83 protein-coding genes and 1 tRNA gene (1 of these 84 cut by a window edge) are annotated in these 87,438 nt (G+C 67.2%); 42 read left to right on the plus strand and 42 right to left on the minus strand.

From position 1 onward, the window contains the following. Together KIP89_RS13390 and KIP89_RS13395 are read left to right on the plus strand one after the other, a co-directional pair. Window positions 1–520, plus strand: partial view of a protease inhibitor Inh/omp19 family protein gene (locus tag KIP89_RS13390; protein WP_213755920.1) — the 3' portion only. It extends 68 nt beyond the left edge of the window; the window shows 520 of its 588 coding nt (coding positions 69–588); its start codon lies beyond the left edge, outside the window; the stop codon is at window positions 518–520. 365 nt (window positions 521–885) lie between these two features. Further along, window positions 886–1,128 carry a transferase gene (locus KIP89_RS13395; protein ID WP_213755921.1) on the plus strand — a complete coding sequence of 81 codons (243 nt, stop codon included), beginning with the start codon at window positions 886–888 and terminating at the stop codon, window positions 1,126–1,128. Between the two features lie 100 nt (window positions 1,129–1,228). On the opposite strand, the gene pssA is transcribed toward KIP89_RS13395, so the two are convergent. From pssA to KIP89_RS13415, 4 genes are all read right to left on the minus strand, one after another. Then, window positions 1,229–2,104, minus strand: coding sequence for a CDP-diacylglycerol--serine O-phosphatidyltransferase (gene pssA / locus KIP89_RS13400; protein ID WP_213755922.1), 876 nt, complete (start codon window positions 2,102–2,104; stop codon window positions 1,229–1,231). A gap of 31 nt (window positions 2,105–2,135) precedes the next feature. After that, window positions 2,136–2,834, minus strand: a complete 699-nt coding sequence (locus tag KIP89_RS13405) for a phosphatidylserine decarboxylase (protein ID WP_213755923.1) — start codon at window positions 2,832–2,834, stop codon at window positions 2,136–2,138. Window positions 2,835–2,992: 158 nt separating this feature from the next. Continuing rightward, a complete protein-coding gene (locus KIP89_RS13410; RefSeq protein ID WP_213755924.1) occupies window positions 2,993–5,029 on the minus strand; it encodes an ABCB family ABC transporter ATP-binding protein/permease in 2,037 nt (678 codons plus the stop codon). A 106-nt stretch (window positions 5,030–5,135) separates the two neighbouring features. After that, the gene (locus KIP89_RS13415; RefSeq protein ID WP_250152454.1) at window positions 5,136–5,489 is read right to left on the minus strand and encodes an ArsR/SmtB family transcription factor; all 354 of its coding nucleotides are present in this window, start codon (window positions 5,487–5,489) and stop codon (window positions 5,136–5,138) included. Window positions 5,490–5,655: 166 nt separating this feature from the next. On the opposite strand from KIP89_RS13415, the gene KIP89_RS13420 reads away from it, so the two are divergent. After that, window positions 5,656–6,267, plus strand: coding sequence for an LOG family protein (locus KIP89_RS13420; RefSeq protein WP_213756026.1), 612 nt, complete (start codon window positions 5,656–5,658; stop codon window positions 6,265–6,267). Window positions 6,268–6,276: 9 nt separating this feature from the next. Here the strand turns inward: KIP89_RS13420 and KIP89_RS20160 are convergent, their stop codons facing one another. Continuing rightward, a complete protein-coding gene (locus KIP89_RS20160; RefSeq protein WP_213755926.1) occupies window positions 6,277–7,521 on the minus strand; it encodes a GGDEF domain-containing protein in 1,245 nt (414 codons plus the stop codon). 261 nt (window positions 7,522–7,782) lie between these two features. Between KIP89_RS20160 and KIP89_RS13430 the strand changes: the two genes are divergently transcribed. Next, the gene (locus tag KIP89_RS13430; protein WP_250152455.1) at window positions 7,783–8,952 is read left to right on the plus strand and encodes a linear amide C-N hydrolase; all 1,170 of its coding nucleotides are present in this window, start codon (window positions 7,783–7,785) and stop codon (window positions 8,950–8,952) included. Window positions 8,953–9,159: 207 nt separating this feature from the next. On the opposite strand, the gene KIP89_RS13435 is transcribed toward KIP89_RS13430, so the two are convergent. Together KIP89_RS13435 and cysS are read right to left on the minus strand one after the other, a co-directional pair. Beyond that, window positions 9,160–9,684: a GNAT family N-acetyltransferase gene (locus KIP89_RS13435; protein WP_369807146.1), complete on the minus strand. Its 525-nt coding sequence runs from the start codon at window positions 9,682–9,684 to the stop codon at window positions 9,160–9,162. After that, window positions 9,681–11,075: a cysteine--tRNA ligase gene (cysS, locus tag KIP89_RS13440; RefSeq protein WP_213755928.1), complete on the minus strand. Its 1,395-nt coding sequence runs from the start codon at window positions 11,073–11,075 to the stop codon at window positions 9,681–9,683. The genes KIP89_RS13435 and cysS overlap by 4 nt, the downstream gene beginning before the upstream one ends. A 367-nt stretch (window positions 11,076–11,442) precedes the next feature. Here cysS and KIP89_RS13445 point away from each other — a divergent pair, with 367 nt between their 5' ends. Then, entirely contained in the window at window positions 11,443–11,775 is a 333-nt protein-coding gene (locus KIP89_RS13445) for a hypothetical protein (RefSeq protein ID WP_213755929.1), read from the plus strand. Window positions 11,776–11,894: 119 nt separating this feature from the next. Here KIP89_RS13445 and KIP89_RS13450 read toward each other — a convergent pair whose 3' ends face one another. Next, entirely contained in the window at window positions 11,895–12,407 is a 513-nt protein-coding gene (locus KIP89_RS13450; RefSeq protein WP_213755930.1) for a CreA family protein, read from the minus strand. Window positions 12,408–12,583: 176 nt separating this feature from the next. Between KIP89_RS13450 and KIP89_RS13455 the strand changes: the two genes are divergently transcribed. Beyond that, window positions 12,584–13,621 carry a DUF2865 domain-containing protein gene (locus tag KIP89_RS13455; protein WP_250152456.1) on the plus strand — a complete coding sequence of 346 codons (1,038 nt, stop codon included), beginning with the start codon at window positions 12,584–12,586 and terminating at the stop codon, window positions 13,619–13,621. A gap of 135 nt (window positions 13,622–13,756) precedes the next feature. Here the strand turns inward: KIP89_RS13455 and KIP89_RS13460 are convergent, their stop codons facing one another. The 5 genes from KIP89_RS13460 to gor all read right to left on the minus strand — a co-directional run bounded on the left by KIP89_RS13460 (window position 13,757) and on the right by gor (window position 21,578). Beyond that, window positions 13,757–15,103 carry a glutamate--tRNA ligase gene (locus KIP89_RS13460; RefSeq protein WP_213755931.1) on the minus strand — a complete coding sequence of 449 codons (1,347 nt, stop codon included), beginning with the start codon at window positions 15,101–15,103 and terminating at the stop codon, window positions 13,757–13,759. 5 nt (window positions 15,104–15,108) lie between these two features. Next, window positions 15,109–16,782: an NAD+ synthase gene (locus KIP89_RS13465; RefSeq protein WP_213755932.1), complete on the minus strand. Its 1,674-nt coding sequence runs from the start codon at window positions 16,780–16,782 to the stop codon at window positions 15,109–15,111. Between the two features lie 50 nt (window positions 16,783–16,832). Further along, complete coding sequence (locus KIP89_RS13470; protein ID WP_213755933.1) at window positions 16,833–18,515, minus strand: rhamnan synthesis F family protein; 1,683 nt, start codon at window positions 18,513–18,515, stop codon at window positions 16,833–16,835. 112 nt (window positions 18,516–18,627) lie between these two features. After that, complete coding sequence (locus KIP89_RS13475; protein ID WP_213755934.1) at window positions 18,628–20,013, minus strand: class II 3-deoxy-7-phosphoheptulonate synthase; 1,386 nt, start codon at window positions 20,011–20,013, stop codon at window positions 18,628–18,630. Window positions 20,014–20,156: 143 nt separating this feature from the next. Further along, window positions 20,157–21,578, minus strand: coding sequence for a glutathione-disulfide reductase (gor, locus tag KIP89_RS13480; RefSeq protein WP_213755935.1), 1,422 nt, complete (start codon window positions 21,576–21,578; stop codon window positions 20,157–20,159). A gap of 201 nt (window positions 21,579–21,779) precedes the next feature. Between gor and KIP89_RS13485 the strand changes: the two genes are divergently transcribed. The 3 genes from KIP89_RS13485 (at window position 21,780) to KIP89_RS13495 (ending at window position 24,833) form a co-directional block, all read left to right on the plus strand. Continuing rightward, window positions 21,780–22,742 carry a Bug family tripartite tricarboxylate transporter substrate binding protein gene (locus KIP89_RS13485; RefSeq protein ID WP_213755936.1) on the plus strand — a complete coding sequence of 321 codons (963 nt, stop codon included), beginning with the start codon at window positions 21,780–21,782 and terminating at the stop codon, window positions 22,740–22,742. 84 nt (window positions 22,743–22,826) lie between these two features. After that, window positions 22,827–23,309 carry a tripartite tricarboxylate transporter TctB family protein gene (locus KIP89_RS13490; protein WP_213755937.1) on the plus strand — a complete coding sequence of 161 codons (483 nt, stop codon included), beginning with the start codon at window positions 22,827–22,829 and terminating at the stop codon, window positions 23,307–23,309. Between the two features lie 12 nt (window positions 23,310–23,321). Then, entirely contained in the window at window positions 23,322–24,833 is a 1,512-nt protein-coding gene (locus KIP89_RS13495) for a tripartite tricarboxylate transporter permease (protein WP_213755938.1), read from the plus strand. Window positions 24,834–24,918: 85 nt separating this feature from the next. Here the strand turns inward: KIP89_RS13495 and KIP89_RS13500 are convergent, their stop codons facing one another. From KIP89_RS13500 to KIP89_RS13515, 4 genes are all read right to left on the minus strand, one after another. Then, on the minus strand, window positions 24,919–25,500 hold the full coding sequence (locus tag KIP89_RS13500; protein WP_213755939.1) for a DUF2059 domain-containing protein: 582 nt from the start codon (window positions 25,498–25,500) through the stop codon (window positions 24,919–24,921). Between the two features lie 23 nt (window positions 25,501–25,523). Continuing rightward, the gene (rpiA, locus tag KIP89_RS13505) at window positions 25,524–26,225 is read right to left on the minus strand and encodes a ribose-5-phosphate isomerase RpiA (RefSeq protein WP_213755940.1); all 702 of its coding nucleotides are present in this window, start codon (window positions 26,223–26,225) and stop codon (window positions 25,524–25,526) included. A gap of 159 nt (window positions 26,226–26,384) precedes the next feature. Next, entirely contained in the window at window positions 26,385–26,912 is a 528-nt protein-coding gene (locus KIP89_RS13510) for a hypothetical protein (protein ID WP_250152457.1), read from the minus strand. 253 nt (window positions 26,913–27,165) lie between these two features. Beyond that, window positions 27,166–27,816 (minus strand): TylF/MycF/NovP-related O-methyltransferase, encoded by a 651-nt coding sequence (locus KIP89_RS13515; protein WP_213755941.1) that lies wholly within the window; start codon window positions 27,814–27,816, stop codon window positions 27,166–27,168. 147 nt (window positions 27,817–27,963) lie between these two features. Here KIP89_RS13515 and KIP89_RS13520 point away from each other — a divergent pair, with 147 nt between their 5' ends. Both KIP89_RS13520 and KIP89_RS13525 read left to right on the plus strand, forming a co-directional pair. Next, window positions 27,964–28,647, plus strand: a complete 684-nt coding sequence (locus tag KIP89_RS13520; protein WP_213755942.1) for an HAD-IA family hydrolase — start codon at window positions 27,964–27,966, stop codon at window positions 28,645–28,647. Between the two features lie 93 nt (window positions 28,648–28,740). Further along, window positions 28,741–28,815, plus strand: a tRNA-Val gene (locus tag KIP89_RS13525). Window positions 28,816–29,010: 195 nt separating this feature from the next. Here KIP89_RS13525 and KIP89_RS13530 read toward each other — a convergent pair. Next, window positions 29,011–29,904 carry a sulfotransferase family 2 domain-containing protein gene (locus tag KIP89_RS13530; protein WP_213755943.1) on the minus strand — a complete coding sequence of 298 codons (894 nt, stop codon included), beginning with the start codon at window positions 29,902–29,904 and terminating at the stop codon, window positions 29,011–29,013. A gap of 166 nt (window positions 29,905–30,070) precedes the next feature. Then, window positions 30,071–30,715, minus strand: a complete 645-nt coding sequence (locus KIP89_RS13535; protein WP_213755944.1) for an outer membrane protein — start codon at window positions 30,713–30,715, stop codon at window positions 30,071–30,073. Between the two features lie 503 nt (window positions 30,716–31,218). Between KIP89_RS13535 and KIP89_RS13540 the strand changes: the two genes are divergently transcribed. Beyond that, window positions 31,219–32,199: a polysaccharide pyruvyl transferase family protein gene (locus tag KIP89_RS13540; RefSeq protein WP_250152458.1), complete on the plus strand. Its 981-nt coding sequence runs from the start codon at window positions 31,219–31,221 to the stop codon at window positions 32,197–32,199. A gap of 164 nt (window positions 32,200–32,363) precedes the next feature. Continuing rightward, window positions 32,364–32,957, plus strand: coding sequence for a L,D-transpeptidase (locus tag KIP89_RS13545; protein WP_213755946.1), 594 nt, complete (start codon window positions 32,364–32,366; stop codon window positions 32,955–32,957). Between the two features lie 275 nt (window positions 32,958–33,232). Here KIP89_RS13545 and KIP89_RS13550 read toward each other — a convergent pair whose 3' ends face one another. Continuing rightward, window positions 33,233–33,613: a gamma-butyrobetaine hydroxylase family protein gene (locus tag KIP89_RS13550; protein WP_213755947.1), complete on the minus strand. Its 381-nt coding sequence runs from the start codon at window positions 33,611–33,613 to the stop codon at window positions 33,233–33,235. A gap of 234 nt (window positions 33,614–33,847) precedes the next feature. On the opposite strand from KIP89_RS13550, the gene moaA reads away from it, so the two are divergent. The 3 genes from moaA to KIP89_RS13565 all read left to right on the plus strand — a co-directional run bounded on the left by moaA (window position 33,848) and on the right by KIP89_RS13565 (window position 37,283). Further along, on the plus strand, window positions 33,848–34,894 hold the full coding sequence (gene moaA / locus KIP89_RS13555) for a GTP 3',8-cyclase MoaA (RefSeq protein ID WP_213755948.1): 1,047 nt from the start codon (window positions 33,848–33,850) through the stop codon (window positions 34,892–34,894). 136 nt (window positions 34,895–35,030) lie between these two features. After that, complete coding sequence (locus KIP89_RS13560; protein ID WP_213755949.1) at window positions 35,031–36,230, plus strand: MFS transporter; 1,200 nt, start codon at window positions 35,031–35,033, stop codon at window positions 36,228–36,230. A 114-nt stretch (window positions 36,231–36,344) separates the two neighbouring features. Continuing rightward, window positions 36,345–37,283 carry a DMT family transporter gene (locus KIP89_RS13565; RefSeq protein ID WP_213755950.1) on the plus strand — a complete coding sequence of 313 codons (939 nt, stop codon included), beginning with the start codon at window positions 36,345–36,347 and terminating at the stop codon, window positions 37,281–37,283. Window positions 37,284–37,385: 102 nt separating this feature from the next. Here KIP89_RS13565 and KIP89_RS13570 read toward each other — a convergent pair whose 3' ends face one another. The 3 genes from KIP89_RS13570 to KIP89_RS13580 all read right to left on the minus strand — a co-directional run bounded on the left by KIP89_RS13570 (window position 37,386) and on the right by KIP89_RS13580 (window position 40,933). Continuing rightward, window positions 37,386–38,486, minus strand: a complete 1,101-nt coding sequence (locus tag KIP89_RS13570) for a TRAP transporter substrate-binding protein (protein WP_213755951.1) — start codon at window positions 38,484–38,486, stop codon at window positions 37,386–37,388. A gap of 49 nt (window positions 38,487–38,535) precedes the next feature. After that, window positions 38,536–39,660, minus strand: coding sequence for a TRAP transporter substrate-binding protein (locus tag KIP89_RS13575; RefSeq protein WP_250152459.1), 1,125 nt, complete (start codon window positions 39,658–39,660; stop codon window positions 38,536–38,538). Between the two features lie 181 nt (window positions 39,661–39,841). Further along, on the minus strand, window positions 39,842–40,933 hold the full coding sequence (locus tag KIP89_RS13580; RefSeq protein WP_213755952.1) for a TRAP transporter substrate-binding protein: 1,092 nt from the start codon (window positions 40,931–40,933) through the stop codon (window positions 39,842–39,844). 257 nt (window positions 40,934–41,190) lie between these two features. Between KIP89_RS13580 and KIP89_RS13585 the strand changes: the two genes are divergently transcribed. Beyond that, window positions 41,191–42,018, plus strand: a complete 828-nt coding sequence (locus KIP89_RS13585; protein ID WP_213755953.1) for an isocitrate lyase/PEP mutase family protein — start codon at window positions 41,191–41,193, stop codon at window positions 42,016–42,018. A gap of 6 nt (window positions 42,019–42,024) precedes the next feature. On the opposite strand, the gene KIP89_RS13590 is transcribed toward KIP89_RS13585, so the two are convergent. Continuing rightward, window positions 42,025–43,230 (minus strand): Mrp/NBP35 family ATP-binding protein, encoded by a 1,206-nt coding sequence (locus KIP89_RS13590; protein ID WP_213755954.1) that lies wholly within the window; start codon window positions 43,228–43,230, stop codon window positions 42,025–42,027. A 243-nt stretch (window positions 43,231–43,473) separates the two neighbouring features. Between KIP89_RS13590 and KIP89_RS13595 the strand changes: the two genes are divergently transcribed. From KIP89_RS13595 to KIP89_RS13605, 3 genes are all read left to right on the plus strand, one after another. Then, entirely contained in the window at window positions 43,474–44,250 is a 777-nt protein-coding gene (locus KIP89_RS13595; RefSeq protein ID WP_213755955.1) for an ABC transporter substrate-binding protein, read from the plus strand. 93 nt (window positions 44,251–44,343) lie between these two features. Continuing rightward, window positions 44,344–45,066, plus strand: coding sequence for an ABC transporter permease (locus KIP89_RS13600; RefSeq protein ID WP_213755956.1), 723 nt, complete (start codon window positions 44,344–44,346; stop codon window positions 45,064–45,066). After that, window positions 45,066–45,815, plus strand: a complete 750-nt coding sequence (locus tag KIP89_RS13605) for an ABC transporter permease (protein ID WP_213755957.1) — start codon at window positions 45,066–45,068, stop codon at window positions 45,813–45,815. The genes KIP89_RS13600 and KIP89_RS13605 overlap by 1 nt, the downstream gene beginning before the upstream one ends. A 25-nt stretch (window positions 45,816–45,840) precedes the next feature. Here the strand turns inward: KIP89_RS13605 and KIP89_RS13610 are convergent, their stop codons facing one another. From KIP89_RS13610 to cobT, 3 genes are all read right to left on the minus strand, one after another. Further along, the gene (locus KIP89_RS13610; protein ID WP_213755958.1) at window positions 45,841–46,479 is read right to left on the minus strand and encodes a uracil-DNA glycosylase family protein; all 639 of its coding nucleotides are present in this window, start codon (window positions 46,477–46,479) and stop codon (window positions 45,841–45,843) included. Between the two features lie 336 nt (window positions 46,480–46,815). Beyond that, a complete protein-coding gene (locus tag KIP89_RS13615) occupies window positions 46,816–47,394 on the minus strand; it encodes a thermonuclease family protein (RefSeq protein ID WP_369807148.1) in 579 nt (192 codons plus the stop codon). Continuing rightward, entirely contained in the window at window positions 47,391–48,413 is a 1,023-nt protein-coding gene (gene cobT / locus KIP89_RS13620) for a nicotinate-nucleotide--dimethylbenzimidazole phosphoribosyltransferase (RefSeq protein ID WP_213755959.1), read from the minus strand. The genes KIP89_RS13615 and cobT overlap by 4 nt, the downstream gene beginning before the upstream one ends. A 77-nt stretch (window positions 48,414–48,490) precedes the next feature. Here cobT and bluB point away from each other — a divergent pair, with 77 nt between their 5' ends. Genes bluB through KIP89_RS13640 form a run of 4 tightly spaced genes read left to right on the plus strand, consistent with a single transcriptional unit; the run spans window position 48,491 to window position 50,951 of the window. After that, a complete protein-coding gene (gene bluB, locus KIP89_RS13625) occupies window positions 48,491–49,195 on the plus strand; it encodes a 5,6-dimethylbenzimidazole synthase (protein ID WP_213755960.1) in 705 nt (234 codons plus the stop codon). A gap of 15 nt (window positions 49,196–49,210) precedes the next feature. Continuing rightward, complete coding sequence (gene cobS / locus KIP89_RS13630; RefSeq protein WP_250152460.1) at window positions 49,211–50,044, plus strand: adenosylcobinamide-GDP ribazoletransferase; 834 nt, start codon at window positions 49,211–49,213, stop codon at window positions 50,042–50,044. Window positions 50,045–50,058: 14 nt separating this feature from the next. Beyond that, a complete protein-coding gene (locus tag KIP89_RS13635; protein ID WP_213755961.1) occupies window positions 50,059–50,229 on the plus strand; it encodes a DUF1289 domain-containing protein in 171 nt (56 codons plus the stop codon). Further along, a complete protein-coding gene (locus tag KIP89_RS13640; RefSeq protein ID WP_213755962.1) occupies window positions 50,226–50,951 on the plus strand; it encodes a retropepsin-like aspartic protease family protein in 726 nt (241 codons plus the stop codon). Before KIP89_RS13635 ends, KIP89_RS13640 begins: the two co-directional genes overlap by 4 nt. Before the next feature lie 20 nt (window positions 50,952–50,971). Here KIP89_RS13640 and KIP89_RS13645 read toward each other — a convergent pair whose 3' ends face one another. The 3 genes from KIP89_RS13645 to KIP89_RS13655 all read right to left on the minus strand — a co-directional run bounded on the left by KIP89_RS13645 (window position 50,972) and on the right by KIP89_RS13655 (window position 54,105). Beyond that, entirely contained in the window at window positions 50,972–51,808 is an 837-nt protein-coding gene (locus tag KIP89_RS13645) for a sulfite exporter TauE/SafE family protein (protein WP_213755963.1), read from the minus strand. Continuing rightward, on the minus strand, window positions 51,808–52,824 hold the full coding sequence (dusA, locus tag KIP89_RS13650; protein WP_213755964.1) for a tRNA dihydrouridine(20/20a) synthase DusA: 1,017 nt from the start codon (window positions 52,822–52,824) through the stop codon (window positions 51,808–51,810). Before dusA ends, KIP89_RS13645 begins: the two co-directional genes overlap by 1 nt. A 354-nt stretch (window positions 52,825–53,178) precedes the next feature. Continuing rightward, window positions 53,179–54,105 (minus strand): LysR family transcriptional regulator, encoded by a 927-nt coding sequence (locus tag KIP89_RS13655; RefSeq protein WP_213755965.1) that lies wholly within the window; start codon window positions 54,103–54,105, stop codon window positions 53,179–53,181. Window positions 54,106–54,256: 151 nt separating this feature from the next. On the opposite strand from KIP89_RS13655, the gene KIP89_RS13660 reads away from it, so the two are divergent. After that, a complete protein-coding gene (locus KIP89_RS13660) occupies window positions 54,257–55,171 on the plus strand; it encodes an aldo/keto reductase (RefSeq protein WP_250152462.1) in 915 nt (304 codons plus the stop codon). Window positions 55,172–55,569: 398 nt separating this feature from the next. Here KIP89_RS13660 and KIP89_RS13665 read toward each other — a convergent pair whose 3' ends face one another. Beyond that, window positions 55,570–56,688, minus strand: a complete 1,119-nt coding sequence (locus KIP89_RS13665) for an alpha/beta hydrolase (RefSeq protein ID WP_213755966.1) — start codon at window positions 56,686–56,688, stop codon at window positions 55,570–55,572. Window positions 56,689–56,852: 164 nt separating this feature from the next. After that, window positions 56,853–57,746 (minus strand): LysR family transcriptional regulator, encoded by an 894-nt coding sequence (locus KIP89_RS13670; protein WP_213755967.1) that lies wholly within the window; start codon window positions 57,744–57,746, stop codon window positions 56,853–56,855. Window positions 57,747–58,036: 290 nt separating this feature from the next. Here KIP89_RS13670 and KIP89_RS13675 point away from each other — a divergent pair, with 290 nt between their 5' ends. The 4 genes from KIP89_RS13675 (at window position 58,037) to KIP89_RS13690 (ending at window position 61,861) form a co-directional block, all read left to right on the plus strand. Beyond that, window positions 58,037–58,495 (plus strand): cyclophilin-like fold protein, encoded by a 459-nt coding sequence (locus tag KIP89_RS13675; RefSeq protein ID WP_369807149.1) that lies wholly within the window; start codon window positions 58,037–58,039, stop codon window positions 58,493–58,495. A 144-nt stretch (window positions 58,496–58,639) separates the two neighbouring features. Further along, entirely contained in the window at window positions 58,640–58,972 is a 333-nt protein-coding gene (locus tag KIP89_RS13680; protein ID WP_213755968.1) for a hypothetical protein, read from the plus strand. 190 nt (window positions 58,973–59,162) lie between these two features. Continuing rightward, window positions 59,163–59,609 carry a (2Fe-2S)-binding protein gene (locus KIP89_RS13685; protein WP_369807150.1) on the plus strand — a complete coding sequence of 149 codons (447 nt, stop codon included), beginning with the start codon at window positions 59,163–59,165 and terminating at the stop codon, window positions 59,607–59,609. An 11-nt stretch (window positions 59,610–59,620) separates the two neighbouring features. Next, window positions 59,621–61,861, plus strand: a complete 2,241-nt coding sequence (locus tag KIP89_RS13690; RefSeq protein WP_213755970.1) for a xanthine dehydrogenase family protein molybdopterin-binding subunit — start codon at window positions 59,621–59,623, stop codon at window positions 61,859–61,861. 204 nt (window positions 61,862–62,065) lie between these two features. Here KIP89_RS13690 and KIP89_RS13695 read toward each other — a convergent pair whose 3' ends face one another. Beyond that, a complete protein-coding gene (locus tag KIP89_RS13695; RefSeq protein ID WP_369807151.1) occupies window positions 62,066–63,277 on the minus strand; it encodes an MFS transporter in 1,212 nt (403 codons plus the stop codon). Between the two features lie 366 nt (window positions 63,278–63,643). Between KIP89_RS13695 and KIP89_RS13700 the strand changes: the two genes are divergently transcribed. From KIP89_RS13700 to KIP89_RS13720, 5 genes are all read left to right on the plus strand, one after another. Continuing rightward, window positions 63,644–64,711, plus strand: coding sequence for an NAD(P)-dependent alcohol dehydrogenase (locus KIP89_RS13700; RefSeq protein ID WP_213755971.1), 1,068 nt, complete (start codon window positions 63,644–63,646; stop codon window positions 64,709–64,711). A 60-nt stretch (window positions 64,712–64,771) separates the two neighbouring features. Then, on the plus strand, window positions 64,772–65,467 hold the full coding sequence (locus KIP89_RS13705) for a dihydrofolate reductase family protein (RefSeq protein ID WP_213755972.1): 696 nt from the start codon (window positions 64,772–64,774) through the stop codon (window positions 65,465–65,467). 112 nt (window positions 65,468–65,579) lie between these two features. Further along, a complete protein-coding gene (locus KIP89_RS13710; RefSeq protein WP_213755973.1) occupies window positions 65,580–66,824 on the plus strand; it encodes a flavin monoamine oxidase family protein in 1,245 nt (414 codons plus the stop codon). Window positions 66,825–67,053: 229 nt separating this feature from the next. Then, complete coding sequence (locus KIP89_RS13715; RefSeq protein ID WP_213755974.1) at window positions 67,054–67,440, plus strand: c-type cytochrome; 387 nt, start codon at window positions 67,054–67,056, stop codon at window positions 67,438–67,440. A 107-nt stretch (window positions 67,441–67,547) separates the two neighbouring features. After that, window positions 67,548–68,762 (plus strand): (R)-mandelonitrile lyase, encoded by a 1,215-nt coding sequence (locus KIP89_RS13720; protein ID WP_213755975.1) that lies wholly within the window; start codon window positions 67,548–67,550, stop codon window positions 68,760–68,762. Between the two features lie 125 nt (window positions 68,763–68,887). Here KIP89_RS13720 and KIP89_RS13725 read toward each other — a convergent pair whose 3' ends face one another. The 8 genes from KIP89_RS13725 to KIP89_RS13760 form a co-directional block, all read right to left on the minus strand. After that, a complete protein-coding gene (locus KIP89_RS13725; RefSeq protein WP_213755976.1) occupies window positions 68,888–69,862 on the minus strand; it encodes a carbohydrate kinase family protein in 975 nt (324 codons plus the stop codon). Window positions 69,863–69,886: 24 nt separating this feature from the next. After that, entirely contained in the window at window positions 69,887–71,338 is a 1,452-nt protein-coding gene (locus tag KIP89_RS13730) for a mannitol dehydrogenase family protein (RefSeq protein WP_213755977.1), read from the minus strand. 96 nt (window positions 71,339–71,434) lie between these two features. Beyond that, a complete protein-coding gene (locus KIP89_RS13735) occupies window positions 71,435–72,451 on the minus strand; it encodes an ABC transporter ATP-binding protein (RefSeq protein WP_213755978.1) in 1,017 nt (338 codons plus the stop codon). A 10-nt stretch (window positions 72,452–72,461) separates the two neighbouring features. Next, window positions 72,462–73,292: a carbohydrate ABC transporter permease gene (locus KIP89_RS13740; protein WP_213755979.1), complete on the minus strand. Its 831-nt coding sequence runs from the start codon at window positions 73,290–73,292 to the stop codon at window positions 72,462–72,464. A 1-nt stretch (window position 73,293) separates the two neighbouring features. Then, the gene (locus tag KIP89_RS13745) at window positions 73,294–74,166 is read right to left on the minus strand and encodes a carbohydrate ABC transporter permease (RefSeq protein WP_213755980.1); all 873 of its coding nucleotides are present in this window, start codon (window positions 74,164–74,166) and stop codon (window positions 73,294–73,296) included. 261 nt (window positions 74,167–74,427) lie between these two features. Next, window positions 74,428–75,744, minus strand: coding sequence for an ABC transporter substrate-binding protein (locus KIP89_RS13750; RefSeq protein WP_213756036.1), 1,317 nt, complete (start codon window positions 75,742–75,744; stop codon window positions 74,428–74,430). Between the two features lie 310 nt (window positions 75,745–76,054). Then, window positions 76,055–77,011, minus strand: a complete 957-nt coding sequence (locus tag KIP89_RS13755) for a sugar-binding transcriptional regulator (RefSeq protein ID WP_213755981.1) — start codon at window positions 77,009–77,011, stop codon at window positions 76,055–76,057. Next, window positions 77,008–77,700 carry an HAD family hydrolase gene (locus KIP89_RS13760; protein ID WP_213755982.1) on the minus strand — a complete coding sequence of 231 codons (693 nt, stop codon included), beginning with the start codon at window positions 77,698–77,700 and terminating at the stop codon, window positions 77,008–77,010. Before KIP89_RS13760 ends, KIP89_RS13755 begins: the two co-directional genes overlap by 4 nt. A gap of 530 nt (window positions 77,701–78,230) precedes the next feature. Here KIP89_RS13760 and KIP89_RS13765 point away from each other — a divergent pair. The 8 genes from KIP89_RS13765 (at window position 78,231) to KIP89_RS13800 (ending at window position 86,951) form a co-directional block, all read left to right on the plus strand. Further along, window positions 78,231–78,728 (plus strand): RNA polymerase sigma factor, encoded by a 498-nt coding sequence (locus tag KIP89_RS13765; RefSeq protein WP_250152464.1) that lies wholly within the window; start codon window positions 78,231–78,233, stop codon window positions 78,726–78,728. Between the two features lie 101 nt (window positions 78,729–78,829). After that, window positions 78,830–79,759 (plus strand): FecR family protein, encoded by a 930-nt coding sequence (locus KIP89_RS13770; protein WP_250152465.1) that lies wholly within the window; start codon window positions 78,830–78,832, stop codon window positions 79,757–79,759. Between the two features lie 100 nt (window positions 79,760–79,859). Then, window positions 79,860–82,292: a TonB-dependent receptor gene (locus tag KIP89_RS13775; RefSeq protein WP_250152466.1), complete on the plus strand. Its 2,433-nt coding sequence runs from the start codon at window positions 79,860–79,862 to the stop codon at window positions 82,290–82,292. A 26-nt stretch (window positions 82,293–82,318) separates the two neighbouring features. Next, window positions 82,319–83,266: a ferric iron reductase gene (locus KIP89_RS13780; protein WP_213755984.1), complete on the plus strand. Its 948-nt coding sequence runs from the start codon at window positions 82,319–82,321 to the stop codon at window positions 83,264–83,266. Beyond that, window positions 83,263–84,189, plus strand: coding sequence for an iron-siderophore ABC transporter substrate-binding protein (locus KIP89_RS13785; protein ID WP_213755985.1), 927 nt, complete (start codon window positions 83,263–83,265; stop codon window positions 84,187–84,189). Before KIP89_RS13780 ends, KIP89_RS13785 begins: the two co-directional genes overlap by 4 nt. Then, window positions 84,186–85,223 carry a FecCD family ABC transporter permease gene (locus tag KIP89_RS13790; RefSeq protein ID WP_213755986.1) on the plus strand — a complete coding sequence of 346 codons (1,038 nt, stop codon included), beginning with the start codon at window positions 84,186–84,188 and terminating at the stop codon, window positions 85,221–85,223. The genes KIP89_RS13785 and KIP89_RS13790 overlap by 4 nt, the downstream gene beginning before the upstream one ends. Next, on the plus strand, window positions 85,220–86,164 hold the full coding sequence (locus tag KIP89_RS13795) for a FecCD family ABC transporter permease (protein WP_213755987.1): 945 nt from the start codon (window positions 85,220–85,222) through the stop codon (window positions 86,162–86,164). Before KIP89_RS13790 ends, KIP89_RS13795 begins: the two co-directional genes overlap by 4 nt. Further along, window positions 86,157–86,951, plus strand: a complete 795-nt coding sequence (locus KIP89_RS13800) for an ABC transporter ATP-binding protein (RefSeq protein ID WP_213755988.1) — start codon at window positions 86,157–86,159, stop codon at window positions 86,949–86,951. The genes KIP89_RS13795 and KIP89_RS13800 overlap by 8 nt, the downstream gene beginning before the upstream one ends. Before the next feature lie 12 nt (window positions 86,952–86,963). On the opposite strand, the gene KIP89_RS13805 is transcribed toward KIP89_RS13800, so the two are convergent. Continuing rightward, a partial coding sequence (locus KIP89_RS13805) for an NAD-binding protein (protein ID WP_213755989.1) occupies window positions 86,964–87,438 on the minus strand: 475 nt, incomplete at its 5' end.

The following is an 87,438-nucleotide window of genomic DNA, read 5'->3' on the forward strand; positions in this document are numbered from 1 at the left end:
GGACGGATTCGGCAGTCAGCAGACGGCGGCCGTCGAGCCCAGCCAGATCACCCCGGCGCCCTCGGGCTCGGTGGAAAGCTCGGCCGTGCCGCCTCCCGCGACCACGACCTATGGCGCCGGCGCGGCCACCGCCGCCGCCGCCGTGACGCCGCGCCAGCCGGAGACGCAGGTGGCCCTGTCGCCGCCGGCCGCCACCGCTCCGGGCGGCGTGGCCTATGCCGACCCCGGCGCGGCCCGCACGCAGCTCGCCGGCGCCTGGAAGTTCGGCTGGGACAGCGGGCAGAAGACCTGCAAGGTCACCCTGTCGACCGATCGCGGCATGACCGGCTTCGCCGCCAATGCCGATGTCGACTGCCCGAACGACATCTTCATGACCAAGGCATGGGACGTCTGGGGCAACGACATCGTGCTGCAGAACCATCTCGGCAAGGTCACCGCCCGGCTTCAGCCCCAGGGCAATGGCCAGTTTGACGGCACCACCACGGCCGACGGCACCCGCGTGACGCTGACGCGTTCCTGATAACCGGCTGGCCGGCTAGCCCGATATCCAGTTTGGAATGCCTCCAAATGACTGGATCAATCCAGTCATTCCCCCTCATATCGCCAATGCTGCCTCGGTATTTGCTTGCTGCGCTGCGCTTCCGGCCGCGTGCGCTGCGGCAGACTTTGTCGTGCGCGTCCGAAAACATACGCATATTCGAAATATTCGGCGCGAAACTTCGTATTCTATCGGATGGCGCGGCCACACAACTGTGAGATCTTCGTCACAGTTGTCGTTCACATTATGGGGAACCGCAAGATTGGTGATGCGTTAGCTGGAACCAGGGGTCATTCTACCCATCGGAAAAGCTGATTGATTCGCTCACGCGACAAGAGGGGATTGTGATGCTGCAGGCGCTGAAGGTCATGACGACGACAGTTTCATTGCCGGTTGCCCGCGAAGCCGAGACCACCCGGCCGGCTTTCGCGCGTCGCGATCCGCTCACCGTCACCCAACTCATGTCCCAGCATCTCGATCTCGCCAGCCCGGGAACCGATGCCGAGGCCCTGCGCCTGCTGCGTCAGGCCTTTCCTGGTGCGCCGCTGACCGCCCGCGTCGAAGCCATGGCGGCTCGCCGCGCCCGCTGAGTTCCGCGCCGTCCCCTCCTGAGCCGGACGGCGCCGTCGCTTCAGCCGACCACTTTTTCCTTGCCCGAGACGACCTTTTCCTCGCCCGGAATCTCGCGCCTCAGTTGAGATGCCCCGGCCGATCCTCGTCCTCGGACGCGGCCGGGCGATGACCTTCCATGCCCGGCGTCGGCGCGTGACGGGACAGATGTTCCCGCATCAGGCGGGCATAGCGCATGGCCGAGAAGGGCAGCGCCCCGAGATAAGCCAGGCACACCACCGAGAGCGTCGCCCAGGGCCATGTCACCAGCACCGCGACCGACAGCACGACGATGATGAACAGCGGCATCACCTTGTCGCGCGGGATGCGCGCGCCGAGCCGCTTGCCCGAGAACGCCGGCAGCTTGGAGACCATCAGCAGCCCGATGCCGAGCGTGAACAGCGCCGCCACGGCCGGCGTCACCACGAGGCGCGGCAGGCCGATCAGCTCCAGATAGATCGGCAGCAGCATGATCAGCGCGCCCGCCGGCGCCGGGATGCCGGTGAAATAGTCGCCGGCGAAGGGCGGCTTGTTCGGATCTTCCAGCATCACGTTGAAGCGGGCGAGGCGCAGCCCGGCGCAGATCGCGAAGGCCAGCGAGGCGATCCAGCCGAGCGAGCCCAGCGAATCGAGGCCCCACATATAGATGATGAGGGCCGGCGCGACGCCGAAGCACAGGAAGTCGGAGAGGCTGTCCAGCTCCGCCCCGAAACGCGAGGTGCCCTGGAGCATCCGCGCCAGCCGGCCATCCATGCCGTCGAGCACGGCGGCGAGGACGATGGCGCCGAGCGCCAGCTCCATCCGCCCCTCAAACGCCATGCGGATGCCGGTGAGGCCGGCGCAGAGCGCCAGCAGCGTCACCACATTCGGCACCAGCAGGCGCAGCGGAATGGCCTGGAAGCGGCGGCGCGGCGGCTCGGGCGCGTCCGGCTCGAAGGGCGGAAAGAGATCGGACATGGCGATCCTCGCGGGGCGGGCGGGTGAACGGTCAGTCGACGCGGAAGGTGGCCTCGGCGCCCATGGCGTGGCGGTCGGCCAGCACGGTCTCGCCGGCCACGGCGCGCTGCCCCTCGGCGACGAGGATGCGCGTGCCCACGGGCATGTAGACATCGACCCGCGAGCCGAAGCGGATCAGGCCGAAACGCTGGCCCGGCGCCAGGCTGTCGCCCTCGCGCACGAAGCTGACGATGCGGCGGGCGATCAGGCCGGCGATCTGCACCACGCCGACCGGGCCCATGGCGGTTTCCAGCACCACGCCGTTGCGCTCATTGTCCTCGCTCGCCTTGTCCAGCTCGGCATTGAGGAATTTGCCGGGACGATAGGCGATGCGGCTGATCCGGCCGGCCAGCGGGGCGCGGTTCACATGCACGTCGAACACGTTCATGAAGATGCACACGCGCGGCAGCGGCAATTCGCCAAGGCCCAGCTCGGCCGGCGGCACGGCGGGGCCGACGAGGCAGACACGGCCATCGGCGGGGGAGATGAGCAGCCCGTCGCGCACCGGCGTCACCCGCTCGGGATCGCGGAAGAAATAGCAGATCCAGACGGTGATCAGCACGCCGATCCAGCCGAGCGGCGGCACCAGCCACAGCAGCACGGCGGAGACCGCCGCGCCGATCAGGATGAAGGGGTAGCCCTCACGGTGGATCGGCACGAGGCCGCTGCGGATCGAGTCGAGGATGGTCATGAACCAAATCTTCCTGGCCGCCGCTCCGTCAGCGGCACGGGGAGAGGTAGGGCCAGCCGGGCGGATCGTCAAATGCCGAAGCCGCTATTCGCCCGCGCACCGCCCGCGCGGCCACCCCGGCAAGGGCCTCCGCGCACCCGTCCCCACCCGAGGCGGCCCTACGCCGCCGCCCCGCTCGGCGCCGCAACGGCGGTCGCGGGCACGCCCGCGTCCTCATCCGCCGCGACGTCTCCCTCTGTCACCTGGCCCTCGATCACCTCGCCGTCGGTCCCCTCGCCCACCGCCTTCAGCGTCTCGCGGGCGCGCTCGGCCTCGCGCTGGCGCTCCCACATGGAGTGGTAGAGCCCGCCCTTGTCCATCAGCTCGCCATGGGTGCCGCGCTCGGCGATGCGGCCATGTTCAAGCACGATGATCTCGTCCGCCCCCACCACGGTGGAGAGCCGGTGGGCGATGACCAGCGTGGTGCGCCCGCGCGAGACGCCTTCCAGCGCGTCCTGGATTTCGCGCTCGGTATGGCTGTCCAGCGCCGAGGTGGCCTCGTCGAGGATCAGGATGGCCGGGTTCTTCAGGATGGTGCGGGCGATGGCGACGCGCTGCTTCTCGCCGCCGGAGAGCTTGAGGCCGCGCTCGCCCACTTCGGTCGCATAGCCCTTCGGCGTGCGGCGCACGAAGCCGTCGATCTGCGCGAGTTCGGCGGCCCGTGCCACCTCCTCCTCGGAGGCCCCGGCCCGGCCATAGCGGATGTTGTAGGCCAGCGTGTCGTTGAACAGCACCGTGTCCTGCGGGACCATGCCGATGGCGGCGCGCAGGCTCTGCTGGTTCACCTGGCGGATGTCCTGCCCGTCAATGGTGATGCGGCCGCCATTGATGTCGTAGAAGCGGTAGAGCAGCCGCGAAATGGTCGACTTGCCCGCGCCCGACGGACCGACAATCGCCACCGTGCGCCCGGCCGGCACCTCGAAGGACACGCCCTTGAGGATCTCGCGGTCGGGATCATAGGAGAAGCGCACATCCTCGAAGCGCACCGTGCCGCCATTGAGCGCCAGCGGCGGGGCGCCCGGCGTGTCGGTGATTTCCGGCGCGCGGCCGAGAATGGCGAACATCGCCTCGATGTCGATCAGCGACTGCTTGATCTCGCGATAGATCATGCCGAGGAAGTTCAGCGGCTGGTAGAGCTGGATCATCATGGCGTTGACCATGACGAAGGAGCCGACCGATTGGCGCCCGGCGCGGATGTCGAGCACGCACAGCGCCATCACCGCGGTGAGGCCGATGGTGAAGATCGTCGCCTGCCCGGCATTCAGCCAGGCGAGCGAGGTGTGGGTGTGCACGGTGGCGCGCTCATAGCGGGCCATGGAGCGGTCATAGCGATCCGCCTCCCATTTCTCTGCGCCGAAATATTTCACCGTCTCGTAGTTCAGCAGGCTGTCCACCGCCTTGGCGTTGGCGTCGGTGTCGCTCTCGTTCATCGCCCGGCGGATGCCCATCCGGTACTCGGTCATCACGAAGGTGAAGACCGTGTAGGCGAGGATCATCGCCACCGCGGCGAGCGCATAGCGCCAGTCGAACTGCCAGAGCAGCACGCCGATCACCATGGCGAATTCCAGAATGGTCGGGGCCAGATGCAGCACCAGCATCCGCACGATGGTCTCGATGCCCTCGCGCGAGCGTTCCAGCACCCGCGTCAGGCCGCCGGTCTTGCGCTCCAGATGGAAGCGCAGCGACAGCGCGTGCATGTGCTCGAAGGTCTGCAAGGCGAGCCGGCGCACGGCATGGATCGCCACCTTGGCGAACAGCCCGTCACGCCACTGCGTGAGCCCGGCCATGACGACGCGCGAAAAACCATAGGCCACCGTCAGCATCACCGGCGCGGCGATGAGATAGCTCATCGCGTCGCTGCTGATGGTGGCGCCCTCGCCCTCCGCCACCGCGTCGGTCGCCCATTTGAAGAAGAACGGCGTCGAGAGCGTGGCGATCTTGGCCAGCACCAGCAGCAGCAGGCCCCAGATCACGCGGGTGCGCAGATCGGCCCGGTCGGCCGGCCACAGATAGGGGCCGAGCCCCTTCAGCGCGACCAGCAGGCTGCCGCGCGGATGGGTTTCCGAGGGGGTGCCGGCAGGAACCTTGGGAACGGGGCCCTGGTTCGGACCCTGGTTCGGTGTTGCCTGGGCAGGGGCGCCCGAGGGTGCGGACATGCGACTTCCAGTTCAGTTCATGCGCGGGCCAACAGGCCCGATTCCGGTCGTTCTCTTAGACGTATCGGCCATTGATGTGACGGCCGTAGATAAGCCTTGCCGCCGCTCAGACCAGTGCGCTCTCGCGCGCATCAGGCGTGCGGGTGGCGCAGGCGGGCGGCTCTGCCGCGAAATGCTCCAGCAGCGGCCCGATCTCCCGCGCCAGACTGGCGACGGCCTCCCGGTCGATGCCGTAGCAGGAGCGCGGCCCCTCGATCGTGCCGGCGATCAGCCCCGCCTCCTTCAACACCTTGAGATGCTGCGAGACGGTGGACTGCGCCAGGCTGAGGCCGCGCACGATATGCCCGCACTGGCATTTCCCGCCCGCCGCCAGCGCCCGCAGAATCGCCAGCCGCGCCGGATGCGCGAGGGCACGCAGGCGCAGGGCGAGCAGGTCGTCGTCGGCAAGCGGCGCGGTCATCACCATCGTTTATCGTCGATGGACGATGAGGGCAAGCCGGCCTTTCTCACCCGCCCCATGGAACCCAGCGCCGTCTCGCCGCATTGGCAGCCGGCGGCGAGGGGTGCCATCAGGAGGACGATGCGGCATCTTGTCGAGGCCGCTCTCGCAGTGCACCATGGTGTCCATGACAAAGATCAAGAGCGTATGCGTCTATTGTGGAGCGGCCCCGGGGACCGATCCGGTTTTTCTCGACACGGCGATCGAACTCGGCCGCGCGCTGGCCCATGCGGGGATCCGCCTCATCTATGGCGGCGGCGGCGTCGGGCTGATGGGCGCCACCGCGCGCGCCTGCGCCGAGGCCGGCGGCAAGGTCACGGGCATCATCCCGGATTTCCTGATCGGCAATGAGCAGGCCTTCGAGCACGCCCATGAGCTGATCGTCACCAAGGACATGCATGAGCGCAAGCGGCTGATGTTCGAGCGGGCCGATGCCTTCATCGCCCTGCCCGGCGGCATCGGCACGCTGGAGGAACTGGTCGAGCAGCTCACCTGGGTGCAGCTCAACCGCCACCGCAAGCCGGTGATGGTGCTCAACACCGCCGGGTTCTGGGACCCGCTGCTGGCCCTGTTCGACCACATGCAGTCGAGCGGCTTCGTCAACGTCTCCCGCCCGGTCAAGCTGGAGGTCGCCCACAGCGTGCGCGCGGCGCTCATCAAGCTCGACGCGGCGGTGGCCGGCGTCACCGAAGGCGAGCTGCACGGCGCGGCCGAGGAGCGCGTGCTCGACCGGATGTGAGCGCGACGCTCAGGGCGCGAGCGCCAGACGCGGCAGCGCCGGCGCCTCGCCCGGCTCGGGTTGCGCCAGGGCGCAGCCATTTCGGCCCTGACGCTTGACCAGATAGAGCGCCCGGTCCGCATCCTCCATGAGGCAGAGCGTGTCCGCGTGCCGGTGCGGGTCCCACAGCGCGATGCCGATGCTGAGCGTGAGGGGAATGGCGGCGCCATACCACTCGACCGCGTCGGTGCGGATCAGGTGAAGCAGTTCCGCGCCGAGCCGTTCGGCACTCGGCCCATCGGTCTCCCGCAGCAGCAGGCAGAACTCGTCGCCGCCCAGCCGCGCCAGCAGGTCGGTCTGGCGCAGCCGCGCGCTGGCGACCCGGCTGAAATGGATCAGGCAGGCGTCGCCGGCCCCATGCCCATAGGCGTCATTGATCGACTTGAAATGGTCGATGTCGATGACCATCACCGCGAAGCCGCGCCCGCTGCGCCGCGCCACGCGCGTCTCTTCCTCGATCCGGGACAGGAACATGCGCCGGTTCGGCAGTCCCGTCAGTTCGTCAACCACCGCCAGCGCGCCCGCCTTGGCCTGGAGCCGTTCGACCACGATCAGCAGCAGCCCGAAGCTCCACATCAGCTTGCCGAAGATGGTCGCCAGCAGGGTGGCGAACAGCAGCAGATTGTAGCTGTCGGTGGAGATGAGCTGCGTCTGGTGCACAACCAGCGCGGCAAAGCGGGGGACCGCGCCGCCGGCCACCGAGCCGACCAGCATAAAGGCGGCGAAGCGGGCACCGGAACTGGCGTGTCCGTGCCGGGCCAGAAGCACGGCGGCGATCAGCAGCGGGACGCCGTGCCCCAGCATGTACACGCCGTTGCGGATGATCCGGTTCTCCTCGAAGAGAAGCAGGACCACCGCGCCGACCAGCAGGGCGCCAAGCCCGATCCGCCATGGAACAGGCCGGCCATAGAAGCGGCAGACGCCGGCCAGGGTCAGCATGTGGCCGGCCATGACGGCAAGATTGCCCAGAAGGACGGGGGAAAGCGGTCCCGGCCGGCTCTCGATCACCATGATCCCGCCGCCGAGCACGCTCAGCAGATTGGCGGCGACCCAGAACCGGGCGGCGTCGACATCGCTGTAGCAACGCCAGATGGCCAGCCACAACAGCGCCAGGGTCGCTGATTGCAGGAGAATGACGAGATAAAGGGTGAAAAGGTCGATGACCACGTGGCCGCGCCCCTGAAGCCAAAGCCAGGTGCCAGCCACCTCGGCCACGCCACAGCCCTCGGTAGCACAACCGGAAATTTATTCCAAAAGTAATTTGAATTTCGATTTACCGTTTGAATGTGTCCGTAGGCTACCGCCACCGAGGGCGAGTGGCGCAGCGCGGCGCGGCAGAACAGCCTGCTCGACCGGATGTGATCGGCCGGCGGGGCCGGTGCGTGGGGCAGATGCGTGGGGCAGATGCGTGGGCTATCCAAGGCCCCGCGCGCGGCCTAGGCTGGACGCTACGTCATTACCAGCCCCTGGATGCCCATGACCCGCTTTCGTCGCCTGCGCCGTGCCGTCGGACCGATCACCCTGGCCCTGAGCCTCGCGCTCGCGCCGGCGGCTCAGGCCTGCACCTCCCTGATCTATCGCGACGCCAATGGCGGCGTGTATTTCGGCCGCACGCTCGAACTGGCGATGGAGCTGCCCTACCGGGTCGCCTACATCCCGCCGGCACAGCGCTACAGCTCGGTCGCCACGGCGGGCGGGGCTGCGCTCGACTACACCACCAAGTACCGCATCCTGGCCGTGACCGTGCCGGACGGCTCGCTGGACGATCTCAAGATCGTCGAGGGCTTCAACGAAAAGGGCCTCACCTTCAGCCTGCTGGCCTTTGCCGGCGCGGCGGGGCCGACGGACTCCTTCTCGAAGACCAAGGCGGCGCTTTCCGCCATCGATCTCGGCTCCTGGACGCTCGGCCAGTTCCAGAACGTCGCCGAGGTGAAGGCGGCGCTGGCCGCCCAGCCGGTGCTGCTCGCCCCGCTGGCCGTGCTCGGCAACGCCAAGTCGCCCTTCCATTACGTGCTGCACGACCGCAGCGGCGCCTCGATCGTGGTCGAGTTCGCCAATGGCAAGCAGGCTGTCTACGACAACCCGGTCGGGGTGATGACCAACGGCCCGGAATTCACCTGGCACCTGACCAATCTCGACAATTACACCTTCCTCAGCAATGTCGACCAGTCGAGCGGCGCGTTCGGCGCGCTGAAGGTGGCGCAGCCCGATTCCGGCATCGCCACCGCCGGGCTGCCGGCGTCGAACACCTCGGTCGGCCGCTTCGTGCGCGCGGTCTATTATTCGCAATATGCCGAGAAGGTCGCCGCGCCCGACGATGCGTTGCGCACGCTCGCCCACATCATGAACAATTTCGACCGGCCGAAGAACATCACCATCGACACCAATTCCGGCGGCAATGAAGGCATCGCCGCCGTCGCCACCAAGGATTCGCCGCCCTTCACCAGCGAGTACACCTCCTGGACGGCGCTGACCGATCTCAACCGCAGCACGCTCTATCTGCGCACCTATGGCGGGCTGAACTACACGCGGTTCGATCTCACCCGGCTGTCGGCCAGCACCAAGCCGCTCTCCATCCCGCTCACCACGCTGAACGGCCTGTCCTCCGACGCCACCGACGCCCTGCTGGCGGCCAAGGCGCCCTGAGGGGCCCCTCATCTCCGGGCTCAGGTCCGGGGATCCACGACGCGGCGCTCCCATCGCCTGCATCTGCGTGCTTCGAGGCTCGCTGCGCGAGCGCCTCGGCATGACGGAGGGTGTAGCGGCACGTTCCCAGAGCCCGTCATCCTGAGGTGCCCGGCGCAGCCGGGCCTCGAAGGATGGTCACGGGCACGGGCATGGCGCCCGCCCCCCTCAGTGCAGCGGGGCGTCGCCGGCGCTGAGCAGCTTTTCCATCGTCGTGGTGCCGAGCCACACGCCGCTGCGCTGCACGGTGTTGCGGCTCTTGCCGACATAGCCGCGCTTCTGGAAGAAGCCGAGCGCGGTGTCGCTGGCGTCGACGGTGAGGCTGGTCGCGCCGCGCGCGGTGGCGAGCTTCTCGATGGCGTCGCACAGTAGCGCGCCGATGCCCTCGCCCGCCATCTCCGGGTGGACATAGAGCAGGTCGATCATTTTGTTGTCGGCCAGCGCGATGAAGCCGCAGGGCTCGCCGTCGCGCGTCGCCACCAGCGTCAGGGCGGCGGAGAGGCGCGCGGCAAGGCCCGCCTCGTCCTCGGCAAAGCCGGCCCAGGCTTCCTGCTGGTCCTCGTCATAATCCTCGCCGGTGAGGGCGAAGATCGATTCCCGCGCGATGGAGGCGAGAGCCGGCGTGTCCCCGCTCAGAAAGGGGCGCAGCGCCGCGCTGGGCGCCGTGGAAGCCGGCGCCTTGGAGGCGCTCACCGCTTCGGCTCCCAGCTCGCCGTGCCGTCCTTATTGTCCTTCACCGCCACGCCGAGCGCGAGCAGTTCGTCGCGGATGCGGTCGGAGGCCGCCCAGTCGCGGTTGCGGCGGGCCTCGATGCGCTCGGCGATGCGCGCCTCGATCTCGGCCTCGGAAATGGCGAGCGCGGGGGCGCGGGCGGCGGACCATTCGCGCAGCGCGCCCGGCGCGAAGCCGAGAAAGGCCAGCGTGCCGGCCAGCGCCTTTTTGCCGGCATGGTCGCGCAGCCCGTGCATCTCGGCAATCGCCTTGGGCGTGTTGAGATCATCGGCCAGCGCCTCCAGCACGGCGGGCGCCGGGCGCGGATAGGCGTCGTCCGCCGCCGCATCGAACCACTGCTCCAGCGTCTTCGCGCTCTCCTCCAGCCCCTTCACCGTCCAGTCGATCGGCTGGCGGTAATGGGTCTTGAGCATGGTGAGGCGCAGCACCTCGCCCGGCCAGTCGTTGAGCAGGTCGCGGATGGTGGTGAAGTTGCCGAGCGACTTCGACATCTTCTCGCCTTCCACCTGCAGGAAGCCGTTATGCATCCACACCTTGGCCATCAGCCCGGAGTGGAAGGCGCAGCGCGACTGCGCGACCTCGTTCTCATGGTGCGGGAAGACAAGGTCGATGCCGCCGCCATGAATGTCGAAGGTCTCGCCGAGGTGCTTCCAGCTCATGGCGGAGCACTCGATGTGCCAGCCCGGACGTCCGTTCACCGCGATGCCGGCGGGGGAGGCCCAGCCCGGCTCGCCGGGCTTGGACGGCTTCCACAGCACGAAGTCCATCGCGTCCTGCTTGTAGGGCGCGACGTCGACCCGCGCCCCGGCGATCATGTCGTCGAGCGGGCGGCGCGAGAGCTGGCCGTATTCGGGCATGGAGGGCACGGAGAACAGTACATGGTCCTCGGCCACATAGGCATGGCCGGAGGCAATGAGCCGCTCGATCAGCGTGCGCATCTCGCCGATATGCTCGGTCGCGCGCGGCTCCACATCCGGGTGCAGCACGCCGAGGGCTTCCAGATCGTCATGGAACTGCGCCTCGGTGGCGAAGGTCACCTTGGCGATGGCTTCGTTGAGCGCGAGGCCGGGATGCTCGGCGGCCGCGCGCGCGTTGATCTTGTCGTCCACGTCGGTGATGTTGCGGACATATTTCACATGCTCGGCGCCATAGAGGTGGCGCAGCACCCGGTAGAGCAGATCGAACACGATCACCGGGCGGGCATTGCCGATATGGGCGAGGTCATAGACGGTCGGGCCACAGACATACATGCGCACCAGCGCCGGATCCAGGGGAGCGAACACATCCTTGGAGCGGGTCAGCGTGTTGTAGAGTTTCAGCTCGGGAAGCTGAGCGGCCTTTGCGTCGGACATGGATGGCAGCCTTCCGGGTATTAAACAGGCGCGTCAGGCGACGGCGTGAGCGCGTAGAGCCGCGCGTGAGGCGCAGGGTGCGCGTCTGTCGCGGGTTTACCCCGCGCCGTCAAGGCGGGCAAAGCCAAAAGCGGCGGACACGCGCCGTGCGCGGGCGCAAGCCCCGCTCCAGATGCCCATCCTAACATGTTCAGCAACGCTGTTGACGGCGCTCCCCCGGCGGGGCTATCTCCCGCTCCGCTGGACCGGGGGGCACGGCACAGAAAAACATTAAGCCTCGCTTCAAACCTTTTTGACACAGTCGCGTTGCCTAGCGAGCCGTCCGGCTCACGCAACGTCAACGCCCTCACAGCAGCAGACAGCCTCCATGTCCTCCGCCCCCCGCCTGCGCTCCGCCCTCCTCGCCGCCGCCTGCCTCCTCCTCGCGCCGAGCTTCGCCGCGGCCGCCGAGCCGGCAACCGAAATCTTCATCGTCGACAGCTCGGATGGCTACGGAATCGACGGCTGCGTCGCCGCCGGGCAGAGCTGCGGGCAGGCCATGGCCGATGCCTGGTGCCGGGTGCACGATTTCGAGCGCGCCACTGGATTCGGCAAGGTGAAGTCGGACGCCACCATCAGCGCGATCAGCACCGCCCCGGTGCGTACCGCCTGTTACGGCACCGGCTGCGCCGAGACGGTGGCGATCACCTGCGCCCGATGACGGCGTGACCGGGCGGCGAGGTCGATCCGGTCGGCCTCACTGGCCTGATCGTCCGCCTCACCGCACTGACTGGCCACGCCTGACGCGGCCTTTAGGCCGGCCCTGACGGGCCGGCTTTTTTATTTCACGAAGTCCGCGCATTTCGGCGCGTCATTGGTCGCGCCCCACGGCATGATCGGCACGGTGGAGGTCGAGTTCTTCGGGCTGCCGTCGATCAGCTTGTCGGAATAGACGAGATAAACCAGCACGTTACGCTTGACGTCGCAGCCGCGCACGATCTGCATCTTCTTGAAGATCAGCGAGCGGCTCTCGCGATAGACGACATCGCCCTGGTCGAACTTGGCCTTGAAGGCGATCGGCCCGATCTGCCGGCAGGCGATGGAAATATCGGAGACCTCCTCGGCAACCCCGATCATCCCCTTCACCCCGCCCCGCTCGGGAACGGTATAATGGCACGCCACCCCCTCCACCACGGGATCGTCAATGCCGTAGGTGGCGAGTTTATCGTCGGGCGTGAGGAACTTCCAAACCGTTGATTTCTTGAAGATAAGGTCCGGCTCCTGGGCCATGGCGGGGGCGCTGAGGCCGAGCCCGAGAACGACGGCGAGGATGAGGGCGGGCAGCGACTTCATGGATATTCGACTCCGGCATAATGTCACCGCTGATATGGGGTGCCCGGCGGCCCGGTAAAGCCGGGCGGCCGCAGGAAGTGCCGGTGCTTCAAAATTTCGACAAGCTCGCCGTGCTCATTGCCCTTGGCGACCGATTCCGGCACACAGCCGCGTACACGAGTGAAACGACCTAGCTGATGATGCTGCATTTCAACCGCCCGCTGGCCCGGCTGACCGCCGCCCTGATCGCCCCCCTCGCCGGGCTCACACTGCTTGCCGGCAGCGTGGTGGCGCAGGATATGCCGCCCGGCGCCGTGGGCGGTGGCGCCCCCGGCGACCGTTCGGTCTGCATCCGGCTGGAAGGCCAGCTCGCCGCGCTCGATCGCGGCGGCAGCGGCGGTGGCCAGCCGGATGTCGGCGCGGCAATTGCTCAACAGCAGCAGGACATTGCCGACCTCAGCGCGCAGGTCCGCCAGATCGGCTGCGACAAGCGCGGCTTCCTCATTTTCCAGCCGCAGCTGCCCCCGCAATGCGAGGCGCTGAACCGCCGGCTGACCCAGGCCCGCTCGCAGCTCGACCGTACCATGATGCAGGCGCGCGGCGCGCAGAGCGGCACCGACGAGCAGCGCCGCCAGCTCGTTTATGCGCTGGCCCAGAACAATTGCGGCGCGCAGTATCAGGCGGCGCTCGGCCAGCCCTCGGGCGGCTATGGCAACGCGCCGGCGCAGCGCCGGGCGCCGCGCAATTTCTTCGAGCAGCTTTTCGGCGTGCCGCGCAATCTCGATGAGGAAGCCGGCCCGCTCGACGTGCAGCCGCTGGAAATGCCGAAGGTGTCAACCTACCGCACGGTCTGTGTCCGCACCTGCGACGGCTTCTTTTTTCCGGTCTCCTACGCCGCCACCCCGGCCAAGTTCCAGTCTGATGAAGCGCAGTGCCAGCGCCAGTGTCCGGGCACCGAGGCCCGGCTGTTCGCCTATCGCAATCCGGGCGAGGACATCGAGCAAGCCGTTGGTACCAATGGCCAATCCTACATGTCGCTGCCCAACGCGCTGCTCTACAAGAAGCAGTATGTGGCGGCCTGTTCCTGCCGCCCGGCCGGCATGAGCTGGGCCCAGGCGCTGAGCCAGGAAGACGACCCGACGCTGCGCAAGGGTGACATCGTCGTCACCGAGGACGCTTCCCGCGAGATGGCGCAGCCCCGCCCGGCGACGCCTGCCCCGGCGAAGAAGCAATAATTACCTCCGTCACGACGAACAACGTCATCCCCCGGCTCGGCCGGGGGATCCACGACTGGGGTCGTGTACGTCAAAAAGTCGTGGATGGCCGGGTCAAGCCCGGCCATGACGTTGTGATGCGACTCAGAGCCAGTCTCAGGCCGTCTCGCCCCTGAGCCGCGCCTGCGCCCGCGCCCGGCCGATCAGCGGCAGCAGAGCCTTGAGTTCCGGCCCGCTTTCCGCCCCGGTCAGGGCCAGCCGCAGCGGGTGGAACAGTGATTTGCCGGTGCGCCCGCTCGCCGGCTTCACCGCCGCGATGAAGGCCGGATAGACGCCGCCATCCCATGGTTCGGGCGGCAGAAGGTCAGCCGCCTGCGCCAGAAAGTCCGCGTCCTCGGGCGCGATGGCGGGCGCCAGCGGCCCCTCGACCACGCGCCACCAGGTCGCGGTGTCGGCCAGCCGTCCGAGGTTGCCGCGCACCGCCAGCCAGAGCGCCTCGCCGCCGCCGATACCGATCGCGGCAAGGCGCTCAGCCACGCTGGCATAGGGCAGCACATGCAGCGTCTGCGCGGTCAGCGCGTCGAGATCGGCCGGGTCGAAGCGCGCCGGAGCGCGGGAAATCTTCGAAAAATCAATTCGTTGCGCCAGCGCGTCGAGATCCGGTACAGCCTCCACCGCCAACGAGGTTCCCGTCAGCACGGCGAGCGAGGCGATGGCCAGCGCCTCCTGCCCTTCCTCGCGCAGGGCCGTGAGGGAGAGATGGCCGAGGCGCTTCGACAGCCCCTCCCCGCTCGGCAGGGTCAGGAGATTATGGTGCCCGAACACCGGCACATTTCCGCCCAGCGCCTCGATGATCTCGATCTGCACGCCGGTATTGGTGACGTGATCCTCGCCGCGCACGACATGGGTGACGCCCATCTCGATATCGTCGACCACCGAGGTCAGCGTGTAGAGATAGCTGCCATCGGCCCGCACCAGCACGGGATCGGACAGCGTCGCGGTATCAACCGCCTGCTCGCCGCGCACCAGATCGGCCCAGACGACCTTGAGCCCGTCGAGCCGGAAGCGCCAATGCGGCCGCCGCCCCTCGCCTTCCAGCCGCGCGCGGTCGTCATCGCTGAGCTTCAGCGCCGCCCGGTCATAGGTCGGCGGCAGGCCGCGCCGGCGGCGCGAGAGGCGGCGGGTCTCCAGCTCCTCCTCGGTCTCATAGGCCGGATAGAGCCGCCCGACAGCCTTCAGCCGCTCCACCGCCGCGTCATAGCGGTCCAGCCGGCGCGACTGGTACTCAACACGGTCCGGGGTCAAGCCGAGCCATTCCATGTCGCGGGCGATGGCCTGCGCGAACTCCTCGGTCGAGCGCGCCGTGTCGGTGTCATCATACCGAAGAATGAATGTCCCGCCCTCGCGTCGCGCATAAAGCGCGTTGTACAGCGCGGTGCGGGCATTGCCGACATGCAGCAGGCCCGTCGGCGACGGGGCGAAACGGAGAACGGGAGGTGTCATGAAACCTACGCCATCTCGCGAAAGCGATTGGTGATCGGGTAGCGCCGGTCGCGGCCGAAATTACGCGTCGTCACCTTCACGCCGGGCGCCGCCTGCCGGCGCTTGTATTCGGCGATGTTGAGCATCCGCTCGACGCGGGCGACCAGCGCCGCCTCGAAGCCTTCCGCCACGATCTCGGCGACCGGCAATTCGCGCTCCACGAGGCGCTCCAGAATAGCGTCCAGCACCTCATAGGGCGGCAGGCTGTCCTGATCCTTCTGATTCTCGCGCAGTTCGGCGGTCGGCGGCTTGGTGATGATGTTCTCCGGCATCACCGGCCCGTCGGGCCCGAGCGCATGGGCCGGCTTCCAGCGGTTGCGCAACGCGCACAGACGAAAAACCTGCGTCTTGTAGAGGTCCTTGATCGGGTTATAGCCGCCATTCATGTCGCCATAGAGCGTCGCATAGCCGGTCGACATCTCCGACTTGTTGCCGGTCGTCACGACCATCGCGCCGAACTTGTTCGACAGTGACATCAGCAAGGTACCGCGCACGCGGGACTGGAGGTTCTCCTCGGTCACGTCGCGGGCGCGCCCCGTGAACATCGGCGCCAGCGTGCGCTCCAGCGCCTCGACACCTTCCGCGATCGGCATGATGTCGTAGCGCACGCCCAGTGCCTCCGCGACCGCCGCCGCGTCAGAGAGCGACTCGTTGGAGGTGTAATGATACGGCAGCATCACGCAGTGCACGCGCTCCGGCCCCAGCGCATCCACCGCCATAGCAGCGCAGATCGCCGAATCGATGCCGCCGGACAGGCCGAGCACCACACCGGGAAAACGGTTCTTCTCGACATAGTCGCGCAGGCCCAGCACGCAGGCGGCGTAATCGGCCTCGTCATCGGTGATCAGCGGCGCCCGCGCCCCCTCCTCGCAGCGCCAGCCATCGGCCCAGCGTTCCCAGCGGGTGATGCGGATACGCTCCTGAAAGTTCGGCATCTGGATGGCGAGCGAGCGGTCGGCGTTCAGCACGAAGGAGCCGCCGTCGAACACCAGCTCGTCCTGCCCGCCCATCTGGTTGACATAGGCCAGCGGCAAGCCGCTCTCGACCACGCGCGCGACCGCGACATTCATCCGCTCGTCATAGACGGTACGACGATACGGCGAGCCATTGGGAATGATCAGCAGTTCCGCACCGGTCTCGGCCAGACACTCGATCACATCCTGCTGCCAGATGTCCTCGCAGATCGGCACGCCGAGCCGCACGCCGCGAAACGCGATCGGGCCGGGCATGGGACCGGGGACGAAGACGCGCTTCTCGTCGAACGGGCCATAATTAGGCAGATCGACCTTGTAGCGGGTGGCGGCGACGCGGCCCTCCTCCAGCAGCAGCACGGCATTGTAGAGCTTGCCGCCATCGAGCCAGGGCGCGCCGATCAGCACGGCCGGGCCACCATCGGCGGTCTCGGCGGCGAGCGCCTCCACCGCCTCGCGGCAGGCGCGCTGGAAGGCGGGCTTCAGCACCAGATCCTCCGGCGGATAGCCGGAGACGAACAATTCACTGAAGACGATGAGCTCGGCCCCCTGCGCCGCCGCCTGCCCCCGCGCCTCGCGCGCCTTGGCAAGGTTGCCGACGATATCGCCGACAATCGGGTTGAGCTGCGCGAGCGCGATGAGAAGCTGATCGGCGGGTTCTGACGACATGACGCTGATTTAGCCTTCCACTGGCGCACGGGCAATCGGCCGGGCGCACATCAATCCCAGTCCGTGCCCGGTACGCGGGTGACGGCCGTACTGAAGCCGGCATGGCGCACCGCCATGGGCAGAAGCCGCTCCAGTCCGTGCATCAGCGTGCCGTCATCGGGAATCGGCTCGGCCGGATAATCATTCCAGGAAAGATCGAGATCGAGCACCGGCCGCAGCGCCGCCGGCCGCGCCGCGAACATGTTGCCGACCGGGAAATCGACAAAGCCGTCCATCGGCTCGGTGAGGCCCATGGCCACCCGCAGCTCGCCGACGATGCGCCCGTTACGCGCCCAGCCGATGAGATGGGGATCGTCCGGGTAGACGAGGCCCAGCGCGGGGTCCTGCGCGAAGCGGGCGAGCAGCGTGTCGAGCATGGGATGGGCGCTGCCGATCAGGTTCTCCAGCAGGAAGTCGCGCCACGCTCCGCCAATATCGCGACGCGCGGCCAGACTCTTCTTGCCGTGGACATGCACGATCACGTCATAGCCGCCGTTCAGCAGAGGCTCCCGCAGGCCGGTAAAGAACGGGCCGATGTCCCGCCCCTTCTGCGGCCCCACGACAACCGCGACAGGTGCGGGGTATTTTATTACCTCCGCGCGCAAGGCGTCAGCCTTGGCCTGCGTGTCGGTGGTGAGAAAAAGATCGGGCCGCGTCGCGTTGCGCGACAGCCGCTCCAGCATCTCGGGCAGCAGGTCCACATAGTGGAAATGCCCATGCAGCGCGACCTTGAGCGTAGAGGGCACAGGCCTTGCGGAGGGCAGGATGACCGGCTGCGCCCAGGGTCCGCGCGGCATGCCGGTCTCGATCCAATGCGCGAGCGGGTGACGGCGCCCGTTGATGCACGCATCCGCATGATGCTCGGCATAGATCAGCGGATGGAAGCCGGCATAGGGCCGGCGCAGCTTTTCCCGGCTGATCGGCTCGCCGCGACGGCGGCGGCGGCGCCAGTCCTGCACCATTTCCGTGACATCGTCCGCCGTCACGGCCGTCTCGTCGGGAATGAAGCGGCGGCGCTCGGCCGAGAGAATCAGCTCGCTCTCGCGCCGCAGCCGCTCAGCCGCATGGGTTCCCGCCGAATCGACCAGAGAGGCCTCGTCGCTGGCGCTGGCGATCACCACGGCCACACCGGCAAGATCCAGAGCCTCCGCGATCATCGGCCCCTGCCGGCCCATCACCACCGCATAGCCGATCTGCTCGCGCGCCGCGCGGCGGGCGAGCGCCGCCAGCAGCACGTCACGCGGAAGGCGAGCGGCCAGGGAGGCGAGCGAGCCGGCGGGAGCCGGAGCCGTGCCCTCCAGCACCAGAGCCCCGGCGCGCCGATGCCCGGAGAGGCCGGCGAGCAGGTGCCGCGCCGGCTCGCTCCAATGATCGACGATGAGCATCGCTTCGCACGGTCCGCCCTCGGGCGCCGGCCAGTCAATGGCGTCGACGATGGAGGCCAAGCCCGCGTCCGCCCCCGCCATCCAGAGCGCGAAGGCACGACGGGGCACGCCGGGCTTCTTGAAGACGAGGGGCCCAAGACCGCCGCGCGGGCGGCGATAGCGGTCGAACAGCAGGGCGGCGATAAGGGCGCGCGGCGCGCCATCGGCGCGGAACAGCAGAGAACTGAAGGCGTGGCCCAGGGTCTTTGCCCGCGCATTCGCCCAGCTCTGCAGCGGGTGTGGAAGCTTGGGCTCGAAGAAGCGCGTCATCTGCGAGTGGCCACCGCTGCCGGATGGAGTGCCGGGGATGCTTCGAAACGCTTCCAGACCTCCGGCGGCGCCGGTGGCACGACCCGGCGCGCGAGCGCCGGGTCGTCAGAACTCACTCGGCCGCTTCGGTCACCGGGCGAACCCGGCCGGCACGTTCCTGCTTCAGCAGTTCGGCGACGAGGAAGGCCATCTCGATGGCCTGTTCGGCATTGAGGCGCGGGTCGCAATAGGTGTGGTAGCGGTCCTTGAGGTCCGCATCCGAAATCGCGCGGGCGCCGCCCGTGCATTCGGTGACGTTCTTGCCGGTCATTTCCAGATGCACGCCGCCGGCATAGGTGCCCTCGGCCGCATGGACGGCAAAGAAGTCCTTCACCTCCCGGAGGATCTGGTCGAACGGGCGCGTCTTGTAGCCCGAGCCGGCCTTGATCGTGTTGCCATGCATCGGGTCGCAAGACCACACGACGGTGCGGCCCTCGCGCTCCACGGCGCGCACCAGCGCGGGCAGGTGGTCGCCAACCTTGTCGGCGCCGAAGCGGGCGATCAGGGTGAGGCGGCCGGCCTCGTTCTGCGGGTTCAGCATGTCGATGAGGCGCAGCATGTCGTCCGGCTTCAGCGAGGGGCCGCACTTCAGGCCGAGCGGGTTCTTCACGCCGCGGCAATATTCCAGATGCGCATGGTCCGCCTGGCGGGTGCGATCGCCGATCCAGATCATGTGGCCGGAGGTCGCGTACCAGTCGCCGGTGGTGGAATCCACGCGGGTCAGCGCCTGCTCATAGCCGAGCAGCAACGCCTCATGGCTGGTGAAGAAATCGGTCGAACGCATGTCCGGGTTGGTTTCCGGGTCGATGCCGATGGCGCGCATGAAGTCGAGCGCCTCGGTGATCCGGTCGGCCAGCGCCTGATAGCGGCCCGATTGCGGCGAGTCCTTGATGAAGCCCAGCATCCACTGATGGGCATTGGCAAGGTTGGCATAGCCGCCATTGGCGAAGGCGCGCAGCAGATTGAGCGTCGCCGCCGACTGGCGGTACGCCTCAAGCTGGCGGCGCGGATCGGGGATGCGCCCTTCCGGCGTGAACTCGATATCGTTGACGATGTCGCCGCGATAGGACGGCAGCTCCACGCCGCCGACCGTTTCCATCGGCGTCGAGCGCGGCTTGGCGAACTGGCCGGCGATACGGCCAACCTTCACCACCGGCGAGGCGCCGGCATAGGTCAGCACCACCGCCATCTGCAGGAAGACGCGGAAGAAATCGCGGATGTTGTCGGCGGAGTGCTCAGCGAAGCTCTCGGCGCAATCGCCGCCCTGCAGCAGGAATGCCTCTCCCTTGGCCACCTTGGCGAGTTCACGCTTCAGGCGGCGGGCCTCACCGGCAAAAACCAGCGGCGGAAACGTGGCAAGCTGACGCTCCACGGCAGCCAGAGCTCCCGCGTCCGGATAATCCGGGACCTGCTGAATGGGCTTGGCCCTCCAGCTTTCCGGCGTCCAGCGATCAGACATGTCAGCCTCCTCGACATAGCGTCCGCGAGGGTCGCGCTGCGCGATACCCATGCGGGAAAGGCGCGCCTTATACACCCAAGGACGCGGCTTGCACCAGAGCGCCGGTGCCGGGTCCGCTTTGCACCTTTGCCGGAAAGTTCGGATCAGATCGCCGGCGTCGCCTCGGTCGAGACTTCCGGGATCTGGTCGCTGGAGGGATGCTTGGCGCGCAGCGTTACCAGTTCCTCGGCGCTGGACGGATGCAGCGCCATGGTGCGGTCGAAATCAGCCTTGGTCGCGCCCATGTTCATCGCGATGGCAATGAGCTGCACCATCTCGCCCGAGTCCGGCCCGACCAGATGGGCGCCGAGCAGACGGTCGTCCTTCTGGTCGACCACCAGCTTCATGAACACGCGCGAGGCGCGGCCCGACAGCGTCGCCTTCAGCGGGCGGAAATCGGTCTTGTAGATGTCCAGCCGGCGCCCCTGCGCGCGGGCCTGCGCCTCCGTCAGCCCGACCGTGCCGATCTCCGGCTCGGTGAACACGGCGGTCGGGATCACATCGTAATTCACGCTCCAGGGCTTGCCGCCGAACACCGTGTCGGCGAAGGCGTGGCCCTCGCGAATGGCCACGGGCGTCAGGTTCACCCGGTCGGTCACATCGCCCACCGCATAGATGGACGGCACGCTGGAGCGGGAGTGCTGGTCCACCACGATCGCCCCCCGGGTATCGAGCTGGACGCCCACACTATCGAGGCCAAGGCCGGTCGTGTTCGGCACCCGGCCAATGGCGAGCATCACCTCGTCGGCGAACAGGTCGCGCCCGTCATTCAGCCGGACCCGCTTCGCCCCACCCTCGGCATAGATGCCCTCGATCGTCGCGCCGAAAACGAAGGTGACGCCGTTCTGCGCCAGTTCGTCGGCTAGGCGCTGGCGGATCTCCTCGTCGAACCCGGCGAGCAGCTTGTCGCCGCGATGCACCACCGTGACCTCGGAGCCGAGATTGGCCAGCACGCTGGCGAATTCCAGCGCGATATAGCCGGCGCCCTGAATCACGATCCGCCCGGGCTGCGTCTCGATATGGAAAATCTCGTTCGAGGTGATGCCGAGCTCCCGGCCGGGAATGTCGAGCCCGAGATTGGGATGCCCGCCGGTGGCGATGAGGATGAGGCGGGCACTGATGCCCGTGCCATCGGCGAGCCGCACCTGATGCGGCCCCTCCACCACGGCGCGCTGGGGAACGATCTCGACGCCGGCCCGGTCGAGATTGGCGCGGTAGGCGCCCTCCAGCCGGGCGATTTCCTTGTCCTTGTTGGCGATCAGCGTCGCCCAGTCGAAGCGCGCGCCCTCGACCGTCCAGCCGAAGCCGGCGGCGTCCTCGAAGTCATGGGCGTAATGGGCGGCATAGACGAACAGCTTCTTGGGCACGCAGCCGCGGATCACGCAGGTGCCGCCGACCCGGTATTCCTCGGCGATCTTCACCCGCGCGCCATAGCCGGCGGCGATGCGCGCCGCGCGCACACCGCCCGAGCCTCCACCGATGACGAACAGGTCGACGTCGAATTCGGTCGTGTCGGGCTGGTTCATGTCGCGGTCCCCGCTACCATTGAGAGCGTCCCCGGCATGTCGCCCCGCGCGGGCCGCGCGTCAAGGCACTGCATGGCTGATCGGCGAAAACCTTAGCCTTCCGTGGAACTCGACAGTGCGCCCCTACCGATCTAGCTTCCGAACGCGCGTACCAAGCGGCGGCCACGTCAGAACGCGCCGCCCCATTCCTTGGAGGAAACGATGAAGCATATTTTCCGCGGAGCCCTGCTGGCTGCCGCCCTCGCCGCGCCGCTGGGTGCCGCGTCCGCTCAGGTCACCGATCTCAAGATCATGGCGCCCGCGGCCCCCGGCGGCGGCTGGGACCAGACCGCCCGCTCGATGCAGCATGTGCTGCAGAGCGACAAGATCGTCGGCAACGTCCAGGTGCTGAACGTTCCCGGCGCCGGCGGCACGATCGGCCTCGCCCAGTTCGTCAACGGGTCCAAGGGTGATCCGAACGCGCTGATCGTCGGCGGCTATGTGATGGTGGGCGCCATCATCACCAACAAGTCGCCGGTGAACCTGTCCATGGTGACGCCGATCGCGCGCCTCACCGGCGAATTCGAGGCTATCGCCGTTCCCGCCAACTCGCCGCTCAAGTCGATGGCGGACCTTGTCGCCGCGCTGAAGGCCGACCCGCAGAAGGTCTCCTGGGCGGGCGGCTCGGCCGGCGGCACGGACCACATCACGGCGGGCCTGATCGCCAAGGCGATCGGCGTCGACCCGACCAAGATCAACTACATCGCCTTCTCGGGCGGCGGCGAATCGCTCGCCTCCATCCTCGGCGGCAAGGTCACGGTCGGCATTTCCAGCCTCTCCGAGTACGACGCGCAGGCGAAAGCCGGCAAGCTGCGCATTCTCGGCGTGTCGAGCCCCACGCGTCTGCCCGACGCCAAGGACATCCCGACCTTCAAGGAGTCCGGCGTCGACGTCGAGATCCAGAACTGGCGCATGGTCGCCGCCGCGCCGGGCATCACCCCGGAGCAGAAGAAGACCCTCGCCGAGGCCGTCGACAAGATGGTGAAGTCGAAGGCCTGGACCGACATGCTGGCGCAGAAGGGCTGGGCCAACACCTATCTGGCCGGCGACGCCTTCGATGCGCAGCTCGCCAAGGACATCACGTCCACCCAGGCGATCCTGAAGGATATCGGCCTCGCCCAGTGAGGCCTGTCCATCTCTGATGCCTAACGCTCCCCCGGGCCGCAGGGCTTTCGGGGGAGCGTCGTTCTACATGCGGAGAGAAGCCCGATGAGCGACACGCCCATCTCATCCACAAAGGGGCCCGACAAGGCTCGTTTCGTCATAGCCTTCGGGCTCGCCATTCTCGCTTTCGTCGTCGGCTGGGATGCCTGGCGGCTCTCCAGCGTGAATTCCTTCTCGGCGGTCGGCCCCGCCGCCTTCCCCACCATCATCGCCGCCGGCCTCGCGCTGCTTTCCATCGCCACCGCCATCGAGGCGATCGGCGAGGGTGCGCAGGAGCGTCCGCGCGACGAGATCGGGCCGATGGCCTGGGTGCTCGCCGGCCTCATCGGGCAGATCGTGCTGCTGCCCTTCCTCGGCTTTTCCATCGCCACCGGCTGGCTTTTCGCCGCCACCGCGAAGGGCTTCGGCAGGGGGCCGCTGTGGGCCCATTTCCTCGCCGGCGCGGTGTTGTGCTTCGTCATCTACGTGATCTTCGCCAAGGGCCTGCAGCTCGCGCTGCCCGCCGGCCCGCTCGAACGGCTGATCTGAGGAACGGCTCGCATGGATACGTTTGCCGCTCTGGCGCAGGGCCTCTCCGTCGCCCTTCAGCCGATGAACCTGCTGTTCGCCTTTGTCGGCGTCATGCTCGGCACCGCCGTCGGCGTGCTGCCGGGCATCGGGCCGGCGCTCACCGTGGCGCTGCTGCTGCCGATCACCTTCAAGCTCGATCCGGCCGGCTCGCTCATCATGTTCGCCGGCATCTATTATGGCGGCATGTATGGCGGCTCGACCGCCTCCATCCTGCTGAACACGCCCGGCGAAAGCTCCTCCATCGTCACGGCGCTGGAAGGCAACAAGATGGCCCGCGCCGGGCGCGGCGGCCCCGCGCTCGCCACCGCCGCCATCGGCTCGTTCGTGGCCGGCACCATTGCCACGGTGGGCCTCGCGCTGATCGCGCCGACCGTGGTGGACATCGCCATCTCCTTCGGCCCGGAAGACTATTTCGCGCTGATGGTGCTGGCCTTCACCACCGTGTCGGCGGCCTTCGGCTCCTCGGTGACGCGCGGTCTCACCAGCCTGTTCATCGGCCTCTCGCTCGGCCTGATCGGCATCGACCTGCAGAGCGGGCAGGCGCGCCTGTCCTTCGGCATCCCCGACCTGCTCGACGGCGTCGAGGTGACGACGCTGGCCGTCGCCCTGTTCGCCATTGGCGAGACGCTATCGGTGGTGGCCGCCGGTGCCCGCGCCGAAGAGGTGATCGAGCCGGTCAAGGGCTCGGTGTTCATGAACAAGGAGGACTGGAAGCGGTCGTGGAAGCCGTGGCTGCGCGGCACCTTCCTCGGCTTCCCGATCGGCGCCATGCCGGCGGGCGGCGCGGAAATCCCGACCTTCCTGTCCTATGCGCTGGAAAAGCGCCTGTGCCGCAAGCCCGACGAGTTCGGCAACGGCGCCATTGAGGGCGTCGCCGGCCCCGAGGCGGCCAACAACGCGGCGGCGGCCGGCGTGCTGGTGCCGCTGCTGACGCTGGGCCTGCCGACCTCGGCGACCGCCGCGATCATGCTCGCCGGCTTCCAGCAATATGGCCTCAATCCCGGCCCGCTGCTGTTCGCCAGCGCGCCCGATCTCGTCTGGGGCCTGATCGCCTCGCTGTTCATCGCCAATGTGATGCTGCTGGTGCTCAACCTGCCGCTGGTCGGGCTGTGGGTGCGCCTGCTCGCCATACCGCGCCCCTGGCTCTATGGCGGCATCCTGGTGTTCGCCACGCTCGGCACGCTCGGCGCCAACCCGTCGCTGGTCGAACTTGGCATGCTGCTGATCTTCGGCCTGCTCGGCTATGTGCTGCGCCGCTACGACTACCCGATAGCCCCGGTCGTGGTCGGCCTGATCCTCGGCCCGCTGTCCGAGCAGCAGCTCCGCCGCGCGCTGGCCATCAGCGTCGGCGATCCGCTGGTGCTGTTCCAGTCGCCCATCGCCGTCACGCTCTACGCGCTGGCCGCGCTCGCCCTGCTCGGCCCGCTGCTGTTCTATCTCCTCACCGGCCGCAAGGCCCCGGTGGGCGGCGACGAGGACTGATCGTCCTCGTTCCTGCCACCCGAAAAGCAAAATGCCCGGCGCGAGCCGGGCATTTTCGTATCCGAGGGTCGCCGTGGAAGGCGGGTCAGATGGTGAAGCCGCGCTTCTTCATCTCGTCGCGCACGCGGGTCTCCATCTCCTTGGAGAATTTCGCGCTCCAGGACTGGATGCCGCGCAGCCCGTCATCGAGAAGCTGCTGGCGGCGCTCCACCAGCTTCTTGCCCACCGCCGAGCGGTAGAAGGTCAGCAGCTCGGACAGCTCGGCCTCGGAGAATTGCTGCGCATAGGTGCGGGCGAGAATCTGCACGATCTCCGAGCGGCGCTTCTCATATTCCGGCACCAGCTGCTTGGCGACATCGCGCAGGTCGCGGATCAGATCCGGGTTGGCCTGCACGAAGCTGCCGGCCGCCTGCTCGATGATGCCGGGAATCAGCGCGTCGAAGCTGGACGCCTCGCCATTGGCGATCAGCAGCTCGTTGGCGAGCTTGATCTGGGCGGCGGAGGGCTCGGCGGCCTTGGCCGGCGTCGTGCCGGCCGTGGTCCCCGCCTGCCCCATGGTGAAGGGGGCGGGCTGCTGGGCGAGCGCCGGCGCCGACGCCAGAACCAGCGCCGCCAGCCCGGCGCCGATCAGGCGCTTCCCGTCACGTCCCGCAAAAGCCACCCGCATGATTGTCTCCCTGAAGAACTGCCTCACGCGCGGTCGAGGACCGTCACGCCGTTGGCGCCCGCGAGAATGACGCGGCTCGCCAGATTGATGAAAAGCCCGTGTTCCACGACACCCGGCACCTGCGACAGGTTGAGCGCCAGAGCCGCCGGATCGGGAATGACGCCATAGGCCGCGTCGAGAATGACGTGTCCCTGATCCGTGACGAAAACATGACCGTCCGGCCGGCGACGGAGGGTCAGAAGCCCGTGGCAGCCGGCGGCCTTGGCCGCCCGGTCGATCGCCCGGCGGGTCGCCGCGACGCCGAAATCCACCACCTCGATCGGCAGCGGAAAGGCACCGAGTTGCGCCACCATCTTCGAGCCATCGGCAATGACGATCATCTGCTGCGCAGCGGAGGCGACGATCTTCTCGCGCAGCAGCGCGCCGCCGCCGCCCTTGACCAGGGTCAGATCCGGCCCGACCTCGTCGGCCCCGTCGATGCACAGGTCGAGCACCGGATGCTCCTCCAGCGTCGCGACCGGCACGCCGAGGCTCTCCGCCTGCGCGCGCGTCACCTCGGAGGTCGGCACGCCCACCACTTCAAGCCCCTGCTGCACGCGCTCGGCCAGTAGTTCGACGAAGTGCTTGGCGGTCGAGCCGGTACCGAGGCCGAGCTTCATGCCGGAGCGCACATATTCCAGCGCACGGGCGGCAGCCTGGCGTTTAAGGGCTTCAGCGTCGGTCATGGCGATGGTCATTCCAGATCGTGGCGGAAGGTCGGGCCGACGGCTTTTTGAAAACCGTCGATTTTAACCGCGTGGGTAGCGCCGAAATGGCGCTGCGGCAAGCCTTCGCAAGGTCGCGGATGGACGGTTGTGGTGCACAGGGCCGCCGCCGCGAGGCGATCAGCGCGCCGCGCCGGTGCAGACCACCGCCGGCTCCACCCCGCCGCCCTCCTTCGGCATGTCGCGCACATAGCACACGCTCATCTCGCCGCTCTGGACGTTGACCCGGAAGATGCCGGTCTCGCCGGAATAGCGCGTGGTCACCATGTCATAGGTTCCCGCCGCACCCGGCCCAGCGCTGGCATCGCGCGGGAAGCACTTGGTGACGCCGATCACGCTGCCCTCGGGCCGCTCGAACTGGCAGGCGCTGACCTCGCCGGTCCGCACATTGACCGAATAGATGCGGTTGGCCTGCGCCGAGGGCGGGGAGCCGAACACGAAAGGCCCGCTCGCCGGGGCCGGCGCGGGCGGGGCGGGGGTCGCGGGCGGCGTCGAGGAAGACCCCGCCGACGGCGTGCCCGGCCCGCCCTCGCTTTGTCCGGCCGGGGTCTGCGCCTGCGCCATCCCGGCCGCGCCGAGGACAAGTCCGGCGCCTAGCATCGCCGCGAGGGAGAGGATCGGCAGCGTCGGTCGGAAGGTCGTCATCATCCAGAAGCACTCCAGCAAGCCTTGAGCGTGTCGCGTGGTCCCCCGGCCGGCATGCGCCCGATGGACGCGGCACGCTGGACAGCAAAAGCGGCAGGATTGTAGGCATTGCGTGCAGGCTCGTCTCGCGGCGGCGGGCATCCTCGGCCATTTATGCCCAACGGAGCGACCATGCCCTCCGCTCTACTGGGCGCGGGCAGACAGGACAGCGAATGCCCACCTGCCTGCTCAGCGTGCTGTCATGCGAGGAAAACACTCAAGCGTTGAGAGGTTTCTCCAAAATGGCCAACCCGAACAGGTAGGACACGGAGACACCGGAGGCCTTCGAGAAAGCCTCGACGCCGACCTTGGCCTTCCAGTCCGAACTCGGCGGACAGTCATCGACCAGTACGACGCCCCCAGGAGAGACAAGCGGCCAAATGCGCTCAAGGCCCAGCCGTACCGGCTCGCTGAGGTCGACATCCAACAAGCATACCGAGATCGGCTTCCCTCCGAGATCGGCGCTGTTCATTTTTGTACAATCCTTCTGAACCAGCTTAATATCGTTGCAATTATGCTGATTTATAATCTTTCTGACCAATCCAATTCCATTGGCAGAAAACATGTTGCTCAACACATTGGGAGTTCCAAGGGCGCGATCAGCCTCAAATTGCTCCGGGATGAATCCCCCGAATGTATCGATACATATATAATCCTTATTGATACCCAATCGGCGCATCATGTTGTGCGCAACAATGCTTGTCCCCGCGAGATTGCAGCCAATCTCCAAAACAACTCCTGGAATATCTTTTTTCTCAATAATATTTCGAAGATAATATTGAAGTCTTTCGGGCTGGAGTCCAACAGGAGGATAACGATACAGCAACGGCACTAGGGCATGACGAGCGGCAATTTTTAGAATTTTCATGCGCGGCCCCTATAAAGCTTAAAATTGCGACCTTATGGCCACTCGACACAGCGCGTTCTCGGCATTTCATAGCAAGATAATTCAGCCACAAACACAAGTGGTAAAACTACCCAACGTCACAAAGCCGCGGCACCCGGAGAACTGCAAATGCCCCAAACCGGCCCCGCCGTCATCGCTTTCGATCTCGACGGCACCCTTGTCGACACCGCCCCGGACCTTCTCGACACGCTCGATGTCGTGCTCAAGCAGGCCGGCGCGCCGCCGCTGCCGCGTGAGGAAACCCGCAAGATGATCGGCGCGGGCGCGCGCGCGCTGGTCAATCGCGGCCTCACCGCCGCCGGCATGAGCGTCGATGAAGAACGATTCGACCGGCTCTACGACCTGTTCCTCGACCACTACGCCGCGCATATCGCCGATTCGTCGCGCCCCTTCCCGGGCCTCCTTGAGGCGCTGGACACGCTCGCCGCGCAAGGCCACACGCTCGCCGTCTGCACCAACAAGCTGGAATATCTCTCCCGCCTGCTGCTCGATCGGCTGAACCTCACCGACCGTTTCGCGGTGATCGCCGGCGCCGATACTTTCCCGGTCTACAAGCCCGATGCCGGCCATCTGCTCGGCACCATCGAACGGGCCGGCGGTACGGCCAGCCGCGCCATCATGGTCGGCGACAGCCTGACCGATGTGCTCACCGCGAAGAACGCGCGCGTGCCCTGCATCGTCGTGCCCTTCGGCTATACCGAGACGCCGGCGGCGGAGCTGGGGGGCGACGTGCTGATCGAGCATTACGATCTGCTGCCCGCTACCGTGTCCCGCCTTCTTGGCAGTGGGTGAGCGCGCAACGACGCTTGACACCCACGACCCCGGCACACTAAATCCCCCCGCCGCACGAGACGGACGGCCCGGCGCTAATGCGGCGGGCCAGACGGGCGATTAGCTCAGCGGGAGAGCACTCCCTTCACACGGGAGGGGTCGCAGGTTCAATCCCTGCATCGCCCACCATTTTCTTCTTCAGTTTTATGAGCAGCTTGGTGGCCCGCTGCGGCAAGGCAGTCTGCAACACAGATAGCTGTGACCCTGGCCTTGCGCATGCGCGGGCGTCATTCGAAGGACGCCCGCGGCGTCCTCTCCGCGGTGCGCCGAAAGCCAATCGACGGCCGTGAGACCGAAAGCATCGTCCATAGCTCCCTGAGGCGATCAAGAGCCGGCTAGAAGTCGCGCGTGACGTTCCAGCGTCGCGGCGAAGGTGCTGTCCGCCAGAGATTGACTCTCCACGTCCGGCATTACCTTCCCGGCGACATGGGACCAGAGGCGAAGATCCAGACGGCTCCACAAGTTGAGCGCGTCCATAGCCTGATCCGAGAGGTGCTCATCAAGCCGGCCGCGGCGCTCGTCCGGCACCGGCAGCGTTTCGTTCCGACGTTCGACCACTACGGGGCGGCGCAACCACGTCTCCAACCGAGAGACGAGATGCGGATTCTCGATCAGGTCGACATGGGCCAGGCTCTCAAGCACGCTGAAGGCGGCGTCAAGGAGCGCCTCATCATTGGCCGGGTCGATCGGACCATTCTCGGGGATAACCGGATGCGGCCACAGGAGGGCACGCAGCGAGAAATTATCCAGGACCGGCACAAGGCATGGCGTGGTCAGAAAATCGCCGAGTGATCCGCGCGCTTGCCGTACATAATCGGCCCAGCCGCCCCAGCCTGCTACATCGGCGTCCTCATAGGCCCGCCAGAACAGCCAGTGCGACATCAGGCGCGCCTTTGGCTCGCGAAAAAAGGTAATGTTCTGCCCGAGCGGGTATCGCAGACGGGTGGTGGAAACCGCCATATGGCCGGCAACGAAACGCAGACCTGCCGGGAGTTCGTCGGGGGTGTCGATGCTCTGAGCGCGCGCGGCCGGCGAAAAGCTCTCGAAGTCACGAAAGGAGCCGAAGCACCACCGATCATACCAACAGAGATCGCTGCCCTCGCCCAGATCGCCCTGTTCCGCCAAGGCGACCCTGAGAGCGTCGGCCAGCGAAGTTCCCGCCGATTTGGGAATATGGTTGAACACGAGCGGCAAGGCCGAAGCATAATATGCGCTCATGCAGATTGTCGGAGCCTCTGACGGTTGCGTCTCCTGAAACTATACCTTCGCACCGCTGTCCAGCCAGCAAAAACAAATCGCCCGGACGAGCCGCCGTGAAGCGGGCCATCCGGGCGAGTTGGTCGTCAGGCTGTGAGAGCGGCCGAGCGGCCGATCCCGTGTCCGATCAGAACCGGTAATTGATGCCGGCGCGCACCGTGCTGAACGAGACGTCGACATTGCGGCCGAGATATTCCTCGCTGCCGAGATCGGACCACAGATACTCGACCTTGGCGCTCCAGTTCGGCGTGAAGGCGTATTCCGCGCCGGCACCGACCGTGTAGCCGACATGGGTGTTGCTCTCGGAAGCCGCGCCCGTCAGGTAGTTGAAATCCACCTCGTTCTTGCCATAGGCGAGACCGCCGGTGATGTAGGGCAGGAACATGTCGAAGGCGTAGCCGAGGCGCGCACGCACCGTGCCGAAGTAATCCATGCTGGTGTTGATCGACCCGCCGCCGACGAAATCATAGCCGGTGCTCAGATCGGAATATTGCAGGTCGGCCTCGACGCCGAACACCACCCGGTCCCACTGCCAATTATAGCCGATCTGGCCGCCGACGATGCCGCCATCCTGGCCGCCGAGATCGAAGCCATTGTCGAAGTCGGAACTGCCCCAGCCATAGCCAGCATTGGCACCGAGATAGAAGCCCTGCCAGGTGAAGACCGGCACTTCGGCGACATAGGCGACCGGCGCCTTGACCGGAAGATCGGCAGCCAGCGCCGACCCGCCCATGAGAACCACTGCAACCGCAGAGAGTGTGATGTTACGCATGGGAGACCCCTCAGAATGAATGTACTGGAGAAAGCGTAACATCGCGCAACCGACACAACTAGTGCATGAAAAGCACAGCATGCTCATTAGATTACAACGGCATTACACAGTTTTCGAATTTATTAGCATCAAAATACCGCAAATAGGTACTTTAATACTATGAATGTACTTACTTTCACACGAGCCGCGAGAACGAAGGCGTAAGGTTTCGTTAACCTGCCCGGCCACCCCTGGGTAAGAAACCCGTCAACTGTCAGGCATCACCCCGCCCATAGGTTGCATCCCCGTGGAACAGCGATTTCGCCTCATGGTATTAAGCTACGGATTGCCCCAACCCCCAAAGTAGACGCACAGTCGCGGATCAACGACCGACACCCTGCGGAGGTTCCATGCGCGGATTTATCGACGACATCGCCCGGGAAATAGGCAGCATCCCGCTGGGATGGGCTGGTTCGACTATGCAAATGAATTATCTCAATTTTGGTGATGCTCTCAGTCCCATCATGGTCACGCTGGCAAGCGGGCTGCCGGTGCATCGCGTGCCGACCAAGTCCACCTCGCCCCGCATGGCAGCGGTCGGCACCATCGGCCATGGCTTTGCCGGCGGAGATGTGTGGTTCTGGGGGACCGGCTGCTCCAACTGGCTCAATCCCGGCAAGGGCGAGGACCGCAAGCCCTTCGTGCCCACGCCCGATTCCCGCTTCCATGTGAACGCCACGCGCGGCCCGGTGTCCGAGCGGCTGCTGAACGGCGGCGCGGGCGGGACGGGTGTCTATGGCGATCCGGTCTGGCTACTGCCGCGCTTTCATGCGGCGCCGATCGCCAAGAAATGGAAGCTCGGCTGCATCCTCCACCTCTCCGAACTGGCGGATCGCGATTACGAGGCGCACCCTCATGCGAGCGACCAGCGTTATGTCGTGCCATCGGACTTCGCCGACAGCGTGCATCTCATCACCACGGTGACGCCGGTCTCGGCGGATGGCGTGCGCGACAAGATCGACGAGATCCGCGCCTGCGAGCGCATCGTCTCCACCAGCCTGCACGGCATGGTCATCGCCGAAAGCTATGGCATTCCCTGCCTGTACTTCTCACCGCAGGGCGATCAGCCCGGCCCGATCGACCTCCGGCTCGACCCGGAGGGGCATGTCGACCTGCGCATCGTCGACCTCTATCGCGGCATGGGGCGCGAGACGCTGCGCGCCTTCGGCCAGCCGCGGGGCAAGACGACCGACTGGGAGGGCCTAATGGCCGCCATCGACGCGAGCTGGCGGCCGATCGACCTGAAGGACGGCGACGCGCTGCTCGACGCGCTGCCGGTCGAGCCGGCGCCGCTCAGCGCACCGGAGGGCGGCTCGATCTGGGATCATCCGGTGATCCGCGGCCTTGTTCTGCAGCATGACGTCACCCAGCTGCGCCGGGACGACAAGGCGAGCGGGCTGGCCATGGCCAAAGCCGGCCTGCCGGGTGTGGCCGCCGCGCCATAGCAAACGACAAAGCGGACGATCCGGGAGACCGCCGGGGACCTCACGGCAGTCTTCAGCAATACTTCAAAATTCAAAGCATCGACGACGGGGCGCCGATGCGGCAAAAATCAGGCGTAGCCGCCGCGTCCCGTGCGGGCGGGGGCGTAGCAGTGAACGAGGGTAGGATGCGAGTGACGAACTGGGCAGCCGCGGCATTGATCGCCGCGCTGGGTTGGGTGGGTGCCGCGCCGGCCTCCGCGCAGACCATGGCCTTCAGCAATGTGTTCCCGAAGCCGTTCGATTTCGGCATCGGCCCGAAGAGTGGGTATGGCGGCTCGCCGATCCGCCGCACCACGGTACGCTATGAGGGGCCCTATTCGCCCGGCACCGTCGTCATCAACACCGCCGAGCGCCGGCTCTATCTGGTGCAGCCCAATGGCATGGCGCTGAAATACGGCATCGGCGTCGGCCGCGACGGCTTCCGCTGGTCGGGCGTGAAGACCATCACCCGCAAGGCCGAGTGGCCGGGCTGGACCCCGCCGCCGCAGATGCTGAAGCGCCGGCCGGACCTGCCGCGCTACATGCCGGGCGGCGTCGACAACCCGCTCGGCGCGCGCGCTATGTATCTGGGCTCCACGCTCTACCGCATCCACGGTTCGAACGAGCCGGAGACGATCGGCCAGGCGGTGTCCTCGGGCTGCTTCCGCATGACCAATGACGACGTCACCGACCTGTATGAGCGCGTCGGCGTCGGCACCAAGGTCATCGTGCTGAACTGAAGACTGGGGGGCGGCGCGCGCGTCGCGTGGCGGCCCCTCCGTTTCCGTCATCCCCGGGGCAAGCCCGGGGATGACGATCCGTGTCGTCCCAGAGCGGCAGCCATCTGCGTGCTTCGAGGCCCAGCGTTGCCGGGCGCCTCAGCATGACGGATGAGGAGAGCGATACGGTCAATGGGCCTGTCGCGAGCTCGTCATCCTGAGGTGCCGGCCAAAGGCCAGCCTCGAAGGACGCAGGCCGCCCCGCCCCGAAGCGCCCCGCCGCCTGCGTGCGCCCCTCAGTGCCGGCGCACCGTGCCGGGCAGGTCGCGCGAGAGGTTCTTGGCGGCGAGTTCCTGCAGATAGCGGGGCCAGCGCGTCTCATGCTCGCGGCCAAGCTGATGGAACGTGTCCCAGGTGTAGATGCCGGTCGAGTGACCGTCGTCGAAGATCAGCCGCACCGCGTAATTGCCGACCGGGATCACCTCCTGCAGGCGCACCTCGCGCTTGCCCGAGACGAGCTGGCGGTCGGCCGGCGAATGGCCCTGCACCTCGGCCGAGGGGCTCTCGACCCGCAGATATTCCGCGCTCAGCGTGAAATTCGCGCCATCCTCGAAGGCGATGGTCAGCGCGCTCTTGTCCTTGTGGACCTTGATCTCCGTCGGCCAGGCGTCGGTCATGGCGTTTCCTCTTGCTTGTCCCTGCGCGTGCGTCCCCCACATAGAGGCGGCGAGCCTGCTCGCCAAGGCGTCGTCTGCGTGCGCGCCGGGAAGACCTCACTCGCATGTGAGCGTCAAGTGGCGCTGGCAATCGCCCGATAGGGGTCAGCGCCTTGGCACTGCCCTCAGGACCGATTAGAAATGATTGAAATTGACGCCACTTAAGCCCGTCAGGGCGGCGTCCGGGAGCGAAGCGTGATCGGTACGGAAGCCCTCATCGACCAGTTCCAGCGGGAAGCGCCGCGCGCCCCGCTGGTCGACACGTTCGGGCGGGCCGTGACCTATCTGCGCGTCTCGGTCACCGACCGCTGCGATTTCCGCTGTGTGTACTGCATGGCGGAACACATGACGTTCCTGCCCAAGCCCGAATTGCTGACGCTGGAAGAACTCGACCGGCTGTGCTCGGCCTTCGTCGCGCGCGGCGTGAAGAAGCTGCGCCTCACCGGCGGCGAACCGCTGGTGCGCCGGGATGTGATGACCCTGTTCCGCTCCATCTCGCGCCACCTCGATTCGGGCGCGCTGGAGGAGCTGACGCTCACCACCAACGGCTCGCAGCTCGCCCGTTTCGCCGGTGATCTCGCCGCCTGCGGCGTCAAGCGCATCAATGTCTCGCTCGACACGCTGGACCCCGCCCGCTTCCGTGCGCTGACCCGCTGGGGCGACCTCTCCAAGGTGCTCGCCGGCATCGACGCGGCGCAGAACGCCGGCATCCATGTGAAGCTCAACGCCGTGGCGCTGGCCGGCGAGAACGAGGACGAGATTCCCGCGCTGGTCGAGTGGGCCCATGGCCGGAACATGGACGTCTCGCTGATCGAGGTCATGCCGCTGGGCGAGACTGGCGCCGAGCGCATCGACCAGTATCTGCCGCTCTCCACCGTGCGCGCCCGCCTCGCCCAACGCTGGACGCTGGAGGACATTCCGTTCCGCACCGGTGGTCCCGCGCGCTACGTGTCGATCAAGGAGACCGGCGGGCGGCTCGGCTTCATCACCCCGCTGACGCATAATTTCTGCGAGGGCTGCAACCGCGTGCGCGTCACCTGCACCGGCACGCTCTATATGTGCCTCGGCCAGGACGACGCAGCGGATCTGCGCACGCCGCTGCGCGCCTCCGAGAGCGACGAGACGCTGCATGCGGCGCTCGACGACGCGATTTTCCGCAAGCCCAAGGGGCACGATTTCGTGATCGACCGCCCCGGCCAGGCCCCGGCCCTGCGCCGCCACATGAGCGTCACCGGCGGCTGAGCCGCCCGCCCTTCCCGCCCGCTGCATGGGTGCTGCCCGCCACGCATTATTGCTGCGTTGCAACAGGATGTGCATAGCTCTCGCTTATCCGTACGGCTACGTACGTCTTCCCTGATTCACATCGACGAGATCGACCATGCAGCTCCCGCTGTTGGCCTTGGCCATGGCTTCCTTCGGTATCGGCACCACCGAATTCGTCATCATGGGCCTCCTGCCCGAAGTGGCGGCCGATCTCGGCGTGAGCATCCCGGCGGCGGGGCTGCTGGTCACGGGCTATGCGCTGGGCGTGGTCGTGGGGGCGCCCATCGTCGCCGTCATCACCAATTCCCTGCCGCGCAAGGCGACCCTGATGGGTCTGGCCAGCATGTTCGTGCTCGGCAATTTCCTCTGCGCCATCGCCCCGGACTACTGGTTCCTGATGGCGGCGCGCGTCGTCACCGCCTTCTGCCATGGCGCCTTCTTCGGCATCGGCGCCGTCGTGGCGGCGAACCTCGTCCCGGCTAACCAGCGCGCCAGCGCCATCGCGCTGATGTTCGCGGGGCTGACGCTGGCCAATGTGCTGGGCGTCCCGCTCGGCACCGCGCTCGGCCAGGCCTGGGGCTGGCGTTCGACTTTCTGGGCCGTGGTGGCGATCGGCATTCTCGCGGTCAGCGCCATCGCGCTCTGGGTGCCCCGCGACATTCCCCATTCCGCCGGCAACATCCTCAGGGAATTCGCCGTTCTCAAGCGCCCGCAGGTCATCCTGACCATGCTGATGAGCGTGCTCGCCTCGGCCAGCCTGTTCACCGTGTTCACCTATATCGCCCCGCTGCTGCGCGATGTGACCGGGCTCGATGCCCATACCGTCACTTATGTACTGCTGCTGTTCGGGGTCGGCATCACCATCGGCAACATCCTGGGCGGGCGCCTCGCCGACTGGCGGCTGATGCCCTCGCTGATGGCGAGCTTCATCGGCCTCGCCATCGTCATGGTCGCCATGGTGTTCACCAGTGCCTTCGTGGTGGCCGCCATCGCCACCGTCTTTGTGTGGGGCATCCTCGTCTTCGCCGTGGTGCCGCCAATCCAGACCCGCGTGGTGGACGCCGCGGTCGGCGCGCCGAACCTCGCCTCGACGCTCAATCAGGGCGCCTTCAACCTCGGCAATGCCGCCGGCGCGTGGATTGGCGGCGCGGCCATCACGGTCGGCATCGGCTATGCGGAACTGCCCTGGGTCGGGGCGGGACTCGCCGTGGGCGCGCTCGGCCTGTGCATGGTCTCGCAGGCGCTGGAGCGTCGCGACGGCGGGCTGGTGGCGCTCGGCGACGACGCGGGCGAGACGCCATGCGAGGAATGCTGAGCTGACCCGCAAGTAACGCGGGGCCCAGGACAGGTTTGCGTAAGGTCTCGTCTTTATTCCGACGTGATCGGCGGGCTTTTATGCCTCCTCACCTCTTTCGGTTTTCGCGTCCCCATGCACTCCTCGACACTCCTGCGCCGCGGCATCCTCCTGATGATCGCGGGCTCCTGCGTCTTCGCGGCGAATGACGCCTTCTCCAAGCTCGCGCTGGCCCAGATTCCGCCCTCGCAGATCCTCGCGGTGCGCGGCGTGATCGCGATCAGCGTTCTGCTCGCGGTGCTCGGCTGGAAGGGCGAAGCGCCGATGCTGCGCTACGCGCTGGACTGGCGCGTGCTGCTGCGCGGCGCGACCGAGGCCGTGGTCGCCGTGCTGTTCATCACCGCCATCGTCTCCATGTCGATCGGCGACGCCACCGCGATCGTGCAGATCGCCCCGCTCGCCACCATGGCGGCGGCCGTGATGTTCTTCGGCTCGCGGATCAACTGGAAAGAGTGGGTCGCTGTCGGCATCGGCTTTGTCGGCGTCACGCTGATCATCAAGCCGGGCACCTCGGCTTTCGACTCCATGGCGCTGCTGCCGCTGGCGGCGGCCCTGCTGATGGCCTTCCGCGATTTCGTCACCGGGCGCATCGGCACACATGTGCCGACGCTGGTCGTCACCTTCACCACCGCCGGCATCGGCATGCTGATCGGCTTCGCCGGCAGCGCGGTGGAGGAATGGCACGCGCTCGATCTGACCACGCTGGGCTATCTGCTGGCCGGCAGCGTCTCGCTGATCGGCGGCCATATGCTCACCATCGCCGCCTTCCGCGGCAACGACCCGGCGGTCATCGCCCCGTTCCGCTATGTCTCGGTGCTCTGCGCGGTCGGCCTCTCCGCCGGCCTGTTCAACGCCCTGCCCGATCTGGTCTCGATCGGCGGCATGGCGCTGATCATGGCGGCGGGTCTTTATTCGATGAGCCAGCACCGCCCGGCGCCGCGGGTGAAGGTCGACCTCGTGCCCAAGCCTGTGGCGCTCGACACGCTCCCGGACGAGCCGCGCAAAGCGGCCTGACGCCTGAAGACGGCCTGACATCCGAAGGCCGCCTCACAGCCTCGGCAACGCAAAAGGGCCGCCCCGAAGGGCGGCCCTTTGTCGTTTCAGCGTAGCAATGGATCAGCCGCGCGTGCGGGCCCGGATCATGTACCCGTCATAGGGGTATTCGCCGACCTGCCACCACAGATACTCCTCGTTGCGGAACGCCAGCATCGAGTCGTAGATCTTCTTGAAGTCCTCGTTCTTGGTCGAAATCTCGCCCATGAGCGCGGTGTTTTCCTTGTAGGCGGCATCCATGATGTCGGCCGGGAAGGCGCGAAGCTGCGCCCCGCCCGCCACCAGACGGCGCAGCGCGCCGGGGTTGCGCGCGTCATATTTCGCCAGCATGTCGGAATTGGCATAGGCCGCCGCCGCCTCGAACGCCGCCTGATAGGCGCGCGGCAGCTCGTTCCAGGCCGCCAGATTGGCGACGAAATGGATGGTCGGGCCACCTTCCCACCAGCCGGGATAATAGTAATAGGGCGCCACCCGGTTGAAGCCGAGCTTCTCGTCATCGACCGGGCCGACGAACTCGGCCGCGTCGATCGTGCCCTTTTCCAGCGCCGGATAGATGTCGCCGCCGGCCAGGTTCTGCGGCACCAGACCGAGGCGCGAGAGCACCTGGCCGGCAATGCCCGGCAGGCGCATCTTCAGGCCCTTGATGTCTTCGAGCGTCTTGATCTCCTTGCGGAACCAGCCGCCCATCTGCGCGCCGGTATTGCCGCCGGCAAAGCCGATGACGCCGGACTTGGCGAGGAAGGCGTTCTGCAGCTCGTTGCCGCCGCCATGATAGAGCCACGCCGTCTGCATCCGCGCATTGAGCCCGAAGGGCAGCGTGGTGAAGGGCGCATAGGCCGGGTTCTTGCCGATATAGTAATAGAGCGCCGTCTGGCTCATCTCGACCGTGCGGTTCTGCACCGCGTCCAGCGCCTGCAGGCCGGGCACGATCTCGCCGGGCGCGAAAACGTCGATGGTGAAGCGCCCGTCGGTCGCCTCGCCGACATATTTCGACAGCAGCACCGAGGCGCCATAGATGGTGTCGAGCGTCTTCGGGTAACTGGAGGTGAGGCGCCAGCGGATCGGCGGCGCGCTCTGGGCGATGGCGGGCGCGGCGATCGTCGAGGCGGCGGCGGCGAGGCCGGCGCCCTGGAGCAGCCGGCGGCGGGAAGTCGGGGTCGTCATGGCGGTTCCTTTTGCTTTTCTTGTCGCGGCCGCGCGGGGCAGCCGTGCCTCAGCCCTTGGTGCGGGCGCGGATCATGTAGCCGTCATAGGGGTATTCGCCGACCTGCCACCACAGATACTCCTCGTTACGGAAGGCGAGGAGCGCGTCCATGATCTTCTTGAAGCCGGCATTCTTGGCGCCGATCTCGGCATAAAGCTCGTTCGTGGCCGCGTAGGAGGCGTCGATGAAGCTCTGCGGGAAGGGGCGAAGCTGCGCCCCCGCCGCCACCAGCCGGCGCAGCGCCGCCGGGTTGCGGGCGTCGTATTTCGCCAGCATGTCGGCATTGGCATAGGCGGTGGCCGCCTCGAAGATCGCCTGATAGGCCTTGGGCAGCTCGTTCCATTTGCTGCGGTTGACGACGACATTCATCGTCGGCCCGCCATCCCACCAGCCGGGATAATAGTAATAGGGCGCGACCTTCACGAAGCCGAGCTTCTCGTCATCATAAGGCCCGACCCATTCGCAGGCGTCGATCGTGCCCTTTTCCAGCGCGGCATAAATATCGCCAGGCGCGATCTGCTGCGGCACCACGCCGAGCTTGGCCACCACCTGCCCGGCAATGCCGCCGATGCGGAATTTCAGCCCCTTGAAGTCGGCGAGGTCCTTCACTTCCTTGCGGAACCAGCCGCCCATCTGGGTGCCGGTATTGCCGCCGAGGAAGCCGACGAGGTTGTATTTCGCCAGCACCTCGTCCTGCAGCTCGCGCCCGCCGCCATGGTAGTACCAGGCATTCTGCTGGCGGGCATTGAGCCCGAACGGCACGGTGGTGAAGCAGGCGAAGCTCGGATCCTTGCCGAGATAGTAATAGAGCGGGGTCTGGGCGACCTCGACCGTGCCGTTCTGCACCGCGTCGAGCGCCTGAAGCCCCGGCACGATCTCGCCGGCCGCGTAGTTCTGGATGACGAAGCGCCCGTCGGTCGCCTCGCTCACATATTTGGACACCAGCTCATTGGCGCCGAAGATCGCGTCCAGCACCTTGGGCACGCTGGAGGTGAGGCGCCAGCGCAGCTGCGGCGCGCTCTGGGCGATGGCGGGAGCCGCAACGGCGGTGACGGCGGCGGTGGTCGCGAGACCGGCGCCGCGCAGGACGGCCCGACGCCCGAGCGCCGCGCCTTTCGGGGACTGCTGTGTCATGGCGGGCTTTCCTGTCACTTCCGGCCGGACGATGCAACCGCAACGCCGTTGCAGCCGCATCAAATGAAGATGCCCGGGAAGGCCCCGGGCATCGCATCTCCTGATCCACCCTCATGGCCGGGCCTGACCCGGCCATCCATACCGTGGATCCCCGGGTCAGGCCCGGGGATGAGGTAGAGCCTCAGCCGCGCGGGCGGGTGCGGATCTGGAAGCTGTCGAACGTGTACTCGGCCACCTGCCACCACAGGTTTTCCTCGTTGCGGAAGGCCTGCATGGTGTCGATCACCTTCTTGAAGTCCGGGTTCTTGGCGGAGATTTCCGCCCAGAGCTCGTTGGTCGCCTTCAGGCAGGCTTCCATCACTTCCGTCGGGTAGGGGCGCAGCTGCGTGCCGTTGGCCACCAGCCGCTTGATGGCGGGCGGGTTCTGCACGTCGTAGCGCGCCTGCATGATGGTGTTGGCATAGGTCGAGGCCGCGATCAGCGCCGCCTGATAGGGCTTGGGCAGGGCGTTGAATTTTTCGAGATTGGCGAAGGCGTGGATGGTCGGGCCACCTTCCCACCAGCCGGGGTAGTAGTAGAACTTGGCGACCTTGTAGAAGCCGAGCTTCTCGTCGTCATAGGGGCCGATCCACTCGGCGCCGTCGATCGTGCCCTTTTCCAGCGCCGGGTAGATATCGCCGCCGGCGATCTGCTGCGGCACCACGCCGAGCTTGGCCATGACCTGCCCGGCAATGCCGCCGATGCGCATCTTCAGGCCGTTCATGTCGGCGACGGACTTGATCTCCTTGGAGAACCAGCCGCCCATCTGCGCCCCGGTATTGCCGCAGGGCATGCCGAACACGTTGTACTTCTTGTAGAACTCGTTGAAGAGGTCGTTGCCGCCATTCTGGTACAGCCAGGCGTTCTGCTGGCGGGCATTGAGCCCGAACGGCACCGAGGCGGCGACCGCGAAGGTCGGGTCCTTGCCGACGAAGTAGTATGAGACGGTGTGGCACATCTCGACCGTGTTGTTCTGCACGGCGTCGAGCACCTGCAGGCCGGGCACGATCTCGCCGGCGGCGAAGACCTGGATCTGGAACTTCCCGTCGGTCAGCTCCGAGACCATCTTCGACATGACGTCGGCGCCGCCATAGATGGTATCGAGCGACTTCGGAAAGCTGGAGGCGAGGCGCCAGCGGATTTCCGGGGCGGACTGGGCGATGGCCGGGGCGGCAAGGGTGGTCGCGGCAGCCGCACCGGTGCCGGCGGCGGCCAAAAACTGACGGCGCTTCATGCTGTCTCTCCTGATGGGATTTCCTCACGGCGCGGTTGGCGCATTGGCGCGCTTCCACACACGATTTTCTGTTCGACCTAACTGGTACGCCACGGATTTCCGCAACGCAACGGCGCCTTATGTGCGCCTTTTGTCGAGGGGTGCGCCGACCCTCGAAAACACCGAGGAACACCGCAAGAACGCTTGCTGGCAACAATGTTCTTGTTTTGTTCGGCTCAGTACTCTACCGTGCGGTCATCAATAACGAGGACCATGAGATGACCGGCAAGGGCGAGGCCTTTCGGGCGCTGCATCACGCGCCCGAAGCGTTCATCATTCCGAACCCGTGGGATGTCAGCACGGCGCGCATCATGGCCACGCTCGGCTATCGCGCCCTTGCCACCACCAGCGCGGGGCTCGCCTTCTCCATGGGCGTCGCCGACGGCAAGCTCACGCCGCAGATGATCCTCGATCATTGCGCGATCATGGTGCGCGCCACCGATCTGCCGGTGTCGGCCGATCTGGAAAAGGGGCTGGGCGACAGCCCCGAGAGCAGCGCGCAGACCATCCGCGCCGCCGCCGCCCTCGGGCTGGCGGGCGGCTCGCTAGAAGATCACACGGGCGATCCGGCCGCGCCGATCTATGATCTGTCGCTTGCCACCGAGCGCATCGCCGCCGCGGCCGAAGCGCGCGACAGCCTGCCGGCCGATTTCGTGCTGACCGCCCGCGCGGAAAACTACCTCTGGGGACGCCCGGATCTCGACGACACCATCGCCCGGCTCCTTGCGTTCGAGGCGGCCGGCGCCGATGTGCTCTACGCCCCCGGCCTGCCCAGCCTTGAGGCCATTCGCACCGTCTGCGCGGCGCTGTCCCGGCCGGTCAATGTCGTGGTCGGCATCGGCCCGGCGCGCTTCACGCGGGACGAACTGACGGAGGCCGGCGTCAAGCGCATCAGCATCGGCTCCAGTCTCGCCCGGCTGGCCTATGGCGAGACCGCCCGCACCGCGCGCGACATGCTGCGGGACGGGCGGTTCGATTTTCTCGACCGGGCGATGGGATTTGCCGAGATCGAGGCGTTCTTTGCGCCATTCGAGGAGCGGGGCTGACGCCCCTCACCCCTCCATGACGATGCGCGGGGCCGGGCGAGCGGCGTTGCGGCGGCCGGCGAGGGCTTCGCGCACGGAGTTGGCGATGGTGCGGTAGATCTGCGCCTCCTGGCTGTCCGGCGCGGTTGCGGTGATCGGGCGGCCGGCGTCCGAGGTCTCGCGGATCGACAGATGCAGCGGCACCTCGCCGAGGAAGGGCACGCCAAAGCGCTGCGCCTCGTGCCGCGCCCCGCCATGGCCGAACACGTCGGAGCGCCCGCCGCAATGCGGGCAGAGGAAGTAGCTCATATTCTCGACAATGCCGAGAACGGGCACATTGACCTTCTGGAACATGGCGATGCCGCGCCGCGCGTCGATCAGCGCGAGATCCTGCGGGGTGGAGACGATCACCGCGCCGGCCAGCGGCACCTGCTGCGCCATGGTGAGCTGCGCGTCGCCGGTGCCGGGCGGCATGTCGACCACGAGAATGTCGAGCGGCGCCCAGTTCACTTCCTTGAGCAACTGGCTGATCGCCGACATCACCATCGGCCCGCGCCAGATCATCGGCGCCTCTTCCTCGACCAGGAAGCCGATCGACATGACCTTGAGGCCGAAAGCCTGCATGGGCTGGATCATACGCCCGTTCACCTCCGGCTTGCCGCGCAGACCCATCAGGCGGGGCACGGAAGGGCCGTAAATATCGGCATCGAGCAGGCCGATTCTCAGCCCCGTCGCGGCGAGGCCAAGGGCGAGATTGGCGGCGAGAGTCGACTTGCCGACGCCGCCCTTGCCGGAAGCCACGGCGATGATCGCCCCGACGCCGGGCAGGCCGGAGGATTCCTTCTGCGGATCGGCCGGCGGCTGGGCATGGGTATGACCGGCATGCGAGTGACCCGCGTGAGAATGGCCGGCATGCGAATGCCCCTGCCCCGACACCCGCACCGGCTGGGTCGAGCTGCCGCCGGACGACGAGGCTCCGGCCGCGCCGGCCTTGCGTTCGGCGGTCAGCGCCACCAGTGCCGAGGTCACGCCCGGCGTGCCCCGCACCGTGCGCTCCACCGCCGCGCGCACCGGCTCCCAGGCCTGCGCCTCGGCCGCATCGACGGTGATCGACATATAGACCTTGCCGTCCGAGACCAGGATATCGGAGAGCGCGCCGGTATCCGTCACCGGCCGGCCATCAGGCGCCGACACCTGCGCGAGCCGTGCGCGAACCTCGTCTGCCGTTGCCATGATCGCCTCCTGACTGGATCCGTTCCAAGGGTGAGACACCACAGTTGAAGCAGCGTCAACCCGGCGCCGTCTGTCACGCGATTGAAGCCGCCAATGACGGCCGGGATGCTCACGGAACGCTCAGCTAGACTTTATGGCTAGGAATGAAGCAGCCCCCGTTGCGTTATATTTGGAAATAATGCCAGCATGGGTGGCCGGTAAAAAAACAAACAACCGGCTGGTACCATCTCAGAGGGGAATAACATGAGCCTCGTCACCCGCCTCGCGGCTGCCGCCATCCTCATCGCGGCCGGCCTGGGCAGTGCCTCCGCGAAGGAATGGAAGACCGTGCGCATCGGCACGGAGGGCGCCTACCCGCCCTTCAACTATATGGAAAACAACGAGCTCAAGGGCTTCGACATCGACATCGCCAAGGCGCTCTGCGCCAAGATGAAGGTGACCTGCACCTTCGTGGCGCAGGATTGGGACGGCATCATCCCGGCGCTGCTCGCCGGCAAATATGACGCCATCGTCGCCTCCATGTCGATCACGGAGGAGCGCCAGAAGCAGATCGCCTTCTCCAACAAGTACTACAAGACCCCGGCCACTTTCGCGGTGCCGAAGGATTCCAAGATCACCGACACCTCGCCCGCCGCCCTCAAGGGCAAGGTGCTGGGCGCGCAGGGCTCGACCATCCACTCGAACTATCTCGAGGACGTGTATGGCAAGGCCGGCGCCGAGGTGAAGCTCTATGGCAAGCAGGACGAGGCCAATCTCGACCTCGGCAATGGTCGCCTCGACGCGGTGCTGGCCGACAAGGTGGTGCTGATGGAATGGCTCGCCACCAAGGACGGCGCCTGCTGCAAGTTCACCGGCGCCGAATATACCGACCCGAAATATTTCGGCGAGGGCGTGGGCGTCGGCATCCGCAAGGACGACCCGGAACTGGTCGCCATGTTCAACAAGGCGATCGAGGAAATCCGCGCCGACGGCACCTACAAGACCATCAACGACAAGTATTTCCCCTTCAGCGTCTACTGAGCGCGCCGCGCCGTTCCGGGACGAGGCTCCCGGAACGGCCCCCGCCTCCCCTGTGGAGCGCCTTCTGGCTGAACGCGGAGCGCCGCTGTCCCGATGCTGGACCTTTTACGCCTGCTCTCCTTCGGCCCGGACGGCTGGGGGGATGAAATCCTCGCCGGCGCGCTCATGACCATCGAGCTCGCGCTCGCCTCGCTGCCGGCCGGCATCGCCATCGGCCTCGCCGTCGCGCTGGCCAAGGATTCGCCCTTCTTCCTGCTGCGCGCCGCCGGCAACCTGTTCACCACGGTGTTTCGCGGCCTGCCGGAACTGCTCACTTTGTTCATCGTCTATTATGGCGGGCAGATGCTGCTCACCCGCCTCGCCGGCTATGTCGTCGAGGGCGCGACCATCGAGGTGAACCAGTTCGTCGCCGGCGTGGTCGCGCTCAGCCTCGTGCTCGGCGCCTTCTCCAGCGAGGTGCTGCTCGCCGCCATCCGCGCCGTGCCGCGCGGCCAGAAGGAGGCGGCCTCGGCGCTCGGCCTGTCGAAATTCCGCATCTTCCGCTTTGTCACCTTTCCCCAGCTCTGGCGCGTCGCCCTGCCGGGCCTGTCCAATAACTGGATGGTGCTGCTCAAGGACACGTCGCTGGTCTCGGTCATCGCCATCACCGATCTGATGCGCCAGACCGCCATCGCGGTCGGCGTGACCAAGCAACCCTTCTTCTTCTACCTCGTCGCCTGCCTGATCTATCTGGTGTTCTCCGGCCTTTCGAGCGTGGTCTTCACCCGGCTGGAGGCGCGCGCCTCCCGTGGCTTCAAGCGGATGGGAGGCCATTGATGCAGGCGTTTCTCGATCTTGTCGGCGCCGGCTTCCTCTCGCTGATGGGCTTCATCGGCCTGAACAGCGAGCTGATGGGCCGCTACGGCCTGCGCTTCCTCGACGGCGTGTGGGTGACGCTGCAGCTCGTCATCCTTTCGGTCGGCCTCGGCGCGCTGCTCGCCTGGCCGCTGGCCATCGCCCGGATCGAGGGCGGCAAGCTGCTGGCCGGCGCGTCCTTCGGCTATTCCTATTTCTTCCGCGGCACGCCGCTCTTGGCGCAGACCTTCCTGATCTATTACGGCGCTGGCCAGTTCCGCGAGGCGCTCACCGAGGTCGGGCTGTGGTGGTTCTTCCGCGACGCCTTCAACTGCGCGGTGCTGACCTTCACGCTCAACACCGCTGCCTATCAGTCGGAGATCCTGCGCGGCGCCATACAGAGCCTGCCGGTCGGCCAGATGGAGGGGGCGCAGGCGCTCGGCCTCACCCGCGTGCTGGCCTATCGCAAGGTGATCGTGCCGCAGGCCTTCGCCATCGGCCTGCGCCCGCTCGGCAATGAGCTGATCCTGATGATCAAATCGAGCGCCATCGCCTCGGTCATCACGGTCTACGACCTGATGGGCGTCACCCGCCTCGCCTTCTCGCGCTCCTACGACATGGAGGTCTATCTCTGGGCGGCGGCGCTGTACCTCATCATGGTCGAGATCGTCCGGCGCGTCTGGGACGTGCTGGAGCGCCGGCTCAACCGGCATCTGCTGGTCTCGCGCTGAGGCATCACGGTGAGGCCTTCCGGCCTCACACCAGCCGCGCCACCTCGGCGCGCAGCACCGGCAGCAGCTCCGCCTCGAACCAGGGGTGACGCTTCAGCCAACCGGTGTTGCGCCAGGAGGGGTGCGGCAGCGGCAGCACACGCGGGGCGGTGCGCGCGTCCCAGATCTCCCGCCACGCCGTCACCCGCGCGGTGAGCCCGCCCCGCGCGAAACGCTCCAGCCCCAGCCGGCGCAGATGATAGGCCTGCGCCGAGGCGCCGACCGCGATCACCAGATCGAACGGCGCCCGCGCGGCAAACAGCCGGTCGTGCCACAGGCCGGCGCATTCCCGGCGCGGCGGCAGATCGCCGCCCTTGGCGTCCTGTCCGGGAAAGCAGAACCCCATGGCGGCGATGGCAATCCGCGCCTCGTCATAGAAGCTCGCGCGGTCGACCCCGAGCCACGCCCGCAGCCGGTCGCCCGAGGCGTCGTCAAAGGAGCGGCCGGAGGCATGGACCCTGGTGCCCGGCGCCTGGCTGGCGATCAGGATGCGGGCGCGCGGGCCGACATGCAGCACCGGGCGCGGCTCATGCGGCAGCGCCGCCCCGCACGGCGCCTCGACGCACACCCGGCAGGCGCGAATGCGGGCGAGCAGCTCGTCGAGGGTCTCGGGCGGGGCAGGCATGGAGCTTAGATAGGGGCGCTGGTGGAAAGGAAAAAGCCCGCGACGCGATGATGTTGCGTGCCATTTCCGTCATCCCGGCCGCAGCGCCCGCGGAGAGCCGGGATCGTGGGCCATTCCCGGTGCCCACACGATCCCGGATCGGCCTGCCGGCCGTCCGGGATGACGATGCCCCGCTCCCACCCGTCACACCGTCATGGCCGGACTTGATCCGGCCATCCACGACTTGTCGCACGGCGCCGAGCCAGAGACGTGGATCCCCGGGTCAAGCCCGGGGATGACGGTGATGGGGGATGACGGTGTTTCTGTGGGGACAGCGTTTAACGATGCCTCGCCCCCTCACGAGGCCGGGCGTGGATGGCGCTGCCGCCATTGCGCCGGCACCTCGAACGGGCCGGACCAGATCCCCCGGCCGGCGGCGCGGGCGGCAGCTTCCTCGCGCTGATAGGCGAGGCCGGTGGCCAGCGCCCAGCCGGCCGCGACCTGCCGCGCGCCGAGATCGGCCGCGCCCGCCGCGCAGATCGCCACCGCGCGGCCATAGCGGTCCTCGTCCACCGGGCGACAATTCACCTCGCCCTGTGCGACGACCGCCTCCAGCGCCTCCTTGGCCCGCGCGCCGCAGGGCCATTCCGTGCCCGGCGCGCCGCAGCTCTGGTGCAGTTCCGGCGCGTCGATGCCGTCGAGCCGCACCCGCTCGCCCGCGACGACGAGGCTGTCGCCATCCGCTACCCGCACCGCGCCGGTGAGCGGCGGCACGACGCGTTCCACCAGCAGCGCGACGCCGACCAGCACCAGCGCGACCAGGATCGAGCCCCAAGTACTGCGCCGCCACGTGCTGCGCCGCCAGCCGCCGCTGCGACGCGGCCCGCCCCATCGCCCGCCCGGTGGCACACGCGGAAAGCGCGTGGGCAGCCTCACCCCGCCGCCACCCCGGCCTCGGCAAAGGTGGCCATGCCGGCATGGCAGGCGAGCGCCGATTTGATGATGCCCACCGACAGCGCCGCGCCCGAGCCCTCGCCGAGCCGCATGCCGAGGTCGAGAATGGGCCGCAATTCCAGCCGCTCCAGCACCGCGCGGTGGGCCGGCTCGGCCGAGACATGGCCGGCGAGGCAATGGTCGAGCGCGCGCGGGTCGAGCGCCTTGAGCACAGCGGCGGCGGCGGTCACCACATAGCCGTCGAGCACCACCGGCACCCGTTGCAGCCGCGCGGCGAGGATCGCCCCGGCCATCGCCGCCACCTCGCGCCCGCCGAGCTTGCGCAGCACTTCCAGCGGATCGTCGAGATGGCCCTTGGCACGGGCCACCGCCGCCTCCACCGCCGCGATCTTGCGGGCGAGCGTCTCGCCGGTCGAGCCGGTGCCGGGGCCGACCCAGTCGGTGGCCTGCCCGCCATACAGGCCGTGGAAGATGGCGGCGGCGATGGTGGTGTTGCCGATGCCCATCTCGCCGAGGCACAAAAGGTCCGGCTCGCCGGCCAGCGCCTCCATGCCGAAGGCCATGGTGGCCGCGCATTCGGCCTCGGTGAGCGCGTCCTGCTCCACAATGTCGGGGGTGGGCAGGTCGAGCGCGAGGTCGAACACGCGCAGCCCGGCGCCGAACACGCCGCAGATCTGGTTCACCGCCGCCTTGCCGGCGGTGAAGGTGGCGACCATCTGCTTGGTCACCTCCGACGGGTAGGGCGAGACGCCGCGCGCGGCGACACCATGGGTGGCGGCGAAGACGGCGACGGTCGGCCGGTTCACCGCCGGAATCTCCCGCCCCTGCCAGCCGGCGATGTGGATGGCGATCTCCTCCAGCCGGCCGAGCGCGCCCGGCGGCTTCACCAACTGCCCCTGCCGGGCGATCGCGGCGTCGCGCGCCGCCGCATCCGGGCCCGGCATCTGGGCGATCAGGTTGCGGATGTCGTCGAAAGGCAGGCCGGTGGCGGAGCGCAGCATGAAAGCCTCGTGCATGAAAGCCGCAAAGGACGGGATGGTTGTCGCATCGCGCGCGGCGGCGGGGTAGACCCTGCCTCATGTACGCGCAACCCCCAAATCCGGCGCAGTCCGCCAATGGCGCGCCCGCGGCAGGCCCGGCGCCCGAGAGGGAGCCGGCCTTCGACCCGGCTTTCCGCGCCGGGCTGGCGGCGCTGTTCGCCTGGCGGCGGGATGTGCGCCATTTCCTCACCGACCCGCTGCCGCCGGGCGTGGTCGAGGCGCTGGTGGCGCAGGCCGTGCAGGCGCCGAGCGTCGGCCTCAGCCAGCCCTGGCGCTTCGTGCGGGTGAGCGACCCCGCCCGCCGCGCGGCGGTGCGTGCCAATTTCGCCCGCTGCAATGCGCAGGCGCTCGCCGCCCAGCCGCAGGAGCGCGCCGGGCTCTATGCGCGGCTCAAGCTCGCCGGGCTGGATCAGGCGCCCGAGCAGATCGCCGTCTTTGTCGAGCCCGATCCCGCGACCGGCCACGGCCTCGGCCGCGCCACCATGCCGGAGACCGTCGCCTATTCCGGCGTCATGGCGATCCACACCTTGTGGCTGGCGGCCGCCGCGCAGGGCATCGGCCTCGGCTGGGTGTCGATCCTCGACCCCGCCGAGGTGACAGCGGCGCTGGAGGTGCCCGCCCACTGGCGGCTGGTCGGCTATCTGTGCATAGGCTATCCCGCCGCCCCCGCCGACACGCCCGAGCTGGAGCGTGCCGGCTGGGAGCACCGCCGGCCGCTGGCCGATTGCCTGCTGCAACGCTGAGTGGAGGAAACAGCCATGCGCGATTATGCCTCCCTCCCCGTCGGCCCCCTGTTCATGGCGCTGCGCCGGGCGCTCACCGGCACCCCCGGCGCGCTGCGCTTCCTGTCCCGGCTGCCGGTGCCGCAGACCCCGTTCGAGCCCCCACTCGACGCCCCGCCGGAGATCGAGCGGATCGGCCCCGGTTTTCCGCTCGCCGCGCTCCTCATCGGCCTGACTGGCGCTCTCACTGCACTAACTGCCCACGCCATTGGCCTCAGCCCATGGCTGTCCAGCACCCTCGCCGTGGCGGTGCTGATGGGGGTCACCGGGGCGCTGCATGAGGACGGGCTGGCCGACATGGCGGACGGCCTCGGCGGCATGAACATCGCCCGCCGGCTGGAGATCATGAAGGACAGCCGCATCGGCACCTTCGGCGTGCTGGCCCTCATCCTCGGCTTCGCGCTGCGCGTCGGCGCCCTTCAAGAGCTTATGGCGATTGATGTTTGTGCCAGTGTGGCGGCGCTGGTGGCGGCCGGCACGCTGGCCCGCGCGGCGGCGCTCGGCGTGCTCGGGGTGCTGCCGCCGGCCCGGCCCGGCGGCCTCGCCCATGGCATCGGGCGCCCCTCGCCGGCCACGCTCGCCACCGCCGCCGGCCTCGCGCTCGTGATCGCCGCCCTACTGGTTATCCCCGGCTTTGGCACGCTCGCTTATATTGGCGGCCTGATCGTTGGAATCCTTGCCTTTTTCGCCCTCACCCGCCTTGCCCGCGCCCAATTCGGCGGCCAGACCGGGGATGTCGCCGGGGCGGCAGCCCTGATGGTCGAGATTGCCTTCCTGCTGGGTCTGCTTATCTTCGCGCGGCATCCTTGAGCACCCCGATTCCGATGCCTGCACCCGTAAGCACTCCCTGCGTCTCGATCTGCACGCTCGACGCGAGCGGGCGTCTCTGCGTCGGCTGCGGCCGCACGCTCAGCGAAATCGGCGCCTGGAGCACGATGAGCGAGAGCGAGCGCCGCGCCGTCATGGCCCGCCTCCAGCGGAGGGCGGCGGGATGAACAATGACCGCCTGATGTGGATCGTCGTCATCGGCCTCGCCGCCGGTGTGGGGCTGATGGTGTGGGCCTCGCAGCATGGCCCGATCGCCGGTCTCGACGTTGATTCATTAGCCTACGCCGTGGGTTACGGTGCCTTCGCGCTGGTCGTCGGCGCCAGCGTGGCCGCCACTTTCACCGGCCGGCTGGGCGAGGCGCTGCGCGCCGCCGCGCTCTGGCTGGTCATTTTCATGGTGCTCGGCGTCGGCTATACCTACCGCTACGACCTCCATGCCATGGCCTATCGGGTGCTCGCCGAACTCGCGCCCGGCTATGCCGTGCCGCTCGCCCATGAGGGCGGCCCCTCGGTCGAGGTGGCCCGCGCGCGCGATGGCGATTTCAATGTCCGCGTCGAGATCAACGGCACCCGCATCCCCATGCTGGTCGATACCGGCGCCTCCAGCGTGGTTCTGACGCCCGAGGATGCCGTCGCCGCCGGCCTGCCGATCGAATTCATCCGCTACGACATCCCGATCGACACCGCGAATGGCCGCGGCCGCGCCGCCGCCGTGGTGCTCGACCGGGTGGAAATCGCCGGCTCCATCGCGGAACGCAACGTCCCCGCCCTTATCGCCAGTCCGGGCACGCTGAAGCACAGCCTGCTCGGCATGAGCTTCCTTTCCCGCCTCGCCAGCTTCGAGATTCGCGGCGAGAAGCTGGTGATGCGCGCCAAGATCGCGCAATAGACCAACCTGTTGCGATTCCTTTAGAAACCGGCGAGCGCGATGACGAAGCGCAGGCCGACCAGCAGCAGATAAAGGCCGAAACCAACCTCAAGCTGGCGCTTGGTGAAGGCATGCGCCAGCCGCGCCCCGAGCGGCGCCGCGAGCGTCGCAATGCCACCCACCAGCACCAGCCCCGGCAACGAGACATAGCCGAAGGAGAAGGGCGGCAGGTAACCCAGATGCGGCAGGCCGCTGATGACATAGCCGATCGTGCCGGGCACCGCGATCAGTGCCCCCAGCCCTGCCGAGGTGGCGATCGCGGTGTGGATCGGCACGCGGTAGAGGGTCAGCACCACAGTCGCGATGCCGCCGCCGCTGATGCCGATGAGCGGCGAGGCAATGCCGATGCCGAAGGCGTAGAGCGACATGGCGAGACGGCCCGGCAATTGGTCCGCCAGAACCCAGCTCGCCCGGCCGAACAGCAGCTTGGACGACATCAGCACCGCGAAGGCGACAAAGGCGATCTTCAGCACCACATCGTCGGAGATGGCGGCGAGCGCCGTCCCGGCCACCACGCCGGCCACCAGCGGCGCGGCCCAGATCTTCAGAACGGAATTGTCGATCTTGGTGCGCGCGCGATGCGCGAAATAGGAGCGCAGCGCCGTCGGCACGATGATCGCGAGCGCGGTGCCGACCGCCAGATGCATCCGCTCGGAATCGGAAACACCAACGGCGCCAAACACTTCGTACAGCACGGGCACGATGATCGCGCCTCCGCCAATGCCGAACAGCCCGGCCAGGATGCCGGTGGCAAAGCCCGCCACCAGCAGCGCACCGGCGAGCCACATCAGATGATCAAACGGAATGGAAGCGAGCATCAGGCCACCAGCGCCGCACGGCCGGCCTCGCGCCGCGCCTCGGCCCGGCGCACCTTGTCCACCGCCGCGCGCAGCACCGACAGGTCCGCCTCCGGCTTCACGCCCTCGGTGGCGAGATGGCGGCGGAACGCCCGCGCGCCCGGACGGCCGGGAAACAGGCCGAGCATGTGGCGGGTAATATCGTGCAGCCGCCCGCCCGAGGCGAGATGATCAGCGACATAGGGCTCGAAGGCCTCGATAGCCGCGAAGGCGTCGGCATGCTGCGCCGGCTCGCCAAAGATCACCGGGTCGACTTCCAGCAGCAACTCCGGGTTCTGATAGGCGGCGCGGCCGAGCATGACGCCATCGACCTGGGCGAGATGACCAAGGGCCTCGTCGATCGAGGCAATTCCGCCATTGATGCTCACCGGCACGTCGGGCAGCCGCTGTTTGAGCCGGTAGACGCGATCATAATCCAGCGGAGGAATGTCGCGGTTTTCCTTCGGGGAGAGGCCCTGCAGCCAGGCCTTGCGGGCATGGACGATCAGCGCGTCCGCTCCGGCCGCCAGCACGGCATCGGCGAGCGCGTCGAGCGCGACTTCCGGGTCCTGCTCGTCGACGCCGATCCGGCACTTGACGGTGACGGGGATGGCGACCTCCGCCTTCATTGCCGCGACGCAACGCGCCACCAGTTCGGGATCGCGCATCAGGCAGGCGCCAAAATTGCCGCCCTGCACGCGGTCGGAAGGGCAGCCGACATTGAGGTTGATCTCCTCATAGCCCCACGCGGCGCAGATCACCGCCGCCTTGGCGAGAGCCTGCGGGTCGGAACCGCCGAGTTGAACGGCAACCGGATGCTCGACCGCCGAGAACCCCAGCAGCCGCTCGCGATCGCCGAAGATCACGGCATTGGCCGTGACCATCTCCGTATAGAGCAGCGCCCGGCGCGACAGCACCCGATGGAACGCCCGGCAATGCCGGTCCGTCCAGTCCATCATGGGCGCCACGGAAAATCTAAATGACTGATTTTTCGACATTATTCATGAATTCAAGGAGTTGGAACGCATCGTGTGCACTCGATTTTTCGCCACGATACGCCCCAATCTCCGATTTTTCGACGCGTGAGTGCACACGGATTGGCTCTACCCTTACTAAACTAAAATCCGTCTCCTGGAGAGCCCAGATCCGTCGGAAGGGGCCGTAGGCCAACGAGACGTTCCTGCGCCGCAAGGCTGCCAATGCCACGCTGCGCGAGCTGGACGAGCGCGGCGACATCATCAAGCGCATGCACTGCCACGAGATGAAGGCGATGCTGCATGAGCGACGTGCTGGGCTTCTGCCCCCCGCTGATCGTCACCGAAAGCGATAGAGACGCCAAACGCCTTGGTTCGCTATTGAGGTTGATGTCGCTGCGACCCGGTCGCCAATCGGAAGCCTCGCTGCACGCCAAGTTCTGCGACGAAGCGTTCGACGAATATTGCGACCCGACGGCTCTTGCTCGACGTGCCGGGCGCGCGCATCAGGTAGAGCGCCTTGGCGGCGATGGGGCGGGTTGGCAGGACCTCCTCGATCTCGCCGGTATCCAGAAGCGACTGGACGAAAAACCGTGGCAGGCTCGTGATTCCCAGGTTACTGCGAACTGCATGTAGCATCAGATCTGGCATCTGCGCTGCGAATGCCACGGTGATGGGCATTTCGTTGCCATCCGCGAGCGGTAGAGAACGTTCGTCGGGATCGTCCTTGTACTGGATATAGTCGAGCGTCGCGACAGAGGCTGCCGATTGCGGGCGCCCGACCCGGTCGAGATAGGCCGGGGCCGCGATCAGAACCTGTTCGATGTCGGCCAATTTTCGAACCGTACCCTCGGCGGGGCCCAGGCGGCAGGCACGAAGCGCCAAGTCCACCCCCAGTTCGGCAGGTGCCTGTATCTGGTCGCTCTCCTTGAGATCGATCCTAAGATTTGGATGCAGGCGGCGGAGGTCAGCCAGCACCGGCACGATCACACTCCGTGCGATCAGTAGCGGACAGGCGATGGCAAGGCGGCCATCGGGCGACGATTTCAGAGCTGACATCGCCTCGTCGAGCCGAGCAATGCCCGCAAGAACGTCTTCGGCATGACAGAGCACCAAGTCTCCCGCTTCGGTCATTTGGATGCCGTTGCGCCCGCGGATCACCAGTTCGACGCCATAGGCTCGTTCGAGTGCGGCGATGTGCTGGCTGACCGCCGGCTGCGTGATCTTCAGGAGCCGGGCGGCGGCCGAAAGCGAGCCCTGTCGGGCGGCGGAAGCCAATGATCGCAAGGCTGCGAGATTATCCATTAGGCCTCCTTATGGCATCCATAAGCATACGTTGGCTGGAAGCCAAAATACCCCAGTCATATTTATGACCGCAAGGGCTCGGTCGCCAGATCGCAGGGGCGCGTCCCGCGAACCACTGGAATACCGGCCAGCGAACCCAATCGGAGCGACTATGACTTTGCTAAATAAAAGCTTTCCTTTAAACGCCACGGTCGCCGTTCCCGCAGTGGGCTTCGGCACCTATCTCATTCATCAGGATGTGAGCGCGTCGGCTGTCCGCGCGGCGATCGAGAAGGGCTATCGCCACATCGACACCGCGCAAGTCTATCAAAACGAAAAGGGCGTCGGTGAGGGTATCCGCGCAGGCATCGCGGCCTGCGGCCTGTCGCGCGACGACATCTTCGTCACCACCAAACTGTGGCCCGGCAATGCCGCATGGGGAGAGCAGCCGAAGAACCGGCAGCAGGCCCTCGCGGCCTTCGCGGAGAGCCTCGATCTGCTCGGCCTCGACGATGTCGACCTGTACCTCATCCACTCGCCGCATGGCGGGACGCAGCGCCTCGCCCAATGGCAGGCGCTGCTTGACCTGAAGCAGGACGGACGGGCGCGCAGCATCGGCGTCAGCAATTTCAACATCAAGCACATCGAGCAGATCGCCGAAGCCGGTCTTGCCCTGCCTGAAGCCAACCAGATCGAACTGCATCCCTGGTCACAGAAGCCCGCTCTGCTTGCATTCATGGCACAGCACGGCATCGCGCCGATCGCCTATAGCAGCCTGGCGCCGCTCTCGACGTGGCGCGTCGATCCGGGTCAGGACAGCGCCAAGACCGGGGAGACCGCCTCTGATGCTGGCATCTTCGGGAAGTTGGCCGCCAAATATGGAGTGTCGGAGGCGCAGTTGCTGCTGCGCTGGGGCGTCCAGAGCGGCTATGCGGTGCTGCCGAAGAGCCTTAACCCCGAGCGGATGCGCGAGAATATCAACCTTGGAGGGTTTGAGATCGACAACAGCGATATGGCGCTGCTCCGCACGCTGGATCGCGGCGATGGTCTCGCCTGGTCGGTTGGTGACCCGACGCTCATCGACTGATGTAGACAATCAGCACCGTCGCCGCGACCGGGGCGCGTGGCAGGATCAATCGCACTGGTTCCGACCATCGCATTTGATTCCGGCATGGCGCGCAAAGACAGCCTTGGGGATCAACCAGTCCGAAGGGTTCACCGACAATGGCCGATGCGCAAGACGTCACGAGCGATGCCTTTTAAGGGTAATAATGAACTGACAAAATGACACCGCCGACGACGCCCTCATATTGAGGAGGTCGCCTGCCGTAAGGCGCTCGCCTTATCCGTCTCTTCCTCCCGGCAGGACGCGCCGATGCGCGTCCTGCCGGATGATCTCCCCACGGCTTCGCGAGCACATGGGTCATTTCCCCGGCCACCCGTCCTTTCCTTGACACGCCGGCACTTCGCGATCGTAGCCGGCCGTCAGGCCGCCAGGTTCTGCTTGAAAAAGCTCGTGAGCTTGGCGAAGGGGATCAGATCGACACGATCATACAGATCCACGTGGCCGGCGCCCGGAACCCAGACCAGTTCCTTCGGCTCCGCTGCGCGTTTGTAGGCGTCTTCGCTGAACTCGCGCGAGTGCGCCTGATCCCCGCTGATGAACAGCATAGGACGCGGCGAAATCGTCTCGATGTCGTTGAAGGGATAGAAGTTCATGAACTTCACATTGCTCGTCACCGTCGGCTTAGTCGTCCTCTGAGGGGACGCGCCGGCCGGCGTGAACTCACCGCGGGGCGTGCGATAGAAGTCGTAGAATTCGCGCTGGATCGGATGGGTATCGGCGCTGAGCACGAGATCGGTGCCACCGGCGACCGCCACCTCGCCTCCGGCAAATTCGACATAACGCTGCTCGGCGGCGGCGGCCGCGATCTCCTTGCGCTGTTCCAGAGTGAGCGAATGGTTGAGCGCGTTGCGATTTACCGACCCCATATCGTACATGGAGACCGTCGCCACCGCGCGCAGTCGCGGATCGATCTTGGCCGCGCTGATGGCAAAACTGCCGCTGCCGCAGATGCCGAGAACGCCGATGCGGTTGCGATCGACGAAGGGCTGGGTGCCGAGATAATCGGCCGCGGCGCTGAAGGCCTCGGCATAGAGGTCCGGCGACACCATGTTGCGCGGCTGCCCGGCGCTCTCACCCCAGAAGGGCAGATCGATGGCCAGCGTCACGAAGCCCTGTTCCGCCAACTTGGTCGCGTAGAGGTTGGAGCTCTGCTCCTTCACCGCGCCCATGGGATGGCCGACGATGATGGCCGGGTTGCGCGCGCTCCGGTTTAGCTCCTTCGGAGCGAACAGGTTTCCGAAAACGTCCATTTGATACTGGCTCTTGAAGGTGACCTTCTCAAGCGTGACCTTGTCGCTGGTGTAGAAATTCGCCGCGCCCCGCGACATGTCTTGCGCGCGGGCCGATGACGTGTCCAGGAGAGACATCATGCCGACGGTGGCCACGCCCACGCCGGCCATTTTGAGCAAGTCGCGACGATCAATCGTCTCGCCCGTTGTGTTCCTCGTAGCGGTCTTGTCTGTTGCGTGTCGATCCATAGCAGCCTCCTTTGCGAGCCTTGGGCGGCTCTGCCTGCCGGACAAAGTGGCGCGAGGCGGACGCGGAAGGTAGGCCTATGAATTGGCTAGAAGTTATGAGTCGACCTCATCAATCGATTGATTGGCGTTTAACGGTGGCCTGCTGAGTTCGGCAACCGGCGACGTTATGTCCGATGACGCAGGGCGTCCAGCAAAGCGACGAAGGCCGGCGAGGACTGACGTCGGCTGGGGTAATAGAGATAGAAGCCGTCCCAAAAGGCGCACCAGTCCTCCAGCACGCGGAGGAGCTGCCCCGCGCGGATATGGTCGCGGGCGATCTCCTCGGGGACAAAGGCAAGGCCTGCGCCAGCAAGCGCCGCATCCAGGACATGGAAGATGTTGTTGAAGGCCAACTGGCCATCGACCCGTATCTTCAGCTCGCGACCGTCCTTCTCGAACTCCCAGGCCCACAGGCCGCCGGAGGTCTGGAAACGGTAGTTGATGCAGCGGTGCTGGACGAGATCCTGCGGGTGTACCGGGGCCGGATGCTCCGCAAAATAGGCGGGGGTTCCGACCACGGCGAAGCGGAAATCGGGGCCGATGCGGGCCGAGATCATATCCTTGGCGAGTTGTTCGCCCATGCGTACGCCGGCATCGTAGCGCTCGGTAACGATGTCGGTGAGGCCATTGTCGAGCATCAACTCGACCTTGATATCCGGGTATCTGGGCAGGAATTTCTGCAGCTTGGGCCAGAGTGTACTGCTGATGGCATAGTCGGACGCGCTGATGCGGATGGTCCCCGCGGGGGTGTCGCGCAGATCGTTCAGCGCATCGACCTGGGCTTCGATCTCGTCAAAATGCGGCCCTATGCCTTGCAGCAGGCGCTCGCCGGCCTCGGTCGGCGAGACGGCGCGGGTGGTACGCGTCAGCAGGCGAACGCCGAGCCGAGCTTCGAGCTGGCGGATCGTGTGACTGAGGGCCGACTGCGACACCCCCATGCGCGAGGCCGCCCGCGTGAAACTGCGTTCGCGAGCGACAGCGATGAAGGCCAGAAGGTCATTGATGTTCTCGCGCGCCATCCATGATCACCTCTCATAAGAACAGGTCGATTATATCGTAAGAACAAAGGGCTGATAGGTGCCGCTCGGCATCGAACGCCACTCCTCCCGTCACGACTTCATCAACTCTCTCTCGAAGCGACGCTGCGAACCCCATGATAGCGACGCGTACGATTGATGAATCGCCCTCATGTCTCCATGCGGCAGCCCACCGCTAACCGACGCCCGGCAGTCTCGCTACCTTACCGTCAGACACGGCGGATAAGTGCCATGTCGTGGGCTTCCATACGCCCGTGAATGGAACAGTGATCATGGTCATGACGCGCAGAATGGTGCTGGGAGCCTGTGTGGTCGGTATGTCCGCGCGCGCCATTGGTGCGTCGGGGCCCGCGTGGGGCCAAGGAGCGGAGAAGCCGTTCATGAAAGTCGAATTTGCCTTCAGCGGGCAGGTGTTCACGGCAACTCTGCTCGACAACCCGACGACGCGCGATTTCGTGTCGATGCTCCCGCTCACGCTCAAGATCGACGATTATTCGACCAACGAGAAGATCGCCTATCTACCACGCAAGCTGACCGAAGCGGGCAGCGGGATCTTCGGCAATGAGGCGCCCGGCGACATCGCCTATTTCGCGCCCTGGGGCAATCTCGTCTTTTATTATGCGGACTACCACTATTGGCCCGGCCTGATCCGGCTCGGGCGGCTCGACGGCGGGATCACGCCGCTGCTGACACGCGGGCAATTCCCGTTGACCGCGACGCTTGCCGGGTGAGGCGAGCGTCGCGTCGACCACAGTGTCCGGCCACGAGAACACGTTTTGGCGAGTGCTGCGCCGCGCGCTGGATCGATGCGTAAACAGAGCGCGCAAGACCTTGAATATTGGCTGGGCGCGGCTGAGCAACACGAGAGGAACAGCATGTCCTACGACCCCGACAACTATGTCGTCGACTCCCGGCGCCTCGGCAGCAGCTATCTCCTCGCGGCCATCGTGCTGGGCATACTCTTCGCCCAGTGTTTTCCGGAAACGTCGACCGCGGATCATGCCACGCTGAGCGCCGCCCAACCTACCATCGTCGTGCTGTCGCCGGCCCGCTTCGACCCCAGCGATGACGAGACGGACGTCGCCGACGCGACCTCTCCCAGCACCCCCTCCCACGTCGCTCCTGCCGGTTTCAGTTCCGCCGGTTTCACTTCCGCCCAGTGTGCCGCCGGGCACGAAGACCGGACGTCGAGCATTCAGGCGCTCTGACGCGGCATTCATGAGCGCGGCTCATGGGGGCAAGCGGGGTGTGCGCCTAATCTGTCGATCCTGCGGCTGATAGAATTAGACCAAATGGAAGCGGTGGAATGACCGACGACGGCGCTGCCTTCCGCAGCGTCGCGACCGCCTGCATGCGCGGCACTTCCGTTTCCGGCTGCCTTTTACAAGGAGAATGACGGTGGACATCACCATTAATGGGCAACTGCATCAGCTGGATATCGAGCCCGATACGCCACTGCTCTGGGTGCTGCGCGATGAACTCGGGCTGACCGGCACCAAATATGGCTGCGGCCTCGCTCAGTGTGGTGCCTGCACCGTGCTGGTGGATGGCCAGCCGACCCGCTCCTGCGTGACGCCGGTCGACGCGGTCGCGGGCAGCCAGATCATGACCATCGAGGCGGTGACGCAGGATCCGGTGGGGCAGAAGGTCGTTGAAGCCTGGGTGTCGCAGCAGGTCGCGCAATGCGGCTACTGCCAGTCCGGCCAGGTGATGGCGGCGACCGGGCTGCTCAAGCAGACCCCGAAGCCGAGCGACGAGGACATCGCCGCCGCCATGGTCAATCTGTGCCGCTGCGGCACCTATAACGCGATCGCCGCCGCCGTCCGGCACGCGGCGCAGGCGTGAGGAGCGGCGCGATGAACGAGATGAGCCCCCTCCCCACCGTCCCGCCGGAAGCCGTGCCGCTCAACCTGTCGCGGCGCAGCTTTCTGGGTGCCTCGCTCGGCGCCCTGGTGCTGGGCGTCGCCCTGCCGGCGGGCGGACGCGCTTTCGCGCAGGAGGCCGCGCCCGCCATCGTGCCGGGCACGCGCGTCAACGCCTATATCCAGATCCAGCCGGACAGCACGGTGCTGTTCCGCAGCGCCTTTATCGAGGGCGGCCAGGGCATTTTCACTGCCATGGCCCAGATCGTCGGCGAGGAACTCGACGTCGATCCCACGCAGTTCGTCGTCGAAGGCGCGCCTCCCGGCCCGGACTACACGCTGATCGGCGGCTACCGCTTCACCGGTGGCAGCATGTCGGTGCGCATGAGTTACGACGCCATGCGCAAGCTCGGTGCCGCCGCGCGCCGGATGCTGCTCCAGGCTGCCGCGACCCAACTCGGCGTACCGATAGCGGAACTCTCGACGCAGCCCGGCCGGGTGATCCACGCCGCCTCGAACCGCTCGATCCCCTATGGCGATCTCGCGACGGCCGCCGCCGCCCTGCCGGTGCCGACGGACGTCCCCCTGCGCGCCCGCGCGGATTTCCGCTGGATCGGCAAGCCGGTCGCCCGTATCGACATTCGCGACAAGTCGACCGGCAAGGCGACCTACGCCATCGATCTGAAGGTGGATGGCATGCTGTACGGCGCCGTCCAGCATGGCGTTCGTCTCGGCATGGAACCTGGCACCCTCGCCAATGAGGATCAGGTCAAGGCGATGCCGGGAGTCCACTCCGTGCACCGCCTGCCCGGTGCGGTCGCTGTGCTGGCCAATAGCTGGTGGCGGGCGCGGCGTGCCGTGGAGGCCCTTCAGATCACCTGGGTCGAGGCCGCTCCCGGCAGCACGGTCCGGGTCATGCCGGCGGACTACTCCTCGGAGAAGCACCTCGCCGACCTCAAGGCGCGCACCGGCGACGGCCTCGCCTTCGAGACCCATGGCGAGGTTGGCCCGGCGCTGGCGGGTGCCGCCCGGATCGTCGAGGCAAGCTTCGATGCCCCGCATCTCGCCCATGCCCAGCTGGAGCCGCCCTCGGCGATCGCCCGCTTCAACGCGGATGGTACGCTGGAGGTCTGGGCACCCAACCAGGCGCCTGAGATGTTCCAGGCCGATGCGGCCAAGGTGGCCGGCATCGCGCCGGAGAAGGTCATCATCCACTCGCCGATTCTCGGCGGCTTCTTCGGTCGGCACTTCCTCTATCAGACGGCCAATCCCTACCAGCAGGCAATCATGCTCGCCAAGGCGACAGGTCGGCCGGTGAAGCTGCTCTGGACCCGCGAAGAGGAGTTCCTGCGCGACGCGCTGCGGCCGATGAGCCTCGCCCGCTTCCGCGCCGGCCTCGACGCCAACGGCCTGCCGGTTGCGCTGAGCGCGGTGGCCGTCGGCGAGGGCGCCACCGGCCGGTGGTTCGGCCGCACGGCCGACAAGGTCGACAGCTCCGCCGTGGAAGGCATCGCCGGCAAGGTCTACGCGATCCCGAACCGCCGCGTCGGCCATGTCCATGTCGATGACCCCACCATTATTGGCTTCTGGCGCTCGGTTGGGCATTCGATGAACGACTTCTTCTACGAGACGTTCTTCGACGAGATGGCCGATGCCGGCAAGCAGGATCCCTATGAGCTGCGCCGGCGCCTGCTCGCCGACAACCCGCGCCACCGCAACCTGATCGAGGCGGTCGCCGCGCTTTCCGGCGGCTGGAAGCGTGGCCCCTTCACCGCCGAGGACGGCACAAGGCGCGCCCGTGGCGTCGCCATGGCCTCGCCGTTTGGCAGCGAGGTCGCGACCATCGCCGAAGTGTCGCTCAAGGGCGGCGAGGTCGTCGTCCACCATGTCTGGGTGGCGGTCGACCCGGGCAGCATCGTGAACCCCGCGATCATCGAGGCGCAGGTGAACTCGGCCGTGGCGCTTGGACTGTCCTCGGCGCTGCTGGAGGAAGTCGTTTATGAAGGGGGCGTCCCGCGCGCCCGCAACTATGACGGCTACCCGATCCTGCCGCCCGAGCGGATGCCCAAGGTGCATGTGCGCATCGTCGAAAGCGGTGCTCCCATGGGCGGCATTGGCGAGCCCGGCCTTCCCGGCGTGCCGCCCGCCGTGGTGAACGCCGCGTCGGTCCTGACCGGCCAGAGAATCCGCAGCCTGCCGCTCTCGCGCAGCAGACTGACGGACATGGCGGGCTAACGACCTCCACCTTTCGGTGCCACGGCCCCGCAGCCCGGCACCGGGAGCAGCCGCCCCTCACCGCGACGAGGTGGCGGCTGCAGCGTTTTCGGAGGCGGTTAGGGGTCGCCCGCAACCGCTCTGAACCTGACGAAGAAAAGCCCGCCGGATCAGCGATCCGGCGGGTTTTTCATTCGGCTCATGAGCGGGTCAATAGGCACGCCGTCAGGACGCAACGAGAGCGGCCCGCTGGGCCGTCTTCGCGGCGAGCCAGGCGGCGATCACCAGCAACACGGCGGCGGCCCCGAATGTCGCCTGATAGCCGCTGGCATCGAACAGCACGCCGCCGACCGTCGCGCCGATGGTGATGGCGAGCTGGACCACCGCGACCATCAGCCCGCCGCCGGCTTCCGCGTCGCGCGGCATGGTGCGCGACAGCCAGGTCCACCAGCCGACCGGCGCCGAGGTCGCAAGCAGGCCCCACACGCCCAGCAGGGCGGCGGTCACCAGCGGGGACGCGCCGAAGCCGATCAGCGCCGCCGCGATCACCGCCATGATGGCAGGGATGACGATAAGGGTGCGGTAAAGATCGTTCCTCACGAAGCGTTCGATCAACAGGGTGCCGATGAAGCCGGTCACACCGATCAGCAGCAGGATGAGCGACAGCGCGGTCAGATCGACCCGCGTCACCGTCTCAAGGAAGGGGCGCAGATAGGTGAACAGCGCGAACTGGCCCATGAAGAACACGCTGACGGCCGCCATGCCCAGGCACACCACCGGCCGGCGAAACAGGTAGAACACATGAACGGAGGTGGCGCGCGCCTCGGTCTTCATCGAGGGCAGGCTGATGAACTGCCAGACGAAGACCGCAACGGCGACCGGGACAACGCAGAAAAAGGCGCCGCGCCAGCCGATGATCCCGCCAAGAAAGCTGCCCAGCGGAGCCGCGACCACGGTAGCCAGGGCATTTCCGCCATTGAGAATGGCGAGCGCCCTCGGCACCTGTTGTGCCGGCACCAGCCGCATCGCGGTCGCTGCCGACAGGGACCAAAAGCCGCCGATGACGATGCCGATCAGCGCACGCCCGATCATGAACACCGTATAGCTCGGCGCCGTCGCCACGATCGCGCCCGAGGCGATCATCAGGCCCGTCAGCGCGAGCAGCAGGATCCTGCGGTCGAGACGGCCGGCGATGGCGGTGATGAACAGGCTCGTGAGCACCGCGAACGCGCCGGACACCGAGATGGCCTGCCCGGCCTGCCCTTCGCTGATGTGCAGCTCGTTGGCAATTGGCGTCAGCAGGCTGACCGGCATGAACTCGGAGGCGATGAGCGTGAAGACGCAGAGGGAGAGCGCAAAGACGCCGCCCCAATTCGCGGCAGGGGAGGCTGTGGCCTCCGTCATGCCCTCGGCGACAGGCGTATCGTGAGTCAGCATGATGATTCCAGTGAAAGGGCGCGCGCCGGTCGCCACGCAGCGACGCCGGCACCGTCCGGGACGGCTCCCGCCGGGCTATCGCCCATTCCGCGCGGCGGGAGGCGTGCGGCGGTGCAGGGTGGATCGAGGCTAGAGGGCAGCTTGCCCTGCGACTACCGGCCGGAGCGCGCATGGCGTGATGAGGGAGCCTCATCAATCGGGGGCCGCGCCCCCCGAGCCTCGCATACGCGACTTTCATTGATGAGCGCCCTTCATGAGAGCTAGCGCGCGGCGGCTCTACCCCTGCCGGGTTGCCCGTCCTAGTTCAGGCGTGGACATCCCGGCGCCGCGCGTCAGCGGTGCGGCAGCCACGCACAGGAGAAGCCCATGAAGACCGTTGGCTATGCGGCGCGCTCGGAGACGACCCCGCTCCGTCCCTATGATTTCGAGCGCCGTGAGCTGCGGCCGAACGACGTCGCGATGGAAGTTCTGTTCTGCGGGGTCTGCCATTCGGACCTGCATCAGGCACGCAATGACTGGGGCTGGAGCCGCTACCCGCTGGTGCCCGGCCACGAGATCATCGGCCGCGTGACCGCCGTCGGGAACGATGTCAAGCATTACGCGGTCGGCGACCATGTGGCGGTCGGCTGCCTCGTCGATTCCTGCCAGAGCTGCGATCAGTGCCGGAAGGGTCTCGAGCAACTCTGCCGCAAGGGGCCGGTCCAGACCTATAGCGACACGGACCGCTTTTCCTGCGAGCCGACCGCGCTGACCCAGGGCGGCTATTCCAAGCACCTCGTAACGCGCGAGGAGTTTGTGCTGCGCGTGCCGGAAGGGTTGGACCTTTCCAAGGCCGCCCCGCTGCTCTGCGCCGGCATCACCACCTATTCGCCGCTGCGCACCTGGAATGTCGGGCCAGGCAGCCGCGTCGGCGTGGTCGGCCTCGGCGGGCTCGGCCATATGGCGGTGAAGCTCGCCACCGCGATGGGCGCCGATGTCACCGTGCTGAGCCGCAACCGGGACAAGGAAGCCGACGCGCTGGCGCTCGGCGCCGACTGCCTGCTGGTGTCGAGCGACGCGGACGCCATGGCGCAGGCGGCGAGCAGCTTCGATCTCATCATCGACACCGTGCCGGTCAAGCACGACATCAACCCCTATGTGCCGCTGCTCGATGTCGACGCGACGCTGGTGCTGGTCGGCCAGATCGGCCCGCTGGCGGAGCCAAGCACCGTGCCGCTGCTGCTGGGCCGTCGCCGCATTGCCGGCTCGCCGATCGGCGGTATGGCCCAGACACAGGAGATGCTGAACTTCTGCGCCAAGGCCGGCGTTCTCCCCGATGTCGAGATGATCCGCATGGATGAGATCAACACCGCGTTCGAGCGGCTGGAAAAGGCCGATGTGCGCTATCGTTTCGTCATCGACATGGCCTCGCTTCCGCTTCCCGACGCGGCCTGAAATCCCTTCCCCGACCGTCGGCGGGCCATCGCCGGCGGTCCCTTCGTCCGAGGTGCGCCCGTGAAGCCCTATGTCATCTGCCTTATGGAAACCTCGCTCGATGGGCGCCTGCACCCGAGCCGCTTCACCGACAGCCCGCAGGGTGGCCGCGCCGACTGGGGCCGGCTCTATGAGCAGGTCCACGGCACACTGAAAGCCGATGCCTGGCTGGTCGGGCGGGTGACGATGACCGAGATGGCCAAGGGCGTGCCGCATCCGCCGGCGAATGTCGGCGCGGTGGCGCGCCCGTTCCATGTCGCGACGCGGGCGGCGAGCTACGCCATCGCGCTCGATCCTTCCGGCAAGGTGCACTTCAAGGGATCAGGCGTCGGTGGCGATTCTGCCATCGCCCTGCTCGGCCGGGATGTGCCGGACAGCCACCTCGCCGAACTCGCGGCCGATGGCGTTTCCTACATCGTCGCCGAGGGCGCCGAGATCGACCTTGCGGCGACGCTGGAGATTCTGGCGCGTGAGTTCGGCATCCAGCGCCTTGCGGTGGAGGGCGGCGCGCGCGCCAATGGCGCCTTCTTCGCCGCCGGTCTCGTCGATGAGTTCAGCGTGCTCATCGCCCCCGCGCTCGACGCCCGGCCGGGCAGCGAGGCCATCGTCGACGCGGGCCCCGACGGGCTCGCCGGCAAGGTCACCCTGTCGCTCCTCGCCGCTGAAACGCTCGATCACGGCGTGGTCCATCTTCGCTATGCGGTGAAGCCGGCCTGAAGCGGTCTTGGCGAACACGGGTTCACCGATACAGCTTTAGAATGTTGTTTTTACGCATTTTCTTGCCGCGAACAGAAATCCACGTCGCTCGAAAATGCTCTAGCATCCCCGCATGACCCACACCTGCGACATCGCCATCATCGGGGCCGGCGCGGCCGGCATCGGCGCCGCCCGGCGGCTGGCCGGTCGCGGCCTGTCGGTTGTCGTGCTGGAGGCCCTGCCGCGCCTTGGCGGGCGCGCCTGGACCGCGATGACGCGCGGCCTGTCCCTCGATCTTGGTTGCGGCTGGCTGCATTCGGCCGACCGCAACCCGTGGGCGCGGATCGCGGAGGCCGCCGGCTTCGTCCTGGATCGCCGGCGCAGTGCCTGGGATCAGCAGTTCGGCGATCTCGGGGCTGCCCCGGCGGACTGGGAAGCGGCCGGCGCGGCGTTCGACACCTGGAGCCGAAGCCTCGTCGATGAACCTCCGGCCAGCGACCGGGCCTTTGACGCGGTGAAGCGCGGCGAGCGATGGCTCGCCTATCTCCAGGCCTTGAGCGGCTATATCAGCGGCGACGAACTGGAGCGCATATCGGCCGCCGATTATGCCGCTTATGATAGCGCCTCGACCGATCTCAACTGGCGTCTGCCGGCTGGCTACGGCACGCTGATCACCTCCCGCTTCCCTGCCGATGTGGCGCTGCATCTGGCAACGCCGGTGCAGCGGATCGACGTCGACGGGCCCGTCGTCGAACTCGTCACCCCGCGCGGCACGCTGCGCTGCCGGGCGGCGATCATCACCGTCTCCACTCACGTGCTTGCCGGTACGGCGATCCGCTGGCCGGCCGCGCTCGGTCCCTGGCGCGCGGCGGCGGCGCATCTGCCGCTGGGCTGCAACGAGAAGCTGTTTCTGGAGATCATCGGTCCCTCGCCCTTCGAGGCGGAGACCCATGTGCAGGGCGACCTCCATGACCCGGCATCGGGCACCTATTACATCCGGCCCTTCGGGTTCCCCGTCATCGAGTGCTTCCTCGGCGGCGCCGGCGCCCGCAGCGCCCTTGCGGCGGGAACGGACGCTGCCTTCGGCCATGCCACCGACCAGCTCGTTGCCCTCTTCGGCGGGAATGTGCGCCGCGCTCTGCGACCGGCTCTCGCCTCCGCCTGGGGCGCGACGCCCACGATCGGGGGCGGCTACAGTCATGCCTTGCCCGGTCACCGCGCCGCACGCGACCAGATCGCCCGTCCTTTCGAGGAGCGGCTGTTTTTCGCCGGCGAGGCCACGCATCCTACGGACTTCTCGACCGCACATGGCGCGCTGCTTAGTGGGATTCGCGCCGCTGGCGAGGCGGCAGAAGCCCTCAGTGGTAAGCGGCAATAGATACCGGCCAGCGCAAATGCTGCCGAAACCGCCCTTCCCATAGGGCTTCGCCGGCCTCGCGCAATAACGATAAGTTGATAGTGGGATTGATGAATTTCCCACATAGCGCCATGCGAGAGAGCCCGGCTAATCCCTCCTCATCCCTCTGCGTAAGCTTGAGCTTCCTAAGGTCTGCGTTGGCGCCCGCCACCGTCCGGCCTCGACGATAGCGAACCTTGCCGGAGACAGGATGGCCTCTCGATTCCTCGCCGTACTTGCCTGCTCAACTCTCGCCCTTTCGGGTCTCGCCCCTCCGGCCAGCGCACAGGACGCGGCGACCGGAGAACGCCTGTTCCGCACCCGCTGCGCCTCCTGCCATTCCCTTGAGCCGGGACAGAACCGCATCGGCCCCAGCCTGAACGGCGTCATCGGACGCCAGGCGGGAAGTGTCGAGGGCGCACGCTATTCGGCCGGCCTGCGCGACCTCGGCATCACCTGGGATGCGGCACAGATCGACACCTTCCTCGCCAATCCGCGCGCCATGGTGAAGGGAAGCACCATGACCATCTCCGTGACCAACGCGGCGGATCGCGCGGCGATCACCGCCTATCTGCAGAGCCAGCCGTCAAGCAACTGACCGGGCAATCCGAGCTGATCCGCCGCGCGCCGCGCCGCGCGCGCATCATCCACCCCGTCCGCCTTGTGTCCGGCGGGGGCGCGACATTGAAAACAAGGAGTTCGCTTGTGAAGAGTTTTGCTGCCAGCCTCGCCCTGTCCGCGCTTACTACCACCGCGGTCGCGGCCGAAGAGACGCGCCGCACCCGCGTTGCGCCGGAGGCCGTCTATCAGGTCGCGCCGGGTCTGGGACAGTTCACGGATGGCGTCCTGTTTGGCGAGGTCTGGGCGCGCGATGCCCTCAAGCCGCGTGACCGCAGCCTTGTCACGCTGGCCGCGCTGATCGCGACCGGCAAGACTGCCGAGGTCGGGGCTCATACCGCCCGCGCGCTCGATACAGGGGTAACGCCGGTCGAGATCGGCGAGGTCATTACCCATCTCGCCTTTTACAGCGGCTGGCCGAATGCGCTCTCGGCGGTCACCGAGGTGCAGCGCGTATATGTCGATCGCGGCATCGGCCCGGTGGACCCGAGCGCCGCCGCCCGGATCGAACTGGACGCGGCCGCCGAAGCCGCCCGCTCCGCCACCGTCACCACCACGGTTGGGCCGACCGCGCCCGAACTGGCCGATCTGACCAACCGGGTTCTGTTCGGCGATCTCTGGCGGCGTTCGGAGCTCACAGCCCGTGACCGCAGCCTCATTACCATCACGGCGCTGATTGCCATCGGCCAGCCGGAGCAACTGCCCTTCCATGCCAACCGGGCGATGGACAGCGGGCTGACGCGCGACGAGGTTGCGGAAACACTCGCGCATCTTGGCTTCTATGCCGGCTGGCCGCGCGCCTTTTCCGCGGTTCCGGTGTTGCAGCGCGTATTCGACAGCCGGGCCGGAACACCGGCTCAAGCTGCCGCGCCTGCCCCCGGTGCGTCTGCCGCACCCGCTGGGGAGCTTAAGATCGTGCGCGCCAAGGATGCGCCATCGGTACCGGGGCCGGACGCCTACTTCACCGGTAGCGTCCGCGTCTCCGGCAATTTCAAGGGCGATACCCCTTCGCGCGTCAACGGCGCAACGGTGAATTTTGCGCCGGGCGCCCGCACGGCCTGGCACACGCATCCGCTGGGCCAGACCCTGTTCATCATTTCCGGGCGCGGCTGGGTGCAGAAGGAAGGCGGACCGGTGGAGGAGGTGGTGCCCGGCGATCTGGTCTGGATTCCGCCGAATGTGCGCCACTGGCACGGTGCCAGCGCCGAGCAGGCCATGTCGCATCTGGCCGTGCATGAGGAACTCGACGGCAAGGTGGTCACCTGGATGGAGAAAGTGACGGATGCTGAATATCTGAAATGAGGGAGCTCCTCGGGAAACCGGCCGGCTCGGCAGCCCGCTGCCGAAGGACCGAATCTGCGCCATCCCTTGGGATCATTTCAGAATAGCCACGATCCAGTACGGTTAGCCCGATCGCGCTCGCAACCTCACGCGCCGGCCGTCTCCTCCATCTCGTGCCGCCAGGGCGGATCGGCTCCCGCGCGGGTGACCGAGATCGCGGCGGCGCGCACCGCGAAGGCGAGCACGTCCGCGACAGCACTGGCATCCAGCGCCGCGAGTGCGGCCGGCGCCAGCGCGCCTTTCCGCTCCAGCGCCGCGAGGAAGGCGGCGTTGAAGGTATCGCCCGCCCCGACCGTATCGGCGACCGTCACGATGGGGGCCGGCACGGCGACATCGAGCCCGGCGCCGAAGACCCGCGCACCGCGCGAGCCCTGCGTCACCAGCACGAGACGCGGGCCCATCGCCTGCACCGCGCGGGCCTTGTCGGCAAGGTCGCCCTCCCCCATCAGCCAGTCGAGATCCTCGTCAGAGAGCTTCACCACATGGGCGAGGCCGATCAGCCGGCGGATGCGGACGCGATAGGCGTCTTCATCGCGGATGAAGCCGGGGCGGATATTCGGGTCGAGCATGATCAGCCGCCCCTGCCCGTCGCCCGCTACGCGCGCGGCCAGAGCTTCCATGGTCGATCCCACCGGCTCGCCGACAAGGCTGATGCCGCCGATGAAAAGCGCCTGCACCGAGGCGGGGACCTCCGGCAGGTCGGCCGGGGTGAGCATGCGCCCGGCCGTGTTCTCGTCGAGGAACAGGTAGCGCGCCTGCCCCTCGACCAGCGTGACGAAGGCCAGCGTCGAATGCCGGTCCGACGGCCGGCACAGCGCGGTGTCGACGCCCACCCGTGCCAGTTCGGCGCGCAGCTGGTCGCCGAACAGGTCGGTGGACAGGCCGTACCAGAAAGCGGTCGGCACACCGAGCCGCCCTGCCGCGATGGCGGTGTTGAACACCGAGCCGCCCGGCAGCGGCAGGAAGGCCCGCCCCTCCGGCATCTGGCGCGGCACCATGTCGATCAACGCTTCGCCGGCGCAGAGAAGAACCGGCGCGGAGAGCGTGGCGGATGCGGCCATGGGTAACCTCTCGAAGGTTCGGCTTCAGCCCGCGAGATAGTCTGTGAGGACGGCGCGGGTGCCGTTCGCCCATAGCGCGCGCAGCGCGTGGGCGAAAGCCACCACGATGTCGGGATCACCGCCGAGATCGCCGTAAACCTCGCTCATGGCAAGCCAGACCGCGGGATCGTCCTTGGCCCGCTGGGCGCGGAGGGTCAGTTCCGCCCAGTTGGGATCGTTCGGCGCGATCACCGCGCCGCTGTCGCTCACCCCGGCGCAATAGCGGCACCACAGCGCGGACAGCAGGATCAACCCCTTCGGCAGCCGCCCGGCGGCGCGGTTGTCGCGGATCGAGGGCACGATGAATTTGGGCTGGCGGTTCGAGCCGTCGAGGCAGAGGCGGCGCACCGTGTCCGCCACGTCCGGATTGGCGAAGCGCGCGCGGATGACGGCGTAGTAGGCCTCAAGGTCGGTGTCGGGCACCGGCGGCACGATGGGGATGATCTCCTCGCGCTCGACCTTGTCGAGGAAGGCGGCGATGAGCGGCTGCTCCATGTCCTCATGCACCAGCTCAATGTCCATAAGCCCGCCGGGATAGGCGATGATGGCGTGACCGCCATTGAGGATGCGGATTTTCATCGTCTCATAGGCATGGACATGATCGGTGAAGATGACGCCGACCTTCTCCAGCGCCGGCCGGCCGGCGGGGAAATGATCCTCCAGCACCCATTGCCGGAAGGGCTCGCAGGTGACCGGCACCGGATCATCGAGCCCGAAGGCCGCGGCCATGGCCCGCTCGCGCTCCCCGGTAGCGGGGGTGATGCGGTCCACCATGCCGTTCGGGAACGCGACATTGGCCTCAACCCAGTCAGCAAGCTCGGCATCGAACAGCCGCGCGAGACCGACCACCACCTGTCGGGTGACATGGCCGTTGCCGGGGAGATTGTCGCAGGACATGACCGTGAATGGTGGAATGCCGGCGCTGCGGCGCGCCTTCAGCCCGGCGAGAATGGCGCCGAAGGCGGTCTCCGGTGCCTCGGGATGGGTGGCGTCGGCCGTGATGTCGGGGGCGGCGGTATCGAGCTGTCCGGCCGGGTCCATGAAATAGCCGCCCTCGGTCACGGTAAGGCTGACGATGCGGATCTCCGGCCGGGCCATGGCGGCGATGAGCGCGCCATTGCCATGCTCGACGGGCAGGAAATCGATCATCGCGCCGATGCGCCGCGCCCGCCGGCCGGTCGGATCGAGCTCGATCACGGTGGACAGGCAGTCCTGCGCCTTCAGCGCCTCGCGCATCGCCGCATCGGCCGGGCGCACCCCAGCGCCGATGATCGCCCAGTCATGCCCCTCGCCGAGCGCGAACAGGTCGTCGAGATAGACCGCCTGATGGGCCCGGTGGAAATTGCCGAGGCCGATATGGACGATGCCCGGGGTCAGACGGGCACGGTCATAGGCGGGGAGCGCGAGGACGGGCGGCAGTGCGGCGGGGATCGTCATCTCTCAGGACTTCCGGTTGTCGCGCCAAAGGGGACGGGCGACGTTTGAAGGCGCGGCCGGCGGGCGGCCGATGTCTGTCGGGCGAAGGCGGCGCGCTCAGGCGCCGGGCGCCGCACCGCCCATGGCTTTGCCGGCGGCGTCGAAGCGGTGAAGCTTGTCCGGCTGCGGGGCCAGACGCACCCGCGCCCCATGGCGCAGCGGCACATCCCCACCGACGCGGACATTGATCTGGCCGACGCCCTCCACCTCGACCTTCAGGAAGGTGTCGGAGCCGAGATGCTCGCAGAGCCCTACCGTACCCGTCCACGGCCCGTCCTCAGTGAGGTCGATATGCTCGGGCCGTATGCCGAGCGTCGGGGCGCCGTGCTTTGCGGCCTCCGCGCCCTCGATCAGGTTCATCTTCGGGCTGCCGATGAAGCCGGCGACGAAGAGGTTGGCGGGCGAACGATAGAGTTCCAGCGGGCTACCCACCTGTTCGATGCGCCCCGCGTTCAGCACCACGATGCGGTCGGCCATGGTCATGGCCTCCACCTGGTCGTGGGTGACGTAGATCATCGTGGTCTTCAGCGTCTGGTGCAGCTCGGAGATTTCCTGCCGCATGGAGACACGCAGCGCCGCGTCGAGATTGGACAGCGGCTCGTCGAACAGGAACGCCGCCGGCTCGCGCACGATGGCCCGGCCGATGGCGACACGCTGGCGCTGACCGCCGGACAGCTGGCTCGGCTTGCGGTCCAGATAGGGGGTGAGGTTCAGCACCTTCGCCGCCGCCTGCACCTTGCGCTCCTGCTCCTCGGCGGAAGCGCCGGCCATGCGCAGAGGGAAGGCGATGTTCTTCCTTACGCTCATATGCGGGTAGAGCGCGTAGCTCTGGAACACCATGGCGAGGCCGCGCCGCGCCGGCGGAAGCTTGGTCGCATCCTTGCCGTCGATGGAGATGATGCCGGACGTCGTGTCCTCCAGCCCGGCGATGAGCCGCAGAAGGGTGGACTTGCCGCAGCCCGAGGGGCCGACAAACACCACGAACTCGCCATCGGGTATGACGAGGTCGATCCCCTGGATGATCGACATGCCGCCGAAGGACTTGCGGACCTCGGAAAGAACGATCTCGCCCATGGGTCTCTCCCTATTTCACAGCGCCGAAGGTCAGCCCGCGCACGAGCTGCTTCTGGCTGAACCAGCCCAGGATCATGATGGGCGCGATGGCCATGGTGCTGGCCGCTGAAAGCTTGGCGTAGAACAGCCCTTCCGGGCTGGAATAGCTGGCGATGAAGGCGGTGAGCGGCGCCGCGCTGGCCGCCGTCAGGTTCAGCGTCCAGAAGCTCTCGTTCCAGGCGAGGATGACGTTGAGCAGCAGCGTCGAGGCGATGCCCGGCACCGCCATGGGCGTGAGCACATAGAGAATTTCCGAGGACAGGGTGGCCCCGTCCATCCGCGCCGCTTCGAGGATCTCGCCGGGGATTTCCTTGAAGTAGGTGTAGAGCATCCACACGATGATCGGCAGGTTCACCATGGTGAGCACGATGACGAGGCCGGTCTTCGTATCCAGCAGCCCGGTGTCGCGGGCCAGCAGATAGAGCGGCACCAGCACGCCCACCGCCGGCAGCATCTTGGTGGAGAGCATCCACATCAGGAGATCCTTGGTGCGCTTGCCGGGCACGAAGGCCATCGACCACGCCGCCGGCACCGCGATGATCAGCCCGAGCAGGGTCGAGCCGAGCGAAATCACCACCGAGTTCCAGAAATGCGCGAGGTAGTCGGAGCGTTGGTTGACCGTCTCGTAATTCTCCAGCGTCCAGTCGAAGAACAGGAAGGACGGATGGGAATTGATCGCCTCGCCCTCGGTCTTGAACGAGGTGAGGAAGGTCCACAGGATCGGAAAGAAGATCAGCAGCGCCACGCCCCAGGCGAGGAGAGTGACGGCGGCCTTGCGGCCCTTGGAAACCTCGCGTGCCATGTCAGGCCTCCAGGTTCTTGCCGATCATCCGCATCAGGAAGATCGCGACGATGTTGGCGAGGATGACCGCGACGATGCCGCCCGCCGAGCCGAGCCCGACGTCGAACTGCAGCATGGACTGCATGTAGACGAGGAAGGTCAGCGTGGTGGAGGCCGTGCCCGGCCCGCCATTGGTGGTGACGAGGATTTCGGCGAAGACCGACAGAAGGAAGATGGTCTGGATCAGCACCACCACCGTCATCGCCCGCATCAGATGCGGGAGGGTGAGGTGCACGAAGCGCCAGATCGGCCCTGCGCCGTCCATTTCGGCGGCTTCCATCTGCTCGCGGTCGAGGCTTTGCAGCGCCGTGAACAGGATCAGCGTGGCGAAGGGCAGCCATTGCCACGCGACGATGGCCGTGATGGAGGCCAGCGGCACATTGGCAAAGAAGTCGATCGGCTGAAGGCCGAGCCCGCGCGCCAGCGCCGCGAACAGCCCGTTTACCGGGTTCATCAGCATGTTCTTCCACACCAGCGCGGAGACGCTCGGCATGACGAAGAAGGGCGCGATGACGAGGATGCGCACGATCCCCTGCCCCCACATCGGCTGGTCGAGCAGCACCGCCAGCGCCACGCCGCCGACCACGGTGATGACCAGCACGCCGAGCACCAGGGTCAGCGTGTTCACCAGCGCCGGCCAGAAGGCCGGGTCGGTGAAGAAATAGGAGTAGTTCTCGAAGCCGGTGAACTCTTCCGTCCCCGGCATCAGCAGGTTGAAGCGCAGGAAGGAGAAATAGACGGTCATGCCCAACGGCACGATCATCCACAGGAACAGCAGCAGCACCGCCGGGGTGAGCATCAGCCGGCCGGCCATGTGCGAAGCTTGCGTCGCCATATTGGACCTCCCTTGATCGAGCCGGCTACCGGCGCAGAGCGCCGCGGGCTCGGGGGAACGGAACGGAAATCATGAGGGGCGACGCAGCCCGCGCCGGCACCTTGCCCTTTGGGCCGCCCTTCCCGGAGGATGCGCCCCGCAAAGGGAGGTCCCGACACGGCACGGGAGCGGGAGACACCCGCGCCGTGTCGGGAAATAGCCCGGCGCGAGCGGGCGCTGGGCGGACCGAAGGACCTTCGCGGTGCGAAGGTTCGCGCAGGCCTACTTCTTGGGGTAGCCGGCGCGCGTCATCTCGCGCGTGGTGAGCGCCTGCGCGGCGGCGAGCGCCTGGTCGGCACTCGCCGTGCCGGCGAGCGCGGCCGAGAACTGCTGCCCCACCGCCGTGCCGATCGCCTGGAACTCCGGGATCGCGACGAACTGGCCGCCCGTATAGGGCACCGGCTTGTCGGAGGGCTTCTGGGTATTGGCGGCCTCGATCGCCTTCAGCGTCATCTGCGCGAAGGGCGCGACCTTCAGATATTCCGGGTTCTTGTAGAGAGAGGTGCGCGTGCCCGGCGGCACGTTGGCGATGCTGTCCTTTTCCGCCACCAGCTTCATATAGGCCGGCGAGGTCGCCCAGGCGACGAAGGTCTTGGCGGCGTCAGCCTTGGAGGTGGTCGCCGGTATGGCGAGGTTCCACGACCACAGCCAGTTGCCATGGTTGGAGCCGCCCTTGCGCACCGGCGCCGGGGCGAAGCCGACCTTGTCGGCGACCTGCGATTCCTTCGGGTCGGAGATGAAGGAGGCGGCCACCGTGGCGTCGATCCACATGCCGCACTTGCCGGTCTGGAACAGGGCAAGGTTCTCATTGAAGCCGTTGGAGGACGCGCCGGGCGGGCCGTACTGCTTCATCAGGTTGAGATAGGTGTCGAGGGTCTTCTTCCACTCGGGGCCGTTGAACTGCGGCTTCCACTCCATGTCGAACCAGGCGCCGCCCATGGAATTGTTCATCGAGGTGAGGAACGCCATGTTCTCGCCCCAGCCGGCCTTGCCGCGCAGGCAGATGCCGTAGATGCCGACGCCCTTGTCGGTCATCTTCTGGGCGGCCTCGGTGATGAACTCCCAATCGGGATTCTCGGGCATCTTCAGCCCCGCCTTCTCCAGAAGGTCGGTGCGGTACATGAGCATCGAGCTCTCGGCGTAGAACGGCACGGCGTGCAGCTTGCCGTCGACAGTGAGGCCCTGCGCCACCGGCGGCAGCAGGTCGGCCGGGTCGTAATCGGCGCCGAGATTTTCCAGCGGCATCAGCCAGCCCTGCTTGGCCCAGATCGGCACTTCATAATTGCCGATGGTCAGCACGTCGTACTGGCCGCCCTTGGAGGCGATGTCGGTGGTCACGCGCTGGCGCAGCACGTTCTCTTCCAGCGTCACCCAGTTGACCTTGATGTCGGGATGCTGGGCGTTGAACGCGGGCATCAGGCGCTGCATGCGGATCATGTCGCCATTGTTCACGGTGGCGACGGTGATGGTGGTCTGCGCCGAGGCCGCGCCGGCCGCGGCAACGAGCATCGAAGCACCCAGCAGGGCGCGGATAGTCACAGTCATGGCTTCCTCCCTGGCGATTTGAGCAATTCATCGCCTTGCGGGCAAATATTCACCCAGAGAACGCAGGGTCAATCCCCCGATCATGCTGCGGATGCGAGAGGGGCGGGCTGGTGCGCGGGGGAAGCGGGACGGCAGGGGCGACGGGAAACGAGCGCGTCGAAGGCCTTAGGCCGCCTTCGCAGGCGCGGCAGGGCGAAGGGATTTGGCTCAACAGTCTTGCGCTGGAAAGCCGAAGCCGGAGCCCCGCGCCGGGGTACAGCGTGAGACTCGTCGGCCCGACCTCTTCAGCGCGGCCGAACGGCCCTCACAGCGCCAGCACGCCGCGCGCGGTCGGCTCGTCGCTGATGAGCCCGTTGAGGATGCCACCGCGCAGCGCGGCCGCGATCGCCGGAACCTTGGAGGGTCCCGCCGCGACGCCGATCACCGGGCGGTCCGGCCGGGTGGACGGGGCATGCAGGCTGCCGAGGCGCTGGTTGATCGGCAGGTCGAGGTAACGTCCGTTCACGTCGAAGATGCGCCCGACCACCTCGCCGACCGCGCCCGCCCGCTGCACCTCGATCAGTTCCGCCGGCTTGAGGAAGCCGTCGGTCAGCAGCGGCGCGTCCTGGCTCATCTGGCCCACGCCGACGAAGGCGGCATCGGCCGCGCCGGCAAGTTCGCGCACCTTGCGGACCGGCCCGAGCGCGAGGAACTGCTCCTTCTCCTCGATCGTGTCGGAGATGACCGGCACCGGCATCGGGTAATGCGGCGCGTGCACCTTCTCCGCCAGCCGCATGATGACGTCGTAATAGGAGGCCGAACCGTCCGGCGCGATGTTGCCGATCAGCGAGACCAGCCGGTGCTGCGGCGCCTCTATGGTTCCCAGCGCCTCGATCATGGCGCGCAGCGCCCGCCCGGTGCCGAGCGCGATGACGCGGGGGCGCGGCTCGCGCAACACCCGCTCCATTTCCACCGCTGCCGCCGGAGCGATCGCGCGCACCGGATCGCGGTCCGGCCCCAGGCCCGGCACCACCCGGCAACTGACCAGATTGAACCGCTCGCGCAGCGCGCTCTCCAGCTCCAGGCAACTGGCGAGATGATGGTTGAGCCGCACATGGATCAGCCCCGACGCCACCGCGCGGCTGACCAGACGCTGCGCGCGCTGGCGCGACACACCCATCTCGCTGGCGATCTGGTCCTGCGTCAGGCCGCCGACATAGTACAGCCAGGCCGCGCGCGCGGCCTGATCGTTGGCGGACGTGTCGGTGTCGGTGAAGCTCATCTGGAACTGGCTGCGTCTGCGGAAAGGCGGAAGAGGTCGGGCTGGGCGGCCCGCAACTCGGCGAAACTGGTGAAACGGCGATGCGGCTGCACGCCTGCCGGCAAAGGCAGCTCCATCACAGCGAAATGCCGGCCGCCGGTGAAGTGCCACACTTCCATTCCTGCCGCCTGCCCGGCCTGAAGCCCGACGCCGCTATCCTCGACCACCACGCAGGCCCGCGGGTCGGCACCCATGCGGGCGGCGGCATGAAGGAACAGGTCCGGCGCCGGCTTGCCGCGCGCCACCTCGCTCGCGGTGAAGGCCCGCCCGGCGAACACGCGGTCGAGGCCGGTGATGCGCAGCGAGGCGGCAAGCCGCGGCGGGCTGGACGACGTCGCGAGGCAGAACGGAACGTCGAGCGCGGCCAGCGCCTCGACCGCCCCCTCCATCACGGTGAGCCGCGCCTCGAAAGCGGCCACGAGACGGGCACGATACTCGGCTTCGAAGCTCTCCGGCAGGGCGATACCGAAGCGCGCGCGCACTTCGACGGGGACCACCGCATAGGCCCGGCCGATGAAATGGCGCGCGACAAAGGCGAGGTCGACCTCGACGCCATGGGCTGCCAGCGCGTCGATCAGCGTGCCGGCGCTGAGCAGTTCGCTGTCGATCAGCACGCCGTCGCAATCGAAGATGATGAGCGCGGGGCGCATGAATGGCCGTCCAGTCCTGTGTCCGCCGGGAGCCAGAGGAGCTGACAATGCCCGGATGCGATCGGTTGAGGCCACTATTATCATCCCGACGCGCTTACTCCACCGCTACCTGGCGCTCGCCGGTCGCCGCCCTCCCCCGGAGCCCGACGGCAAATGTCCGGCTCCAACTCGCGGGCAGGTGGAGCCATGACACCGAAACAATCTTCCGGGAGGTCCGGTGCGGTTCACTCACCCCGGCAACACATGGGGGCCGTGCGATCGCGCGCGAGGGCCCGCAAGCACGCCGCAGGGAGCACCGGCGTGGGTCGCGGCAGCCTGCTGGCCAAGCATCCACACATTCAAGCACCCACATATTGATGCGACGGTTTCCATAGAATGAAAGGCAGGAAATTCTCTCCCTCCGGCAATCATTGCCGATCGTATCAAGAACATTTCTAATATTTCCGGGTAGCATTGATGCATTCGACCTTTTCGCGCTACTGCGTTGCGTCACCCATGCGGGCCGTGAACCGGAGAGGCGGATCGAGCCGATGTCTCGCAATGATGCGTTGCGCGAGCTATTCGATGCCGAGCGATCCTCGATCCTGCGCTTCTTCCGGCGCGTGACGGGTTCGGCGGCGCAGGCCGAAGATCTGTCGCAGGATGTCTTCGCACGCCTCGCCGCGACCAATCTCGCCGCGATCGCCAATCCGCAGGCCTATATGCGCAGCGTCTCCGCCAATGTCGCGACCGATCTCATTCGCCGCGAAAGCCGGCGGCGGCTGAGCCATGCCGAGATCGACGATCTGCTCGACGCGCCCGATCCGGCCGCGGACCCGGAGGCGACGCTCATCGCCAAGGACCAGACCGAGCGCCTGATGGAAATGCTCGCGGAACTGCCGCCGCGCCGACGCACCATCCTGCTGGCGGCACGGCTGCACCGCATCCCGCACCGCGACCTCGCGCGCGAGCATGGGGTCAGCGTGCGCACCATCGAGATCGAGATCCAGAAGGCGCTGGCGCATTGCGCCCGCGTGCTGACCGACTGAGCGCGCCCATATTGTCCGCGCCCCCTCCCATGACGCATATAGGCCCATGGCCGCGCCTCCCGGGCGCGCGCGTCGCCGGCTATCGGCAGCAGGTCGCAGGCATGACGGGCAGTGACGGCATCGGCGACGCCGCGGGCGCGCTTCAGGACGAGGCGATCGCGTGGGTGGTGCTCCTCACCTCAGGGGAAGCCACGCGCGACGATGCGGCGCGTCTGAAAGCCTGGCGCGCACGCAGCTATGCGCACGAGCTCGCCTTCCGCCGGGCCAGCGCCGTCTGGCGCGGCGTGGGGAGTGTCCCCGCCCCTGCCCGGCTGTCGCGCCGCCTGTTCCTCGCCGGCACTGGCGCCGGAGCCGCTCTCGCCGCCGGCTGGGCCGGCACGATGATCGGCGTGCTGCCGAGCCTCGACCAGCTTCTGTCCGATCACGCCACCGCGGTCGGCGAGCAGGCCCGCATCGATCTGCCGGACGGCTCGCAGGTCGATCTCGACGGCGCCAGCGCGCTCGACATGTCGTTCACGGCGGATGCGCGGACGATGACGCTGGTCGCCGGCGCCGCCGAATTCGCGATTGCCGCCGATCCTCGCCCGTTCCGCGCCACCATAGGGCCGGGGGAGGTGATCGGGGGCAGGGCCCGCTTCGCCGCCAGCGTCGGCACAAGCCAAACGGTGATCGACTGCATCGAGGGCCGCATCGAGGTGCAGTGCGGCGGCGCGACGACCTTGCAGGCGGGCGAGCGCGCCCGGCTGGCCGGGGGATCGCTGCTTGCGGCGCGCGAGACCCTCGCGCCGAGCGCGGCCGCTCCGTGGCGGCGCGGCCTGCTGGTGTTCGCCGATCAGCCGCTGGCCGATGTCGTCGCCGACATCAACCGCCACCGGCGCGGCCGCATCGTGCTGGCCCGGCCGGGGCTGGGCGAGCGGCGCGTCGACGGCGTCTTCCATCTCGGCCGGCCGGACGAGATCGTCAGCAATCTCGCGGCGGCGCTGAAGCTGCGCGACACCTGGCTGCCCGGCGGCGTGGTGCTGCTGAGTTAAATTTTTTGCCGCGCCGGATTCGGGTCCGCCGATCCGCGTCGTCTTGTCCTTGTAGCGAATGCCTCGACGCATTCAGGGGCTCAGGACGGGGACGACGGGTATGACGGGGACGGGGAACGGCCGCAGGCGCGCGGCGCTGCTGGCGGGATGCGCGCTGGTGGCGCTGACGCTCGGGACGCGTGGCGTGTCGGCGCAAGGTGCCACACCGGTCGCCACACCGGTCGCGGCGGCATCATCCGCGAGCTACGCCATTCCCCCCGGCCCGGTCGCCAGTGCGCTGGCGGCGTTCGGCGCCACCAGCGGCGTGCAGATCGTCTATGACAGCGCCATCGCCCGCGGCCTCACCTCGCCCGGCGTGTCCGGCACGCGCACCCCCGAGCAGGCGCTCGCCGCGCTGCTCGCCGGCACCGGCCTGAACGGGCGCTTCACCTCGCCGCGCTCCGTCACCATCGAGGCCCCCGCTCGCAGCACCGCCTCGGTCATTATCAGCGAGGACATGGTCGAGCTCGACGCGATCACCGTGTCCGGCGAGAAGCTCGCCCGCGACCTCTCGGACGTCTATTCCAGCGTCGGCATCGTCACCGGCGAGCAGTTCTTCGATTACGCGATCGAGGATCTGAACGGCGCGCTCAACAAGCTCGCCAATACCCGCGTTTCCAGCGCCAATCGCGGCAATAGCGGCATCGTCATCCGCGGCCTGTCCTCGGACGGTATCAGCCAGCCAACCAATTCCTCCCCGACCATTGCCGTGATCGTCGACGGTGCCTCGCAGAATGGCGAGGGCATCCGGCGCGGCAATCGCGGCACCTGGGACGTCGCCGATGTCGAGGTGTTCCGCGGCCCGCAATCCACGCTTCAGGGCCGCAACGCCATGGGCGGCGCGGTGGTGGTCAACACCAACGACCCGACCTGGACCACTGAGGCCGCCCTGGAGGGCGATATCGCCGGCTCGTCGAATTCGGGGGATTTCGGCAGCGGCGCCTTCATGCTGTCAGGCCCGATGGTCGAGAACCAGCTCGCCTTCCGTGTCGCCGGGCAATATTTCGAGGATGAAAGCGGCATCGCCTATGCCGATCCGCTGAATGAGGATCTTGGCCAGGGCTATTTCGGCCAGTTGCGGGCCAAGTTCCTGCTCACCCCCGCCGCGCTGGACGGCTTCGCGGCGCTGTTCACCATCAGCCACACCTCGGACCGGCCCTCGGTCTCGGCGGTGACCGGCCCGGACTTCTTCGCCCGCCGCTTCGATTCCGACGTGTCGGCCGTCGAGCTGCGCCAGACCGACGTCACCAACGTCGTCGCCAACGTCTCCCAGGATCTCGGCGCGGGCATCACGCTGCGCTCGGTCACGGCCTTCATCCAGACCGACGCGACCATCGAAAGCCCCCAGGGCGCCGTCGCCTTCATTCGCGACGAAGTGCGTCCCGGAAAGGATTTCACCGAGGATCTGCGCCTCGAACTGGAGGAAGGCGTGCGCCCGCTGAGCGGCGTCATCGGCCTCAATATTGGCCGCTTCAGCTATGAGCGCGACTCCAGTATCACGGTGACCAACGCCGCCTATGGCCTGTACGACATGCTCTATCAGGATCTTCAGGCCAGCAATACGCTGACGTCCTATGCGCTCTATGCCGACATGCGCTACGCCATCGCCGAGCGGTGGTCGCTCATGTTCGGTGGCCGTCTCGGCTACGAGACCGTCGACGTCACCAATGATGGCGAAGTGCTGAACCTCCGGTCCTTCGGTTACGACACGATCGACCAGACCGCCTCCACCGACTACACGGTGGCGCTGCCCAAGATCGGTGTCGCCTACGAGATCGACGACAAGCAGAACCTCGCCTTCACCGTCAGCGAAGGTTTCCGCGCGGGCTTCGCCGCCGTCGATACCTATGGCAATCCCTACGAGGTCGAGCCTGAAACGCTCTGGGCCTATGAGGTGGCCTATCGCTCCAAGTGGTTCGACGACCGGCTCGAAGTCAACGTGAACGGCTTCTACTACAAGTACACCGATCTCCAGATCACGGTGGAGGATCCCAACCCGCTGTTCCGGCAGTCCATCACCATGAATGCCGGCAAGGCGCATGCCTATGGCGCGGAATTCGAGCTGCGCGCGCGCCTCACGCAGGAATTCACCGCCTTCGCCTCTCTGGGTCTGCTGAAGACCGAGTTCGACAGCGCGGTGACGGCGACCGGCGACTATACCGGCAACGAATTCCCCGAGGCCCCCGCCGCCACCTTCAACATTGGCGGCGTGTATCGCCATGCGTCCGGCTTCTTCGCCTCGGCCGACCTCTCCTACACCGATGGCTATTATTCGGTGGGCGATGTCGCCAACACCGAGGATGAGCGCGTCTCCGCCTTCACCCTGGTCAATGCAGCGGTGGGCTATGAGGCGAAGAACTGGTCGGTCACGCTCTACGCCAAGAACATCTTCGATGAGCAATATCTGACCAGCGTCTATGTTGACGATTTCGGCTCGGAGGCGAATATCGGCGATGGCCGGGTGATCGGCGTGCGGGCACGCGCGACCTTCTGATGCGGACAGGAGACGGGCCTGCGGGCATGAGCGCGCCGCCGAACGGCGCGGGTGAGACGACGGAGGCGGCGCGGATCATCGGCGCCGCCTTTGGCGTTCTCGCACGGCACTGGACGCTGCCACAGGCTGATGTCGGCCCGATCGAGCCCAGCTTTACGCCGCTGACCGCGCTGTTCGGCGCCGAGCCTTTCCTGACAGCGATGCTGGCGCGCCAGCAGGCGGGAACACCGGGCCTCGACGCGAAGGGGGCCGCAGCCTTCTTCATCTCTGAATATGCCAACCTGCTCGGAATCCTCGCGGCGGTGCCGTTCCTCTCGCACGGCCTCGTCCCGGACCTGTCGGCGGCGAACTGCGCGCTCGCGGCGCAGCTGCCGCCGGGCGAGGCGCCGCGCGTAAGGCTGCGTCTGCTGAACGCGGCCGGCGTGACGGACCGCGCGCTGGCGGAGGCGCAAGCCGGCTTGCGGCTCGTGGACCATGAGGGACTGCGCGACGTCCTCTCGGAGGGGCTCGAAGCCCACATGACGCCGCTGATCGACAGCCTCCATGCGCGCACCGGACTGCCGCGCCGCGCGATGTGGCGGCTGGTCGGCGACGCCGTCGCCATGCGCTTTCTGGAAGCGGGCCAGTGCCTCGGTTGCGAAGCCGCCGCGAAGGAGGACGTCATGGCGGCGCTGATGCGGCCCGGCTCCCCGCTCGCCAACCGGCAACTGCATTTCTTCGACGTCGAGATCGTCGACGACGCACCGCCGCGCGAGGTGCTGGCCCGCCGCACCTTCCGCGCCCGTGGCGGCTGCTGCCGCTTCTACACGGCGCCGGGCGGCTCGCTCTGCACCAGTTGCGTGCTGGTCAAGCCCGAGGAGCGGCGGCAGCGCATCGAAGCCCGGATGCGGGCCGAGCTCGGCCTGCCGCCCGTGCCCGCAGAACCGGTCAGCCCGCGCACTCCGGCATCACGACATCAAGGGGGCGACACATGATACGGCCGTTTGCCGCGCTCACGCTCGGTCTCGCTCTGCTTGGCATGCTCGGTGCGCCGGCGCGGGCCTGCGAGGGGCGCCGCATCGAATCCGCGGACATCCTGCATTCCCCGGTCTGCGTCCCCACCGATCCCCGGCGTATCGTCGTGCTCGATCCGACCTTCAGCCTGGGCATGGGGCTGGAACTGGAGTTGCCGCTGCTGGGCGCGCCGCTGGCGGTGATGAGCGACAAGGCGCTGCGCGAGAAGGCGCTGGCACGCGGCGTCACGGACCTTGGCAGCTTCATGGAGCCGAGCATCGAGCGCATCGTTGCCTTGCAGCCCGATCTCATCCTCGGGACCGCGCTCGGCGACCGCGCCTATCCCCTGCTGTCGCAGCTCGCGCCGACCGTGCTGATCAGCGCCGGCAACTGGCAGGACTATCTGCGGCTCGTCGCCGAGGTCGCCGGGCGGCGGGAGCGTGGCGAGCATCTGCTGGATGGCTACAGAACGCGTGTCGCCAGCCTGAAATCCCGCGTGCCGGACCGCAGCGTCTCCGTGGTGCGCATCACCCCCTGGGATTTTCAGGTCTATCTCGACGGCCCCAAAGCCTATGGCCCCTTCGCGGTGCTGCGGGATGTCGGCGTGCGGCGCTCGGCCTATGAGACGGCAGAGGGGAATGAAACCCTCAAGCGCCCGGACTGGGAAGCTCTTGCCGGGCTTGATGGCGATACTCTGCTCTACATCGTCGGCGGCGTGAACAATTCGGCCACCAGTGGCCGGCACGAGGAGGTGCTCGCCAACCCGCTCTGGCAGATGCTGCCCGCCGTGAAGGCGGGGCGCGTGCATCGCCTCGATCCGGCCGTCTGGATGGAGTTCAGCGGCGTGGGCTCGGCGCATCGCGTGCTGGATGATGTCGAGCGCCTCATCATCGCCCAGCCATGAGGACGCGTGACGATGCAGCTTGTGTCCGGCAAGACCGTCCAGCCCGGAGCCCGCGCGGCCTCGGTCTGGCCCTCGCCGTCGCGGCCCTGCCGGTCCTCGCGCTATGGGCGCTGAATGTCGGCCATGCCGCCATTCCACTCGACAGGCTGCTGGCCGCCGTGACCCAGTTCGACGCGTCGCGCGAACACGTCATTCTGTGGGAGGTCCGCCTGCCCCGGATGCTGGCCGGGCTGCTGGTCGGCGCGCAGCTCGCGGTTGCCGGCGCCATCATGCAGGCAGTGACCGCCAATCCGCTCGCCTCCCCCGGCCTGCTCGGCATCAATGCCGGCGCGGCCTTCGCCGTGGTGCTGGCGATCGCGCTGGCGGGCATTGACGGCGCCGGCACGCTCATGTGGTTCGCCTTCCTCGGTGCCGGTGCGGCGGCTGTCACGGTGTACGCTCTGGGCTCGGCGGGACGGGGCGGGGCAACCCCGCTCAAGCTCGCCCTTGCCGGCGCGGTGCTGACCGCCTTCCTCGCCTCGCTGACGACCGTGATCCTGCTGCGCGACCAGACCACGCTGGACAATGTTCGCCTCTGGTCGGTCGGCAGCCTGAGCGGCCGTCCCATGAGTGCTGTGCTCACCATTGGTCCCTGGGGACTCGCCGGGCTCTTGGGAGCGGTGCTGACGAGCGGTCCGATCATGACGCTGAGCCTCGGCAGCGACCTGTCGCGCACGCTCGGCCAGAACCTTGTCCTCTGGCGGGCGATCAGCGCCGCCCTTGTCGTCCTGCTCGCCGGCGCCGCCGTGGCGCTCGCCGGCCCGGTTGGCTTCATCGGGCTCGTCGTGCCGCATATGGCGCGACTGCTGGTCGGGCCGGACTATCGCTGGATCATCGCCTACAGCGCGCCGCTCGGTGCCGGGCTGGTGGTGCTCGCCGACACGGTGCCGCGGGCACTGTCCGGCGTCGACATGCCGGTCGGGGTGACGCTGGCATTGGTGGGCGGACCGGTTTTCATCGCGCTGGTGCGCCGGCAAAGATGGAACCTGCGATGATGGCCGTGGCGCTGCCGGCTCTCCTCCTGCCGCTCGCGGCGCTCTCTCTCGCGTGGGGCGATTCCGGTGTGGCGCCGGGTGATATCGCGGCGTGGCTGTCGGGCGATCCGGTGGCCGCGGTGCTGGTCGGCTCGCTGCGCGCCCCCCGCCTCGCCGCGGCGCTGCTCGTCGGCGCCTGCCTCGGGGTGGCCGGTGCGATCACCCAGGCGGTGATGCGCAACCCGCTCGCCGAGCCGGGCCTGCTGGGCATCAATGGCGGCGCCGGGCTTGCTGTCATCGTCCTGATCGTCCACCTCACTGCACCGACTGGCCAGTGGCTTCCGGTCGCCGGTTTCGCCGGCGCGGCGCTGGCAGCGGGCGCGATCTACGCACTGTCCTGGCAGGGGGGCACGTCCTCGATCCGGCTGATCCTGATCGGCATCGGCGTGTCCGCCCTGACCGGCGCCGGCATCGCCTTCATCACCGCCTTCGGCAATGTCAGCGAGGTCCAGCGCGCCATGAGCTGGATGGCGGGCAGCCTCTATGGCGCTGATTGGAATAGGTTTTTCCTTCTCCTCGGATGGACTTTGCCCGCGCTGGCGGCAAGCGGGCTGCTCGCCCGTGATCTCAATCTGATGGCCTTCGACGACGACACTCTCCAAGGATTGGGCATGCGCCTCCAGCTGATGCGGGGGACGCTGATCCTGTTATGCACCCTGCTCGCCGGTGCCGCCGTCGCCATAGCCGGGCCGATCGCCTTCATCGGGCTGATCGCGCCGCATCTCGCCCGTCTGTCCGCGAAAACGCGCTATCTCATTCCAATCACGGCGCTTTATGGCGCCACGTTGCTGCTCGTCGCGGACCTGTTGGCGCGGGCCCTGATGCTCCCCGCCGGCATCCTCACGCCGCTGATCGGCGTTCCCTTTGTCGGATTTCTCCTGCGGAAACAAAGCCATGAGTGAAGCGGCCGGGCCCGTCCGACTGCGGGCAAACGCGATCAGGGTCGGCTATCGCGGCCGCGACGTGCTGCATGATCTGACATTTGCGGTGCCATCATACCGATTCACCGCTCTCCTCGGCCCCAATGGCAGCGGCAAATCAACCCTCCTCCGCGCCCTCGCCGGCCTCACCCCCCTGCGCGCCGGCGAAGTCACCCTGGACGGGCTTGCCATCCCAATGCTTTCACGCCGGCGTCTCGCCGAAATGATCAGCCTTCTGCCGCAGACGCCTCGTGCCCCCGATGACCTTGCGGTCGCAGATCTGGTCGCGCAGGGCCGCTATCCGCACCGCCGCCTGTTCACCCCCTGGAGCTTGCAGGATCAGGCCATCTGCAATGATTCCATGCGGTTGACGGACGTTGACGGCCTCGCGGCGAGGCTGCTTGGGCGTCTGTCAGGCGGCCAGCGCCAGCGGGCCTGGATCGCGATGACGCTGGCCCAGTCTGCCGACATCCTGCTGCTCGATGAGCCCACCACCTATCTGGACATCGCTCACCAGCTCGACATCCTCGACCTGCTGCGACGTCTTGTGCGCGAGCAGGGAAAGACGATCGTGGCGGTTCTTCATGACATCAACCACGCGGCCCGCTTTGCCGATCATATCTGTCTACTGAAGGAGGGCAGGATCGTCGCAAGCGGCTCTCCCCGCGACATCATCCAGCCCAGCCATCTCAGGGAGGCGTTCTCGATCGAGGCCACCATTCTCCACGATCCATACGACGGCGTGCCGGTATGCGTCGCCAGAAAATGATGATCTGTGGTCTCACGCGATCTGGTGGTTTGCCAGCATCTCCAGCGCCTTGCACAGCGCCGAGTGATCCCACGCCGCGCCGCCATTGGCCGCGCAGGCGCTGAACAGCTGCTGCGCCACCGCCGTCGCCGGCAGGGCCATCTGGAGCTGGCGCGCGCCGGTCAGCGCCAGGTTCAGATCCTTCTGGTGCAGCTCGATGCGGAAGCCCGGATTGAAGGTCCGCTTGATCATGCGCTCGCCATGCACTTCCAGAATGCGCGAATTGGCGAAGCCGCCCATCAGCGCCTGGCGGACCTTGGCCGGATCGGCACCCGCCTTGGAGGCGAACAGGAGGGCTTCGGAGACGGCGAGGATGTTCAGAGCGACGATGATCTGGTTGGCCACCTTGGTGGTCTGGCCGTCGCCATTGCCGCCGACGAGCGTGATGTTCTTGCCCATCTTCTCGAACAGCGGCTTCACCGTCTCGAAGGCGCCCTCGGGGCCGCCG

Origin of the sequence: Ancylobacter radicis, from assembly GCF_018449475.1 — a bacterium.
Lineage (GTDB): Bacteria > Pseudomonadota > Alphaproteobacteria > Rhizobiales > Xanthobacteraceae > Ancylobacter > Ancylobacter radicis.

Coding starts and splice junctions, on each gene's coding strand:
- KIP89_RS13465 (WP_213755932.1), bottom strand. CDS start 16,782: ATGTCGTCAGAACCCGCCGATCAGCTTCTCATCGCGCTCGCGCAGCTC.
- KIP89_RS13735 (WP_213755978.1), bottom strand. CDS start 72,451: ATGGGCGAGATCGTTCTTTCCGAGGTCCGCAAGTCCTTCGGCGGCATG.
- KIP89_RS13535 (WP_213755944.1), bottom strand. CDS start 30,715: ATGCGTAACATCACACTCTCTGCGGTTGCAGTGGTTCTCATGGGCGGG.
- KIP89_RS13570 (WP_213755951.1), bottom strand. CDS start 38,486: ATGACGACCCCGACTTCCCGCCGCCGGCTGCTCCAGGGCGCCGGCCTC.
- KIP89_RS13755 (WP_213755981.1), bottom strand. CDS start 77,011: ATGAGCTTCACCGACACCGACACGTCCGCCAACGATCAGGCCGCGCGC.
- KIP89_RS13640 (WP_213755962.1), top strand. CDS start 50,226: ATGAACAATGACCGCCTGATGTGGATCGTCGTCATCGGCCTCGCCGCC.
- KIP89_RS13800 (WP_213755988.1), top strand. CDS start 86,157: ATGAGTGAAGCGGCCGGGCCCGTCCGACTGCGGGCAAACGCGATCAGG.
- KIP89_RS13670 (WP_213755967.1), bottom strand. CDS start 57,746: ATGGCGCGCGAGAACATCAATGACCTTCTGGCCTTCATCGCTGTCGCT.
- gor (WP_213755935.1), bottom strand. CDS start 21,578: ATGAACCAGCCCGACACGACCGAATTCGACGTCGACCTGTTCGTCATC.
- KIP89_RS13610 (WP_213755958.1), bottom strand. CDS start 46,479: ATGCCTGCCCCGCCCGAGACCCTCGACGAGCTGCTCGCCCGCATTCGC.
- KIP89_RS13500 (WP_213755939.1), bottom strand. CDS start 25,500: ATGCGGGTGGCTTTTGCGGGACGTGACGGGAAGCGCCTGATCGGCGCC.
- dusA (WP_213755964.1), bottom strand. CDS start 52,824: ATGTCGAAAAATCAGTCATTTAGATTTTCCGTGGCGCCCATGATGGAC.
- KIP89_RS13590 (WP_213755954.1), bottom strand. CDS start 43,230: ATGGCAACGGCAGACGAGGTTCGCGCACGGCTCGCGCAGGTGTCGGCG.
- KIP89_RS13785 (WP_213755985.1), top strand. CDS start 83,263: ATGATACGGCCGTTTGCCGCGCTCACGCTCGGTCTCGCTCTGCTTGGC.
- KIP89_RS13460 (WP_213755931.1), bottom strand. CDS start 15,103: ATGACACCTCCCGTTCTCCGTTTCGCCCCGTCGCCGACGGGCCTGCTG.
- KIP89_RS13770 (WP_250152465.1), top strand. CDS start 78,830: ATGACGGGCAGTGACGGCATCGGCGACGCCGCGGGCGCGCTTCAGGAC.
- KIP89_RS13495 (WP_213755938.1), top strand. CDS start 23,322: ATGGATACGTTTGCCGCTCTGGCGCAGGGCCTCTCCGTCGCCCTTCAG.
- KIP89_RS13665 (WP_213755966.1), bottom strand. CDS start 56,688: ATGGATCGACACGCAACAGACAAGACCGCTACGAGGAACACAACGGGC.
- KIP89_RS13700 (WP_213755971.1), top strand. CDS start 63,644: ATGAAGACCGTTGGCTATGCGGCGCGCTCGGAGACGACCCCGCTCCGT.
- KIP89_RS13545 (WP_213755946.1), top strand. CDS start 32,364: ATGCGAGTGACGAACTGGGCAGCCGCGGCATTGATCGCCGCGCTGGGT.
- KIP89_RS13580 (WP_213755952.1), bottom strand. CDS start 40,933: ATGAAGCGCCGTCAGTTTTTGGCCGCCGCCGGCACCGGTGCGGCTGCC.
- KIP89_RS13420 (WP_213756026.1), top strand. CDS start 5,656: ATGACAAAGATCAAGAGCGTATGCGTCTATTGTGGAGCGGCCCCGGGG.
- KIP89_RS13405 (WP_213755923.1), bottom strand. CDS start 2,834: ATGACCATCCTCGACTCGATCCGCAGCGGCCTCGTGCCGATCCACCGT.
- KIP89_RS13510 (WP_250152457.1), bottom strand. CDS start 26,912: ATGATGACGACCTTCCGACCGACGCTGCCGATCCTCTCCCTCGCGGCG.
- KIP89_RS13470 (WP_213755933.1), bottom strand. CDS start 18,515: ATGACGCGCTTCTTCGAGCCCAAGCTTCCACACCCGCTGCAGAGCTGG.
- KIP89_RS13690 (WP_213755970.1), top strand. CDS start 59,621: ATGAACGAGATGAGCCCCCTCCCCACCGTCCCGCCGGAAGCCGTGCCG.
- cobT (WP_213755959.1), bottom strand. CDS start 48,413: ATGCTGCGCTCCGCCACCGGCCTGCCTTTCGACGACATCCGCAACCTG.
- KIP89_RS13595 (WP_213755955.1), top strand. CDS start 43,474: ATGAGCCTCGTCACCCGCCTCGCGGCTGCCGCCATCCTCATCGCGGCC.
- KIP89_RS13740 (WP_213755979.1), bottom strand. CDS start 73,292: ATGGCACGCGAGGTTTCCAAGGGCCGCAAGGCCGCCGTCACTCTCCTC.
- KIP89_RS13675 (WP_369807149.1), top strand. CDS start 58,037: ATGGTCATGACGCGCAGAATGGTGCTGGGAGCCTGTGTGGTCGGTATG.
- pssA (WP_213755922.1), bottom strand. CDS start 2,104: ATGTCCGATCTCTTTCCGCCCTTCGAGCCGGACGCGCCCGAGCCGCCG.
- KIP89_RS13450 (WP_213755930.1), bottom strand. CDS start 12,407: ATGAAGTCGCTGCCCGCCCTCATCCTCGCCGTCGTTCTCGGGCTCGGC.
- KIP89_RS13780 (WP_213755984.1), top strand. CDS start 82,319: ATGAGCGCGCCGCCGAACGGCGCGGGTGAGACGACGGAGGCGGCGCGG.
- KIP89_RS13600 (WP_213755956.1), top strand. CDS start 44,344: ATGCTGGACCTTTTACGCCTGCTCTCCTTCGGCCCGGACGGCTGGGGG.
- KIP89_RS13695 (WP_369807151.1), bottom strand. CDS start 63,277: ATGCTGACTCACGATACGCCTGTCGCCGAGGGCATGACGGAGGCCACA.
- KIP89_RS13490 (WP_213755937.1), top strand. CDS start 22,827: ATGAGCGACACGCCCATCTCATCCACAAAGGGGCCCGACAAGGCTCGT.
- KIP89_RS13560 (WP_213755949.1), top strand. CDS start 35,031: ATGCAGCTCCCGCTGTTGGCCTTGGCCATGGCTTCCTTCGGTATCGGC.
- KIP89_RS13430 (WP_250152455.1), top strand. CDS start 7,783: ATGACCCGCTTTCGTCGCCTGCGCCGTGCCGTCGGACCGATCACCCTG.
- rpiA (WP_213755940.1), bottom strand. CDS start 26,225: ATGACCGACGCTGAAGCCCTTAAACGCCAGGCTGCCGCCCGTGCGCTG.
- KIP89_RS13645 (WP_213755963.1), bottom strand. CDS start 51,808: ATGCTCGCTTCCATTCCGTTTGATCATCTGATGTGGCTCGCCGGTGCG.
- KIP89_RS13565 (WP_213755950.1), top strand. CDS start 36,345: ATGCACTCCTCGACACTCCTGCGCCGCGGCATCCTCCTGATGATCGCG.
- KIP89_RS13710 (WP_213755973.1), top strand. CDS start 65,580: ATGACCCACACCTGCGACATCGCCATCATCGGGGCCGGCGCGGCCGGC.
- KIP89_RS13415 (WP_250152454.1), bottom strand. CDS start 5,489: ATGACCGCGCCGCTTGCCGACGACGACCTGCTCGCCCTGCGCCTGCGT.
- KIP89_RS13410 (WP_213755924.1), bottom strand. CDS start 5,029: ATGTCCGCACCCTCGGGCGCCCCTGCCCAGGCAACACCGAACCAGGGT.
- KIP89_RS13515 (WP_213755941.1), bottom strand. CDS start 27,816: ATGAAAATTCTAAAAATTGCCGCTCGTCATGCCCTAGTGCCGTTGCTG.
- KIP89_RS13605 (WP_213755957.1), top strand. CDS start 45,066: ATGCAGGCGTTTCTCGATCTTGTCGGCGCCGGCTTCCTCTCGCTGATG.
- KIP89_RS13795 (WP_213755987.1), top strand. CDS start 85,220: ATGATGGCCGTGGCGCTGCCGGCTCTCCTCCTGCCGCTCGCGGCGCTC.
- KIP89_RS13775 (WP_250152466.1), top strand. CDS start 79,860: ATGACGGGGACGGGGAACGGCCGCAGGCGCGCGGCGCTGCTGGCGGGA.
- KIP89_RS13520 (WP_213755942.1), top strand. CDS start 27,964: ATGCCCCAAACCGGCCCCGCCGTCATCGCTTTCGATCTCGACGGCACC.
- KIP89_RS13760 (WP_213755982.1), bottom strand. CDS start 77,700: ATGCGCCCCGCGCTCATCATCTTCGATTGCGACGGCGTGCTGATCGAC.
- KIP89_RS13585 (WP_213755953.1), top strand. CDS start 41,191: ATGACCGGCAAGGGCGAGGCCTTTCGGGCGCTGCATCACGCGCCCGAA.
- KIP89_RS13540 (WP_250152458.1), top strand. CDS start 31,219: ATGGTCACGCTGGCAAGCGGGCTGCCGGTGCATCGCGTGCCGACCAAG.
- KIP89_RS13445 (WP_213755929.1), top strand. CDS start 11,443: ATGTCCTCCGCCCCCCGCCTGCGCTCCGCCCTCCTCGCCGCCGCCTGC.
- KIP89_RS13745 (WP_213755980.1), bottom strand. CDS start 74,166: ATGGCGACGCAAGCTTCGCACATGGCCGGCCGGCTGATGCTCACCCCG.
- KIP89_RS13575 (WP_250152459.1), bottom strand. CDS start 39,660: ATGACACAGCAGTCCCCGAAAGGCGCGGCGCTCGGGCGTCGGGCCGTC.
- KIP89_RS13680 (WP_213755968.1), top strand. CDS start 58,640: ATGTCCTACGACCCCGACAACTATGTCGTCGACTCCCGGCGCCTCGGC.
- bluB (WP_213755960.1), top strand. CDS start 48,491: ATGTACGCGCAACCCCCAAATCCGGCGCAGTCCGCCAATGGCGCGCCC.
- KIP89_RS13530 (WP_213755943.1), bottom strand. CDS start 29,904: ATGAGCGCATATTATGCTTCGGCCTTGCCGCTCGTGTTCAACCATATT.
- KIP89_RS13550 (WP_213755947.1), bottom strand. CDS start 33,613: ATGACCGACGCCTGGCCGACGGAGATCAAGGTCCACAAGGACAAGAGC.
- KIP89_RS13485 (WP_213755936.1), top strand. CDS start 21,780: ATGAAGCATATTTTCCGCGGAGCCCTGCTGGCTGCCGCCCTCGCCGCG.
- KIP89_RS13395 (WP_213755921.1), top strand. CDS start 886: ATGCTGCAGGCGCTGAAGGTCATGACGACGACAGTTTCATTGCCGGTT.
- KIP89_RS13715 (WP_213755974.1), top strand. CDS start 67,054: ATGGCCTCTCGATTCCTCGCCGTACTTGCCTGCTCAACTCTCGCCCTT.
- cobS (WP_250152460.1), top strand. CDS start 49,211: ATGCGCGATTATGCCTCCCTCCCCGTCGGCCCCCTGTTCATGGCGCTG.
- KIP89_RS13475 (WP_213755934.1), bottom strand. CDS start 20,013: ATGTCTGATCGCTGGACGCCGGAAAGCTGGAGGGCCAAGCCCATTCAG.
- KIP89_RS13730 (WP_213755977.1), bottom strand. CDS start 71,338: ATGACGATCCCCGCCGCACTGCCGCCCGTCCTCGCGCTCCCCGCCTAT.
- KIP89_RS13655 (WP_213755965.1), bottom strand. CDS start 54,105: ATGGATAATCTCGCAGCCTTGCGATCATTGGCTTCCGCCGCCCGACAG.
- KIP89_RS13455 (WP_250152456.1), top strand. CDS start 12,584: ATGATGCTGCATTTCAACCGCCCGCTGGCCCGGCTGACCGCCGCCCTG.
- KIP89_RS13790 (WP_213755986.1), top strand. CDS start 84,186: ATGAGGACGCGTGACGATGCAGCTTGTGTCCGGCAAGACCGTCCAGCC.
- KIP89_RS13660 (WP_250152462.1), top strand. CDS start 54,257: ATGACTTTGCTAAATAAAAGCTTTCCTTTAAACGCCACGGTCGCCGTT.
- KIP89_RS13635 (WP_213755961.1), top strand. CDS start 50,059: ATGCCTGCACCCGTAAGCACTCCCTGCGTCTCGATCTGCACGCTCGAC.
- KIP89_RS13725 (WP_213755976.1), bottom strand. CDS start 69,862: ATGGCCGCATCCGCCACGCTCTCCGCGCCGGTTCTTCTCTGCGCCGGC.
- cysS (WP_213755928.1), bottom strand. CDS start 11,075: ATGTCCGACGCAAAGGCCGCTCAGCTTCCCGAGCTGAAACTCTACAAC.
- KIP89_RS13765 (WP_250152464.1), top strand. CDS start 78,231: ATGTCTCGCAATGATGCGTTGCGCGAGCTATTCGATGCCGAGCGATCC.